General features: G+C 69.4%; 111 protein-coding genes (2 of these 111 only partly in view). 32 read left to right on the plus strand and 79 right to left on the minus strand.

The genetic code is table 11. The features are described from left to right. Positions 1–43 carry the final stretch of an acyltransferase family protein gene (locus ACQP2T_RS58205; RefSeq protein WP_433513262.1) on the plus strand. Its footprint begins 1,016 nt before the window's first position, so the window shows 43 of its 1,059 coding nt (coding positions 1,017–1,059); the start codon falls outside the window, past its left edge; the stop codon is at positions 41–43. Between the two features lie 35 nt (positions 44–78). Here ACQP2T_RS58205 and ACQP2T_RS58210 read toward each other — a convergent pair whose 3' ends face one another. Genes ACQP2T_RS58210 through ACQP2T_RS58230 form a run of 5 tightly spaced genes read right to left on the minus strand, consistent with a single transcriptional unit; the run spans position 79 to position 6,550 of the window. Then, positions 79–954, minus strand: a complete 876-nt coding sequence (locus ACQP2T_RS58210; protein WP_433513263.1) for a Gfo/Idh/MocA family protein — start codon at positions 952–954, stop codon at positions 79–81. Continuing rightward, positions 951–2,246, minus strand: coding sequence for a hypothetical protein (locus ACQP2T_RS58215; RefSeq protein ID WP_433513264.1), 1,296 nt, complete (start codon positions 2,244–2,246; stop codon positions 951–953). The genes ACQP2T_RS58210 and ACQP2T_RS58215 overlap by 4 nt, the downstream gene beginning before the upstream one ends. 11 nt (positions 2,247–2,257) lie before the next feature. Further along, on the minus strand, positions 2,258–3,550 hold the full coding sequence (locus ACQP2T_RS58220; RefSeq protein WP_433513265.1) for a hypothetical protein: 1,293 nt from the start codon (positions 3,548–3,550) through the stop codon (positions 2,258–2,260). A gap of 55 nt (positions 3,551–3,605) precedes the next feature. After that, on the minus strand, positions 3,606–5,708 hold the full coding sequence (locus ACQP2T_RS58225; protein ID WP_433513266.1) for a glycosyltransferase: 2,103 nt from the start codon (positions 5,706–5,708) through the stop codon (positions 3,606–3,608). Positions 5,709–5,728: 20 nt separating this feature from the next. Further along, on the minus strand, positions 5,729–6,550 hold the full coding sequence (locus ACQP2T_RS58230; protein WP_433513267.1) for a WecB/TagA/CpsF family glycosyltransferase: 822 nt from the start codon (positions 6,548–6,550) through the stop codon (positions 5,729–5,731). 105 nt (positions 6,551–6,655) lie between these two features. Between ACQP2T_RS58230 and ACQP2T_RS58235 the strand changes: the two genes are divergently transcribed. After that, positions 6,656–7,201 carry a dTDP-4-dehydrorhamnose 3,5-epimerase family protein gene (locus ACQP2T_RS58235; RefSeq protein WP_433513268.1) on the plus strand — a complete coding sequence of 182 codons (546 nt, stop codon included), beginning with the start codon at positions 6,656–6,658 and terminating at the stop codon, positions 7,199–7,201. On the opposite strand, the gene ACQP2T_RS58240 is transcribed toward ACQP2T_RS58235, so the two are convergent. Continuing rightward, the gene (locus ACQP2T_RS58240) at positions 7,140–8,519 is read right to left on the minus strand and encodes an O-antigen ligase family protein (RefSeq protein WP_433519977.1); all 1,380 of its coding nucleotides are present in this window, start codon (positions 8,517–8,519) and stop codon (positions 7,140–7,142) included. The two genes, ACQP2T_RS58235 and ACQP2T_RS58240, sit on opposite strands and share 62 nt — an antisense overlap. 2 nt (positions 8,520–8,521) lie before the next feature. Then, entirely contained in the window at positions 8,522–9,247 is a 726-nt protein-coding gene (locus ACQP2T_RS58245) for a hypothetical protein (protein WP_433513269.1), read from the minus strand. A gap of 107 nt (positions 9,248–9,354) precedes the next feature. On the opposite strand from ACQP2T_RS58245, the gene ACQP2T_RS58250 reads away from it, so the two are divergent. Further along, complete coding sequence (locus ACQP2T_RS58250) at positions 9,355–10,251, plus strand: DUF6492 family protein (protein WP_433513270.1); 897 nt, start codon at positions 9,355–9,357, stop codon at positions 10,249–10,251. A gap of 63 nt (positions 10,252–10,314) precedes the next feature. Here ACQP2T_RS58250 and ACQP2T_RS58255 read toward each other — a convergent pair whose 3' ends face one another. Then, positions 10,315–11,121, minus strand: a complete 807-nt coding sequence (locus tag ACQP2T_RS58255) for a hypothetical protein (RefSeq protein ID WP_433513271.1) — start codon at positions 11,119–11,121, stop codon at positions 10,315–10,317. Between the two features lie 353 nt (positions 11,122–11,474). On the opposite strand from ACQP2T_RS58255, the gene ACQP2T_RS58260 reads away from it, so the two are divergent. Continuing rightward, positions 11,475–12,368, plus strand: coding sequence for a glycosyltransferase family 2 protein (locus ACQP2T_RS58260; protein WP_433513272.1), 894 nt, complete (start codon positions 11,475–11,477; stop codon positions 12,366–12,368). Here the strand turns inward: ACQP2T_RS58260 and ACQP2T_RS58265 are convergent. From ACQP2T_RS58265 to ACQP2T_RS58300, 8 genes are all read right to left on the minus strand, one after another. After that, complete coding sequence (locus ACQP2T_RS58265; RefSeq protein WP_433513273.1) at positions 12,337–13,800, minus strand: oligosaccharide flippase family protein; 1,464 nt, start codon at positions 13,798–13,800, stop codon at positions 12,337–12,339. The genes ACQP2T_RS58260 and ACQP2T_RS58265 overlap by 32 nt on opposite strands. Next, a complete protein-coding gene (locus ACQP2T_RS58270) occupies positions 13,793–14,764 on the minus strand; it encodes a hypothetical protein (protein WP_433513274.1) in 972 nt (323 codons plus the stop codon). The genes ACQP2T_RS58265 and ACQP2T_RS58270 overlap by 8 nt, the downstream gene beginning before the upstream one ends. After that, entirely contained in the window at positions 14,761–16,044 is a 1,284-nt protein-coding gene (locus ACQP2T_RS58275) for a DUF4910 domain-containing protein (RefSeq protein WP_433513275.1), read from the minus strand. Before ACQP2T_RS58275 ends, ACQP2T_RS58270 begins: the two co-directional genes overlap by 4 nt. Next, entirely contained in the window at positions 16,041–17,063 is a 1,023-nt protein-coding gene (locus ACQP2T_RS58280; protein WP_433513276.1) for an NAD-dependent epimerase/dehydratase family protein, read from the minus strand. The genes ACQP2T_RS58275 and ACQP2T_RS58280 overlap by 4 nt, the downstream gene beginning before the upstream one ends. Positions 17,064–17,069: 6 nt before the next feature. After that, on the minus strand, positions 17,070–17,720 hold the full coding sequence (locus tag ACQP2T_RS58285; RefSeq protein ID WP_433513277.1) for a PIG-L deacetylase family protein: 651 nt from the start codon (positions 17,718–17,720) through the stop codon (positions 17,070–17,072). After that, entirely contained in the window at positions 17,717–18,490 is a 774-nt protein-coding gene (locus ACQP2T_RS58290) for a sugar phosphate nucleotidyltransferase (RefSeq protein WP_433513278.1), read from the minus strand. The genes ACQP2T_RS58285 and ACQP2T_RS58290 overlap by 4 nt, the downstream gene beginning before the upstream one ends. Continuing rightward, positions 18,487–19,704, minus strand: a complete 1,218-nt coding sequence (locus tag ACQP2T_RS58295) for a class I SAM-dependent methyltransferase (RefSeq protein ID WP_433513279.1) — start codon at positions 19,702–19,704, stop codon at positions 18,487–18,489. The genes ACQP2T_RS58290 and ACQP2T_RS58295 overlap by 4 nt, the downstream gene beginning before the upstream one ends. A 61-nt stretch (positions 19,705–19,765) precedes the next feature. Beyond that, the gene (locus ACQP2T_RS58300) at positions 19,766–20,683 is read right to left on the minus strand and encodes a hypothetical protein (protein WP_433513280.1); all 918 of its coding nucleotides are present in this window, start codon (positions 20,681–20,683) and stop codon (positions 19,766–19,768) included. A 234-nt stretch (positions 20,684–20,917) separates the two neighbouring features. Between ACQP2T_RS58300 and rfbC the strand changes: the two genes are divergently transcribed. Continuing rightward, positions 20,918–21,526, plus strand: coding sequence for a dTDP-4-dehydrorhamnose 3,5-epimerase (gene rfbC, locus ACQP2T_RS58305; RefSeq protein WP_433513281.1), 609 nt, complete (start codon positions 20,918–20,920; stop codon positions 21,524–21,526). Here the strand turns inward: rfbC and rfbD are convergent. From rfbD to ACQP2T_RS58365, 12 genes are all read right to left on the minus strand, one after another. Next, entirely contained in the window at positions 21,446–22,342 is an 897-nt protein-coding gene (rfbD, locus tag ACQP2T_RS58310) for a dTDP-4-dehydrorhamnose reductase (protein ID WP_433513282.1), read from the minus strand. The genes rfbC and rfbD overlap by 81 nt on opposite strands. Then, positions 22,339–23,283: an endonuclease/exonuclease/phosphatase family protein gene (locus tag ACQP2T_RS58315; protein ID WP_433513283.1), complete on the minus strand. Its 945-nt coding sequence runs from the start codon at positions 23,281–23,283 to the stop codon at positions 22,339–22,341. The genes rfbD and ACQP2T_RS58315 overlap by 4 nt, the downstream gene beginning before the upstream one ends. Next, a complete protein-coding gene (gene rfbB, locus ACQP2T_RS58320; protein WP_433513284.1) occupies positions 23,280–24,206 on the minus strand; it encodes a dTDP-glucose 4,6-dehydratase in 927 nt (308 codons plus the stop codon). Before rfbB ends, ACQP2T_RS58315 begins: the two co-directional genes overlap by 4 nt. Further along, complete coding sequence (locus tag ACQP2T_RS58325; RefSeq protein WP_433513285.1) at positions 24,203–25,270, minus strand: glucose-1-phosphate thymidylyltransferase; 1,068 nt, start codon at positions 25,268–25,270, stop codon at positions 24,203–24,205. The genes rfbB and ACQP2T_RS58325 overlap by 4 nt, the downstream gene beginning before the upstream one ends. 2 nt (positions 25,271–25,272) lie before the next feature. Beyond that, positions 25,273–26,727 carry a sugar transferase gene (locus ACQP2T_RS58330; protein ID WP_433513286.1) on the minus strand — a complete coding sequence of 485 codons (1,455 nt, stop codon included), beginning with the start codon at positions 26,725–26,727 and terminating at the stop codon, positions 25,273–25,275. A gap of 270 nt (positions 26,728–26,997) precedes the next feature. Beyond that, on the minus strand, positions 26,998–27,348 hold the full coding sequence (locus ACQP2T_RS58335; protein WP_225298795.1) for a hypothetical protein: 351 nt from the start codon (positions 27,346–27,348) through the stop codon (positions 26,998–27,000). 116 nt (positions 27,349–27,464) lie between these two features. Continuing rightward, positions 27,465–28,118, minus strand: a complete 654-nt coding sequence (locus ACQP2T_RS58340; RefSeq protein ID WP_433513287.1) for a GntR family transcriptional regulator — start codon at positions 28,116–28,118, stop codon at positions 27,465–27,467. Beyond that, positions 28,115–29,347: a DMT family transporter gene (locus ACQP2T_RS58345; RefSeq protein WP_433513288.1), complete on the minus strand. Its 1,233-nt coding sequence runs from the start codon at positions 29,345–29,347 to the stop codon at positions 28,115–28,117. Before ACQP2T_RS58345 ends, ACQP2T_RS58340 begins: the two co-directional genes overlap by 4 nt. Before the next feature lie 19 nt (positions 29,348–29,366). Continuing rightward, positions 29,367–29,744, minus strand: a complete 378-nt coding sequence (locus ACQP2T_RS58350) for a hypothetical protein (RefSeq protein ID WP_433513289.1) — start codon at positions 29,742–29,744, stop codon at positions 29,367–29,369. A 151-nt stretch (positions 29,745–29,895) separates the two neighbouring features. Beyond that, positions 29,896–30,378, minus strand: coding sequence for a GNAT family N-acetyltransferase (locus ACQP2T_RS58355; protein WP_433513290.1), 483 nt, complete (start codon positions 30,376–30,378; stop codon positions 29,896–29,898). Between the two features lie 50 nt (positions 30,379–30,428). Continuing rightward, positions 30,429–30,788: an MmcQ/YjbR family DNA-binding protein gene (locus tag ACQP2T_RS58360; RefSeq protein WP_433513291.1), complete on the minus strand. Its 360-nt coding sequence runs from the start codon at positions 30,786–30,788 to the stop codon at positions 30,429–30,431. 57 nt (positions 30,789–30,845) lie between these two features. After that, positions 30,846–31,265, minus strand: a complete 420-nt coding sequence (locus ACQP2T_RS58365; protein WP_433513292.1) for a VOC family protein — start codon at positions 31,263–31,265, stop codon at positions 30,846–30,848. A gap of 130 nt (positions 31,266–31,395) precedes the next feature. On the opposite strand from ACQP2T_RS58365, the gene ACQP2T_RS58370 reads away from it, so the two are divergent. Further along, complete coding sequence (locus ACQP2T_RS58370) at positions 31,396–32,211, plus strand: SRPBCC family protein (RefSeq protein ID WP_433513293.1); 816 nt, start codon at positions 31,396–31,398, stop codon at positions 32,209–32,211. Positions 32,212–32,253: 42 nt separating this feature from the next. After that, on the plus strand, positions 32,254–32,832 hold the full coding sequence (locus tag ACQP2T_RS58375) for a TetR/AcrR family transcriptional regulator (protein ID WP_433513294.1): 579 nt from the start codon (positions 32,254–32,256) through the stop codon (positions 32,830–32,832). A 5-nt stretch (positions 32,833–32,837) separates the two neighbouring features. On the opposite strand, the gene ACQP2T_RS58380 is transcribed toward ACQP2T_RS58375, so the two are convergent. Beyond that, complete coding sequence (locus ACQP2T_RS58380) at positions 32,838–33,227, minus strand: YybH family protein (protein WP_433513295.1); 390 nt, start codon at positions 33,225–33,227, stop codon at positions 32,838–32,840. Positions 33,228–33,390: 163 nt separating this feature from the next. Here ACQP2T_RS58380 and ACQP2T_RS58385 point away from each other — a divergent pair, with 163 nt between their 5' ends. Continuing rightward, positions 33,391–33,771 (plus strand): cupredoxin domain-containing protein, encoded by a 381-nt coding sequence (locus ACQP2T_RS58385; RefSeq protein ID WP_433513296.1) that lies wholly within the window; start codon positions 33,391–33,393, stop codon positions 33,769–33,771. A 50-nt stretch (positions 33,772–33,821) separates the two neighbouring features. Here ACQP2T_RS58385 and ACQP2T_RS58390 read toward each other — a convergent pair whose 3' ends face one another. Next, positions 33,822–34,403: a TetR/AcrR family transcriptional regulator gene (locus ACQP2T_RS58390; RefSeq protein ID WP_433513297.1), complete on the minus strand. Its 582-nt coding sequence runs from the start codon at positions 34,401–34,403 to the stop codon at positions 33,822–33,824. A gap of 140 nt (positions 34,404–34,543) precedes the next feature. Here ACQP2T_RS58390 and ACQP2T_RS58395 point away from each other — a divergent pair, with 140 nt between their 5' ends. From ACQP2T_RS58395 to ACQP2T_RS58405, 3 genes are all read left to right on the plus strand, one after another. Continuing rightward, positions 34,544–35,488, plus strand: coding sequence for an SDR family NAD(P)-dependent oxidoreductase (locus ACQP2T_RS58395; RefSeq protein WP_433513298.1), 945 nt, complete (start codon positions 34,544–34,546; stop codon positions 35,486–35,488). Between the two features lie 264 nt (positions 35,489–35,752). Next, positions 35,753–37,669 (plus strand): prolyl oligopeptidase family serine peptidase, encoded by a 1,917-nt coding sequence (locus ACQP2T_RS58400; protein ID WP_433513299.1) that lies wholly within the window; start codon positions 35,753–35,755, stop codon positions 37,667–37,669. 130 nt (positions 37,670–37,799) lie between these two features. Continuing rightward, a complete protein-coding gene (locus ACQP2T_RS58405; RefSeq protein WP_433513300.1) occupies positions 37,800–39,125 on the plus strand; it encodes a hypothetical protein in 1,326 nt (441 codons plus the stop codon). Here ACQP2T_RS58405 and ACQP2T_RS58410 read toward each other — a convergent pair. Further along, complete coding sequence (locus tag ACQP2T_RS58410) at positions 39,101–40,531, minus strand: alpha/beta hydrolase family protein (RefSeq protein WP_433513301.1); 1,431 nt, start codon at positions 40,529–40,531, stop codon at positions 39,101–39,103. The genes ACQP2T_RS58405 and ACQP2T_RS58410 overlap by 25 nt on opposite strands. An 81-nt stretch (positions 40,532–40,612) precedes the next feature. Here ACQP2T_RS58410 and ACQP2T_RS58415 point away from each other — a divergent pair, with 81 nt between their 5' ends. The 3 genes from ACQP2T_RS58415 to ACQP2T_RS58425 are packed head-to-tail and all read left to right on the plus strand — an operon-like array spanning position 40,613 to position 43,023. Then, a complete protein-coding gene (locus tag ACQP2T_RS58415; RefSeq protein ID WP_433513302.1) occupies positions 40,613–41,179 on the plus strand; it encodes an ArsR/SmtB family transcription factor in 567 nt (188 codons plus the stop codon). A 27-nt stretch (positions 41,180–41,206) separates the two neighbouring features. Further along, a complete protein-coding gene (locus ACQP2T_RS58420; protein ID WP_433513303.1) occupies positions 41,207–42,370 on the plus strand; it encodes a sensor histidine kinase in 1,164 nt (387 codons plus the stop codon). After that, a complete protein-coding gene (locus ACQP2T_RS58425) occupies positions 42,367–43,023 on the plus strand; it encodes a response regulator (protein ID WP_433513304.1) in 657 nt (218 codons plus the stop codon). Before ACQP2T_RS58420 ends, ACQP2T_RS58425 begins: the two co-directional genes overlap by 4 nt. 10 nt (positions 43,024–43,033) lie before the next feature. On the opposite strand, the gene ACQP2T_RS58430 is transcribed toward ACQP2T_RS58425, so the two are convergent. Continuing rightward, positions 43,034–43,780 carry a DUF2306 domain-containing protein gene (locus tag ACQP2T_RS58430; protein ID WP_433513305.1) on the minus strand — a complete coding sequence of 249 codons (747 nt, stop codon included), beginning with the start codon at positions 43,778–43,780 and terminating at the stop codon, positions 43,034–43,036. Between the two features lie 160 nt (positions 43,781–43,940). Beyond that, positions 43,941–44,285 (minus strand): hypothetical protein, encoded by a 345-nt coding sequence (locus ACQP2T_RS58435; RefSeq protein ID WP_397304454.1) that lies wholly within the window; start codon positions 44,283–44,285, stop codon positions 43,941–43,943. 427 nt (positions 44,286–44,712) lie between these two features. Between ACQP2T_RS58435 and ACQP2T_RS58440 the strand changes: the two genes are divergently transcribed. Continuing rightward, complete coding sequence (locus tag ACQP2T_RS58440) at positions 44,713–45,537, plus strand: NBR1-Ig-like domain-containing protein (protein ID WP_433513306.1); 825 nt, start codon at positions 44,713–44,715, stop codon at positions 45,535–45,537. A 136-nt stretch (positions 45,538–45,673) separates the two neighbouring features. Then, positions 45,674–46,708: a hypothetical protein gene (locus ACQP2T_RS58445; protein ID WP_433513307.1), complete on the plus strand. Its 1,035-nt coding sequence runs from the start codon at positions 45,674–45,676 to the stop codon at positions 46,706–46,708. A gap of 306 nt (positions 46,709–47,014) precedes the next feature. On the opposite strand, the gene ACQP2T_RS58450 is transcribed toward ACQP2T_RS58445, so the two are convergent. The 3 genes from ACQP2T_RS58450 to ACQP2T_RS58460 are packed head-to-tail and all read right to left on the minus strand — an operon-like array spanning position 47,015 to position 49,627. Further along, complete coding sequence (locus tag ACQP2T_RS58450) at positions 47,015–47,896, minus strand: CDP-alcohol phosphatidyltransferase family protein (protein WP_433513308.1); 882 nt, start codon at positions 47,894–47,896, stop codon at positions 47,015–47,017. Positions 47,897–47,916: 20 nt separating this feature from the next. Next, positions 47,917–49,062, minus strand: a complete 1,146-nt coding sequence (locus ACQP2T_RS58455) for a CU044_5270 family protein (protein ID WP_433513309.1) — start codon at positions 49,060–49,062, stop codon at positions 47,917–47,919. Then, positions 49,055–49,627 carry an RNA polymerase sigma factor gene (locus tag ACQP2T_RS58460; protein ID WP_357654898.1) on the minus strand — a complete coding sequence of 191 codons (573 nt, stop codon included), beginning with the start codon at positions 49,625–49,627 and terminating at the stop codon, positions 49,055–49,057. Before ACQP2T_RS58460 ends, ACQP2T_RS58455 begins: the two co-directional genes overlap by 8 nt. 229 nt (positions 49,628–49,856) lie before the next feature. Between ACQP2T_RS58460 and ACQP2T_RS58465 the strand changes: the two genes are divergently transcribed. Further along, positions 49,857–50,498: a TetR/AcrR family transcriptional regulator gene (locus tag ACQP2T_RS58465; protein WP_433513310.1), complete on the plus strand. Its 642-nt coding sequence runs from the start codon at positions 49,857–49,859 to the stop codon at positions 50,496–50,498. 18 nt (positions 50,499–50,516) lie between these two features. Here the strand turns inward: ACQP2T_RS58465 and ACQP2T_RS58470 are convergent, their stop codons facing one another. From ACQP2T_RS58470 to ACQP2T_RS58485, 4 genes are all read right to left on the minus strand, one after another. Beyond that, positions 50,517–53,384 (minus strand): FtsX-like permease family protein, encoded by a 2,868-nt coding sequence (locus ACQP2T_RS58470; protein ID WP_433513311.1) that lies wholly within the window; start codon positions 53,382–53,384, stop codon positions 50,517–50,519. A 91-nt stretch (positions 53,385–53,475) separates the two neighbouring features. Next, on the minus strand, positions 53,476–57,066 hold the full coding sequence (locus tag ACQP2T_RS58475) for an FtsX-like permease family protein (protein WP_433513312.1): 3,591 nt from the start codon (positions 57,064–57,066) through the stop codon (positions 53,476–53,478). A gap of 16 nt (positions 57,067–57,082) precedes the next feature. Next, complete coding sequence (locus ACQP2T_RS58480; RefSeq protein WP_433513313.1) at positions 57,083–57,787, minus strand: ABC transporter ATP-binding protein; 705 nt, start codon at positions 57,785–57,787, stop codon at positions 57,083–57,085. Then, positions 57,784–58,824 (minus strand): ABC transporter ATP-binding protein, encoded by a 1,041-nt coding sequence (locus tag ACQP2T_RS58485; RefSeq protein ID WP_433513314.1) that lies wholly within the window; start codon positions 58,822–58,824, stop codon positions 57,784–57,786. The genes ACQP2T_RS58480 and ACQP2T_RS58485 overlap by 4 nt, the downstream gene beginning before the upstream one ends. Positions 58,825–59,114: 290 nt before the next feature. Between ACQP2T_RS58485 and ACQP2T_RS58490 the strand changes: the two genes are divergently transcribed. Next, entirely contained in the window at positions 59,115–60,068 is a 954-nt protein-coding gene (locus ACQP2T_RS58490) for a hypothetical protein (protein WP_433513315.1), read from the plus strand. A gap of 64 nt (positions 60,069–60,132) precedes the next feature. Here ACQP2T_RS58490 and ACQP2T_RS58495 read toward each other — a convergent pair whose 3' ends face one another. The 6 genes from ACQP2T_RS58495 to ACQP2T_RS58520 form a co-directional block, all read right to left on the minus strand. Next, positions 60,133–60,672 (minus strand): AAA family ATPase, encoded by a 540-nt coding sequence (locus ACQP2T_RS58495; protein ID WP_433513316.1) that lies wholly within the window; start codon positions 60,670–60,672, stop codon positions 60,133–60,135. A 37-nt stretch (positions 60,673–60,709) separates the two neighbouring features. Beyond that, entirely contained in the window at positions 60,710–61,198 is a 489-nt protein-coding gene (locus tag ACQP2T_RS58500; RefSeq protein WP_433513317.1) for a DUF5946 family protein, read from the minus strand. A 54-nt stretch (positions 61,199–61,252) separates the two neighbouring features. Next, positions 61,253–62,338, minus strand: a complete 1,086-nt coding sequence (locus ACQP2T_RS58505) for a threonine aldolase family protein (protein ID WP_433513318.1) — start codon at positions 62,336–62,338, stop codon at positions 61,253–61,255. A gap of 62 nt (positions 62,339–62,400) precedes the next feature. Further along, positions 62,401–63,207, minus strand: a complete 807-nt coding sequence (locus ACQP2T_RS58510; RefSeq protein WP_433513319.1) for an SDR family oxidoreductase — start codon at positions 63,205–63,207, stop codon at positions 62,401–62,403. A 92-nt stretch (positions 63,208–63,299) separates the two neighbouring features. Continuing rightward, on the minus strand, positions 63,300–65,138 hold the full coding sequence (locus tag ACQP2T_RS58515) for an RICIN domain-containing protein (protein WP_433513320.1): 1,839 nt from the start codon (positions 65,136–65,138) through the stop codon (positions 63,300–63,302). A 156-nt stretch (positions 65,139–65,294) separates the two neighbouring features. Then, a complete protein-coding gene (locus ACQP2T_RS58520; protein WP_433513321.1) occupies positions 65,295–65,957 on the minus strand; it encodes a DUF4097 family beta strand repeat-containing protein in 663 nt (220 codons plus the stop codon). Between the two features lie 222 nt (positions 65,958–66,179). Here ACQP2T_RS58520 and ACQP2T_RS58525 point away from each other — a divergent pair, with 222 nt between their 5' ends. Beyond that, complete coding sequence (locus ACQP2T_RS58525; protein ID WP_433513322.1) at positions 66,180–67,232, plus strand: hypothetical protein; 1,053 nt, start codon at positions 66,180–66,182, stop codon at positions 67,230–67,232. Between the two features lie 47 nt (positions 67,233–67,279). Here the strand turns inward: ACQP2T_RS58525 and ACQP2T_RS58530 are convergent, their stop codons facing one another. From ACQP2T_RS58530 to ACQP2T_RS58540, 3 genes are all read right to left on the minus strand, one after another. Then, entirely contained in the window at positions 67,280–67,834 is a 555-nt protein-coding gene (locus tag ACQP2T_RS58530) for a PIN domain-containing protein (protein WP_433513323.1), read from the minus strand. 2 nt (positions 67,835–67,836) lie between these two features. Next, positions 67,837–68,292 carry a helix-turn-helix domain-containing protein gene (locus ACQP2T_RS58535; RefSeq protein ID WP_433513324.1) on the minus strand — a complete coding sequence of 152 codons (456 nt, stop codon included), beginning with the start codon at positions 68,290–68,292 and terminating at the stop codon, positions 67,837–67,839. Between the two features lie 86 nt (positions 68,293–68,378). After that, positions 68,379–68,912, minus strand: a complete 534-nt coding sequence (locus ACQP2T_RS58540) for a GbsR/MarR family transcriptional regulator (RefSeq protein WP_433513325.1) — start codon at positions 68,910–68,912, stop codon at positions 68,379–68,381. Positions 68,913–69,003: 91 nt separating this feature from the next. On the opposite strand from ACQP2T_RS58540, the gene ACQP2T_RS58545 reads away from it, so the two are divergent. Next, positions 69,004–69,933, plus strand: coding sequence for an ABC transporter ATP-binding protein (locus ACQP2T_RS58545; RefSeq protein WP_433513326.1), 930 nt, complete (start codon positions 69,004–69,006; stop codon positions 69,931–69,933). After that, the gene (locus tag ACQP2T_RS58550) at positions 69,930–71,522 is read left to right on the plus strand and encodes an ABC transporter permease (protein ID WP_433513327.1); all 1,593 of its coding nucleotides are present in this window, start codon (positions 69,930–69,932) and stop codon (positions 71,520–71,522) included. Before ACQP2T_RS58545 ends, ACQP2T_RS58550 begins: the two co-directional genes overlap by 4 nt. A gap of 10 nt (positions 71,523–71,532) precedes the next feature. Here ACQP2T_RS58550 and ACQP2T_RS58555 read toward each other — a convergent pair whose 3' ends face one another. From ACQP2T_RS58555 to ACQP2T_RS58565, 3 genes are all read right to left on the minus strand, one after another. Next, positions 71,533–72,444 (minus strand): RNA polymerase sigma-70 factor, encoded by a 912-nt coding sequence (locus ACQP2T_RS58555; protein ID WP_433513328.1) that lies wholly within the window; start codon positions 72,442–72,444, stop codon positions 71,533–71,535. Then, a complete protein-coding gene (locus tag ACQP2T_RS58560; protein ID WP_433513329.1) occupies positions 72,441–73,646 on the minus strand; it encodes an NAD(P)/FAD-dependent oxidoreductase in 1,206 nt (401 codons plus the stop codon). The genes ACQP2T_RS58555 and ACQP2T_RS58560 overlap by 4 nt, the downstream gene beginning before the upstream one ends. A gap of 108 nt (positions 73,647–73,754) precedes the next feature. Then, entirely contained in the window at positions 73,755–74,756 is a 1,002-nt protein-coding gene (locus ACQP2T_RS58565; protein WP_433513330.1) for a helix-turn-helix transcriptional regulator, read from the minus strand. A gap of 94 nt (positions 74,757–74,850) precedes the next feature. Between ACQP2T_RS58565 and ACQP2T_RS58570 the strand changes: the two genes are divergently transcribed. Then, positions 74,851–75,249 (plus strand): VOC family protein, encoded by a 399-nt coding sequence (locus ACQP2T_RS58570; RefSeq protein WP_433513331.1) that lies wholly within the window; start codon positions 74,851–74,853, stop codon positions 75,247–75,249. Between the two features lie 246 nt (positions 75,250–75,495). Continuing rightward, on the plus strand, positions 75,496–76,197 hold the full coding sequence (locus ACQP2T_RS58575; RefSeq protein ID WP_433513332.1) for a polysaccharide lyase: 702 nt from the start codon (positions 75,496–75,498) through the stop codon (positions 76,195–76,197). Positions 76,198–76,207: 10 nt separating this feature from the next. On the opposite strand, the gene ACQP2T_RS58580 is transcribed toward ACQP2T_RS58575, so the two are convergent. Continuing rightward, complete coding sequence (locus tag ACQP2T_RS58580; protein WP_433513333.1) at positions 76,208–76,801, minus strand: DUF4291 domain-containing protein; 594 nt, start codon at positions 76,799–76,801, stop codon at positions 76,208–76,210. A 229-nt stretch (positions 76,802–77,030) separates the two neighbouring features. Here ACQP2T_RS58580 and msrA point away from each other — a divergent pair, with 229 nt between their 5' ends. Then, complete coding sequence (gene msrA / locus ACQP2T_RS58585; protein WP_433513334.1) at positions 77,031–77,543, plus strand: peptide-methionine (S)-S-oxide reductase MsrA; 513 nt, start codon at positions 77,031–77,033, stop codon at positions 77,541–77,543. Here msrA and ACQP2T_RS58590 read toward each other — a convergent pair. Then, the gene (locus ACQP2T_RS58590; RefSeq protein ID WP_433513335.1) at positions 77,486–78,211 is read right to left on the minus strand and encodes a hypothetical protein; all 726 of its coding nucleotides are present in this window, start codon (positions 78,209–78,211) and stop codon (positions 77,486–77,488) included. The genes msrA and ACQP2T_RS58590 overlap by 58 nt on opposite strands. 60 nt (positions 78,212–78,271) lie before the next feature. On the opposite strand from ACQP2T_RS58590, the gene ACQP2T_RS58595 reads away from it, so the two are divergent. Further along, positions 78,272–78,985 (plus strand): MerR family transcriptional regulator, encoded by a 714-nt coding sequence (locus tag ACQP2T_RS58595; protein WP_433513336.1) that lies wholly within the window; start codon positions 78,272–78,274, stop codon positions 78,983–78,985. Here ACQP2T_RS58595 and ACQP2T_RS58600 read toward each other — a convergent pair. Continuing rightward, on the minus strand, positions 78,982–79,914 hold the full coding sequence (locus ACQP2T_RS58600; protein WP_433513337.1) for a GNAT family N-acetyltransferase: 933 nt from the start codon (positions 79,912–79,914) through the stop codon (positions 78,982–78,984). The genes ACQP2T_RS58595 and ACQP2T_RS58600 overlap by 4 nt on opposite strands. Positions 79,915–80,197: 283 nt before the next feature. Here ACQP2T_RS58600 and ACQP2T_RS58605 point away from each other — a divergent pair, with 283 nt between their 5' ends. Further along, the gene (locus ACQP2T_RS58605) at positions 80,198–81,589 is read left to right on the plus strand and encodes a cytochrome b (RefSeq protein WP_433513338.1); all 1,392 of its coding nucleotides are present in this window, start codon (positions 80,198–80,200) and stop codon (positions 81,587–81,589) included. Between the two features lie 189 nt (positions 81,590–81,778). Here ACQP2T_RS58605 and ACQP2T_RS58610 read toward each other — a convergent pair whose 3' ends face one another. Then, complete coding sequence (locus ACQP2T_RS58610) at positions 81,779–82,789, minus strand: aldo/keto reductase (protein WP_433513339.1); 1,011 nt, start codon at positions 82,787–82,789, stop codon at positions 81,779–81,781. A gap of 239 nt (positions 82,790–83,028) precedes the next feature. Between ACQP2T_RS58610 and ACQP2T_RS58615 the strand changes: the two genes are divergently transcribed. Both ACQP2T_RS58615 and ACQP2T_RS58620 read left to right on the plus strand, forming a co-directional pair. Next, positions 83,029–83,691 carry a TetR/AcrR family transcriptional regulator gene (locus tag ACQP2T_RS58615; protein WP_433513340.1) on the plus strand — a complete coding sequence of 221 codons (663 nt, stop codon included), beginning with the start codon at positions 83,029–83,031 and terminating at the stop codon, positions 83,689–83,691. A gap of 194 nt (positions 83,692–83,885) precedes the next feature. Continuing rightward, the gene (locus ACQP2T_RS58620) at positions 83,886–85,154 is read left to right on the plus strand and encodes a glycosyl hydrolase family 28-related protein (protein ID WP_433513341.1); all 1,269 of its coding nucleotides are present in this window, start codon (positions 83,886–83,888) and stop codon (positions 85,152–85,154) included. A gap of 110 nt (positions 85,155–85,264) precedes the next feature. Here ACQP2T_RS58620 and ACQP2T_RS58625 read toward each other — a convergent pair whose 3' ends face one another. After that, positions 85,265–85,387, minus strand: a complete 123-nt coding sequence (locus tag ACQP2T_RS58625) for a hypothetical protein (RefSeq protein ID WP_433513342.1) — start codon at positions 85,385–85,387, stop codon at positions 85,265–85,267. A gap of 279 nt (positions 85,388–85,666) precedes the next feature. On the opposite strand from ACQP2T_RS58625, the gene rarD reads away from it, so the two are divergent. After that, a complete protein-coding gene (rarD, locus tag ACQP2T_RS58630) occupies positions 85,667–86,593 on the plus strand; it encodes an EamA family transporter RarD (RefSeq protein WP_433513343.1) in 927 nt (308 codons plus the stop codon). Here rarD and ACQP2T_RS58635 read toward each other — a convergent pair. The 18 genes from ACQP2T_RS58635 to ACQP2T_RS58720 form a co-directional block, all read right to left on the minus strand. Then, positions 86,561–87,550, minus strand: a complete 990-nt coding sequence (locus tag ACQP2T_RS58635; RefSeq protein WP_357954698.1) for a polyprenyl synthetase family protein — start codon at positions 87,548–87,550, stop codon at positions 86,561–86,563. The genes rarD and ACQP2T_RS58635 overlap by 33 nt on opposite strands. Before the next feature lie 9 nt (positions 87,551–87,559). Beyond that, positions 87,560–89,095, minus strand: a complete 1,536-nt coding sequence (gene nuoN, locus ACQP2T_RS58640; protein WP_433519978.1) for an NADH-quinone oxidoreductase subunit NuoN — start codon at positions 89,093–89,095, stop codon at positions 87,560–87,562. Between the two features lie 47 nt (positions 89,096–89,142). Then, entirely contained in the window at positions 89,143–90,702 is a 1,560-nt protein-coding gene (locus ACQP2T_RS58645; RefSeq protein WP_433513344.1) for an NADH-quinone oxidoreductase subunit M, read from the minus strand. Next, the gene (gene nuoL / locus ACQP2T_RS58650) at positions 90,702–92,573 is read right to left on the minus strand and encodes an NADH-quinone oxidoreductase subunit L (RefSeq protein ID WP_433519979.1); all 1,872 of its coding nucleotides are present in this window, start codon (positions 92,571–92,573) and stop codon (positions 90,702–90,704) included. Before nuoL ends, ACQP2T_RS58645 begins: the two co-directional genes overlap by 1 nt. A gap of 51 nt (positions 92,574–92,624) precedes the next feature. Beyond that, on the minus strand, positions 92,625–92,870 hold the full coding sequence (nuoK, locus tag ACQP2T_RS58655) for an NADH-quinone oxidoreductase subunit NuoK (protein ID WP_433519980.1): 246 nt from the start codon (positions 92,868–92,870) through the stop codon (positions 92,625–92,627). A 47-nt stretch (positions 92,871–92,917) separates the two neighbouring features. Then, on the minus strand, positions 92,918–93,691 hold the full coding sequence (locus ACQP2T_RS58660; RefSeq protein WP_358546529.1) for an NADH-quinone oxidoreductase subunit J: 774 nt from the start codon (positions 93,689–93,691) through the stop codon (positions 92,918–92,920). Continuing rightward, positions 93,684–94,142, minus strand: coding sequence for an NADH-quinone oxidoreductase subunit NuoI (gene nuoI / locus ACQP2T_RS58665; protein WP_246651072.1), 459 nt, complete (start codon positions 94,140–94,142; stop codon positions 93,684–93,686). The genes ACQP2T_RS58660 and nuoI overlap by 8 nt, the downstream gene beginning before the upstream one ends. A 43-nt stretch (positions 94,143–94,185) precedes the next feature. Further along, a complete protein-coding gene (gene nuoH / locus ACQP2T_RS58670; RefSeq protein WP_357954689.1) occupies positions 94,186–95,541 on the minus strand; it encodes an NADH-quinone oxidoreductase subunit NuoH in 1,356 nt (451 codons plus the stop codon). Beyond that, a complete protein-coding gene (locus ACQP2T_RS58675) occupies positions 95,538–97,925 on the minus strand; it encodes an NADH-quinone oxidoreductase subunit G (protein WP_433513345.1) in 2,388 nt (795 codons plus the stop codon). The genes nuoH and ACQP2T_RS58675 overlap by 4 nt, the downstream gene beginning before the upstream one ends. Next, entirely contained in the window at positions 97,922–99,211 is a 1,290-nt protein-coding gene (gene nuoF / locus ACQP2T_RS58680; RefSeq protein WP_219529170.1) for an NADH-quinone oxidoreductase subunit NuoF, read from the minus strand. The genes ACQP2T_RS58675 and nuoF overlap by 4 nt, the downstream gene beginning before the upstream one ends. Then, positions 99,208–99,864, minus strand: a complete 657-nt coding sequence (gene nuoE / locus ACQP2T_RS58685; protein WP_357954685.1) for an NADH-quinone oxidoreductase subunit NuoE — start codon at positions 99,862–99,864, stop codon at positions 99,208–99,210. The genes nuoF and nuoE overlap by 4 nt, the downstream gene beginning before the upstream one ends. Further along, complete coding sequence (locus tag ACQP2T_RS58690) at positions 99,861–101,186, minus strand: NADH-quinone oxidoreductase subunit D (protein WP_357954683.1); 1,326 nt, start codon at positions 101,184–101,186, stop codon at positions 99,861–99,863. Before ACQP2T_RS58690 ends, nuoE begins: the two co-directional genes overlap by 4 nt. 43 nt (positions 101,187–101,229) lie before the next feature. Continuing rightward, on the minus strand, positions 101,230–101,925 hold the full coding sequence (locus ACQP2T_RS58695) for an NADH-quinone oxidoreductase subunit C (RefSeq protein ID WP_433513346.1): 696 nt from the start codon (positions 101,923–101,925) through the stop codon (positions 101,230–101,232). Continuing rightward, entirely contained in the window at positions 101,922–102,473 is a 552-nt protein-coding gene (locus ACQP2T_RS58700) for a NuoB/complex I 20 kDa subunit family protein (RefSeq protein WP_219529166.1), read from the minus strand. Before ACQP2T_RS58700 ends, ACQP2T_RS58695 begins: the two co-directional genes overlap by 4 nt. A gap of 2 nt (positions 102,474–102,475) precedes the next feature. After that, positions 102,476–102,871, minus strand: coding sequence for an NADH-quinone oxidoreductase subunit A (locus ACQP2T_RS58705; protein ID WP_214640645.1), 396 nt, complete (start codon positions 102,869–102,871; stop codon positions 102,476–102,478). Positions 102,872–102,938: 67 nt separating this feature from the next. Further along, positions 102,939–104,192 carry a geranylgeranyl reductase family protein gene (locus ACQP2T_RS58710; RefSeq protein ID WP_433513347.1) on the minus strand — a complete coding sequence of 418 codons (1,254 nt, stop codon included), beginning with the start codon at positions 104,190–104,192 and terminating at the stop codon, positions 102,939–102,941. Between the two features lie 192 nt (positions 104,193–104,384). Further along, on the minus strand, positions 104,385–104,456 hold the full coding sequence (locus tag ACQP2T_RS58715) for a DUF397 domain-containing protein (protein WP_225299102.1): 72 nt from the start codon (positions 104,454–104,456) through the stop codon (positions 104,385–104,387). Between the two features lie 335 nt (positions 104,457–104,791). Continuing rightward, positions 104,792–105,508 (minus strand): demethylmenaquinone methyltransferase, encoded by a 717-nt coding sequence (locus ACQP2T_RS58720; RefSeq protein ID WP_433513348.1) that lies wholly within the window; start codon positions 105,506–105,508, stop codon positions 104,792–104,794. Between the two features lie 77 nt (positions 105,509–105,585). Between ACQP2T_RS58720 and ACQP2T_RS58725 the strand changes: the two genes are divergently transcribed. Continuing rightward, positions 105,586–106,797 (plus strand): hypothetical protein, encoded by a 1,212-nt coding sequence (locus tag ACQP2T_RS58725; protein WP_433513349.1) that lies wholly within the window; start codon positions 105,586–105,588, stop codon positions 106,795–106,797. Here ACQP2T_RS58725 and ACQP2T_RS58730 read toward each other — a convergent pair. Then, complete coding sequence (locus ACQP2T_RS58730; RefSeq protein ID WP_433513350.1) at positions 106,794–107,012, minus strand: DUF4229 domain-containing protein; 219 nt, start codon at positions 107,010–107,012, stop codon at positions 106,794–106,796. The genes ACQP2T_RS58725 and ACQP2T_RS58730 overlap by 4 nt on opposite strands. A 256-nt stretch (positions 107,013–107,268) precedes the next feature. On the opposite strand from ACQP2T_RS58730, the gene ACQP2T_RS58735 reads away from it, so the two are divergent. Continuing rightward, entirely contained in the window at positions 107,269–107,487 is a 219-nt protein-coding gene (locus tag ACQP2T_RS58735) for a BldC family transcriptional regulator (RefSeq protein WP_225298932.1), read from the plus strand. A 95-nt stretch (positions 107,488–107,582) separates the two neighbouring features. Here the strand turns inward: ACQP2T_RS58735 and ACQP2T_RS58740 are convergent, their stop codons facing one another. Together ACQP2T_RS58740 and ACQP2T_RS58745 are read right to left on the minus strand one after the other, a co-directional pair. Continuing rightward, positions 107,583–107,825, minus strand: a complete 243-nt coding sequence (locus ACQP2T_RS58740) for a hypothetical protein (RefSeq protein WP_225298934.1) — start codon at positions 107,823–107,825, stop codon at positions 107,583–107,585. A 10-nt stretch (positions 107,826–107,835) separates the two neighbouring features. Then, positions 107,836–109,239 (minus strand): hypothetical protein, encoded by a 1,404-nt coding sequence (locus ACQP2T_RS58745; protein ID WP_433513351.1) that lies wholly within the window; start codon positions 109,237–109,239, stop codon positions 107,836–107,838. Between the two features lie 178 nt (positions 109,240–109,417). Between ACQP2T_RS58745 and ACQP2T_RS58750 the strand changes: the two genes are divergently transcribed. Then, positions 109,418–109,723, plus strand: a complete 306-nt coding sequence (locus ACQP2T_RS58750) for a PLDc N-terminal domain-containing protein (RefSeq protein ID WP_358546553.1) — start codon at positions 109,418–109,420, stop codon at positions 109,721–109,723. A gap of 526 nt (positions 109,724–110,249) precedes the next feature. Here ACQP2T_RS58750 and ccsA read toward each other — a convergent pair. Continuing rightward, positions 110,250–110,514: the 3' portion of a cytochrome c biogenesis protein CcsA gene (ccsA, locus tag ACQP2T_RS58755; RefSeq protein ID WP_433513352.1), read on the minus strand. Its footprint extends 707 nt past the window's final position; 265 of the gene's 972 nt are visible here — the last part of the coding sequence; the start codon falls outside the window, past its right edge; its stop codon occupies positions 110,250–110,252.

Consider the following 110,514-nt stretch of genomic DNA (forward strand, 5'->3'; position numbering starts at 1 on the left):
ACGACAGCGCAAGCCGGCTCCCGTCCCGATGACGACCCCTTAGCGCGGCTCCGTCTGAACCGCGGTCCCGGAGATCCCCTAGCGCGGCTCCGCCTGCGCCAGGAGCCGCTGCAGGTGCAGGCCCCGGTGTACGTCGATCTCGTGTGAGCGGCCGATCCGTACGGCGGTGGCGAACTCCGAGCGCAGGGTCGCCCTGGTCTCCGTCGAGTCCGCCGGCAGCTGTTCGGAGTCGAGCACCAGCGTGCCCTCCGGGCCGTACAGCTCATAGCGGGTCCGGCGGCGCTGCGGGACCCGGCCGCAGATCGTCAGCTGGCTGATCACGTCGTTCTCGTGCAGGCAGGTCAGCGCCAGGAAGCCGGACCGGTTGCCGACCGGCCTGACCTCCGTGATGCGGCCCAGCGCGGCGTCGAGCAGGTCCAGGCCGTGCGGTCCGGTGTTGTAGAGCACGCCCGCGCGGGAGCGCCACGGGCTGTCGGCGAAGGTGTCGTCGAGGAATTCGCCGGTGAGCTGCATGCCGCGGGCGCCGATGGCCGGGAAGTCGCGGGCCCGCTTGAGGAACTCGCGTACGGCGGGACGGTAGCGGTTGGTCAGCACGAGTTGCGTGGCCACGCCCGTGGCGTCCACCTCGTCGGCGAGCGCCTGCGCGTCGCGTACGGTCAGCGCGATCGGCTTCTCCAGCAGCAGCGCCCGGCCCCGCCGCGCCGCCTGGACGGCCATGGGCGCCTGGACGTCCGGCGGGACGGCGAAGACCACGGCCTCGCACCGCTCCAGCAGCCGCTCGTAGGAGGTGAAGGCGGGCACGCCGAACCGCTCGGCCAGCGCCTGGGCGGCCGGGGCGCGCCTGCTCCAGACGCCCGCCAGCCGGGTCTCGGGCCCGGCGGCGAAGACGGGGGCGTGGAAGTCGCGCGCCCAGGGCCCGGCGCCGACCAGGCCCACGTTCACCGGCGCGCTCATGCCGTGACCTTGTAGACGTGGTAGGTGTTCTCCCGCTCGAAGGTGTCGGTGAAGCCGCCGTCCTTCACGGGGAGTGTCCTGTTCTCGAACAGGACCTCCACGCTGGAGGCCGACTCCAGCGCCTTGGGCAGTTTCAGTGTCTGCCGCCCCGGCTTGACGCCCGCCTTGGGCATGGCGAAGACGTAGGAGGAGCCGTCGAGGTCCTTGAGCATGGTGTCGAGTCCCGGCGCGAAGGTGTGGACGTAGGACTGGGTGTTCAGGACGGGCGCGAGGGTGCGGATCCGCCGGTTCAGCTCCGTCACGGCCGCCCGCGTCGCCTGGGCGCACGGCTCGCGCAGCACGTGCTGGCTCGGGCAGGGCCCGGCGAAGCTGTGGTTGAAGTAGATGATGCCGCGTGCCTCGTGGATGAGGGAGTTCATCACCGCGCCGGCCAGCTCGTCGCCGGTGATCGCGCGCAGGCCGTTCGAACCCGGCCAGCCGAGCTCCACGAACGCGTAGATCGGCTGCCTCTTGCCGTCCAGGGCGTCGAGCTTCCTGCCCCGGTCGACGACCATGCCGTAGTTGGCGGCCCGTGGGCAGCGGTCGGCCGGCAGCTTGATGAAGTTCTCGGCCTCCGGGCAGATGCCGGTGTCGGTGTACCAGTACACGTCGGTGGACATGACGTCGGTGTAGGAGTTGACGAACTTCTTCGCCTCGTCGTCGGACTCCCACATGGCGATGCCCTTGCCGTAGTTGGCGTAGTGCAGGCGGCCGTCGTTCTTGGGCAGTTTGTCCTTCAGGGTGCGCATCGCCGTGTAGCCGCAGGGCGGTTTGTCGGGCAGGCACACCTGCCCTTCGCCGCCGTACTTGCCGCTCCAGACGCCGTCGCCCGGCCCGGCGAACATGTCGGGCTCGTCGGCGATCATCCAGCCGACCGTCTCGCTGCCCGACCCCGCCAGGGGCTTGCTGGTGATCGCCGACATCCCGTTGGCGCGGATCAGGCCCATGTCGCTGTTGGCCGTCAGCTCGACGTAGGTGTTGAGCCCGGCCTCCTTGTCCATCCGCACGTCGCGTTCCTCGACGACGGACTCGAACCAGACCCCGATGGGGAAGAACGATGGAGCGGTCCAGCCCGCTGCGGCCGGGGCGGAGAACTTGGCGTAATAGGCCGGGCCGCCCTCCCAGGGGACGCGCGGCAGGCCGAGGTCGTCTCGGGTCGACTTGGCCTGCGCGAACACCCAGCCCACGGCGATCACCAGCAGGGCGGTGACCGCGATGAGCAAGATCCGTCTGTTCGTCGTTCGAGAAGTCATTGCCCTCCCAGCTACGAGGCGATCCGGTAGACGTGATAGCTGTGCTCCGCGTCGAAGGTCTCGGTGAAGTGTCCCTCCCTGTCGACCGGGATGGTGCGGTCTTCGAAGATCTCCTGGATGTGGCCCGCCGCCGAAAGATCGCTGGGTACGGTCAGCACGCGCGGCCCCGGAGCCTGGCCCCGGCCGAGCATCGTGAACAGGTAGTAGTCGCCGTCGAGGCGCTTCAGCATGGTGTCCAGCTCGGGCGCGAAGTCGTAGGCGTACGACTGGGTGTTGAGCACCGGCGCGAGCCGGGCGATCCGGCGGTCGAGCTCGGCGACCCCGCCCCTGACCGCCTTTCCGCAGGCGTGCCGGAGCACGTTGTCCACCTTGCAGGCGGGGTCCGTGCCATGCGCGTCGTAGACGATCCCCCTGGCCCCGTGGATCAGGGCGCTCATCGCCGCGCCGCCCACCTGCTCGGGGGTGAGGCCGGCGAGCGAGATGATCGCGTACACCGGCTGCCGGCGGCCGTCGGCGGCGTCCAAAGTGCGCAGCCGCTCGACGGTCGCGCCGTAGTTGGCCGCCAGGCGGCACTGGGCCGCCGGGAGCTGCAGCCACCGGGTGGCCTCGGCGCAGACGTTGGGGTCGCCGTACCAGGAGACGTCGGCCGCGACCACGTCCGAGTAGCCGTTGACGAACTTGGCGGCCAGCGCCTCCTCCTCCCAGTAGGCCACGCCCTTGCCGAAGGAGGCGTAACGCAGCCGGTCGTCCTTGGGCAGGCGCCCGGCGAGCGTGCCCATGACGGTGTAACCGCAGGTGACGAGTACGGGGACGCAAACGGGTTTGGTGGTGAAGCCGCGGGCGCCCGTCCAGCGCCCGTTGCCCGGTCCCGCCCACACATCGGCCTTGTCGGCGATCAGCCAGCCCACGGTCTCGGCGCCCGCGCCGGGCAGCGGGCGGCTGGTCAGCGCGGTCATGCCGGACTTCCTGAGCAGGTCGGGGCGGCTGCCGCCGGTCGGCTCGATGTAGGTGTTGATGCCAGCGGCCCGGTCCAGCGCGACCTCCCGGGCGGTCCGCGCCGAGGCGAACCAGAGCCCCACGGGGAAGAAGCCGGGGCGGGTCCAGCCCGCCCTGACGGCCGCGGCCGAGCCCTTGTAGGCGGCCGGACCGCCTTCCCAGGGCAGTGCCCGCAAGGCCATCGTCAGCGCGGGCAGCGTGCTCGCGACGGGCTTCGGCGGGACGGACCGCAGCCACAGCCCGCCCCCGACGGCCACCGTCGCGGCGGTGAGCAGCGCCGCCCACCGCGTGACTGTCAATATCTTCACGCCATCCCTCTTCACGCCATCCCTCTTCAGGCCAACGCTCTTCACGCCAACGCTCTCAACGCCGTGCGTCGGGTGTCTGCTCGGCCAGCGCCATGAGGTCGGCCGCCCGCGCCGACCAGTCGGCGCCGGCCAGCGAGCCGCGCAGCCGCTCCGGCGACTGCGGGCCGCCCTCGGCCAGGCAGACGCGGATGGCCTCGATGAACTGCTCAGGGGTGGTCGCGGTCCTGACGCGGTCGGCGTAGTGGGCCAGCTCGTCGAACTCGGTGCTGACCACGGGCAGACCGAGCGCCAGGAACTCCTTCAGCTTGATCGGGTTCGCGTGCTTGATCCACTCGTTGTCCAGCCACGGCATGATCGCCACGTCGAAGCCCGAGCCGTAGGCGGGGATCACCGAATAGGGGCGCAGGCCCAGCCAGTGCACGTTGGGATGCTTGGTGAGCCGTTCGATCTGCCCGTTCGCGTCGCCGACGAGCACCAGCGACGCCTCCGGCAGGCCGAGCGCGACCCGTTCCAGCAGGTCGAAGTCCACCACGAAGTCGTCCAGGGCGCCGAAGAAGCCGATCCTGGGCCCCGGTACGGCCCGCAGGTCGGCGGGCTGCCGGTCGGCCGGGACACGGCTGAAGTGCTCCAGGTCGACCCCGTGGTCGAGGAAGCGGGCCCGCGTGCCCGCGAGCGGGCGTTCCTCGGCCATGAGCCCTCGGCTGGCGTACACCACGTGGTCGGCACGTTCCAGAAGGTCACGTTCGAGGGTCTCGATCGTCCTCGTGTCCGACTCGGGGAAGGCGGAGTGGCGGTCCGAGCGGTTGAAGATCAGCGCCCGGCGGCGCATCGGGCGGACCACATCCCAGGCGGTGGGGATGGTCACCACGATCACCGGCACCTTCAGGCCCAGCCACCCGCAGACCGCCCGTACCTGTGTCCTGACCAGCCAGGCGTTGAGCCCACGGCCCAGGCGCGAGCCGTACAGGGGGAGCGGGAGCGGCGACATCACCCACAGGTTCGGCTCCACCCGCCTGACGAACTTGGCCACGCTGCGCAGCTTCCTGGCGATGCGCCGCAGCACGAAGGTGGAGCGGCCGGGCAGCGGCATCCGCATGCCGATGCTGTTCACGATCAGCACCTTGCGCGACCCCGCGAGGTGGCGCATGAGCTGGAAGTCGGAGTGGGCCCGGTTGTGGTACCACCAGTCCTGGGCGGAGAAGCAGACGTAGGCGGGCGGCGATGACGCCGGGCGGCCGCCCGGCGGCGTCGGCCATTCGGCCATCGTCGCGAGTTCGCGCAACGCCGCCCGGTGCCGCTCCCCCGCCCGCCTGCCACGGGTGACGGCGCGCATCGCCTCGTTCAGTGCGACCGCAAGGCGCATGAGCTGCGCGCGGGGCCTGCCGTACCGCTGCCGGTGCAGCCGCACCCGGTTGGCGGCGGCGAGGGTCCACAGCGGGCTGGAGTTGGCCTGCTCGCCGCCGAGGTGGACGGCCACCGCCCTTGGCTCGTAGCGGATCGAGAAGCCGTGGTCGCGGATCTTGAGCATGTACTCGGTCTCCTCCGAGTACAGGAAGTAGCGCTCGTCGAGCGGTCCCACAGCCTCCAAGCAGGCGCGCGAGACCAGCCAGGCGGCGCCCGTCGCCCAGTCGGGCGTGCCCGGCCGCTCGTAGGCACGCGGGTCGACGACGAGCTCGCCCAGCGGCGCGTGGCGGCCCGCTCTGAGCCCGCCCAGCAGCGCCTCTCCCACGGCCCGCAGCACTGTGGGGCGCCGGCGCAGGGACAGCTGCAACACGCCGTCGGCGCCCACCAGCCGGGGCACCGCGATGCCCGTGCCGGGGACGGACAGCGCCTCGCGCAGCAGGCGCACCGAGTCGGGTCTGAGCCGGATGTCGGCGTTGAGGATGAGGACGTCGCAGCCGGGGGCGGCGGCGATGCCCGCGTTGACGCCCGCCGAGAACCCGCCGTTACGGCCGGTCCTGACCAGCTCGACGGGCACTCCGGTCGCGAGCACCCGCTCCACCGTGTTGTCGGGGGAGTCGTTGTCCACGACGATGATCCGGGCCGGCTCCCCCTCGCTCAGCACGGTGTCCAGCGAACGCAGGCACTCCTCGATGACCTGCCCGCTCTGGTAGGTGACGATCACGATGGCAAGCGGAGACCGCTCGGGAACAGTCATCAGGCACCCAATCTGTGAGGTCAGGAGCGCCGGCCCGCGGCCAGCCGGTGCCACGCGGCCCCGGCCAGCAGCCTGAGCGCGAAGGGCAGGTCGTCACGCAGGTAGCGGCGGACGAGTCGACGGGGTTCGAGGGCGAGCCTGAACAACCACTCACCGCCCACCCGCTGGATTCCGTCCGGGGCCCGCCGGAACTGCCCGGCGGCCATCGGGATGGCGGCGCCGCAGCCGATGTACCAGGCGTGCGGGAGTTCGGGGCGGAGCGCGGCTATGACGCGTTCCTGCTTGGGAAAGCCCAGGCCGACGAAGACGAGGTCGGGAGCGGCCGCGCGGACCTTCTCCACGGTCTCCGCCATCCCGCCGGCCAGCCGGTCGAAGCCGAAGGGCGGCGCGTAGACCCCGGCCACCCGCAAACCGGGATAACGCCCGGCCAGTACCTCACCGGCCGCCTCCGCCACCCCTGGCTCGCCGCCGAGCAGGAACACCGACCGTCCCTCGCGGGCGGCGACCTCGCTGAGGGTGAAGATCAGGGAGGACCCGGTGACGCGGTCGGATACGCGCAGTCCGCCGAGGCGGGCGGCCCACACCACCGGCATGCCGTCCGCGACCACCAGTTCGGCGCCCGCCACGAGCTCGGCGAGCTCGGGGTCGCGGGTGGCGGCGCGGACGATGTCCACGTTGGCGGTCACGATCATGCCGCCCAGGCCGTCGTGCCAGGCCCGCGCGAGGTGCTCGGCGACCTGCGACTCGGTGATGGCGTCGATCCCGACGGCGCCCACCCGCGCGCGCTGCGCGACAGGTAAGGCGCGGTTCTTTGGACCGTTCTCATCCGACGAATGGCCCATCGGAATACCGCACCCCCCGTCTGCCGACTCACCCTTTGGACATCGGTATCGGGGTATATCCGTTACACGGTGGCGACGGCTCGGACGCCGGGCCAAGATGTGCCCATGAGAGTCGAGGAAGGCGCGCTCGCGGGGACGCTGCTGTTCGTCCCGAGCCCGCACAGTGACGAGCGCGGCCTGTTCACCAGGACGTTCGACGCCGAGATCGCGGCCGAGCACGGCCTGGATCCGGCGGCGTTCGTCCAGGACAGCCAGTCCCGCACGGTCAAGGGCGCGATCAGGGCCATGCACGGCCGCTCCGGCCGGGGCGAGGCCAAGCTCGTCAGGTGCGCGCGCGGCGCGGTGTACGACGTGCTCGTGGACGCCCGGCCCGGCTCGCCCACCTTCGGCGAGCAAATGTCGGTGCTCCTCGACGACGAGACCTTCACGCACCTGTACGTGCCGCCCGGCCTGCTCCACGGCTACCAGGCGCTCAGCGACGCCGACGTCTGCTACCGGATCGACCGGCCGCACGACCCGGCCGAGGACATCTCCGTCCGCTACGACGACCCCGACCTGGCGATCGACTGGCCGCTGCCGGTCTCGGCGATCAGCGCGCGGGATCTGGCGGCCGGCTCGTGGAAAGAGGCACGGCGGCGGCTGGAGGGCTGACCTCACAGGGCGCCTGAAGCCCGGCCTCGCGGCGCGCGGCCCGCATCAACGCCCCGGCCAGGCCGATGAGCAGGAACGACAGTGCGGTGGCCGTGCTGAAGGAGTTCAGGTCGAACGTGGCCGAGCCCACCACCGGCACGATCAGGCAGGCGGCCAGCGTCAGCCCGAGGTCGCGGGTGCGGTCGTCCACGCTGATGCTCCTGACGCGAACGGCCGACCACATCCCGACCAGGAAGAGGCCGAGGAACGCCAGCACGCCGATCGCGCCCCCCTGCACGGCCGTCAGCAGATACTGGTTGTCGAAGACCGGGTGGTGCGGCGGGAACCAGGTGCCGTTGCCCCGGCCCAGCAGGGGATGCTGCGAGAACTCCGAGATCGCCGTGGTGTAGTCGTTGGTCCGCCAGCGCAGGCTCTCGTCGTTGTCCAGGTTGGTGAACAGCCCGGCGATGGCGCCGATCAGGCCGGGGACGACCAGCTTCATGACGACCAGGAACCCGGCGAGTGAGACGGCGGCCCTGATCCGCCGGGCGTTGGGCCAGCCGAGGAACAGCACCGCCCCGGAGGCGGCCAGGCCCAGGACCGTCGAGCGCGAGGCGGAGAAGGCCATCCCGCAGGCGATCAGCGCCACCAGGATCCACCAGCGCCGCTGCGGCTCGCCGTTCTCCCGCGCGCCGAAGGCGTAGTGGAGGGCGACCGGCAGCACCATGGCGGTCACGACGCCGAACTCGATGGGGTGCCCCGCGGTCGAGGCCACCCGGTTGAGCCCGTTGCGCTCCAGGATCGTCACCTCGACCGCCCGAATGCGGCTGCCGGGGATCTGCATGTACTGGGTCACGTCGAACGACAGCAGGAACTGGATCGCGCCGATCACCCCCATGATGGCGCCGACCACCACCAGCGTCTTCAGCACCAGGTCGATCCGCTCGCGGCTCGGCACGCCGTCCACGCCGATCAGCGCGATGCCCACCATCGCGACCGCGATGACCAGCACGTGGTCGGACAGGTCCTGCTCGTACGAGGGCAGCCACCCGGCGGAGGCGTAGGCGTAGGTCGCGAGGAAGGCGAGCGCGTAGAAGTAGATCGCGTAGCGCACCGCCGACGGCCCCTTGGCCGCGCCGAGCGTTCTGGTGAGGTGCGCGCAGAACCACCAGACGGCGGCGAACAGCCCGATGGCCTCCGCGTAGGTGAGGTCGAACGGCAGGCCACCGATCACCTGACGGGCGGGCACCAGCATGAGGACCACGGTGAAGATCGCGCACAGGGTCGCGGCGTCGGCCCTGTGGGGCACCGGCCGGACGATGGACCGCTCGATGGCCACGTTCAACGCTGCAACACCGCTTCCTCGGTCCGGACGTCCGCCTCGGGTGCCGGGTCCGGCCCGTCCCGCTCGTCCCTCCTGCGCCGCAGCCCGGTCATGACGCTCTCGGCGCAGAAGGAGGCGCCGAGCGCGGCGGCCACGCCCAGCGCGAACACCGCCGCGGCGCTGCGGATCTTCCCGCCGCGCTCCGGCAGCGGCTCGGTCGGGGAGACCATCTCGTTCAGGTTGATGTACGTCTCCGGCGGGGCCTTCAGCACTTCCTGGCGCCGTTTCAGCTCGACCTTGGCCCGCTCGGCGACCCTGACCACGATCGCCCGCGCGTCCTGGGGCGCCAGGCTCTTGCCCTCGATGACCACGAAGGGCGCGCTGATGAGCAGTTCGGGATTGGGATGGCCGTTGTTGACCTTGTAGGTGGTCTTGCCGTCCGGCCGGATGCCCATCTGGCCGGCCACCTCCGTGGTGTTGAGTATCTGCACCAGGATGGAGGCCGACATGTTCAGCCCGCCGTCGAAGTTGAGCAGCGGGTTGATGATCGGGTTGGGGTTCTTGGGGTTCGGCGGCCGGTACGACCCGCTCGGCGGCACCGTGAGCACCATGACCGTCGTCGAGGAGTACTGGACGGGGATCTGGGTGTAGACGCCGTAGGCGGCGGTCAGCGTCAGCAGGAACGCGGGAGCCGCGATGTACCAGCGACGCAGGAGGACGATGATCGCGCTCCAGAAGTCCAACACAGCCCCCCAGGCATGTTCCAGCCGTACTTCAGAGCATCGGCGAGGCTGCGACCAGCGTTACTTATCACATGTAACGTGCCAAAGCTTGGCTCCGATGAGGGTGAGTGACCAAGCCCATGACCTCGCTGGCCGTCGTCACCCCCAGCTATGGACCCGACGCGGAACAGTTCGCCGATCTGCACCGCTCCGTACTGGAGTACACCCCGGAAGACACCGTCCATCACGTCTTCGTGCCGCGCGCCGACCGGCGCCTGTTCGCCGCCCACGAAGGCCCGCGCTGCCGGGTCAGGACCGTGGGAGAGCTGCTGCCGAAGCGCTACGTCAAGGTGCCCCGGCTGGGCATGTGGGTCAACGCCCTGCGCCCCTGGCCGCCCGTACGCGGCTGGGTGATGCAGCAGATCGTCAAGCTGGCGGCCACGGCGGCGATGGACGCGGACGTGGTCCTGGTGGCCGACTCCGACGTGGTGCTCGTCCGGCCGACGACGGCCCAGCGCTCCCTGGTCGGCGGCCGGCCGCTGCTGCACCGGCTGGAGGACGGGGTGCACCCGCTCATGACCCGGCACGTGCTGTGGCACCGGGTCGCCCGCGAGCTGCTGAAACTGCCGCCGGCGCCCGAGCCGCCGCTGCCCGACTACATGAGCCCGCTCACCTTCTGGGACCCCGCCATCGTGCGCGGGCTCCAGCGGCGGCTCACCGAGAACACCGGCCGGCACTGGGCCGACGCCTTCGGCTCCCGGCTGCACGTGTCGGAGTTCATGCTGTACGGGCTGTTCGTGGACGAGGTGCTCAGCGCGCCGGACGAGCTCCCGCCGTCGGACACCGGCCTGTGCCACAAGACCCCCGACGAGTCGCCGATGGACCTGCCGACCGCCCTGGCCTTCGCCGATCGGCTCGGGGACGGGGCGATCGGCATGATGATCTCCGCCAAGTCGGGCACCCCGCGAGAGGTGCGACAGGCGGCCATCGAGCGCTGTGCCGAGGTCGCCAACCGGGTCGCCTAGCCCCGAGCGCGGCGTTCGGGGCGGGTTCCCCCGCCCCGAACGCCGCGCCAAGCGCCGGGTTCCCTAACCCGCGTGGCCGTCCTGGCCGGGCTTTCGCTGGTCGGGAGCGATACTCAGGAACTCGCCGTTGATCCGGGCGAACTCCTCCGTCGCGGGGCCGTCGTCGTCGCGGTCCGCGGACGGGCCGTCGTTGGATCCTCCGGAAGATATGACCGTTGAGCGGCCGTTTAGGGGCTTCGCCGCTTCCGGCTCGGCGGCGGGTTCGGGGACGTCCGCCTCGTCCTTGGCCGGCTCCGCCGGGGCGGTACGGGCGCGGACGCGGCGGATCCACATCAGGTAGGCGGCGCCGAAGCCGAAGAGCAGGGCGACGACCAGCACCTCAGCGGCCAGCTGGAGCTTGCCCCCGCCGTCGTACTCGACCGGGATCAGCGCCACGTTGTTGACCGCGATGAACGTGCTCTTCGGCGCGCCCAGCGAGGTCTGGTAGCTGGTCAGCTCCTCACGCAGGCGCCGCTCGGCCCGCTCAAGGATGCCCTTCGCCGTCTCCGCCGTCCGGCTCACGACCTTGATGTGGATGAACGGGCCCTGCGTCACGACACCCAGCAGGTCCGCGTTGGACCGGCCGTCGTCGATGACGATCTCGGTGCTGCCGTTCTCCTCGATCCCGAGCTTGCGCAGCTCGTCCTTGCTGTTGAGCGCGAGGATGAGGATGCCCGCGACCGTCCGCAGCCCGTCGTTGTACTGCAGCAGCGGATTGGTCAGGCCGACCGGCTTGGTGGGATCCATCGACAGGGTGCCACCGGACGGCGGCGCGGTCAGGATCAGCGACGACTCGGTCTCGTAACGCGGTGACCCCACGAAGAACGCCACCAACGCCAGGACGAGGGCGAGGGCGATGATGGGAGGTCCAACGCGCTTGTTTCGGATAAGGCCTAACAGATCGTTCCAAAAAGCCATATTTACCCGCCCAAGCCCCCGCCAGTATGGGCCAATGCCTGGCCATAAAAAATGGTACAGATTGCTTATCGTGACCGGCCGAGTCGATGTTACGAATCACCGGACCTGGTTGCCGTTCGCCTTACTTCGCGAGAACATCGGCGCGACCGTACCTCAGCCTCACCTCAGCTTCCGCTAGAAGGGCTGCCCGGATGACGTCCAGATCACCGAATGTACGCTCCTCCGCCTCACTTGTCGGCCGCGCCGAACCTCCTATCGGGGTCGGCATGCCCGTCTACAACGGCGAGCCGTACCTGGAGGGCGCCCTGCGCTCGGTCCTCTCCCAGAAGGGGGTCGACTTCGAGCTGGTGATCGCCGACAACTGCTCGACGGACGGCACCGAGGAGCTCTGCCGCGAGCTGGCCAGGACCGATCCCCGCGTCCGCTACCTGCGGCGCGAGCACAACGTCGGCATCACGGCCAACCACAACAAGGTCGTCCACGAGACCCGCGGCGAGTTCTTCTCCTACGCCACCTCCGACGACGAGTACCACGAGGACCGCCTGGCCCTGCTCTCGGCGGCGCTGCGCCGCCACCCCTCGGCGGCGGCGGCCGTCTCGGGCGTCGAGGAGATCGACGAGACCGGGCAGACCATCGGCACCTGGCGCGACACCGCCCCCACCGACCAGCCCGACCCGGTGACGCGCCTGCGCCACCGGCTGGACAACTACGACGAGACCATGCACTTCTACGGGCTCATGCGCAGGGAGACGCTGCTGCGGGCCCGGCCGCTGGAGGCCATCCTGCCCGCCGACCGGGTGATGATCTCGGGCCTGGCGCTGCTCGGGCCGCTGGTCGTGGTGGACGAGCTGCTGCTGCGCCACCGCAACCACCCGGGCAGCAACAGCCAGGTCAACCACGCGCGGGCCTTCCGCGCCCGCGAGATGCCCGGAGACCAGCGCTTCTTCCTGCCCAACGTGGAGGAGGGCCGCGCGCTGCTGCGGGTCATCAGGAACGCTCCATTGACCCGCCAGCAGCGGCTGCGCGCCTACGCGGCGCTGCGGCCCTGGCTGCGGCGCAACGCCGTGCCCATGGCCCGCAACGTCGCCCACTCGGCCATCGACGTGGCCCGCGGCCTGCGGGGGCCGCTCAGCTCGTCACCACCTCGCGAATCTTCCTGATCCGCTCCCGCGAGAGCCCGGTCACCACGTACACGATCAGCCCGGCTCCTCCGGCGGCGCAGAGCCGGACGAAGTCGAAGGCGCCCTCGGTCAGCCTGGCCACCAGCCAGGCGGCCAGGCCGGCCAGCAGGCCGCCGAGGAGCAGCCGGAGGATCCCGGGCAGGACCGGTCCGAGCACGACGCCCGAGCGGCGCAGTTGCAGCGCCGTCACGGGCAGGGCGATCAGCAGCGCGACGGCCGCGTGCGCGATGGCCACGCCCTGGATGCCGTCCAGCCGGGCGCCGGCGTACAGGGCGGGCAGCAGGGCCAGGGCCCAGCTCAGGTTCATCCACACAACGAGCCTGGTCGCGCCGAGCGAGGTCAGGATGTCGAAGGCCAGCGCGGTGAGCATCCGCACCACCATCAGCGCCATGAGGAAGGACAGCGCCTGGGCGGCGGGCAGCCAGCGCTCGCCGTACAGGAAGGGCACGACCAGGGGCGCCAGCACGCCGAAGAGGACCGCGACCGGCAGCACCAGCGTGATCAGCATCGGCACGATCTGCTGGACGCGCGCGGAGAACGCCTCCGGGCGCTCCTCGGCGACCCGCGAGAAGCCGGGCAGCGTGACGTGGCGCAGGGCCTCACCGACCAGTCCCGGCACCCAGCTCGACACGTTCAGCGCGATCATGTAGAAGCCGAGCGTGGTCGCGCCCAGGAGCCGGCCGATGATGATGGCGTCGGCGTTGAGCACCAGCGCCTCGATGGCCAGGCTGACCGCCAGGGGGATGCCGAAGCCCAGCAGCTTGCGGGCGATGGCCCGATCGAAGCCCAGCCGCAGCGGCATCTTGGCCCAGATGAAGACCAGGATGCCGCTCACCAGGGAGTTGGCGACCGCGCCGATGACGAAGCTGTAGACGCCCGCGCCCGCGGCCGCCAGCGTGATCGCCAGCGGCACCTGGACGGCGATGCCCGCCATGTTCGCCTTGGCTATCTTGTCCTGCTGGAAGCCACGGAGCATGACCGCGCTGCGTACGTTGACGAACCCGTCGATCACGATGATCACGGTGAGCAGCCGCACCACCGGCGTGGCGGAGACGTTGCCCGCCAGGCCGGTGAAGTAGGGCGCCGCCACCCAGAACGCGGCGTAGATGGCCACGCTGAGGGTGAGGACCACGGTGGTCGCAGTGACCACCATGTCCTCCAGCTTGCCCCGCCACTGCACAACGGCCGCCACGATGCCGGCGTCGTTGATGTAGAAGAGGAACTGGTTGGCGGCCAGCGCGACCGCGTACAACCCGAAGTCCTCCGGGGCGAGCAGGCGGGCCAGCACGAGGCTCAGGGTGAAGGTGGCCACCTTCGACCCGCCCCGCGCCAGCAGCCCCCACCGCAGTCCCCTGCCCGCCGATCCGGCCCGATGATCGCTGACGGGCTCGCTCACTACCTGCTCACTCACTGTCCGGAACCCTTTCGAGCCAGATCTCGCGCCAGAAGGGGAAGAACTCGCGAGGGCAATTCAGCGAGTGGACGCCCTCGCACACCACGTCCTGCAGCACGATGCAGGGCGTCTTCATCTCCAGCATCCGCCCCGTGGGCTCGTCGATGCAGCGGTCCACCCGGGCGCGGACCCGTGCGGTGCGGCCGCAGTGGCGGGCCAGCTCGGCGTCGAAGTTCATGCCGCGGTTGGACAGGTCCTCGTTGACGGTGGCCAGGATCTCCTGCTTGGACCGTACGCGGACCAGCTCGCCCGGCTGAAGGTCGAGCGTCTGGACCGGCGTGCGGCCCCTGATCTGGCCCTTCATCGTGCCCCACGGCCGGCCGCCCTTGATGCGCAGCGGGCGGGGCAGCTTCCTCCTGGCCAGGTGCTGGAAGCGGTTGTACAGCCCGATTCCGGTGGCCTTCAGGGTCCTGAGCACGCCGACGTTCCGCGTCCGTACGTCCGCCACGAACTGCCCCAGATCGGCCATCGGCAGTGGTACGGGCGCCGCTCGCAGCAGCTCGGTCGCCTGGCAGGAGTAGCGTTCGGTGCCGTCCTCGCCCGGCGGCTTGCGGCTGTTGATCTCCAGCAGCGGCAGCAGCCGGGAGTCCGGCACGGCGTTCGGGGGCAGCTCGTCCGCCGCGACGCGCTTGATCCACGCCTGTTTCCAGTACATGGAGCAGGCCGTCTGGCAGCCGCCGTGCGCCGAGCCGTCGCACCGGGCGCCGAGCAGGTGCACGGCGCTGTCCATGCGCCGCAGGCCCGTCTTGGTCAGCGTGTCGCACAGCTTGTGCGCCACCTTGTGCACGGTGAGGCGCTGACCGCAGAACTTCAGCATCTCCGGCATGAACGGCAGGCCGTCCAGCTCGCCGCGCTCGTCCAGCGTGGCCAGGATCTCGGCCTCGCTGCGGATCTCCACCAGGTCGCCGACCCGCAAGTTCATGGTTTCCATTCCCTCACCAGTTCCGCGTCTTCGAGGCTCCCCGCCGCTTCGGCCACCGCCTGGAACGGCAGGCCCGCCCGTTCCGCGATGTCCAGCAGCGAGTGCGTGCCGTCCGAGAGGTTCAGCACCCAGAGCATGGCCATCTGGGCCTGCTTGGTGTCGCTCCTGCCGCCGAGCGCCCCGTACAGGCCGCGCCGGCCCAGTTGCGGCTCGCCGTAGGGGCTGAGGTTCTCCAGGCGCCGGTCTCCCTCCAGCACCCGGGTCACCTCCCAGCAGGTCTCCAGGGTGTCCTCCATCGCCTCGGGCAGGACGAACGCCGGGTCGTCGCCCGAGGTGTGGTACTCCGGATAGCCCGCGTACGTCGATCTGGTCAGGCAGCCGACCGGCAGGTCGAAGCCGGGTGAGCAGTACTGCCGCTCGTCGTAGCCGTACGGGGAGAAGTCGAGCGTGCGGTGCGGGCGCTCGGAGGAGCGCAGCACGTGCCCCATCGCCCGGTCGATCTCCGTGTCGCCGCGCCTGCTCCGCTTGTACGTCAGCGCGCCGCCGTCCCCCGCGCAGGCGAGGACCAGCCCGTGCCTGACCCGCTCGACCGCGTCCCGGTTGCGGGCCAGCCAGGTGATCGACCCGATCGTGCCGGGCGCGAACAGGAAGCGGTAGGTGTAGCGCGGCGACGCCGCCGCCAGCCGCCGGGCCAGCTGGACGGCCACCGCGATGCCCGCCAGGTTGTCGTTGGCCAGCGACGGGTGGCAGGTGTGGCAGGAGATCAGCACCTCCTCGTCCGTCCGGCCGGGCACGACGTGCTCGGCGTACGTGAGGTGGCCGTCCGCCAGCGTGGAGTCGACCACGACCTCGTACTCGCCCTCCTGGAGGCCCTCCAGCGTCTCGTGGCGCAGGCAGAACCCCCAGTCCTCGGCGTAGTAACTCGTCCGGTAGGGGATGAGCCCCGGCTGGTCCGGCAGCGTGTGCAGGTGGCCGCGGAGCTCGGCCAGCGGCATCCGGGCCGAGACCGGCACGCTGTAGCCGACCACGTGCAGGTTGGACTCGGCGAAGTCGACGACCTTGGCGCCCGTGGGGTCCTTGATGTAGGCGTCGCGGATGTTCCACTCTTTGGGCACGTTCCAGTCGAGCACCTGCGTGCCGGTGGGCACCTCGTGCGTGTTCAGCGCGATGTGCTCGCCGACGATCTCCAGGGTGCGGCGGACGCCGTCTCCCGTGATGCTCCGGCACAGCGGGTAGAGACGCTCGACGAGCTCGTGCATCTCCTTTCCGAGGCCGGTCACGAGGGCATCAGCCGCTCGTCCACCGTGCCCGCGGCCTGCCGGTCCGACAGGCGGGCCAGGCGGGTGAAGCGGCGCTCGAAGTCCTCCCTGGTCAGCCCGTGCCGCCGGTAGGCGTCGATGAGTTCGAGCGCGCCCTCCTTCACCGAGCGGCGCGCCTCGTATCCGGGCAGCGCCGCGCGGATCCGCGAGAAGTCGACCCGGTAGGAGCGCGGGTCGGCGCCCGTCTCCCCCGTGATGGCCAGCGTGGCGCCGGGCACCGCCTCCACCACGGTCGCCGCTATCCCGGCCACGGTGACGTTGTTCTGCTCGGTGCCCACGTTGAACGCCTCGGCGTGTACGGCCTCGCGCGGCGCGACCAGGGCGGCGGCGAACGCGTCCGCGATGTCCAGCGCGTGCACCAGGGGCCGCCACGGCGTGCCGTCGGACAGCACGCGCACCTCGCCCGACAGATGGGCGTGCCCCACCAGGTTGTTGAGCACGATGTCCGCACGCAGCCGGGGCGAGAAGCCGAAGGCCGTGGCGTTGCGCAGGAAGACCGGCGTGAAGTCGGCGTCGGCCAGCTTCAGCACCTCGTCCTCCACGCGCACCTTGGACTCGGCGTAAGGGGTCACGGGGCGCAGGGGCGCCTCCTCCGTGACCAGGTCGTCCCCGCCGGCGGCTCCGTAGACCGAGCAGGTGGAGGCGTACAGGAAGCGCCGCACCCCCGCCTCGCGGGCCAGCCGGGCCAGCCGTACGGAGGCGTGGTAGTTGATGTCGTAGGTCAGCTCGGGCGCCAGCGAGCCGAGCGGGTCGTTGGACAGGGCGGCCAGGTGCACGACCGCGTCGAATCCGGTCAGCGCCTCGGCCGGGACCTCGCGCAGGTCCAGGGCGAGCCCTTCGGGGTCCTCGGGCCGTGGCCCGAGGACGCAGTCGGCGAACAGCCCTGAGTCGAGGCCGGTCACCTCGTGTCCCGCTTCGGCGAGTACGGGGGACATGACGGTGCCCAGGTAGCCCTGGTGCCCGGTCAGCAGTACACGCATATCCGGCTAGTCTCCTGCGAGGTCGAGGGTCAGTTTGCGGGTGTGGAAGGCTTCGGCGTACCTGTCGCCGCACTCGATGCCGCGGATGCGGGCGAGCCCGAGGAATGCCTCGTCGTCGAACCAGGTACGCCCGAGTTGCGAGGGGTAGTGCCGCCGCAGCAGGGCGACCTTCTCCGCCGCCACCTCCGGCCGCAGCGGCTGGTAGGCGGCGGGGCGGCCGAGGTCGCCGTCCCACTTGACGATCTCGTAGCCGAGTGTCAGGTGGTCGCGGAAGGCCGTGGGTACGAGCTCGGCCAGGCCCCGGTGGTCCTGGTGGGCGTCTCCCGGATGCGGGCCGAGGATCAGGTCGGGATCGGTCCTGGCCCGCAGCAGCTCCAGCGCCTCCTTGGCCTGCTCCCAGTGCGCGGGCAGCCGGCCGTCGGGCAGCTTGAGCACGGTCAGCCTCAGGTCGGCCCCGGGGCAGAAGGCGGTGAGCGCCGCGTGCTCCTCGTCCTCTCGCTCGGTGCCGCCACCGGACAGGACCAGCGCGTCGACCTGGAGCCCTGGCCGGGCCGCGCAGAGGGTGAGCAGCGTGCCGCCCGCCCCGATCGCGATGTCGTCGCAGTGCGCGCCCAGCGCGACGATCCGGCCCAGCCGGGTGGCCGTCAGGCGGATCATGCCTCCCACAGCGCCCAGGGCCTGTCGCCGCGCGAGTACGCGTCGTCCAGCTCGATCCGTTGATTGACGGTGTCGGTCGGCCGCCAGTAGCCGCGGTGCCGATAGGTCATGAGCCGGCCGCGCTTGGTCAGCTCCACACAGCCATCCCCCACCAGATCCCCATTTTCTGGAATGTGATCGAAAATTTCCTGACGGAGCACGAAATACCCGCCGTTGACCCAGATCGGCATCTGGGTGACCGGCGCGATGTCCCTCGCCAGCCCGTCGTCGTCGATGTCGATGCAGTGGAAGGTGCCGGGCGGCGGCACGACCATCATGGACGCCCCCACGTCGGCGGCCGTGAATCGATCAATGATCTCCGGCAGCGGCGCGTCGGTGAGCACGTCGGCGTAGTTGGCCAGGAACACCTCCTCGCCGTCCAGCTGGTCGCGGACGCGGCGCAGCCGCTCGCCGATCGGCGAAGTGACGCCGGTCTGCACGAAGGAGATCGACCAGTCCGAGATGTCCTGCGACAGCAGCTCCACCTCGCCGCCGCGCAGCCGGAAGTCGTTGGAGGCGGTCTCCTTGTAGTCCAGGAAGAACTCCGTGATGTGCTGGGCTCCGTAGCCGAGGCAGAGGATGAACTCGGTGTGCCCGAAGTGCGCGTAATAGCGCATCACATGCCAGATCAACGGCCGGGGACCGACGAGCTGCATGGGCTTGGGTACCTCGCCCGGAGCTCCGGTGCGCATCCGCGTGCCGTACCCACCGCAGAAGAGCACGACCTTCATGGCACGATCTCCAGACTCGGGATGGGAAAGACCAGCTGCCCGCCCCACTCGCGGACATAGGAGAGCTGTTCGGTGAGCTCCTCTCGCAGGTTCCAGGGCAGCACCAGGACGTAGTCCGGCCGGTCCTCGGCCAGGCGCTCGGGCGGCAGGATGGGGATCCGGGTGCCCGGTGTGAACCTGCCGTGCTTGTACGGATTGCGGTCCACCGTGTACGCCAGCAGGTCCTCGCGGATCCCACAGTGGTTGAGCAGCGTGTTGCCCTTCCCCGGCGCGCCGTAGCCGGCCACGGTCTTGCCCGCCTCGGCCGCGTCGATGAGGAAGCGGAGCAGGTCGCGGCGGACCTTGGCCACCCGGGCGGCGAACTCCGCGTACCCGGCCAGCTCGTCGAGCCCGGCCCCCTTCTCCCTGGCCAGCACGTCGGCCACCCGCTCGCTGGGCTCGCCGCCCGCCTCCTCGGGCCGGGCCCAGAGCCGGATCGAGCCACCGTGCGTCGGCAGCAGCTCCACGTCGACCAGCGTCAGGCCACCGGTGGCCAGCGCCCGCCGCGCGGAGGCGACCGTGTAGTACTGGAAGTGCTCGTGGTAGATCGTGTCGTACTGGTTCAGCTCCACGAGCGTGAGCAGGTGCTGCACCTCGATGGAGACCCACCCGTCGTCGGCGACGAGCGCCCGCAGCCCTCGGGTGAAGCCGACGACGTCGGGGATGTGCGCGTACACGTTGTTGGCCACGACCAGGTCGGCGGGCCCGTGCTCGGCACGGACCGCCGCCCCGGTCTCCGGGTCGAGGAAGGCCGTGAGCGTGGCGATGCCCTTGTCCCTGGCCGCCTCGCCCACGTTGGCCGAGGGCTCGATGCCCAGGCAGCGCACCCCTCGCTCCGCCACATGCTGCAGCAGGTAACCGTCGTTGCTGGCCACCTCGACCACGAAGCCAGGCGCGAACCGGTCCACGGCCGCCGCCACGAACTCCCTGGCGTGCTCCACCCAGGAGGTGGAGAAGGAGGAGAAGTACGCGTACTCCGTGAACGTCTCCTCCGGCTGGATCAGCGGCGGTATCTGGGCGAGCCAGCAGCTCGTGCAGACCCGCAGGTGCAGGGGGTAGGTGAGCTCGGGCTCGTCGAGCCGCTCCCTGGTGAGGAACAGCTCGCAGGGCGGCGTGGCACCGAGGTCGACCACGCTCGCCAGTTCGCCCGAGCCGCAGAGCCGGCAGACGGTCACCGGCCTCGGCCTCTTCCAAGCAGTAACCAACGAGCCATGGTCCCCTCCCGATGTGTGAAATTCAGTACGAACTACCGTTGGCTCGCTCCAGGTGAGCCACGGCCTCCTTCTCGTACTCCGCCGACAGCTCCTCCGGGATGCGTGCCAGGTCCCCGGCGCGCATGAAGTCGCGCAGAGTGGTGCCCAAGCACGCCGCGTCCACGTTGGGCGCGCCCTTGCGTGATCTGACGTCGTCGATGTGGACGGTGCGGAAGTCGATGCTGAAGCGCGTCACGCCCGAGGTGTTGCGCACGGTCGAGTGCAGCTGGGCGCCCGAGAACAGGAGCACCCCGCCCGGCTCCATGACGAACCTGAGCTCCCCGGACAGGTCGAGATCCTCCTCCGGCTTCGGCTGCTCGCGCGTGTCGCTGTAGATGTGCTGGGCGGCCGACGGGCGCTCCGTCCTGACCCACGAGGCGTAGTCGTAGCGGCCGCTGCCGTTGCGCACGGCCTGGGTGAAGTACTCCGGGTGCAGCGCGAAGACGTTCTCCGGCACCACGTCGTAGACGGGGATCCACCAGTTCACCTGGTTGAACGGCGCCGAGTACCAGCAGTCGCGGTGGGCGTGGTAGGCGTAGGAGATGCCCGAGTCGAGGTAGCCGTCGGAGGTAGAGGTCCGTAACCGCGGCACGTCGAAGTAGGTCTCGTCCGACGCGAACCCCAGCTCGTCCAGCAGGACCGCGATGAGCTCCTTGCACCTCGGGTGATGGATGAAACGCGGCTTGACGTCGGCCAGCAGCGCGGCGAACCGCTCGACCGGCATGCTGTGCTGGGCGGTCGTGGGATCGGCGCCGCCGAAGGTCTCGGCGACCAGTTCGCGGGCGAAGGACACGAGCTCGCGGGACGCGGGCGAGGCCGTGTAGACGAAGACGTCGCCCTGGAAGATCCGCTCGCGTCGTGCCTCGTCGTTCATCGTGCTGCCGGTGAATACCGTGGTCATCTGGACTTGCCCCTTACACGTGCGTGGTGCGAGTCGAACCGATCTCCCCTCGTAGGTCTTGCGAGGCCGTGCGTGGGGCGGGATGGGTTGCAGGCTCCCGGAAACGTACTGATGGGGACGGTGATCCTGACCCCGCTCGGGATCACCTGCCTCAATCAACTGGCATTTCGCGACTGCCATCTCACGCGTTACACGCTCTGGTGGGAACGTTCCTGCTATGTCAGGATCCCGCTCATGGATCCCCTCGGTTTCGACGGCGCCTGGTTGTTCAGCCCGCGTATCCACAAGGACGGACGCGGGCAGTTCCTGGAGTGGTTCAGGAGCGACGAGCTCGACCGCCCGCTGGACCTCGCCCAGGCCAACTGCTCGGTATCGGCCAGGGGCGTGCTGCGCGGCCTCCACTACGCGGACGTGCCGCCCGGTCAGGCCAAGTACGTCACGTGCGTCTCCGGCAGCGTCCTCGACGTCGCGGTGGACCTCAGAACCGGCTCGCCCACCTTCGGCCAGTGGGCGGCGGTGCAGCTGGACGACGACTCGCGGCAGGCGGTCTACCTGGCCGAAGGACTCGGGCACGCGTTCTTCACGCTCAGTGAGTCGGCCACCGTGATCTACCTGTGCTCCACCTCCTACGCTCCGCAGCGCGAGCACGGCATCCATCCGCTGGACCCGGCCCTCGGCATCGTCTGGCCGGAGGGCATCGAGCCGATCCTCTCGGACAAGGACGCCGCGGCACCCACGCTGGCGGAAGCGGCCGAGCAAGGTCTACTCCCCTCCTACGCCGACTGCCTGGCCCACTACGCGAGCGCCCCAGGCCCTCAGCAGGGCCGGCCAGGCCGCGTGTAGGGCGATGGACCACTCCCGCATCGGCGGCAGCCCGGCGGCCTGCCAGTTCCCGTGCGCCAGCACGCTGTTGGCGGGGCGTGGGGCGGGCCGGCGCAGGGCGGTGCTCGGGATGGGTCCGACCCGGCCGGGATCGGCCCCGAGCAGGGAGAAGAGCTCTCTCGCGTAGTCGTACCAGCTGGTCCGCCCCGCACTCGTCCCGTGGTAGACGCCGGGCGGGGCGTCCGCCCGGCCGAGCTGGACGATCCGCTCGGCCAGGTCGCCGGTCCAGGTGGGCTGGCCGAACTGGTCGTCGACCACGGAAACGGTGGGCCGGGAGGCTTCGAGGCCGACCATCGTGCGGGCGAAGCTGCGGCCGTGGGCGCCGTAGAGCCAGGCCGTACGCACCACGTGGTGGCCGTGCTCCAGAGCCGCGTGCTCGCCCGCGAGCTTGGTCCTGCCGTAGGCGTTGATGGGGCCCGTCGGGGCGTTCTCCCGGTACGGCCCGACCCCGGCGCCGTCGAAGACGTAGTCGGTGGAGAGCTGGATCAGCCGGGCGCCCAGGTCGGCGGCGACCCGGGCGAGCACGGACACGGCCGTCCCGTTGATCGCCAGGGCCTCCTCCTCGCGCGTCTCGGCGTCGTCGACGGCCGTCCACGCGGCGCAGTTGACCACCACGTCGGGCCTGGCCGCGCGCAGCACCCAGGCGACGGCACCGGCGTCGCACAGGTCCAGCTCGGACCGGATGAACGGGCGCACCCGCATCCCCGGCATGGTCCGCAGCAGCTCCGTCAGGTCGGTGCCGAGCATGCCGCCCGCACCCGTGATCACCCACCTCATGCGCGCCGCCTCAGGATCAGGTCGGTGACCGTGGCGCGATGGTCGGTCCGTGGGAGGGCGAGCGTCTCGAACGAGCGCACGGCCACCCCCTCGGAGGCCAGCACGTGGTCGATGGCGACCTTGGGGACGAGGGCGGAGCGCCCGTAGTACGGCCAGGTCATGACAAGTCCCTTCCCGGTGACGGACGCGGCGTCCTGATAGCCGGTGGCGATCAGCTCCCTCAGCACCGCGTGGTCGAGCGTGGAGTTGAAGTCGCCGGCCAGGACGCGCGGCCGCTTCGCCACCGCCGACGGCAGGACCCGGATGCTCTGCGCCCAGCATCCGGCCAGCCAGCCGCCGGCCGGCGCGCAGGCGTGCACGCCGACGACGTCCACCTCCGAACCGTCGGGCAGCGTGAGCAGGCCGCCGACGTGCTGCCACTGGCCCGCCGCGAAGCCGAGTCCAGGACGAAGCGGGAAGCGCGAGTAGACGGCCGTGCCCAGCTGTTCCAGGTGGTACGGCAGCAGGGCGCGCAGGCCGCCCCGGTCGAGTCGCGCCGCGAGGTCCGGCGTGAGCTCCTGGAGGGTGAGCACGTCGGGACGGGTCCGCTCGACCGCACCGATCAGGGCCTCGGCGGGCACCGAGCCCACGCGCAGGTTCGCGGTCATCACGCGCAGCGGCTGCCCCGCCGCCTCGGGGACGCCCTTCGGCACCGCGCGCGGCAGCACCGCCGAGGCCAGCAGCCCGCCCACCACCAGCGCGGCGTACGTGGCGGGCCGGTTGCGCAGCGCCAGAGCGAGCGCCAGCGGCACCAGCGAGCCCGCGGCGGCGTAGGGGGTGAACGAGACGAGCTGGGACCACCTGAGCTTGGGCTCCCATCCGGCCACGCGGAGCACCGCCCAGCCGGCGAACGGCGACAGCAGTGCCCAGAGCGCGGAGGTGAGCCAGGTGTTCCGCTTCAAGCTCTCCACCACGCCGCGTTGCTCGCGTACCAGCTGACGGTGTCCTTGAGCCCCTGCTCGAACGGGATCTCCGGCCGGTAGCCGAGCGCGCGCAGCTTGGTGTCATCGAGAGAGTAGCGGCGGTCGTGGCCCTTGCGGTCCTCGACGGGCTCGACCATGCTCCAGTCCCGGCCGCACGCCTCCAGCAGCCGCTCGGTCAGCTCCCTGTTGGTCAGCTCGGCCGTGCCTGCGATGTGGTAGACCTCGCCGGGCGCGCCCTTCTCGGCCACCAGGCGGATGCCCGCGCAGTGGTCGGCGACGTGGATCCAGTCGCGGACGTTCCCGCCGTCGCCGTAGAGCGGGACCCGCTCGCCGCGCAGCAGGTTCGTGACGAACAGCGGGATGACCTTCTCCGGGTACTGCCTCGGGCCGTAGTTGTTGCCGCACCGGGTGATCGACACGTCGAGGCCGTACGTGATCGCGTACGCGCGGGCGACCAGGTCGCCGCCCGCCTTCGACGCGGCGTACGGGGAGCGCGGCTGGATCGGCGCGGACTCCTCCCATGAGCCGTGGTCGATGGAGCCGTAGACCTCGTCGGTCGACACGTGCACCACCTTCGGCACCCCGGCCTCCAGGCACGCCTGGAGGAGCGTCTGGGTGCCGAGCACGTTGGTGCGTATGAACTCGGCCGGGCCGTCGATCGACCGGTCGACGTGCGACTCGGCGGCGAAGTTGACCACCAGGTCGTGGCCCGGCACCACCTCGCCGAGCAGCTCGACGTCGCAGATGTCACCGTGGACGAAGGTGTGCGGCCTCCCTTCGAGGTTGGCCCGGTTGCCGGCATAGGTGAGCTTGTCGAGCACGGTCACGTCCGCCTCGGGCAGCCCGTGGACGAAGTGCGAGCCGATGAAGCCGGCCCCACCCGTCACCAGAATCCTTGTCATGAACTGATCTGCACCTTGCTGTGATCGCCCAGCACGAGGCGGTGGGCTTTGGGAGTGTCCGGGGCGGGGGTCACCTCGACGTCGTGGCCGATGAGCGACGACTCGATCCGGCCGACACCCTGGATGGAGGCTCGGGGCAGCACGATCGAGTATTCGATCTCGCTGCGGCCGATCGCGCAGTCGGCGCCGATCGAGGTGAACGGGCCGACATAACTGTCCTGTACCCGCGCTCCGGGGCCGATGATCACCGGGCCCACGACGCGCGAGCGTTCGACCACGGCGCCCGGCTCCACCACGACCCGCCCGATCAGCTCGCTGGCCTGGTCGACCTGGCCGCTCACCCGGCGGTCGAGCGACTCCAGCACGAGCCTGTTCACCTCCAGCATGTCGGTGACGTTGCCGGTGTCCTTCCAGTAGCCGGAGATCACCGAGGACTCGACGCGCAGCCCCGACTCGATCAGCCACTGGATCGCGTCGGTGATCTCCAGCTCGCCGCGCCCCGACGGCTTGAGCTCGGCCACGGCGGCGTGGATCGCCGGGCTGAAGAGATAGACGCCGACCAGCGCGAGATCGCTCTTGGGCCGGTCGGGCTTCTCCTCCAGGCCGACCACCCGGCCGGCGAGGTCGAGCTCGGCGACCCCGAACTGGCGCGGATCGCCGACCCTGGTCAGCATGATCTGGGCGGTGGGCCGCTCCCTGACGAACCGGTCCACCAGGCCGTTGATGCCGCCCACGATGAAGTTGTCGCCCAGGTACATGACGAAGTCGTCATCACCGAGGAAGTCGCGGGCGATCAGCACGCCGTGGGCCAGGCCCAGCGGCGCCTCCTGGCGCAGGTAGGTCACCTGCAGGCCGAACGCGGAGCCGTCGCCGACGGCCGCCTCGATCTCGGCCTGCGTGTCGCCGACGACCAGCCCGAGCTCCCTGATCCCCGCCTCGGCGATCGCCTCCAGGCCGTAGAACAGCACCGGCTTGTTGGCGACGGGCACGAGTTGCTTGGCCGAGGTGTGGGTGATGGGCCGTAGCCGTGTGCCCGACCCTCCGGCCAGCACGAGTGCTTTCACCGCTAGTAAGCCCCTTCTCCACGGGTGACGACGGACCAGGTCTTCCAGAGGATCTGGAGGTCGAGGATGAGGGACCAGTTCTCCACGTACCTCAGGTCGAGGCGTACGGACTCCTCCCAGCTCAGGTTCGAGCGGCCGCTGACCTGCCAGAGTCCCGTCATGCCCGGCTTGACGACCAGGCGGCGGCGGACGTCGCTGCCGTACTGGGCGACCTCCTCCGGGAGCGGTGGCCGGGGGCCGACGAGCGACATGTCGCCACGCATGACATTGACCAGTTGGGGGAGCTCGTCCAGCGAATATTTGCGGAGGAAAGCGCCTACCGGAGTGATCCTTGGATCGTTCCTAATCTTGAAGAGCACCCCGTCCAATTCGTTGGCATCGAGAAGCGCGCCTCTGAGCTTCTCGGCGTCCTGCACCATGGTCCGAAATTTCAAGACACGGAACTCTTTGCCGCGTTTGCCGACCCGGGTCTGGGTGAACAGCGCGGGGCCCGGACTGGTGAAGCGGATCAGCAGCACGATCGCCAGCAGCGGCACGGCCATCAGCAGCAACGCGGCTCCCGCTACGAGCCGGTCGAAGATGGTCTTGACGATCTGCCTGGCGCCGTCGAACTCGGGATGCTCCACGTGCAGTAACGGCATCCCCGCCACCGGCCTGATGCTGATCCGCGGGCCGGCGACCTCCACGAGCGCGGGCGCGACGAACAGATCGGTGCGGGCGGTCTCCAGGCTCCACGCCAGCCGCCGCAGCGCCGACCCGTCGAACTCCGGGCAGGCCGTGACGGCGACCGCGTCGGCCCCCATCCGGTACACCACCTCGGCGACGTCGCCGAACGAGCCCAGCACCGGGATGCCGTCGAGGTCGACGTCCATCCGGTCCGGCGGCAGGCAGGCGCCTACGACCCGCATGCCGTGGTACGGCTGACGGCGGAACTGCATGACCAGGTCGAGGATGGATTCGCGATGGCCGACGGCGATGACCTCGCGCATGTAGTCGCCGACCACTCTCCGGCTGTGCAGGTACTTCCGCATCCTGTAGCGGAAGTACAACGTGGACAGAAGCGCCAGCGGCAGCATCGCCATGACGAAGCTGCGCGCGACGACGGTCTGCGTGGCGTAGGCGCCGATCGCGACCGCGGCCATCAACCCGGCCCCGCCGTTGAAGACGGCCCTGAACTCCTCAGTGCCCTCGCCGTGCGCGCGCTGCCGGTACGCGCCACCCATCGCCAACGCGAAGGGCCAGGCGATGATCAGGCCGACTCCGAGAACGAACTCGGCCAACGGAACGTACGCGCCGGACAAGAGGCGGATGCCCAGCACGCAGACGCACGCGACCAGCGCGCACGCCGTGTCGCCACCCCACAGAAGCCGTAGGTACGCACGCGTCCAGATACTTGACGCGTGACGTGGTACGGCCTCGAGGAGTACGACATCGGACTCCTCAGTCCCCACCCTCATAGCACCACCCTGAAAACTCTGTGCACCGCAAGAACATGACGTTCCTTGAACCTCATGGGTTGACAAGTCCCCCATGCACAATCAAGGGCGGCGGCCCCCACTAAAGAGTAAAGATCCACTCCTGCCTGGGAAATACCGTTAAATGTCCACAACCGGACGGAACTCAGGGCGGGGAAGGGGTTGACGGAACGATCCAAAAGTGCTGATCTACATGTCGGCAAATGTGGGGTTTATGGCAGCATTTCAGCAGGTTGCCGGAATATTACGCCGCTAGTCATATTCCAGATCCGGCAGTGCGGACGGCGGATCGGGACTCCGCCAGACGACCACGACTCCGTCATGTGCCGACTCGGCGGCAATGTGCAACCGGTCGAGGTCGAAATCGGGCAGATAGCGCAGACGCGCCAGAAACGTGGCGTCGGTGGCAGACCTGGGTACCACGCAGCCTTCGCCGTCGCGGTCGAGCAGGATATAGAGGACGTCCTCTCCTGACTCGGTCACCACACGGACCTCGACCACGTCCTCCCAGGCAAGGGCTTCGACGCTCCCGTCCGCATAGTGACGGGTCACGCCCTCTTCCGTGACGTACACGTAGGAGTCCGGCATCGGGTTGCCGTGCATGGCCGCGATTCTTGCGACTTCTGGGGTCCCGCCGCAAGAGTTCGCGATATTGGGTGCGGATCTCCGTCGCGAGATCGGCCCGGCAGAGGGTCAGGAGAGCTCGGGAAAGGGCCTCTTTACGGGACGTCGCTCTCGGCTCTGGGGGATGTGTCGCCGCCCCAAGTGTGGCTGAGGTGGGCGACCACCGCGGCCCGCGCCGCGTCGGCCGGGCCGTCGGCGATGGCGTCGAGCAGCTCCCGGTGCTCATGTACGAGCACATCCCTGTCCTCGTACACCTCACGCAGCCGGACCAGGCCGAGCCGGGTCTCCGCGGCCAGCGCGCCGTAGAGCCGTTCGAGCCGCGGGCTGCCCACGGCCTCGATCAGCGCCTGGTGCAGCGCCATGTGCTCGGCCACCGACTCCGACCACGGCGCGTCGGCGGGCAGGGCGCCCATCCGTACCAGCGCCGCCTCCGCCTCCGGCACCCGCCGCCCCGCCACCGCCGTGGCCATCAGACCCTCCAGCGGCCGGCGTACGTACATGAGATCGTCGAGGTCCGCGATCGTCACCTCGGGGACATAGGCACTGCGATTGCGCTCACGCCTGAGCAGCCCTTCGTGCACCAGCACGGCCAGGGCCTCCCGGACCGTGGGCCTGGCCACCCCGTAGGTGGCGGCGAGCTCCTGCTCGGGCAGCGCCGTGCCCGGCCCGATCTCGCCGGAGAGCACCCTGCGGCGCAGCGCGTCGGCGAGCGCGCCGACCGCGGAGACGGGTCTGAGCGGCAACGTCACGGCTGCGACTCTAACGCCTCATTGGGACACACCGTTTCCCCCCGCGACCGTAGCCCACGCGACCCCCCGTCTCGCACCCCTTGAGACGCCGACCCCCCGGCCCGCGCCCCTTCAGGCGCCGACCTCTCCGCCACCGAACTATCGGTGGGCGGCTTTTCGGGCAGCGGCTTTTCCGGTACGGCCACGACCACGAGGCTGATCGCCAGCAGGACGAGGCCGGCGATGGACACCGGGGTCAGTCGTTCGCCCAGCACCAGCAGCCCGAGCAGCGCGGCGACCGCCGGCTCGGCCAAGGCGAGGGTGGCGGCCGTGGCCACCGGTGTGGTGCGCAGTCCTCGGCCGTACAGGAAGTAGGACAGAGCGGTGGCGCCGACTCCGAGGTAGAGGGCGGCCAGCAGCCCGCGCGGCTCGGCCAGCCACTCGGTGCCTCGCCAGAGCAGGACCGGCACCATGATGACGGCGGCGCCGCCGAACAGCACGCCCATGACCGCGTTCGACGACGCGCCCGTGCTGATCGCCCGAGCGGCCGTGACGGCGTAGAACGCGTAGAGCAGCCCGCCGAGCAGCGCGAACAGCACCCCGGACACCATCTGCCCGCCCGCCTGCGCACCACCGCCCACGATCAGGGCGGCGCACCCGCAGACCGCGGCGGCGGTGGCCATGGCCCACCGCCGGCTCGGCCGCTCACCGTGCAGCAACCAGGAGAGCGCCCCGGTGAAGACGGGCCCGCTGCCGATCGCGACGACTGTGCCGATGGCCACGCCGGTGCGGGCGACCGCGGCGAAGAAGCACAACTGGTACACGGCGACGGCAACGGCGGCGGCCAGCAACCCGGGCGTGACCGGCAACCTGAGGGTGACCGGCAATCTGGTGCCCGGGAACCGGGTGACCAGCGGCCTGGGCGTGCCTGGCGACCGGGTGCCCGGCAGTCTGGGCATGACCGGCTGCCTGGGCGTGACCAACGGGGCCCGCCCAACTTCCGCTCCCGTTCCCGTTCCAACTCCCGCTCCGGCGCCGGCTCCGGCCCTCGTTCCGACTCCGACTCCGGCTCCGGCCCTCGTCCCGACTCCGGCTCCGGCGAACAGGCCGACCAGGGCGAGCGCCGTACCGCCGATGACCAGTCGGGCGGCGGCCAAGGCGATCGAGTCGGCCGAGACGAGCAGCCCCGCCGTACCGGCCGTCCCCCAGAGCACGGAGGCACCGATGACGGCGAAAGGTCCGTTCTTCATGCCCATCATTGTCAGACAGTTAGACAATGTTGTCCAACTGCTGGTCGATGAGCTGCCCGGCCGGGGCGGCCAGCTCGCCCGCGTAGTCGTCGAGCACGGCGAGCCCGTCGTGAATGCTGGATGTGGTCTTGCGCGGCAGCCCCAGCAGTACGTCACCCTCGACGGAGATCACCCCGTCGACATGGAACTCGCCGTTGGCGGCGGAGATGGAGACGGCGAAGCTGAGCTCACGGCCGTCGGGGAGGGTGAACGCGGTCCCGGTCCGTACGCCGGCGGGCGGAAAGAAATAGGAGAAGGGCTGGCTCCGGACGAACGGGTGATGTAAATCGGCGAGAATCTCCGCCGCCCGGCTCAGTGCCGCCAGCAGGTCGGCCGCGGCCGAGCTCTCGCTGTCCACCCCCCGAGCCTAGATCAGCTCGCCTACCCATGACCAGGCGCGAGCTGTTCGGCACTCTCCGTCCCACGGTCCCAGCCGTCCTCGGTGGTGGGCGATGGCGGGTCTGTGGGTGATGGCGGACAGTCAGTTGGCAGGTCGGTCCCGCAACAGGTCAGTCGGTGGCGAGGCGGGCGTGGCGTTCGACGTCGTAGCGGCGGCCGTCATAGCGGAGCTTCTGGCGTTCGATGCCCTCGGGGCGGAAGCCCGCCTTTGTGGCCACTCGGCACGAGGCCGGGTTGTTGATGCGGTGGCCCAGCTCCAGCCGGTATAGGCCGCGCTCGCGGAAGGCCCAGCGGGTCAGCTCGACCACGGCCGCCGCCGCGACACCACGACCCCTGGCCTCGGGCACCGTCCAGTAGGAGACCCAGCCGTTGTCGTGGCCGTCGATGCTCGTCACCGCGACGTTGCCCACGACCTGGCCGGAGAGCGTGACAGCGAACGCGTGGCCCGCACCGGGCCAGGACGCGATCCAGCCCACCGCGTCCTGGAGCGAGACGATCGGCCACGACGCCTGACCGGCCATGTCCGGCGCCTGGAACGCGCGCAGCACGGTAGGAGCGTCGTCCGCGCACCACGCGCGGAGCTCGATGTCCATATCTGTCACGGTGCCTGATCCTAACCGCGACTTCCAACTCCTTTTACGCCCTATTGCCCGATTTTATGGGCAGCCTCGAAGGGGGTGACCAGTTCCTTGGGCGCCGTCAAGCACCACGCCTCGGCGACCAGCTCGAACAGCTCGTCAGCGTCGATCCGCTTCAGGTGCACCACCACCCACCCGAACCGCCCGGCGGTGAACTGGATCTCGAACACGTCAGGCCGTTCGGCGACGAGCGCCATCTGCTCCTCGATCGTCGCCTTGAGCCCCACGGTCTCGGTCTCTTCCCACAGATAACCGAAGCCCTTGTCACGCACCTTGAGGCTGACCCAGGTGCCACCGTGATCGCCCAGGCGCGCCTCGGGCAACTGGTCCAGCAGCTTGAGGAACTCGTCGACGCTCACACCCATGCCGTCTTGTGTAGCAAACCGCGCCGACAGTTTGCGCCCGGCCGAGTCCTTGAGCCCTCAGTCGTAGTAGCGGGCTTCGATCACGTTCCCGTCGAGGTCGGAGAAGTAGATCACGCCCGGCGCGATGCCCCTGGCGCCGAACGAGTTGGAGCCGGTGCCGGTGACCTCCACGCCGTTGCGGGTCAGCCTGGCTTCGAGCGCGTCGAAGTCGTCGCGGGCGAGCGCCAGGCAGAAGTGGTTGATCGGATGACCGGCGCTGCCGCTGACGCCGGTGCCCTCGTCGACGCGCTTCGCCGCGTTCTGGGGCATCAGGTCGATGATCGTGTCACCGGAGACCCGTACGCTGGGGAACGGCGCCTTGCCGTCCCTGAACGCCTCGGCCCGCACCCCGGGCAGGCCGATGACCTGCTCGTAGAAGTCGAGCGCGCGAAGCTGGTCCGAGACCCAGCAGACGAGATGGTCCAGACGCACGTCCATACAGACCTCCGGTGTGGGGGGATGTTGACCTCGTCCAATATGAGTTGCCCGCTATATCGCTGTCCACTTGTCGGTTTGTGAGGGAGCGGTTCGTCGGTGGGGTGAAACGACGAGCAGAAGGAGTCATCTGGTGAAATATCTGCTGCTGATCTGCGCGGATCCGTCCATCGAGGTGAGCGCGGACGAGGGCACGGCCGTGCCGTGGGCCGAGGAGATGGACCGGCGCCGGGTCCGGCTGGAAGGACACGCGCTGCGGCCGGCTTCGGAAGGGCGGTCCGTACGCGTACGCGACGGGCGGGTCCTCGTCGGCGACGGGCCGTTCGTGGAGACGAAGGAGCAGGTCGGCGGCTTCGACATCCTCGAGTGCGCCAGTCTGGAGGAGGCGGTGGAAGTGGCGGCCGAGCACCCGGCGGCCAGGTTCGGGACCGTGGAAGTGCGGGCGTTCCAGGCCGATCACGCCGTGACGGGAGCCACCACGGAGGTTCTGGTCCGGGTCGGCAACTCGCCCGAGGAGGTGTGGGAGCTGATCACCGACGTCTCGCGCATCGGCGAGTGGAGTCCGGAATGTACGGGCACGACCTGGCTTGACGATGGGGACGGCCTCGCGGTCGGGAGGAGGTTCGAGGGGCGGAACCGGTTCCCCAACGGCCAGACGGGGGTCGTGACGTGCGAGGTCACGGAAGTGGAGCCGGGCAGGCGGTTCGCCTGGGCGGTGCTCGACGGCCAGGGGTGGCGGGCCTCGTTGTGGAGCTACGACCTGACCCCCGACTCCGGACAAACCATCATCAAGCACACGTTCGTCCACGCGTACGGGAACAGCGGACTGCGTCAGGCCGTACTCAACAATCCGGGCGACGCGAGCGCCATCATCGAGGGGCGGCTGGCCCAGCTGCGAACGCACATGACCGAGACCATCAGGGCGATGACCAAGACAGAAGCTGATTAACCGTCCAGAAACCCTTCAGTCTGTCCCTATACGCTCGACGGCATGGGACGACCGCCTCGCCATGACGTTGACCGATTGCTCGACGCGGCCGCCGAACTGGTGGCCGCGAGCGGCCCGAGCACCGTGACCGTGGCGGCGGTCGCCCGTGCCGCCCGCGCACCGAGCGGCTCGATCTACCACCGCTTCCCCAGCCGCTCCTCCATGCTCGCCACGCTGTGGCTGCGCACGGTCGACCGCTTCCAGGACGGCTTCCTGTCCGCGCTCAACACCGAGCCCGCCGTGCGGGCCGCCCCCGCCGCCGCGCGCCACGTGGTCGCCTGGAGCCGGGCGCATCCGCACGAAGCTCACATCCTGCTGTACGGCCCGGCGGACTTCGACGAACCCAACTGGCCGTCGGAGGCCCGCGAACGCCTGGAACGCAGCGACCGCCGGGTCCGCAACGCCGTCCGCGCCCTGGCCGAACGGCTGGACCGGCGCGAGCCGCAGGAGGTCGAGCAGTTGTTCCTGGCCACGGTCGACCTGCCCTACGCCACGGTCCGCCGCCACCAGAGCTCGGGCCGCCCGATTCCCGCCTACGCGGAGGACCTGGTCACCAGCTGCGCCGCCACACTTGTGGGGTAGCCGGATCAGCCCTTGATCGCGGTGCCCTGGGCGGAGGTGAGGCGCCAGGAACCGTGGGAGTCGGCGGCGTACACGTGGGTGTAGCGGCTCCCGGCGCTGAACGTGGCGCCTTCGGGGCTGGTGAAGTTCATGCCGGTACGTCCCACGACGATGCCCACCTTCCCATGGAAACGGACGATCGCCTCGCCGGGAAACGAGTCGATCCGGGGAAACCGGAGGGACCCGGACGCCACGAGATCAAGGATGACCTGCTTGGTGGCGACCGCCCCGTCTTCGACCCCCACCAGGAGGAAGTCGTCCGCCAGCAGCTCCGTCAGCCGGTCGAGGTCGTTGGCCACCAAGGCGTCGAAGAAGCTCTGGTCGTACTCGAGAAGAGTGTCGCGGTCCGTGCTCATGCCGGGGCGTCCGTTCGTCGGTGGTGGGGGATCGACGATAAACGTTGACGCCGGTGACAAGGTCAAATGATGGCGGCACGCCCGCGGGACTGGCGTTACGCGGGTCCGGGCATACGGAGACTGCCATGGCTGACATCGATGCCGCGATGAAGGGTTGGCGATCATGTCCGCTGCGATTCGTTCCAGAAGTGCGCCCCGTCTGGTGATCGGGCTCGTGGCCGCCGCGCTGACGCTGACAACGGTCGGCGCGGGTACGACCGCGGCTCGCGATACGTCTGTCACCGTGACCGAGCGGGAGTTCTCTCTCACGCTCTCGACGAACGCCTTCAAGCCAGGGGCCTACACCTTCACGATCCACAACGCGGGGACCGCTCCGCACGGCCTGTCGATCAAGGGGCCCGGGGTCGACTCGACCTCCAGCATCATCCCGGGCGGAAAGACGACGAAGCTCTCCGTCACCCTGAAGAAGGGGACGTACGACCTGTGGTGCCCGGTGGACAATCACCGTGGGATGGGGATGATGACGAAGATCAGCGTGAAATAGCGAGCCTCTAGCGGCGGCTCAGGTCCTCCCGGGAGCGCGAGCAGGGCGCGTCAGGGCTGGGCGTCGCGGCGGTAGCGCAGGCCGTCCATCAGCAGGTCGAGCAGGCGGCCCGTCCGGTCGCGCTGCTCGTCCTCGCCGACGACCAGCGCCACGCCGCCCAGGCCGGCGAGCACGTCGTCCGGCTCGACGTCCGAGCGCACGGTCCCCGCGGCGGCCCCGGCGGCCAGCAGCGACCCGATCGCGCCGACCATCCGGTCGCGGCTCTCCGCGAACGGGTTGCCGCCGGACGCGATGACCGCGCGCAGCGCGTCGGCCATGCCGCGCTTGGTCGTCATGTAGTCGACGAAGCGATCCATCCAGGCGCGGGTCGCCTGGTCGGGCGGCATCGTGCGCAGCAGGCTCGTCGCGGCCTCGCACAGCCTGGTGAGCTCGTTGCGGTACGCGGCCTCGACGAGCGCCTCGCGAGTGGGGAAATGCCGGTAAAGCGTACCGATGCCGACGCCCGCGTCCTTGGCGATCGCGTCGAGCGTCACCTCGGGGCCCTCGTGGGAGAAGGCGCGTACGGCGGCGTCGAGCAGCCGATCGCGGTTGCGGCGCGCGTCGGCGCGCAGCGGTCGGGATCCGGCCTGCACGGTGACTCCTGTGGATTTCGGGGGCGAGATTTGCCAAACGGAGGAGACTCCGAATACAGTCGGAGCTAATTGGAGGCTCCTCCGGTTCATATCTTACCGTTTGGAGCTCTCCCACCGCATCCCTGACAGGACTGGGAATCATGACTGCGAACACCCGCATCACCACCCCGTTCACCGCCCGATCGACCGCGGCCGAGGTGCTGGAAGGCGTCGATCTCAGCGGCCGGCGGGCCATCGTCACCGGCGGGGCGTCCGGCATCGGCGTCGAGACCGCCCGCGCGCTCGCGGCGGTCGGCGCGGAGGTGACTCTCGCCGTGCGCGACCTCGACGCGGGCGCCGCGACCGCCGCCGACATCACCGCGACCACCGGCAACAAGCAGATCTTCGTCGCCCCGCTGGACCTCGCCGACCGCGGCACGGTCACGTCGTTCGTGACCGCCTGGGAAGGCCCGCTGCACATGCTGGTCAACAACGCCGGCGTGATGGCCTGCCCCGAGGCGCACACCCCGGACGGCTGGGAGCTCCAGTTCGCCACGAACCATCTCGGCCACTTCGCCCTGGCCACCGGCCTGCACGCCGCGCTCGCGGCGGCCGACGGCGCCCGGGTGGTCTCGGTCAGCTCCACCGCGCACCTGCGCTCCCCGGTCGTCTTCGAGGACATCAACTTCCGTGCGCGCGCCTATGACCCGTGGTCGGCGTACGGGCAGTCCAAGACGGCGAACGTGCTGTTCGCGGTGGAGGCGGCCCGGCGCTGGGCGGACGACGGGATCACCGTCAACGCGCTGATGCCGGGCGGCATCCGTACGAACCTCCAGCGGTACGTCTCCGATGAGGAGCTCGACCGGCTGCGCGCCGCCGCCTCTTCCTCCGGCGCGGACGTCACATGGAAGACGACGGAGCAGGGAGCGGCCACGTCGGTGCTCGCCGCCGCGTCGCCGCTGCTCGACGGCGTCACCGGCCGCTACTTCGAGGACTGCAACGAGGCGCTGCCGAACGACGCGCACTCGGCCCGCCACGGAGTCGCCTCCTACGCCCTCGACCCGGAGTCCGCCGCGCGTCTGTGGGAGCTCTCCGTCAACATCTGACCTGCTAAAGTATCTACTGGATCGATCGATCCCCGGCGCCGGTGAGTCTCCCCGCGCACTTCACTCCCCCACCGTTCCCCTGGTAGTCCGGTGCATAGTCCCTTTATGGATACCAAGGGATTTCCACGTCAATTCGCCCGTACCCAGCGGTTCTCGCTCGGGGTGCCCCGGGCCTTCACTCTGTCGCCCGATGGCCATCGGGTCGTATACCTCCGGACTCGCGGAGGTGAGGATCGGGGCAGCTGTCTGTGGGTCGCCGACGAGATGGGTGAGCGGCTGGTCGTCGCGCCGGAGACGCTCGGGGCGGACGGGGCCGTTCCCGAGGCGGAGCGGATTCGGCGGGAGCGGGCTCGGGAGCGGGCGACCGGGGTCGTCGCCTATGCGGCCGATGCAGCCGTACGTACCATCGCCTTCGCCGTCGACGGGCGGCTGTGGGCGGTGCACATCGACGGCGGCGAGGCGCGGCCCGTGCCCACCGCCGGGCCGGTGGTCGATCCCCGGCCCGATCCGACCGGGAGCCGGGTCGCCTACGTGACCGGTGGCGCGTTGCACGTCGTCGAACTTGCCGACGGGCGTGACCGGCGGCTGGCCGTGCCCGAGGACCCAGAGGTGGTCTGGGGGCTGGCCGAGCATGTGGCGGCCGAATCCATGGACAGGACGCGCGGCTACTGGTGGTCGCCCGACGGCACCCGGCTGCTGGCCGCCAGGGTCGACAACCGTCCCGTACAGCGTTGGTGGATCGCCGATCCCGCCAACCCGTCCCGGCCGCCTCGCGAGATCGCCTACCCGGCGGCCGGGACGGCCAACGCCGAGGTCACCCTGCACGTGCTCGACCTCGACGGCGGCTCCGTGGAGGTGCGCTGGGACCGGGCCGCGTACGAGTACGTGGCCACCGCCGGCTGGGACGCCCATGGCCCGCTGATCAGCGTGCAGAGCCGGGACCAGCGCACGCTGCGGGTGCTGGCCGCCGATCCGGACACGGGACTGACGAAGCCGCTCCACGAGCAGCGCGATGCCGCCTGGGTCCAGCTCATCGCGGGCACGCCCGCACGGACGGCATCCGGTGCGCTGGTGCACACCGCCGACCTGGACGGGACCCGGCGGCTGCTCGTGGACGGCCGTCCGGTCACTCCCGAAGGGCTGCAGATCCGCTCGATCGTTAACGTCTCCGGCGAATCCGTGCTCTTCACTGCGAATGACGAACCCACCGAGCAACACCTGTGGACATATGACGCGGAGCGCGGTCCCGTACGGCTGAGCGACGGGCCAGGGCTGCACACCGGCCGGCGGGAGGGCGGCGCACTGCTGCTCACTTCCCATACCGAGGCCGGCCACTCCTTCCGTGTGGTGCGTGACGGGCGGCCCGACGTGGAGATCGCCTCGCTCCAGGCCGAGCCGCTGATCGTCCCGCGTGTCACGTGGTTGCGGGCGGGTGAGCGGGAGATCCGTACCGCGTTGCTGCTGCCCTCCTGGCATCGGCCGGGCTCCGGTCCGCTGCCGGTGCTGATGGCGCCGTACGCGGGACCGGCGATGCAGTTGGTGACCCGGGCCCGGCACTGGTGGCTGGCCGAGTCGCAGTGGTTCGCCGAGCACGGGTTCGCGGTGGTGACGGCGGACGGCCGTGGCACTCCGGGACGCGGCCCCGCCTGGGACAAGACCGTCCATGGCGACACGCTCACCGCGCCGCTCGAAGACCAGGTCGTGGCGCTGCGGGCGGCCGCCGAGCACTGCCCCGACCTCGACCTGGACCGGGTGGGCATCCGCGGCTGGAGCTACGGCGGCACGCTCGCGGCGGCGGCGGTGCTGCGCATGCCGGAGGTGTTCCACGCCGCCGTCTCGGGGGCGGCGCCGAGCGACCAGCGGCTGTACGACACCCACTGGCGGGAGCGGTTCCTGGGCCATCCGGACGAGGAACCGGAGAACTACGAGCGCTCCTCGCCCATCGGCGACGCGGCCCGGTTGCGCCGCCCGTTGCTGCTGGTGCACGGCCTGGCGGACGACAACGTGGTGGCCGCGCACACCCTGCGGATGTCGGCGGCGCTGCTGGCGGCGGGCCGTCCGCACCAGGTGCTCCCGTTGTCGGGGGCCACGCACATGCCGACCGCCGAGGCGGCTGTGGAGGGGTTGCTGCGGCACCAGCTGGAGTTCCTGCGTACGGCGTTGAACGTCTCTTCCGGCTGACCTCATGACCTGCGGCCGGGTCCGAAGCCCGGCCGCGGGCCCGCCACCAGTGACGTGACAGCGGGACAACAGCGACCTACCAGCGGGCGGCGCCATCGTCGGAGGACGACTTCCTCCGAAGGGACAGCTCATGACATCGACCGACAGCATCCGGATGGGCGTGGTCCGCAGCATCCAGTACGGCCTGGTCGCCAAGCCCGACATCTTCGCCCCGCAGGCCCGCGACCTCGGCGCCGGACTGCTGCGCGTGTTCTTCTACTGGTCGCAGCTCGAACCCGAACCGGGCCAGTACGACTGGAGCGCGGTGGACGCGGTCCTGGACCAGGTCGACGACGACACCGAGCTGTGGTTCATGATCTGCGCGGCCTCGCCCTGGGGCTCGACCAGGTCGACCGACCTGCTCCCCGGCTCACCGCCCACCGACCCCGCCGCGTACGAGGCGATGCTGCGCGCCCTGGTGACGCACTGCGCGGGCCGCGTGCGCTACTGGCAGTGCGAGAACGAGCCGTGCATCCCGCTGTTCTGGGGCGGCACCGCCACCGAGTACCTCGACCTGCTGGCCCTCTTCCACCGGGCGGTCAAGAGCGCCGACTCCCAGGCCGACGTCGTGCTCGGTGGCTGCCCGCCCGGCGTCTTCCCCGCCCCCGAGCCCCCCGACGAGGAGCGGGACTTCTTCCTGCGGCTCGTCGCCGAGGGCGCTTACGACGTCTTCGACATCCACCTGTACGGCGACCCGTACCTGATTCCCGACACCATCGACGACATCCGCACCGTGATGCGCTCGTACGGCCCCGAGAAGCCCATCCTGGCCGGCGAGTACAACGGCCCCCTCCTCTTCCAGTATCCGGAGGTGATGGAGCACCTGGCCGACGTCATGAACTCCGGCGCCATGACCCCTTGGCACACGTTCACGACCGAGGACTTCAGGTCAGGCCGGGTGTCGGCCGCGCCCGCCCGGGAGGCGATGGAGCGGCTGTACGCGCGGATGAGCGAGCTGCCGCCCGCCCTGCAGATGTTCATGACGGGCTGCCCGCCGGAGCTGGAGGCCGAGCGGCACCGGATCAACGCGCGCGACCTCGTGGTGCGCAACCTCCTGGCGATGTCCTGCGGTGTGCGGCGCACGGTCTGCTGGCAGCTCGGCCCCGACCCGCACGAGCCCGCGGACCATCTCGAGCTGCTGCAGTTGATGTTCTCGAAGTTCGTACTGCTGGAGTCGGACGGCGAGACGCTCGGTGCCCGTCATCCGAGCGCGGACGCCTTCGCCGAGCTGGCCGCACGCCTCGACGGCGCCGAGAGCGTCCGGCGGGTCGACATGCCGGACGCCTATCGGTTCGAGGTGACCCGGCCCGGACGCCCATCGCTTTACGTGACCTGGGTACGCGGCGCGGAACAGGACGTTAAGGAAAAGGACATCGAATGGCGAACCGCCCCTCACGGAAGCAGCAGCCCCCAGTAGAGGGCCCACGGGAGGAACACCGCCCCACCGGCGAGCAGGAGTCCGAGCCGTACCCTCTCTCCTCTCGCCACCGTGGCGCGGACCCGGCGCCAGGCCAGCGCCGTACGGAAGGTGGCGACCACGCAGGCCACCGCGAGGAGCTGCAGCGCCAGCCAGATCACCGGATGACCCGCGACCATGGGCCCGGGAGCGGCCAGCTTGCCACCGGTCATGACCACGTAGAACAGGTAGGAGAACGCCCCCAGCACCACCCCGGACCCGCCCGCGCTCACCAGCCGGGCGGCCCTGGACACCGGCGCCTGGGAAGCACGGCGAAGACGCCGCACCAGCGCGACCACCGGGTAGGCCCCGAACCCGACCAGGAACACCAGCAAGGCCACGACCTGCATAAAGGCCGACTCCCACCAGGCCGGAGGGTCCATCGGGATGGTCAGCGACGCCTGCGTGGGGACCGGTCCATGCGTCTGAGCCGTGGGCAGCTTTCCGCCGGTCACGTCCTTCACCCAGGAGCCGACCAGATCGGCGTAACCGGGGGCGAGCTCCTTCAGCCGGGTGACGCCGCCGTCAGGGGTCTGGTGGGCGGCATGATCGGCATCGGGGAAGAACTGGAAGGTGTAGTGCCGATTCCCGCCCGCTTCGAGCGCCCTGGCGAACACCGGCGGGGTCTCCTTGGGCGGGGTCAGCAGGTCGTTGGTGCCCCAGATGCCGAGAACGGGCTGGCGTACCTTGGCGATGGTCGGCGCGGGATCGTAGTAGGGCTCGGGGAACATGCCGCCGTCGGCGATCGCCGTGTACAGCTTGGGCTCGGCCCGCTCGACGAGCGACCCCGACACCCCCGCCTTCCGCAGCCCGGCCGCCACCGCCCAGGTCTGCTGCCGCAACGGCGCCAGCCCGTTGGCGCCCACGAGCACGATGAAGGCGACCTCCTTCGAGCGAGAGGCCGCGATCGGCACCACCCAGCCGCCCTCGCTGAGCCCCCACAGCCCGACCTTCGCCGGATCCACGCCCGGCTGCGTACGTAGCGCGGCCACGGCGCCGAGCGCGTCGTCGGCCAGCTGCGAATAGGACCGGGTGAAGAGCGAGTAGCCCACTGATCGCTTGTCGTAGATCAGCACCGACAGCCCTCTGCGGGCGAACTCGACCGCCTCACCCAGGAGCTGCTTACGGGGCGTTCCGGTGCCGGCGCCGTGCACCAGCACGATCCCCGGCCGGTCGGCCTTCGCCCCAGCCGGGGTCAGCACCGTGCCGTGCAGGGCGAGCCCGCCGCCACCCCGGAAGCCCACCTCGGTCGCGCTCAGATCAGGGGGTACGGCGAGCGGGGAGGGTTCGGCCACCGCGACAGCCGGCGGGACGAGCAGGCACAGGGCCATGGCCACTGCCGCCGCTCCAGCAAGAATCCGTCTCATATGCCGAAGCTACTCTGCAGAGACATCTCGGCAAAGACTTCTCTGCAGATATCATTCTGTAGAAGGACTAGGCTGCTCCTCATGAAGGATGACGAGGCGTTCACGCTCGACGACCCGGCGAGGCTCAAGGCTCTCGCCCATCCGATGCGCCGGCTCATGCTGCGCCACCTCAACGTGCACGGCCCCGCGACCTCGACCACCCTCGGCGAGCTCCTCGACGCCAAGACCGGCACGACCAGCTACCACCTGCGCCAGCTGGAGAAGTACGGCTTCATCGAGGAGATCCCCGAACGCTCGACCGGCCGGGAGCGCTGGTGGCGCCGCGCCCCCGACGCCCCGAGGGACATGCGCCTGCCCACACCGGACCAACTCGCCCCCGAGGACCGCCCGGTGCTGGCCGAATTCCACCGGATCGGCATGGACGAGGACCGCGTACTCTTCGAACGCTTCCCCGCCGCCTACCACCGCGACCCGGACTGGGCGAAGGCATCACGCGGCTTGGGCCGAATGACGAAGCAGGAGTTCGCCTCGTTCTACGAGGAGTACATAGCCCTGCTCCTGAGGTACAGCCACCGCGCCGAGGACGCGCCCCCGGACGCCCGCCCTTTGTACATCCGCCTCTTCGCCCTCCCCGCGGACGAGGATTGACCAAGCCCTCGCACGTACCATGACTCTGTGCGCGGTCTCATTCGTTCGGTGTGGGACGAGCCCCGCCCTCCCAACCCCGCGCCGCGGGGGTGGCGGGACTGGGCGCTGGTAGGGGTGTTGGTGGCGGTCGCGGTGCTCGAAGGAGTGCTGCGGCCGGATCTTCCGTGGCGGGCCCTCTCGGTGATCGTCACTGTCGGGCTGGCGACGACGTTGTTGTGGCGCCGCAGCCGGCCGCTGCTGATGATCGTGATCGCCTTCGGCGCCATGACCCCGGTCCCCTTACTGACGGGCGGCTACTCGCCAGAGACGTACACCATGGCGTTTCTGCTGTTGCTGGCCTACTCGTTGTTCCGGTGGGGATCCGGACGCGAGGCGGTGATCGGGTCGACGATCATCCTGGTCAAGATCTTCTTCTCGACGGTCTCCGACTACCCCGGTCCCAGCGATGCGGTCGGCGGGGTCACCGTGGTGTTCCTGGTGGGCGCCCTGGGCGTGGCCTTCCGCTACCGGGCCAAGGCCAGGATGCGCGAGCTCGACCAGGTCAAGCTGCTCGAACGCGAACAGCTGGCCCGCGACCTGCACGACACCATCGCTCATCACGTCTCGGCGATGGCCATCCGCGCGCAGGCCGGTCTGGCCACCTCGGCGTCGCGGCCGAGCGCCGCGACCGAGGCGCTGCAGGTGATCGAGGCTGAGGCGGCGCGCGCCTTGGCCGAGATGAGCGCCATGGTGCGCGTCTTACGCCGCGACCAGCCGGCCGGTCTGGCGCCCGGGCGGCGCGTCGCCGATCTCCGGCAGCTCGCCGGGCCAGGCGGCTCCGGTCCCTCCGTTGACGTGGAGATCTCGGGCGACGTCGACGATCTGCCCCCCTCGGTCGGTGCCGCGATCTACCGCCTGGCCCAGGAATCGGTCACCAACGCCCGGCGCCACGCGCGTCACGCCACCCGCATCCAGGTCCGCCTGACCGCCGACGACACCTCGGTGCACCTGCGCGTCAGCGACGACGGCGACGGCAGCCTCATCCGCCCGGCCGCGTCGCCGGGCTACGGGCTCATCGGCATGATCGAACGCGCCGACCTGCTCGGCGGCACCTGCGTCGCCGGCCCGAACCCCGATCGGGGCTGGAGCGTGACCGCCGTACTCCCTCGAAAACTCCCTCGAAAACTCCCTCGAACCGGATCGGCCCCATGAGCATTCGCGTGATCGTCGCCGACGACCAGGAGATCGTCCGCACCGGCCTCATGATGATCCTCGACGCCCAGCCGGACATCGAGGTCATCGGCCAGGCCGCCGACGGGCGGCGAGCCGTCGAGCTCGCCCGGCGCCTACGCCCCGACGTGTGCCTGTTCGACATCCGCATGCCCGTCCTTGACGGCATCGAAGCCACCCGCTCCCTGGCCGGACCGACCGTCGAGGACCCTCTGGCTGTCGTCGTCATCACCACGTTCGACCTGGACGAGTACGTCTACGCCGCCCTGAGGGCCGGCGCCCGGGGTTTTCTGCTCAAGAACGCCGGCGCCGACCTGCTCTCCCAGGCCGTCCACGCCGCCGCCAACGGCGACGCGCTCATCGCCCCGAGCATCACCGCACGACTACTCGGGGCCTTCACCCGCACCGGGCCCGCCGCACCACCGGTCCACCCCATCGAGGCGCTCACCGACCGAGAAGAACAGATCCTGACCACCGTGGCACGTGGCCGGACCAACAGCGAGATCGCCGACCAGCTGCATATTTCCCTCAGCACCGTCAAATCCCACATCGCTAGCCTGATGGCCAAACTCGGTGCCCGCAATCGCGTCGAGATCGCCATGTGGGCGTATGAGACCAACCGCATCAAGAACTAACCCGGCTCTCCTACGGAGACACACGGCGATCGCCGGTCGGCCGCGCGGCGCGGCGCGGATTGGCCGGTCGCCTACGGATGATCCATTCGGCCACGGCGACGTTGATCACCCACCCGGCGCCCATGAGCAGCCCCCTGGGCAGCTCGCCAGGTGTGCCGAAGAACAGGAACCACGGCAGGTGGGTCAGCGCCTGCGTCCCCGCACCCAGTGCGATCGCGTACCCGCGTATCATCCAGGCGCGGTGCCGGGCGAAGTCCCGCCGCCGGATCGCGCCGAGGCCGAGGCCGAGGGACAGGAACATGGCCGTGCCGAACACGAGCCGGAAAGCGGTGACGAGATCGCCATCCCCCACAGGGCGGGGATAGAACAGGGTCATCCACAGACCCGTCAGCGCTACGACGAATCCACATGGCACCAGCACCCGCCCGGCGACGCGATGCCATCCCGGCCTCCGGCGGCGGAACCCGGAGGCGAACTGGAACGCCCCCAGAAGGCTGTACACACTGACGCTGATGATGTGCAGCACCACGGGCAGGGGCATCGCGAAGAACCGAGCGTTCTCCGGCGTGATCGCCGCACCGCCGGCCAGCTGGGTCAGGCGGAAGGCACCGGCGGCCATGGGAATGGCGCTGAGCAGGATCAGCCCGGCGGGCACGAGCCACCCTGCGCGCGGAGCTCTGCGCCGATCATCCGTCGGCCTGCTGCCTTGAGAGGATTGCCGGAACGGGGGGCGTACCGTCGTGATCTCGTCGCTCATAACCCCGATTGTGCGGATCGAGGCGGTGGCGGCTCATCGATAGAACGGCCCGTTCTGATCTGGCCGATCGTCCGGAAATCAGGCGTACTTTCGGCTGATCGGCGGGCTTGGGGGTGCGGCGCGTGTCCGCGCCGCACCCCCAAGCGCCTGCCCCCGCAGGCTAAGCGCGGCCCCCGTCCTTGATGGACACGATCGAAGCGGTCTGGAACCTCTTGTGGCCCTTCCCGTCGGACTTGACCACCGCTGTGTAGTTCTTGTACGTCCAGCCGAGGCTGTACTTGATCTTCAACTTGCGCTTGTTGCCGCACCTGTTGTGCCAGTACACCGTCACGGAGCTGTTGCCGTCTCCCCAGGACCAGGCGAAGCAGCCGCTGACACCGCGATGGACGTCCGCCGCCGCAGGAGCGGCGCCAAGGCCGACGCCGAGTCCGGCGACGACGACGGATGAGGCGGCGACGACGGCGACTCGGGTACGCAGGCTCGCCATACGGGAACGGGTGGACATGAGAGATCTCCTTCTCTTCTGGAGTGATGCGGTCACTTCGCTGAGGCGAGGCAGCTGAGGACAACGCGCTTAGGAGAGATGCGCTTGGGGGGCGCCGGTGCCGCGCGGGTGTGTTCGCCGAGGAACCTCCGCCACGATGCCATCAGGAGGACGGGGCCGGCCAGCGATCTTTGTCCAAGGCCGCTCCATGGGGCCGACGCTGGACATTGGACAAATCACGCCTGGGCGTCGACCTGCGGTGATCTGAACTGATCGTTGACTTGTCGCGTCAGATATTTTGGGAAGGCACTGCCAGATGCGGAGGCGTCGGCAGCATCGCGAGTGAACGGAGGAAGAGTGAACGGGGGGAAGTGGGGCCGGGGTGCAGGCTCAGGATCGTAAGCGTCGGGGACGGCAGCCGATACGTCCTGATCCGGATTCGGGTGCGGTGGGAGCCTTCGCCGACCGGCTACTGAAACTGAAAGAGGAAGCGGGCGATCCCTCGTACGCCGAGATGTCCGCTCGGCTCGGCGCGGCGGCCTCGAAATCGTCGCTGGCCAGCGCCGCCCAGGGGCGGAAGTTGCCGAGTTGGGAGACCGCGTGGGAGTTCGTCCGGGTCCTCGCGGTTGATCGGCTGGAGCGTGATCCCGAGGAGACCGAGCGGGAGTGGCGGGAGCTCTGGGAGCGCGCGAAAGCGGTCGACACAGCGCACGACGACGGCGGGGCTGTCGACACGGCGCTCGACGACGAGCCCGCACCAGCGCCGCCGACCGCCACCGCCGAAGGCGTCCAGGCTCCCGCGCCGTCCGCGCGGCGGAACCGCGTCCTCGTCAGCTCGATCATCGCGGTGGCGATCATCATGGTCGGCCTGACCGGCTTCTACTTCTCGACGACCGCGGGCCAGGATGATCCCCCGGTGCGCACGCCCGCGAAGGATGACTCCGAATTCGTGGGTGACATCACGTACCCGGACGGCTCGGAAGTGCGACCGGGCTCGTCGTTCAAGAAGGTATGGCGGATCCGCAACATCGGGACCACGTCCTGGGCGGGCAGGCGTCTGGCTCGGATCAACACCGGGCCCTGCCGATCCCCCGAAACGGTGCCCATCCCGCCGACCGCGCCTGGCCGGACCGCGGACATCGCGGTACAGGTCCGCGCTCCGGACAAGCCCGGCAACTGCCGCATCTACTGGAAGATGACCGATGCGCGGGGCCAGGAGCTGTTCCCGGACAAGCGGCCGGTGTTCCTGGACGTTCGGGTGACCGCGCCCTGACCGACCTGCCGGTAAGGCGCTCTCAGCCGTCGAGCCGCGGCCACTCGACCGGACGGTCCGTACTCATCACACTCGGGGCGTGGAACACGGTTTCGAGGCCGCTGCCCCATGGCGGCGGACCGGTGAGGAGGGACGCATGCCAAGCCGCCACATCCATCTCGTCGGCAGCTATCCGGCAGCCGACACCCGCCAGGCCATGACGATCGTGGCGGACGTGGCGGGCCCGTATCTACGGGCGTTGGCGGACGGGGAGGTCGGTGCCCGCCGCAACTGGATCACGCACATCATCGACGGTCTCCGGGAGCATCCGGACGTCGAACTGCGGACCGACGGCGACTGGTCCGGCTACGACAACCGCCCTGTCTTCAGGGTGAAGCGCGGACACCGGCTCAGCTCCGGCTCCTTGCGCCTCGGCCACGCGGCCGCCGCCGGGGAAGGCTACGAGGTGTTCAAGGAGATCCGCGTGTCACACCGTCTTGACGGTGCGTCGTTCCAGGTCGGGATCCCCGGCGACCTGGACCTCGCGCTCTTCGCTTTCGGCCCGGCGAGGGCGTTCACCCACCGCCTGCTCTTCCGGGAGGCGCTCGCCCGTGAGATCCGGGAGATCGCCGGGTGGGGCGGCCAAGACGTACTGTTCCAGCTTGAGGTGCCCGTCGAGCTGGTCATGGTGGCGGGCGTTCCGAAGCCGCTGCGGACGGCGACGGCGCGCACGCTGGTCCACGGCATGGTGAAGCAGGTCGCCACCGCGCCGCCGGACGCTCGCTTCGGCGTTCACCTGTGCGTCGGCGACCTCAACAACAAGGCCCTGAAGCGATTACCCACCGTGACGCCTGTGGTGTCCATGCTCAACGCGCTCCTACGGTCCTGGCCGCAAGGCCGCCCGCTGGAGTACGTCCACGTCCCGCTCGCGGCGGGCGACCAGCCGCCGCCACTGGAACCTGGCTTCTACCAGGGTCTGGAATCCCTCGCCGCGATGCCTCCGGACATCAGGTTCGCCGCCGGCCTCGTCCACGAGGCTCAGGAAGTGGATGACCAGCGGAAGATCCTCCGCATGGTGGAGAGCATCCTGTCTCGTACGGTGGACGTCTCCCCCGCCTGCGGCCTGGGCAGACGTTCGCCGCAGAATGCCCGGCGCGTCCTGGAAAGGGCCGTCGCACTGGCCGAATCATGAGGGATGCCCCGCCTTCCGCATCGCCGCCCCCAAAACCGGCACTTTCCCACTTTTCCGGTGGCTGGATGAACCTACGAGCCCCGCGCCGCCGCACCCCTTTCTGAGCGGGCCGGTTCATCCCACGGCCCGCACCTCCCCCCGCACCCGACAACTGCCCGATCGAGTGTCCCGACCGAGGTGTCTACTCCGTCCACGGATGGCCCCAACCGGCGGCATCCCACGCGGCCCACATCCCATGCCGCACAGACGAGTCGACGCCGACCGAGGGACACCGGTATCGGGCGATCGGGGGCGGGGGTTCACGCGCTAGCCCTGCGGCTGAGCCACCGGTGCCGTGGGCCGAGAGCGGATCTTCGCCAGTGCCCGGGTGAGGTCCCGCGAGGACAGGTAGAGCTTGAACATGATCGCGGCCTCGAAGACCAGCAGGAGGGCCGCCGTGCCGACGGTCACCGGCACGATCCACCCGGTGAGCGGGCCGACGATGAACACCGCCATCTGGAACTCGATACCGCTGATCAGATGAGCTCGGACGCGGTGGTCGCGCAGCCAGTCGCGGATGTGGATGTACCAGGCGAAGTGGGCACGGAAGTTCTGCTGCAGGTCAACCGAGTCGGCGGAGCGGATCTCTCCTGAGTCGAGACCCGTCTCTTCCAGGTCCGGCTTCTCCAACCGAACGGCCGGGACGCCGGTGACCTGCTCGATCGCCTCGTCCAGTTTGCGGCGCATCTGGCGGCGTACCTTCGCGATCTGGAGCGCGTCGACGTACCGGAGCATGTCGAGGAAGACGACGAGCATGCCGAGGACGAGGTAGAACTCCTCACCGGTGCTCTCGAAGCGCCCCCACATGAGCGCCAGGGCGCAGGTGAGGACCCGGATGCGGTCGAAGACGTAGTCGAGCCAGCCGCCCAGCACGGTGCCGGTGCCCTTGAGCCGGGCGATCTTGCCGTCCACACAGTCCAGCACGAAGCTCAGGTGATACAGAACGGCGCCGACGGCCAGCCATGCCCAACCGTCGGCCATCAGGAAGCAGCCCGCCGAGCCGAGCCCCAGCAAGAAGGCGCCCCAGGTGATCTGGTTCGGCGTGATGGCGGTACGGTTCGCCAGGCCGACCACCAGACGACCGGCGAGCGGATCGACCAGGAACACCGTCCACCAGGCGTCCCGCGCCTTGTAGGTCAGCGTACGCACGTCGTCCAAAGTGAAGGTTGTCACTGCGCGGGCCCTTCGTCCGTCCATCCGATTTGCTGATATGCGATGAAAGAGCCAGTTTCGACGTCCCGGCCGTCGGCCACCCGGCTGACGCTCCTCGTCTCCGTGGCCAGCGGCAGCCCGCTCTCCGCCTCGATGACGAGCCGCTCGTCGCTGATCCGGCCGTCCCTCATCACCTGGTAGCTCAGGGCCTGACCGGCCCGGCCGAGCGGGTCGGTGACCGCGCCCTCCGGCTTCATGCCGGGCATCGAGGCCAGGATCTGGTACGCCGAGGCACGCACCTCGGGCGAGACCGGCAGCCCGGTGATGATCTCCAGGCAGCTCTCGCGCAGCTCGGCTTCCATCTCGCGCCCGACATACGCGCCGTTCTCCCGGGCGATGTGGGTCACGAGGAAGGCGCGGAGCGCCGTGGGGTCGCTCGGGATCGTACTCAGGGCCGTCCAACTGACCAGCTGCTTGGTCAGGATGCCGTCCGCGTTCCGCCATCCGACGCGGTGCGGCCCGCCCTGCGGCGGACCGGGTGCCGCCTCCACCAGCGCCTGCGGGGAAACGCGGCCCAGGCCGGTCACGTCCGCCGGGTACTGCCAGCGGCTCGGCGACCCGGCGCTTCGCCACGCGGCCTCGTCCTGGGGTGTCGCCGGTCGCGCGCCGAGGTACCGGCCGGTCCAGCGATCCCGCGCACTGTTCTTCCTGGCGAGCCAGGTCTGGCGGGTGGACTGGCGCTTGACGACGTACCGGCGATCGGGAGAGAGGATCAGCTGCCCGGTCACGACGCTGGTGCGCCAGTAGGCGCCGTCGGACGGCGCCGTGGCCATCGCGATCGCGGCGGCGAGCAGGATCTGCCTGGCGGTCGGCGGAGCGGAGGCGGACACGGCCGGAACGGGCGAGAGGTCGATCAGCGAGTTCGAGGGCACGGCCACGGCGAGTGCCAGCGCGACCGCCGACGCCGCCCCGATCAACCCGTTACGGACCGGCGCCCACCACCGCGACCGTACTCTTCGCGCCGGTACTCGTTGAGGTGGCGCCGTCAGAGCCGCCTGCAGCCTGGCCCGGCCGGAGTCGACGACCTCGGACGAAGGACCGGGCATCGAGAGGAGATCGCGTACGGCGGCCAGCTCGTCCGGGCGGTCGTTCAGCTCATCCATCGAACCCTCCGATCATCGGATTGACGCCGCCCAAGGCTCTGCGGAGCTTCTTACGCACCCGGTTGAGCCGGGAGCCGACGGTTCCGAACGGAATGTCGAGCGTCTGCGCGACCTCCTCATAGGTGAGGTCGGCGAGCGCGACGAGGAGGAGCACGTCGCGATCACCGGCGGAGAGACGTCCAAGCGCTGTCGCGAGCCGCCCCTGTGCGTTCGCGGCGGCCACTCTCGCCGTCACCCTGTCCTCGTGCCCGTCGTCCGCCACTTCGCCGGCAGGTGCCCGCTGAAAAGCCTCCAGCCTGCGCGTTTCGCTCCTTCGATGCTGAGCGAGCAGGTTGGTGGCGATCCCGTACAGCCAAGGCCGTACGGCACCGCGAGCGGAGTCGAACGTCTGCCGTTTCCTGAACGCCACCAGGAACGTCTCGGCGGCCAGATCATCGGCGATCTGGGTGCCGAGACGTCCGGAGACGTACCGGTGTATCTCTTCGAAGTAGCGGTCGTAGAGCACGGCGAACGCTTCCGGGTGGTGCCATGACCGCTCGATGAGCGCGGCGTCATCGTCTGTCACAGGCACGTCCGGGGGAGCGGCCATTCGCATGGTGTCCCTTCTGTGGGGTACACCTCTATTCCGCCGAAGCCCCGCCTCCTCTTCACACTTCTTTCAATTTTCCCGAAATATCCCCTGACGTCCCTTAAATGCCTGTACAGCGGGCACCCCGCTCCGCAGCTCGGACTTTTACCCGCGCTTGCCGATCGAGCGGTAGGCCGGGCGGCAGCGCGGTCCTATGGTCGCGTCCATGGCCTCTCCAGAAGAGAACGAGCGGGAACTGATCCTGCGGGTGGCGACCAGGCTGTTCGCCGCGCTCGGCCACGACGGCGTCTCCGTCGGTCAAATCGGTGAGGCCGCCGGGCTGACCACGGCCGCCATCACCCCGTATTTCCCCACCAAACGCCACCTCTACTTGGCGGTCATGGAGCGCGCTCAGCAGGACCTCTCGGCCGTCATCGACAAGAGAGCCGGCGAACTGACGGCCGCCACACCCCAGGAGCGGCCGGCCGCCCTACACCGCTTCATCGACGGTTACATCGACCTGTGCGTCGAGCATCCCGAGGTTCCCGCGCTGTGGATGCACCGGTGGCTCTCCGACGCCAGCGACATCGAAGAGCTGGAGTCGCTCTCCGCTCAGCCGCTGGCCCAGTACGCCGTCGACAGCATCACCGCCCTGGCGGCGCCCGTACACGCCGACGCGCAGCTCACCACGTACACGCTGGTCTGGTGCATCCAGGGGTTCTCAGTGAGCGGGATCCTCGACACGACAGGACAACGCCGCCGCCCCGACGACCCCGACGCACTGCGGCGCTTCCGCGCTCACATGCACCAACTGCTCGACCGCCTTCTCGGCCTCGCCCCCACCGCCGAACCACCGTCCGACAGCTGATCGCCCACCGGGCGCCGGCTATCCGTCGCCCGCGCGCAGCACCTCGCTCAGCCGCCGACGGCGCCGCAGTGCCGACTCGATCGGCACCACGACGGCGACCGCCACCAGCAACGCCATGGCCACCAGGCCGAGCCGCCACCACGGCAGCACCAGGGCCGGGTCGGCGGCCTGCCCCGTGAGCAGCCGCAGCGCGAGCGAGCCGAGCATCAGGCGGGCGAGCAGCACCCCGAGCAGTGGACCGGCCACGGCGGCGACCATCACCGGCGGCAGCAACTCCCCCGCGGCGATCCACCGGGCGTCTCGTGGCCGCAGACCGAGGGTGCGCAGCCGGGTCAGGGTCTGCCATCGCTCCGGCGCGCTCGCGGAAGCGCCGAGAGCCAGACCCAGCAGCCCCAGCGCCAGCAGAGTCGCGGCCGAGACCCACGCCAGCGTCAGCAGCCCTGAGGTCAGCGGCGCCGCGCGGCGGGCACGCAGCACGTCCTCGCGCAGCACGGTGTCCGCGTCGACGCCGCTCGCGGCGACCGCCCGCGCCGCTCCGGGGCCGTTCACCCACACCGTGTCGGGTACGGAGGGCATGCCCGCGGCCTGGAGAGTGGCGGCGTCCACGAGGACGACGTCACCGGCGCCGCCGATGGCGGGTGCCGTACCGACGGCGGTGAGCCGGATGGCCGGAGCACCGTCCCGGAGCAGTTCCAGCCGCGTGCCTGGCCGCAGGCCGCCGTCGCCGGAGCGCACCAGGGCAGGCACGTCCCCGTGACCGGTCGCCCCGAGCCGGGCGAGCGCCGGCTCGTCAGGCAGCGGGGTGGCGGCGAGCAGCCGCCGGAACGCGGAGGCGTCCACGACGACCAGGCGCGGAGCGATGACCAGTGAGTCGGCGACGACCCGCGCCCGGTCGGTGACCTGCGCGGCGACGACCTGCCGGACTCCCGGAGCGGCGGCGATGCGCCGGGACAGCGCGGGTGTGGAGGCCGCCGCGGCTGGGACGACGTCGAGGCGGGCGTCGGCGCCGACGGTACGCCACGCGCCCTCGGCCAGGCCGTCGCCGGCGGTGGCGTCCAGGGTGAACGCGAACGACGCCAAAGCGGCGGAGGTCACCAGGACCAGAAGCGGCAGGGCACGCGCGGACGTCGCGACCGCCCGCGCGGTGCCGAACACCGCCAGCGGACGACGTGAGCGCAGAGCCCGCTTGAGCACCAGGCCCAGCCCCGCGGGGAGCAGCCGCAGCAGGACGAGCGTGCCGGCGAGAACGCCAAGAACGGGCGCGCTCGCGGGCAGCGGACCGCCATCCCCCAGCCCGAGCCCCGGACCGGCCACGTCACCGCCGGGAGCGGAGGCGGCCGGGAGGATCCCGCGCTGGTGCAGCGCCACGAAGGCGGCCACCGCGGCGATCAGTACCGCTGCCTCAAGGGCGGCGCGGCGCAGTTGGACGGTGTGACGGGCCCAGCGGCGCGCGGTCCGGTTGGCCGGGACCCGCCGGTCGCGGGTGGCGCGGGCGGCGGCGAGCGTACCGAAGACCGGGCCCGCGACGACGGCCGCGAGCACCACGGGGACCACCCACTCCCAGGAGGCGCCCGGGACGACGGCGCGCGACAGCGCGAGCCCGGCCGCGGCGGCCGTCAGCGCCACCACGGCGGACTCGACCAGCAGCTCGGCACCGAGCGTCGGCAGGGCCGCCCCCCGTTGCCGTGCGGCCTCCAGCGCCGGGGCGCGGCGGCGCACCAGCAGGTCGGCGGCGAGCAGCAGGACCAGAACCGCGACGGCCAGCACGCCGGTGAGCAGGACCGACGCCTGCGCGGACGCGGCGCCGACCTGGGTTGTGATGTTCCGCAGTACGCCGTCGAGCCCCGTCTCCCACTTCAGAGAGCCGTCGAGGGCGCCGGAGGAGCCGGAGGTCGCCTTGAGCGCGACCACCTTCGCGGAGACCGCCTGGGCGGAGTCCCAGGTGATCCGGTTCGGGTTGGGGGTGAACCGGACGACGCGCCTTAGCGCGTCCTGGTCGAAGGCGAGGCGGGCATCGGGCAGGGACTCGGGTGACAGCAGGCCGGCGAATCGGGTGGAGCCAACACCATCCGCGCCGGAGACTGGACGCAGCAGCGCGGGAGCCGTCCGCCAGGCGGGATCGGTGCTGTCCGTCGCCCGGAAGATGCCGCTGACCAGGACCTTCTTGACGCCTCCCGCGTCGTCCTTGAGTGGGATGCGCGCGCCGGGACGCAGCTTGAGTGCGTCGGCGCCCGCTTCCGACAGACCGACCTGCACCGGCCAGGGCGCCCCCGTGACGGGAACCTCGGCGTGGTCGTCCCTCTTGGGGACGGCGGACCGGGGCGGGCCGCCCGCGATCCAGGTCACCTGCGGCCCGCTGCCGATGCCGTTCACGTGCGAGCCGCCGTCGGCGCCGTTCCCGTGCGCGCCGCCGTCGGAACCCTCGCCCTTCGCGTTCGCCAGGTAGGCGAGCTGGAAGGTGCGCAGCACGCTGCCATCAGTGATCTTGAGTGTGGGGCTGATGACGGTGGCGACGGGCGGACGCAGCGCGGCCCGCAGGCCGGGTCCGAGTTCGTCCGTCGCCCTGTCGCGAAAGTCGTCGACGTCCTCGGCGAGCCGGGGAGCGCGGACGCGTCCGCCGTTGGGCCCGTCATCGCGTTCCATACGGGCCTCGACAAGGACGTCGCCGTCGCCGCCGGCGCGGCGGACCCCGTCCCGAACGGCCTCGTCGGCGGTCGCGCGCAGCAGCGGCGGTACGACGCCGGCGAGCAGAGTGACGACCGCCACGACCGCGGCGGCCAGGAGCAGCGACCCGGCGTCGGCACGGGCGCGCCCACGGATGCTGGGCCAGTGGAGGGCGGGCGGCCACCAGCGACCGACCGGCCACAGGCCGGCGCGCCACCTCACGACTCCACTCGCGGATGCCTCACGAGGCCGTGCCCGCATGCGCCTCATGACACCACCCGCAGATGCTTCACGACCTGTGCTCGCATGCGCCTCACGACGCCACCCGCAGGTACGCGACGTCGACGCGGCGGGCCTGTACGACGACCACGGCGGTCACCGCGACCGTGCACCCGGCCAGCAGCAGGGCAAGCAGCCCGGCCTCGGTGGCCCATGGCCAGACGGGCAGGGCGGCAGGCACGGGGACGGAGCCTGTGTCGGAGCGGACGAGCAGGGGCGCGACGACGTGGGTGGCGAGTGCGCCAACGGCCGCGCCTGCCGCGAGCAGGGGCAGCAGGACGCCGACGTGCTGGCCGAGCAGTACGGCACGTACTTCCCGCCGGGTCATCCCCAGGCCCCGCAGCCGCGCCACCTCGAGCGCGCGGGTCCGGAGGTCGAAGGTCACATGCAGGACGACACCGGCGAGCAGCAGCAGGGCCGTAGCCGGGACGAGCAGCCGGAGCGCGGCCGGCAGGCCGGCGCGCAGGGGGCCACCGGTGAGGCGGGCGGTCTCGGACGCGCGCGTGGTGACGGTGCCGAGGCGGAGGGCGGCGACGCGTACGGCGGCGTCGGCTCGGGTGGGGTTGCCGACCCACCAGGCGTCCACGGGGAAGTCGAGGTTGCCGCTGATGACGAGGGCGCGGGAGAGGACGTCCGAGTCGGCCAGGATCGCCGCGGCGCCCGGGGCGGATGGAACGGTGGGCAGCACCTCCGTCACCCTGACCGGGACGGGGGTGAGCCCGACGGTGAGATCGAGCCGCGAGCCGCGACGAGCACCGACCTCGTCGGCGAAGCGGGTGGAGACGGCGACGGGCACCGGCCCCGGGGCCGGGAAGGCGGTGGCGACCAGGGTTCGGGCGGCGTCCGGGGGGCCCTTGAGCCCGACGGTCGTCGTCATCTTCAGCTGAACACCGGCCGGGGTACGGGCGAGGGCGACGGCCGGATCGCCGAGCTGGCCGGGGGCGGGCTCGACGGAGGTGGCGCTCCACGGCGACCCGGACGCCACGCCGGTGGAGGCTGGGGCCTCGGGGACGGTGAGGGTGACGGCGACGCGGCTGTCACCGGCCCCGGCCGGCAGCTCGGCCAGGGCATCGGAGTAGCCGAAGCCGACGTTCCCCAGATCGGGCGCGAACGGGAGGGACACCGCGACCAGCCGCAGCCCTTCGACGGTCGCGCAGGCCGACAGCGGATGCGCCTTGCCGTCGAGCGGGATGGGCGCGCCGTCACAGGAGGTCCGCAAGCCCGTGGCGTCCTGCAGCAGCAGCCGAGGGGTGACGGTGAGCGGGGTCGCGCCAGTCGTCTTCCCAGCGCCGGTCGTGCTCCCACCGCCGGTCGTCTTCCCAGCACCGGTCGCCTCCCCAGCACCGGTCGCCTTTCCACCGCCGGTCGTCTTCCCAGCACCGGTCGCCTCCCCAGCACCGGTCGCCTTTCCACCGCCGGTCGTCTTCCCAGCACCGGTCGCCTCCCCAGCACCGGTCGCCTTTCCACCGCCGGTCGTCTTCCCACCGCCGGTCGCCTTCCCGGTGAGGGTGAACACGGCGCCTTTCGGGACGGGGACGCCGGTGACGCGGGTCGGCGGCGCGAGCGCGGCGCCCACGTCCGTCCACCTGCGGCCATCGTTCAGCCGGCCGCGCAGCAAGTACGCGGCGCGGGTGGTGTCGACGGCGACCAGCCGTGGTACGTCCCCGGCGTTGCCGAGCCACTGCCCGACCGCGACGCCACGGTTGGTGGCCGGGCTCACCGCTCCTCCGGTGGCCGCGCGGACAGCCGCGCCCTGCCCGGCCCCCGGCGGCGCGGAGAGGGTGAGAGCGAGATCGGTACCGACGGCCAAGTCGGCCTGGTCATGCTGGGAGCGCTGCCACGTGGCGTCGAAGCCGACCCCGAACGTGGCGGCCGCGCAGGCCAGGCCGATCAGCAGCCCCGCGGCGACCGCCTGCGGCCGACGGGCGGCTTCGAACGCGGCCAGCGGAAGCGGCAGCCCACGGGCGCGGCGCGCCAGTCGCTCGACGCCGCGCAGCGCGGGCACCACCAGGCGCAGCGCCAGCGCGGAGCCGGCGGTGAGCAGCAGCGCGGGAGTGAGCACGCGGATGGCGTCGACGGAGGACCCGGAGCCGGTGGGCTGATCACGCAGCTGCCACCAGCCGGCGACGGCGAACGCCACGAGCAGCACATCGGCCCCGGAGCGGGCCAGCAGTTCGCGCCGGTGGCGACGGTCGCCGCCCACGGGCGTGGGCCGCACCGAGAGCGCGACGAGCACCGCCGCGAGCGCCAGCGCGCCACCCGCGACGGCGAGCACATGGACGCCGGTCACGACCGGATGGACGGCCAGCCCGGCCTCCGCCAGCGGCGGCAGGTGAGTCAGGCCGGCGTGCAGGACAGAAGAGGCGGGAATCGCGAGCGCGGCGGCCAGGACGGCGAGTGCGCCGGCCTCGACGACGGCGGCGGCGGCGAACTGCCCGCGGCTGATGCCCAGCGCCGACAGCAGAGCGGTCTCGTCAGCGCGCACGCCGGCGGTGAGCCGACCGGCGAGGGCGAGGGCGGTCGCGGTCAGGACGATGCCGAGGACGGCGACGGTGAGTACGGCGGCGGCCGTGACCTGCTGCTGATCGCGGGCGGACAGCAGGGTCGACGGCAATCGGGAGGCGACGCGTTCGATCCGCACCCGGTCGCCGAGGGTACGCGCCAATAGGCGGTCGGCGCCGAGCACGGACTCGGCGGCGGTGTCGAGGCCGCGGCGAGTGGGGGCGGACAGGTCGGGATGGGCGGTGATCTCCAGCCGGTCGATGGTGGAGCCGCCGGCCAGCAGGGCGGCGAGATCGACGATGAACGGCCCGTACGCATGGACCGGCCGCACGGAGCGGCCGTCGCGGTAGGCGAGGTCGTAGCCGGTGGCGGCGAGGGGGTCGCGGTCCCAGCCGGTGCCTGGCAACGGGCGTACGACGCCGACGATGGTCACGTCGACCGTCCGGGCGGGGTCGTCGCCCAGCTCCGCACCGAGGCGGACGCGTCTGCCCAAGGTGAGGCCGAGCAGCCGCGCGGTGGGCTCAAGCACGACGGCCTCCAGCGGCACGGCCGGGCGGACCGCATCGGCCTTCAGCGGCCCACCGGAGTGGACCGCATCAGCCTTCGGCTGCACCGCCGGGCGGACCACGTCCGCCTTCGGCTGCACGGCCGGGCGGACCGCTTCGGTCTTCGGCGGCGCGGCGGGGTGTGCCGCGTCGGCCGCGCCTCGCGGCCACCGGCCCGTGACCAACGCGGCGCGGGCCGACAGGTCCTCCACGCCCGACAGGTAGGTCTCATCGGGTACGCCGTCGCCGCCCGCCCGCGTCGTCGGCAGCGACCGCATCACCGACGACGCGCGCGCGGCCGTCGTCGCGGCGAACGGAGCCAGCTCCGAGGTCAGCACGCGGCGTGTGTCGTCGGCGACGGATCGAGCGTCCGGTCCGCGGATGGTGACGGTGTAGGCGGTGACGTCGACCTGGTCGGGAGTGGCGCGGGACGCGGCGGCCTCCAGCGCCTGCTCGGCGGTGCGGGTGATGAGGAGGGCGCAGGCGCCCAGCAGGGTGGGGCCCACCATGGCGACCGCCAGGAGGGCGGCCAGCAGCGGCCACTGCGCGCGGGCTCGGTGGGCGAGCAGCCTCAGCACGGGCGGCTCTGGACGATCATGAGGCTTCACACCCGTCCAGCTGCCCGTCGTTGATCTGGATCACCCGGTCCGCCAGCGCGAGCATGGTCGGGTCGTGCGTGGACACCAGCGCCGTCACCCCCTCGGACTCCACGACTCCGCGCAGCAGCGCCATCACCGACAGACCCGTCTCGGCGTCCAGTTGCCCGGTCGGCTCGTCGGCGATCAGCAGCCTGGGAGAGGCGGCCAGGGCCCGGGCGATCGCCACTCGCTGCTGCTGGCCGCCGGACAGCTCACCCGGACGTTGCTCGGCGTGGTCGGCCAGGCCCACCAACTCCAGCAACAGCTCGACCCGACGCTCGCGTTCCGCCGCCGGGAGGCGCGCCAGCCGTAAGGGGGCGCCGACGTTCTCCGCGGCCGACAGCACCGGGATCAGGCCGAACGTCTGGAACACGTAGGAGACCTTCTCCCGCCGCAACCGGGACAGGCCGTCCTCGTCGAGGGCTGTGACGTCGGTACCGTCGACGAGTACGGTCCCGGAGTCCGGACGATCCAGACCGCCGATGACGTTCAGCAATGTGGTCTTCCCGGACCCGGACCGGCCGATGAGGGCCACCATGGTGCCCGCGGCGAGGTCGAACGACACGTCCCGCAGAGCGTGGACGGCGGTCGGCCCGCTGCCGAAGCGCCGATGGACGCCGCGCACGGCGAGCAGCGGCCTGTCGGCCGGACCGGCGCTCATGCGGGCCCATCGAGGTCAGGGCCGCCCGCGACGTGATCGACCGCGTCGAGATCAGGGCGGGCCACATCACGATCGGACCCGTCGAGATCAGGACGGATCACATCACGATCGGACCCGTCGAAGTCGGGGCGGATCGCGACATGATCGGCCTCCAGCGCCAGCCGGACCCGCCTGGTCAGTGCCAGCGCCTCCCGATAGTCGCGCGGCACCTGGACCCGTCCGGCACGGTCCATCACGGCGTACTCCTCGGCGATCATGTGCGTGTCGCCGTCGGCGCCGGTGGCGGTGCGGCGGAGTACCTCGCTGCTGGTGCGTCCGTCGCGGATCGCCACGGTCCGCTCGACCTGGCCGCTGACCGCGGAGTCATGGGTCACGATGACGACGGTGACGCCGAGTCGGCGGTTGACCTCTCGTAATGTCCCGAAGACCTCGGCGGAGGTGGCGGTGTCCAGCTCGCCGGTCGGCTCGTCGGCCAGCAGGACGCGGGGCTCGTTGGCGAGGGCCACCGCGATGGCGACCCGCATCTGCTGCCCGCCGGACAGCTGCGCGGGACGCCGGTCGGCGCAGTCGGCGACGCCGAGGGCGCTCAGCAGTTCGGCGGCGCGGGCCCGGCGCCTGCGGGCCGGTGTGCGGGCCGCCGTCATCGGCAGGTCGATCATCTGCCGAGCGGTCAGGTAGGGCACGAGGTTGCTGGCCGTCTGCTGCCGGACGAATCCGACGGTACGCCGCCGGTAGTGCACACGATCGGCCCGGGACATCGCCAGCAGGTTCCACCGGTCGACGCGCGCCCGCCCGGCGGTGGGGGCGTCGACCCCGGCGAGGATGGACAGCAACGTCGACTTGCCCGACCCCGACGCCCCGACGACGGCGACCATCTCGCCACTGTCCACGAGCAGGTCCAGCCCTTGTAACGCCTGCACCTCGACCGACCCGGACTGGTAGATCCGTACCAGGCTCTCGCAGACGATCAGCGCGTCCCGCCCGAACTCCGGCGCCTTCTGAGGCGGCTGCGGCAGGGACAGCGGCTTGATGGACATCCCCCTCCTCCAGACCGGAGCCGTGCTCATCTCTGGCCAGACTCTATAGAGTCCCCTCACGCCCGGCCAACAGGGTCTTGTGAGCGCTCACGCCACGCGAAGGAGCCGTAACCGGCTGCCCGGAACCGCGGTCCCCGATCGTGCACCCGACATCCCTACTGCTACTTTTGTGCCCTTTAGTCCCATAGTGGTTAGAGGTACGGAAAGTGCGACGGTACGGCTGGACGATCAGCGCAGTCACAGCAGGGTGTCTGCTCGCAGGATGCTCCGCCCTGCCCGCCCTGCCAGGCATGGGCGGCGCGAAGGCGGACCCTGCCGCGACGAGCAAACCCAGCGCGAGCAGTGCCCCGAAGCCGGCTCGCGCCATCTCGGACCAGGAGGCCACCTCGGTCCTCGCGGACTACGTCAAGCGCAACAACGCCGCCAACAAAGCCCGGAGCGACGAACTCCTGGCCGGCTACGAAGGCGGCTCCAGCTTCGCCATCGACAAGGCCAGCTACGCCTCCAGCCGCATCCTGCGCAAGACCATCAAGTACCAGCCGTTCGGCTACACGGGCGCCGCGTTCCGCGCGCCGGCCGCCGGGCAGCAGCCCTGGTTCCTGGCCACGGCACACTGGCAGCGCAAGCCGACGACCTCGAAGGAGCCGACGTACCTGCTCTTCGCCCGGCAGGGGGACGGCTGGCGGCAGATGTACTCCCCCGACGCCTTCGACGGCACCACCACCGACGAACTGCCCGCGATCGCCGCTGACGCCTCGGGCGTCGCCACGGCGGTCGGCCCCACGGACGGAACCGGCCTGCTGATGTCGCCCGCCGACTTCGCGAAGAAGTACGCCGCCCACATGGTCGGCAAGGGCACCGCCGCCGACAAGAGCCTCTTCGCCGCCGACAGCATCACCACCGGGGCGGCGAAGACCCGCCAGAGGATGAACCAGTACGCGCGCAGCTCGTCCACCGCCCGCCCGGTCACCCGCTACCCGTCGTACACGCTGCGCACCACCGACGGCGGGGCCCTGACCTTCACCACGATCGAGCGCACGATCCGCTACGACGTGCGGCAGGGCCCGGAGCGCAACTACGTCTTCCAGAAGGACAGCGGACTCCTGCGCGGCAAGTACTACACGTACATGACGATCACCGACCTGTTCCAGATCGCCGCCCACATCCCCCCGAAGAGCGGCAAACCAGACCAGGTCAAGGTGCTCGCCAACTATTCCGGCCTCGTAGCGGGCAGCGGCCGCTGACCCCCGGTCCGGCGTTGGCCCGGTCCGGGCCAACGCCGATCAAGCACGCCCTTGATCCTTGGCGCTAGGAACCGAACTGCTTCCTGACCGCCGCCACCCGGTCCATCAGCACGCCCGGAGCGATCAACACACACTCGTACCCGAGCGAGGCGTAGGCGTCCTGGTGGATCTGCTCGAACCGCAGCGACTCCTCGAACGTGATCAGCCGCGCGTCGGTCGGCGTGACGAATCCGAGGTTCTGTACGAAGAGCACCTTCTTCTCGAAGATCCGCTGGGCCTCGATGCGTTCCAGTTCGCGGGACAGCGCAGGAGAGACGGAGTGGCCGAGATAAACAGCCAGCGCGTATGTGCAGACCGGCGATCGATCGTAGATCTGTACCTCGCCGGGAAGGGCCGCGGCCTGTTCCTGCCGTCGGCGCTGCAGGGTGATGATCTCCTCCACGAAGGACGGCTTCGCCCACGGCTCGGCTTCACCCTGTGCCTGCCGCAGGGCGATGACGTCCGTCGCCGCCTCCTCGACGACGGTGTAGCCGTCGCACTCCAGCCGGCGCAGGATGGCGGTCTTCCCGGCTCCAGGCGTGCCGGTCAGGATGTAGCGCTTCATGAATCACTTCCCGTACGTCCCGGAGCTGGGCCGTGCGTCACGTCTGGACGGATCTCCAGGACTCCACAGTCGCTTCGGCGATGGCTTCGATGCCGCGTCCGTACGCCAGATGCCCGTCGGACACGAAGCTGCCACCCTTGACCGGCAGGCCGCAGAACGAAGCGCGGAAATGCCCGGGAGATCCGCCCTGCGGGAGCGTCGCGTACTCCTCGAGTGGCGCCATGTCGTAGCCCGACCGTACCCCGTGCTTGTTCCGTGCCACCTGATGGGCTTGTAGGCGAAGCAGCGCGTCAAGGCCCTTGTCCACGTAGAACTGCAGCCAGCGGAACTGGCCGTCGATGTGCTTCTCATGGGCGCGGGAAGGATGCTGCAGGAGGTACGCGCACACCACGGGCGCGTGCCATTTGTACATCTGCGGATCGGCCTGCTCTTCAGCCAGGATCGCATGATAGTAGTCGACGCACACGCCCAGCGGGCCGGCGCTCGCGCCGCAGTCGCACTGGCGCATGCTGGGGTTATCTGTCACGGTCGGCACCATAGGCGGTCGGCAACGGCCTTGTCGACGACATTTCGGCCCGGCTCACCCCGCGCTCGCGGCCCGAGCCAGCAGGTCGTGGATGAGGGCGACGACCTCGTCGGGGGTGAACTCCATGGCGTTCTCGCCGACGCTGACCTCGAAGCTGCACCGGCCGGGATCGGGGGCGGAGCGCACCCGGCCCCAGAGCTGGATGCCGTGTTCCGCGAGGATTTCCGCGCCCGCCCGCTCCACCGCCCGTTTGGGGGCGGGCAGGTGGATGTGGAACATCGGCGTCTGCGGCGGGCTCGGATGGGCGCGAGCGGCGCCGTCGGCGTTGACGGCCGTCGCGATGGCGATCGCGTGCTCGTGGTAGGCGGGCATGCGCGCGGCCAGGTCGTCGAGGTGGACCAGGGCGGCCAGGGCAAGGGGCCAGGCGTCGCGAATGCCGCCGCCGAGGCGCTGCCGCCAGACCTCGGCGGCGCGTACGGTCTCGGCGTCTGCGGCGAGCACCGCGCCGCGCACACCCTGCAGGCTCTTGTAGAGCGAGACGTACACCGTGTCGAACAGGGCGGCGATCTCGTCGAACGGCCGCCGGTAGTAGGTCTGGGCCTCCCAGAGCCGGGCACCGTCCAGGTGGGCGGCGGCGCCGGCCGTCCGTACGAGTGCCACCTGCTCGTACAGATCCTCCCATTCCGGCAGCAGACCACCGAGGTCACGCTGCGGCAGCTCCCAGACGACCGCCGCGAGCGGCTCGCTGATCGCCGCAGTCAGGTCCGAGGCCGTCATCAGCTCGTACGGGTCGCCGGTACGCCGGAGCCGCAGACCGTGAACGGCGTTGTAGCCCTGCTCCTCCCACACATCCAGGTGCGATTGCGGATGGGCGGCGAAGGCGCGGCGGCCACGCCGGTCGGCGTGCACGCGCAACGCGACCTGCTGCGCCATCGTCCCGCTCGGGAAGAACAGCGCCACCTCCTTGCCGAGCAGGTCGGCCAGCCGCCGCTCCAGCACCGCGACAGGGCCGTCCGGGCCCGCCTCCGGAGTGTCGTCGTCCACCAGCTCCAGCATCTGCTCCAACATCAGGCGCGGCTTGCGCCGGATCGACGCATGCAGAAACAACGACCGCCGTACAGGCGAGGTGGCGTTCGACATCTGCAACCCCTTTGCTGTTGCCACTAAATTGCACTAGCTTGCCGAAACCTACATCAGTCCCCTCACTTCACCCAACGTCGAAAGCCGCCCTCAGAATTGATCACCTGGCCAGTGATCCAGGCGGCATCGTCCGAGACGAGCCAACGAACCAGCTTGGCGACCTCATCTGGCCTCCCCCATCGGCCCGAAGGCAGGGCATGGCCGATCTGCTGGGCTAGCCCGGGACTGGCCCAGCCGGTGTCCACCGGCCCAGGGTTGACGGTGTTGACCGTGATGCCCCGATCAGCGAGCGCGTCGGAGAGGCTGGCCGTCATCTGATGGATCGCGCCCTTGCTGATCGCATACGGCAATTCCGTCGGCATTGGGGCCAGATGCTGACCGGACGTGAACAAGATCACCCGACCCCCGGGGCGCCGATCATCGTGCTGAGCGGCGAATGCCTGGGCCAGCAACACGCTGGCCCGAGCGTTCACCGCCCACGCCAGGTCGAGCTCGGCCGCCGTCACCTCCTCCAGCGCCTGCTTGGAGCTACGCGCATGGTTGGCGACCAGCACATCCACGTGCCCGAACCGGTCGACGGCCCGCTCGATCACCTCCGCTGGCGCCGCCGGGTCGGTGAAGTCGGCCTCCACATGCTCCAGATGGTCACCCACGCCGCCCAGCGCCGCCAGCACGCCGGCCATCCCGGCCGGATCGCTGCCCCACGGCTGATCGGCATCGTGTGGGGTCCACGACTGCGCCACCACCTTCGCCCCGGCGCTCAGCAGTTCGCGCGTCAGGGCGAAGCCGATCCCCGCCCGGCGACTCACTCCGGTCACCACCGCTACCCTGCCCGCCAGCGGCCCCTGTGCGCTCATGTCGATTTCCATCTGGAAATCTTCGCAAATCAGGTCCTTTGATGTCCTCGCTCAAGAGAAGGGAGCCCAGGTCACACCGCTGACCTGGGCTTTTACCGGCCAGGCTAGATCGGCTTGAGCGCCCAGAAGTGGTTGGCGTTGTTGCCGGCCAGAACCTGCTGGTCCAGGACGGACGACGTACCGGTCGTCATGTTGAGCACGCGTTGGCTGTGGACGTTGACGAGGACGTACGTGCCGTCAGCCGCCCGCCGTACGGTCCACATCTGCGTGTTGCTCGCCGTGCAGGTCGACTGGACGATCTGGGTTCCGGCCGCGTCGCTCGGTGTCTTCAGGTCCAGGCACAGGCCGCTGTTGACGTTGACGAAGCGGGCGGGGAAGGTGTCCGAGGCGGCCTTGCGCAACGTCCACTGCTGGCGCGTGGCGCCGGAGTGCGCCTTGTGCGTGACCACCGCTCCGGAGGTCAGCGCGCCGTTGAGCACCTCGGCGTTCTCCCGGTTGCCGATGCCTGTCAGGTAGTACTTCGCGCCGTCCTGTGGGCCGAGATCCGTGATCCGGTTGAACTTCCACCGCTGGTTGGTCGCTCCGGTGTAGGGCTGCTGCTCCAGCGGGGCGGGGTACGCGCCCGTGACCGTCAGGGCCAGGCCGGACAGCCAGTTGATGATCGCGTAGCTGCCGTCCGCCTGCGGCAGGTACGCCCACCGCATGCCGTCCTGACCGTTGCAGGCGTACTGCAGGACCTGGGTTCCCGAGGTGGTGCCGCTGTAGGCGCTGTCCACGCACATCCGGCTGTTCGCGTTGATGAACTGCAGGCCGGTCTTGTAGCCCATGATCCACTTCTGGCTCGCCCCGTTGGTCCGGGCGCGCTGACTGAGCCTGACCAGTCCGGTCGTGGAACCATCGATCGGCTCGATGGCCCCTCCCGTGGACACGCTGGTGATCGCGTACGTGAGGCCGACCGTGGGATGGCCTACGACGTCGGCGGTCGTGCCCTTGATGAGGAAGTCGCTGTCCGCGCTGTTCCAGTGGGTGGCGAGGTAGCTGTCCGCCTCCGGGCTGACGTTGAAGTAGTCGTCGCGGTTGCAGTCGGGAACCCGGTAGTCGTTCCACTCCACGCAGTCCCAGGACGGCGTACCGCCGTAGCACATGAGGTCGAACTGGTCCGTACAGTGTCCGCTGTTGGAGTGCGGCGCGCTCGGCTGCACCGCGCCGAACGTGTGGCCCAGCTCGTGGGCGATGGCGTTGGCTCCGAAGCAGTTGGGTATCGCGTCGACCCGCGCGTAGGTGGTGCGATTGTTGTAGTTGGCGGCGTCGGGACGATCGTCATTGTACCGTCCGCCCCGCCCGCATTCGACGGTTGCCTCGGTGAGCATCAGGTACTTGCGGTCCGCCTTGTCGTATCCCAGCGCCTTCACCGCGGTGATGCCACTGTCGAAGGTGGCCAGCGAGTCGGCGGGCACCGTGACCTGGCGTACCGCGACTTGGCAACCCCCGGAGACCGTCTCCGTCACGTAGCGGATGTGCCGGCTCTGGCCGCCCTCGGCGGCGGCGTCGTTGTACGAGTCGTCGGCGTTGGCGAGCCACGCCTGGAACATCGGCATGAGCTGCGTGTAACGGTCGGGCATGCTGGACTCGCGGACGTACAGGACCTCGACGCGCTTGCCGCTCTCCCCGTCGCCGTCGCAGAGGACCTTGGCCGTCGCCGCCTCCGCCGCCGCGTCGGCCTGGTCCGCCGTGAGCCGGGCCCCGTTCGCCTGGGGGCCCGTCCGTAACCCGAGCCGCGCGCCGGGGAAGAGGTCCGACGGAGCGCTGCAGCTCAGCGGCTCGGACGACACCGCCGTACCGGAACATGGATCGAGCGATTCCGCCGCCACGGGACGGGCGTCGAGCCCGTTGGCGACAAGAACCCCCGCCGCGACATAGAGGACAAGGCGTTTGAAAAGCATTCGGCGACCCCCGGATCGTGAACATCGCTCACCTTGGCGATGAGGAAGATCAACGTACTGGGCCTGACCGGAATAGCCAATCCAGGCGTAATACCTGCTTCGCCCAGGCCACGCGAGGGGCGACCTCGGGGCCGGGGAAGCGTCCGGAACTCTCAGTCAGAGACTGCGGGCGGTGATGTCGCCGCTGGAGGTGGTGGCGTGGATGTCGAGCTCGGCGGTGCCGTCGCTCTTGAGGTTGTTGGCGATGCGGCCGTGGGCGGTGCCGGCGTCCAGGGAGGCCGAGACGCCGGCGGCGGCGCTGATCGTGATGTCGCCGGACTCGGTGCGGAGCACGACCTTGCCGCCGGTGGCCTCGGCGATCCGGATGTCGCCCCGTGCGGTGCTGATCTCCGCGGCGCCGCCCAGCCGGCCGACCTCGACGTCGCCGTCGGTCGCGGTGAGGCGCAGGCTCGCGGTCTCCTCCAGCTTGATCTGGTGGTAGGCGCCTTCGAAGGTGACGTCGCCGAGGCGGCCGACGGTCCGCAGTTCGGCGCTGCCCGACTTCGCCTCGACGCGGGAACCGGTGGGCAGCTGGATCGTCACCTCGATGGCTCCGGTCGGGCCGAGGTACTGGTTCTTCTGCGCGGTCTCGACCCGCAGGACGCCGTCGGCGTATTCCACCATGGTCTGCTCGGCGGCCTTGACGTCGCGGCCTTTGGAGGCGTTGGCGGGCTGGACCTCGACGGTGGTGTCGGCCCGGTCGGCCGCGATGAACTTGACACGTCCGGCGGGGATGTCCAGGACGGCGGTGATCGGGGCGAGGGTGTCGAACTTCTGCATCGTGTGCTCCTGTTGAATCTCAGTTCAGCGTGGCCCAGTTCGTAAGCGCTGGGCCGTTCATGGGATTGAGCATCGCCGACCGTGCTGATACCGGGCCGTCGCCGTCCTGACGCGACCACTGACACACCACCCGCGCGCTCGTCCATTCGGGGTTCGGTGGGGGTGGGGCGAACCCTACTCTGATCTTGATAGGGCTTACTTCCGACAGCCAGGAGAGATCACATGCTCGGCCGTTTCGTGTCTGGCCTGGTGAGCGCACTGGTGCTCACCACAACCGCAGCCGCAGCCACCACCGCAGCGCCCCCGCCTCAGCCGACCCGGGGCCCGTTACCTGGCGTAACGGAACGGACGGGAGATGGCCAGTTCGGCAAGGGTCAGGCCGCGGTCGTCGCCGACCTGAACGGCCGCCCTGTCCAGCTCACGTCGTACACCACTGTCGACATGCAGAACCACGGGGGCCCGTTCACGCTGTGGGCATGGCAGCCGGACCGGCGGCGGTTCATCAAGAGCGACTATGGGGATTTCGCGGTCTCCCCCGACGGACGCTGGACGGTCGCGCGGCTGGAGTCGAGGGGAGAGCCGGGCAAGAGTGGCCTGCGGATCCTCGACCGGACCACCGGCAAGAGCCGGGACGTCGCGATCCAGCTCACCGACTACAGCCCCGCCGATACCGAGAACGGCGGCACCCAGTATCCCCAGATGCGCTGGCCCAGGTGGTCACCGGACGGGAAGAAGCTGCTGTTCACCGTCAGCCTGGCCCGCCAGGGCGACCGCTCGGCAGGAGTCCTGATCCTCGACGTGCCCGACCTCACGCCTCGCTTCATCAAGATCCACAAGGCACTGGTCACCGTCGGCGGTTTCGAGTGGAACCAGGACGGCACCCGCTTCCTGGTCAGGCACGGCAGGCTCGGCAGCACGACCGTCCGCCTGTACGACCTCCAGGGCAAGGCCACCAAGGAATACCAGGTACGAGGCCGGCCAGGCGGCGACGGACGCGGCGTCTTCTCCCCCTCCGGCAAGCGATTCGTCACCGCCTGCCTGCCACTGGAGAAGGCCGCCTGCGTGTGGGACGCGTCGACCGGCAAAGCCGTGACGAGACTTCCCATCGTCTGGAGTGGACGGCCCACCACCCTCGGCTGGTACGACGAGAAGCACCTGCTCATCTCCACCGCGGCCGGCGTCGGGATCGTCGACCTGAAGGGCCGGGTGACCGAGACGCTGCTCAAGCTCGGCAAGAAGTCCGAGATCTTCCCGCACTTCAGCGCGCTGAAATGATCAGTCGGCATGCGGAGGTTGTCCACAAGATCGGGCCGGCAATGCCTCTAACCGGCTCGTAGGGCAGCGACCGACTCGACGAGGCCTGCCGTCTCCAATGCATCGAGCACGTCGTCCACAGTTTCCGGCGGGTTGGTACGCGAGTCCGCGATCTGCTGCACGCAAGCCCACACGACTCTCCCATCGTGGTCAATCTGGTCCAGCACGAAGTCATCGGGGGATTTGGCCTCAATGCCCCATGGGGCCAGGTCTCCTGCCGGAAAGTCCTTGAGGTTCGACGTCACGATGATCTGCGCCCCTGCCTTGATCGCCGCCGCCAGCACATGCCGGTCGTCCGGGTCGGGAAGCTTCAGCCCCTCAATCAGCGGCTCATAGCCCTCAATCAGGGAATCCCTGACAGCCGAGTTCATCAGGAGGCGGAGTTTGCCAAACTTCTCTTCCGAAATATCGGGACGGTTGGCAAGCAGGTTGCGTTGCATCTCGTCGAGAATCCCGTTGGTCCATTTGGCCTGCGCCCGCCCCACCATGGCAAGGCGGATGAGCAGGTCACGCAGAGTGTTGCCGTACAGCACGTTCGCGTCGTAGACCACCACGAAGGCCATGTTCAGATGCCCAGCTCTTGCCCCAGTGCAGCAAGTTGATCAGCAGCCGTTCGGCGCTTGACGTCGTCACGGCGCTTGTACTCCTGGAGATCCTCATAGGTGATACGCCGATGCTTACCGATCAACCGGAAGGGAATCTCACCCGCCTCCAGAAGCTTGATCAGATAAGGTCGCGAGACGTTCAGCATGTCCGCTGCTTGCTGCGTGGTCAGCTCGGCATGGGACGGTATGACGGTAACTCCGCGCCCTTCAGCCGCCTGAGCGAGGACGAAGGCGAGCAGGCTCACAGCCTCGCGAGGCAGGATCAACGGATCCTCGTCACCATGCTCGCCGTCGACGCGAATGGTCGACTGTTCGGGATACCGCATGAGGTAATCCTTGATCCGCCGCACCGCGCGACTGGCGAGCTCGGCGTCGATGGTCCCGGGCTGAACACGTTTGGCCTGGGCGTCTGCCATGACAACACCTCCCTATCGCATTATCCGCAATAAACGAAACAACCGCAAGCGGACGATCAGCCTCTTGGCCAACGGTCAAGTGCGCATCAGGATCTGGACCGAGCCGAGCCGCCTGATCGCTGCGCGGGCTGAGCGTTCAACTCGTTCCACTTGTGCAGCAACTGGGGGACCTCGCTGCGGAGGAACGCGAAGAAGCGCCGAGTCTCGTCCATCCGGGCGCCCGCGGGCGTGTCCGTACCGAGCACCTCGGCTCCGTCGCGGGCCCCCTCCTCGAAGCGGCGGAACACCTCGTCACTCGACGCCGCCGCCCTGTACCAGGCCGCCTGGTCGACGCGGTAGTGATCACGGCGCTCACCGGGGTCCCGCTCGCGGGTCACCATCCCAACCCGCATCAGATATTTCACCGCGCCCGAGACCGCCGACGGGCCGACGTGCAGCACGTCGGCGAGTTCGCCGGCGGTGCGCCGGCCGTCGTCGGCGATGAGCAGTGCCGCGAGCACGCGTGCCGCCATACGCGGGTAACCCGAGTCGGACATGATCACGGCGAACCGTTCGAGGAACCGCAGCGCGTCCCCGGTTCTTTCGGCCATGCCGGTCTCGTCGTCGGCTCTCTCGGTCATGCACACCCTCTGCGCGTCGGCTCTGATGGCCACAGGCTACAGACTAACTGATGTTTCACGAATTTCATGAAATTCATGTAGTGTCCGAAGTATGGCAAACATGATCTCCGCGTCCGGTCTGGTCAAGACCTTCGGCCGGACTCGGGCGCTCGACGGTCTGGACCTGACGGTCCGGGCCGGTGAGGTGCACGGATTCCTCGGGCCGAACGGAGCCGGTAAGTCCACGACCATCCGGATCCTGCTCGGCCTGCTGCGTCAGGACTCCGGCACCGCTCGGCTGCTGGACGGCGATCCGTGGCGCGACGCGACCGCCTTGCACCGGCGGCTGGCGTACGTACCCGGTGACGTGACCCTGTGGCCGACCCTGTCCGGTGGCGAGGCGATCGACCTGCTCGGCCGGATGCGCGGCCGGATCGACCCCCGGCGGCGGGCCGAACTGCTCGACCGCTTCGAACTGGATCCACGCAAGAAAGGGCGGGCCTACTCCAAGGGCAACCGGCAGAAGGTGGCCCTGGTCGCGGCGCTGTCCTCGGATGCCGACCTGCTCATCCTGGACGAGCCCACCTCCGGCCTCGACCCGCTGATGGAGGCGGTCTTCCAGGAGAGCATCCAGGAAGAGCGGCGCAAGGGACGTACGGTGCTGCTGTCCAGCCACATCCTCGCCGAGGTCGAGGCCTTGTGCGACAGGGTGAGCATCATCCGGCACGGCCGCACGGTGGAGACGGGCACGCTCACCGAGCTGCGCCACCTCACCCGCACCTCGATCACGGCCGAGCTCGCCGGTCCTGTTCCCCAGCTCGCCGGATCGGCGGGCGTACACAGCCTGTGGACGCAGGGCAACCGGCTGCGCTGCCAGGTCGACGGCGACGCGCTGGACGCGCTGCTGCGCGAGCTGGTGAAGGTAGGCGTGCGGAGCCTGGTCAGCCAGCCACCGACGCTGGAGGAGATGTTCCTGCGCCACTACGAAGACGACCTGTCCGGCGCGGACTCGAACGGAGAGCACGCGGTGGCACAGCGATGAGCACTCTCACCGGCACCGGCGGACTGATCCGGCTCATCCTGCGGCGCGACCGGGTGCGGTTACCGGTCTGGTACGGGCTCGTGGCGCTGCTCGTGATCGGCGTGGCCGGCTCGGTGGCCGCCGCGTTTCCCACGGAGGAGGCGCGCCAGGCGTTCCTCCACACGACCAATGGCGACCCGACGCAGCTCATGATGATCGGCCCGATCTATGACTCGTCCGCCGCCGGGCTCGCCGCGTGGCGCGTACGTGGGCAGGCCGCCCTGCTGATCGCACTGGCGAGCCTGTTCCTGGTGATCCGCAGCACCCGCGGGGAGGAGGAAGCGGGCCGTAGCGAGCTCCTGGGCTCGACCGTGGTCGGCAGGCACGCGGCACTGACGGCCGCGCTGACCGTGGCGTTCGCCGCCGGCCTGGTCACCGCCCTTGTCGTGGCACTGGGACTCATGGGCCAGGGACTGCCTGCACAGGGTGCCCTGGTGATGGGGTTGTCGGTCGCCGCAGCCGGCTGGGTCTTCGCCGCGCTCGCGGGCCTGGCGGTCCAGCTGACCGAAAGCTCCCGTACCGCAGCCGGCCTCGCCGCCACCGCGATGGCCATCCTGTACGCGGTGCGCGCAGTCGCGGACCTTGAGCAGAGTTCCTGGGTGTCCTGGTTGTCGCCGTTCGGCTGGACCCAGCGCATGCGTCCCTTCGCCGGTGACCACTACTGGCCGCTGCTGCTGGTCATCGGCCTGACCCTGCTGCTGGTGGTCGGCGCGTACCGGATGTCCGCCCGCCGGGACCTGGGGGCCGGCATCCTGCCGGCCCGGCTCGGTCCCGCCGAGGCGGCGCCGGGCCTGCGTACCTCGCTCGCCCTGGCCTGGCGGCTGCAGCGGGGCACGCTGCTGTCCTGGGCCGTCGCGTCCACCGCGTTCGGCGCCGGCTTGGGAGGCGCCGCGAAGAGCGCCGCCGAGCAACTGAACGCGAGCGAGGCTCTCAGGGGCCTGATCGAGCGGATGGGTGGCGGCGTCCGTCCCGCCGACGGCTTCTTCGCCTTCGTCATCTACCTGATGAGCCAGGTCATCACGGTCTACGCGATTCAGGCGACCCTGCGCCTGCGGGCGGAGGAGACCTCCGGCCATGCCGACGTCATCCTGACCGGCCCGATCGGCAGGCTGCGCTGGGCAGGCGGCCACCTGGCCGTCGTCGCGGCCGGGTCGGCGATCGTACTGGCCGGGCTCGGTCTCGGGATGGGTCTGGTCTACGGGCTCTCCACGGGAAACGCGGGCGGCGAGATCGCCCGGCTGCTGGGGGCGAGCCTGACCCGGCTTCCGTCGGTCCTGGTGCTGGCCGCCGTTCCGGTGCTGGTGTACGGCCTGCTGCCGCGGCTCGCCGCGGTCGTCGCCTATGTCGCGCTCGGTCTGTGCTTCGTGCTGGAGTTCGCGGTGGAACTGCTGCACGCCGACCCGTCGATCTTGACGGTGTCGCCGTTCGCGCAGACCCCCGGGCTTCCGGTCGCCGAATTCACCATGACGCCGCTGATCCTGCTGACCGTCGTCGCCACCTCGCTCACCGCTGCCGGGCTGGCCGCTTTCCAACGGCGTGACCTCGGATAGCGCGCGGACCTCAGAGCGTGCGAATGACCCCCTCAGCGATGGCCCGAAGTTTGTCCGGGTTAGCGATGTTATGGAGGGCGGTGATGCGCCCGTCAGCGTCGAAATCAAAGGTGACAGTGGCGATGACGCGTCCCAGACCGCTGAACACCATGCCCGGCCCACCGTTGATCTCGACCAGTTCGGCGTTCATGTCGCCGGGCTCGACACCCTGGTACGTGACCTTCCCGATGGCGCCGAACCAGGCGGCGACCGTCTGGGCGCCCACGACCGGAAGCAGGGCCTGCCGGACCTTGCCTCCCCCGTCGGTCCACAGCGTGACGTCCGGAGACAGCAGCTCCATGAGGGTGTTGATGTCGCCTCCGGTCGCGGCGGCGAGAAACCGCTCCGTGACGTCGCGCTGCCGCGACCGGTCGGCGGTGAAGCGCGGCCGTCGAGCCCGCACGTGCTCGCGAGCGCGGTGCGCGGCCTGGCGTACCGCCGTCTCGGAACGCTCCACCGCCTGCGCGATCTCGGCATGACTGAAGTCGAAGACCTCCTTCAGTACGAACACCGCGCGCTCAAGCGGACTCAGGGTTTCCAGCACCACCAGCATCGCCGTCGACACCGACTCGGCGCTCGTGACGTCGTCGGCGGTGTCGCCGCTGGTGAGGATGGGCTCCGGCAGCCACGGTCCCACGTAGGTCTCGCGCTGGTACCGGGTCGAGCGCAGCCGTTGCAGGGCCAGATTCGACACGATCCGCGCCAGATAGGCCTTGGGGTCGGCCACCTGCGAACGGTCGTCGGCCGACCACTTGATCCAGGCGTCCTGCACCGCGTCCTCGGCGTCGGCCACGGTGCCGAGAACGCGATAGGCCACCGAGAACAGCAGATTGCGATGCTGGTCGAACACCTGCTGGTCGTGCTCCCGGTACTGGCGGCTCATCGCACACCTCGGACACGGGTGAAGCGGCCGCCACGGGGCCAGAACGCGCCTGAGGCCGGCATCTTCTTCATACGGCCGTACGTCGGCCAGGGCGAAGCGGTCACCGCCTCCTTATACCGTGCCGCCATGCGGCCGGTCAGATGCACCCGTCGGGGGCTGTCGTCGGGGTGGGTGAACTGGACGACCGCATCGTGCCGCCCCAGGCTCACCGGCGTGTGGTAGTAGCCGAAGCGGAACGGATTGATCCGCTTGCCGTCCAACGCACGAACGATCGACACCGCGGCGTACACACCGGTCGGCATGCCACCCTGACAGGTGCCATGCATGACTCCGTAGCCCTGGCGGATCGCGGCCGCGTCGCCCACGGCGTACACGTCCGGGTGCGAGACCGACCGCAGCGTCGCGTCGGTGACGATGCGTCCGCGCTCGTCGACGGTCAGATCGGCGGCGGCCGCCAGCGGCGACACCCGCGTACCGCTCGTCCACAGGACGACGTCGGCGGCGACGCTCTCCCCGCCCGCCAGTTCGACGGAGTCGGGCAACACCTTCTTCACCTCGACCCCGCTGCGCATCTGGACACCCAGGCGCGTGAGCGCGGACTGAAGATAGGCCTTCGGCCTGGGGCTCATGGTCGCGCCGGGCTCCTGCCGGCCCAGCAGCACGACGTTCAGCTCGGGGTGCCGCTCGGCGATCTCCGCGGCGGACTCGACACCGGTCAACCCACTGCCGCCGACCACGACCGTACCGCGACCGAGCCGAGCCAGCCGCTCGGCCAGCACCTCGGCGTCGTGGGCGCTGTTGAGGGCGTACGCGTACTCCTCCACACCTGGCACCGTCACCGTGTCGGCCACGCTGCCCAGCCCGTACACCAGGGTGTCGTAGCGCAGCACGCGGTCATCGTCGATCCGCACGAGCTTGGCGTCCGCCTCGATCGCCGTCACCCAGCCGCACACGAACCGCGCGCCCGTGCCCTCCAGCAACTCCGGGATGTTCATCTCGGCGACCTGCTGCCCGGTCGCCGAGATGTGCAGCCGCAACCGCTCGGTGAACCGCTCCTGCGGGTTCACCAGGGTCACCTGTACGTCTTCGCGCCCCTTGGTCCGAGCGGCCAGCTGGATCGCCGCGGCCATGCCCGCGTACCCCGCCCCCAGAATCAGAACGCGGTGGGGGGTCGCTGTGCCAGCCTTGCGGTGTGTGGTCATCTTTGTACCTTTCGCTTGGGTACGGACAACCACGGGATGCAAGCAGGCCGCTGATCCGTGACATGCGATCGGTGTGACACGCGCCACAGCCTCCTGGTTGGACTGCGGTCATGCGTGGGGCGGGACCCTGCGAGCGGAGGCCGCGAGCCGGTCCGCGAGCGCGACGACGAGGCCGCGGAGTTCATCCGGTCGCTCGATGACGAACGGCCGGTCGAGCGACGCGAGCACCGGAGGCAACCAGTCGAGCCGCTCCACCCGCAACTCGACGCGGAGCCAGCCCTCGGTTCCGGGATATGTGCCTCCCGCGGACGGAGGCTCCTCCACAGTCGCGACGCTGGCGGGAAGCCGGGCGCGGATCTGCTCGATCGTCCCCTGGATCCGCAGGACCACTTCATGTCGGTACTGAGCCTTGGCGAGCCCCGACAGGACGCGCTGCGCCGGATCGAGTCCAGCGGGCGGCTCGAACGAGCCGGGCAGGGTCCTCGCGTCTGCGATGCGATCCAGCCGGAATGTCCGGTCCTCCCCGATCTCGGAATCCACACCCGTGACGTACCACCGACCCGAATGGGCGACGAGCCCGTACGGATGCAGCGTGCGTTCGCTGCGCCGACCGTCTGCGGCGGTGTACCTGATCGAGATCGGCCGACGATGGCGCACCGCATCGGCGATGGAGAGCAGGACCGCGGTCTCCGGGGCCGCGAATTCGCCGGGCGAAGCCGTGAAGGCGAGGGATTCGAGCACGGTGTCGAGCCTGCGGGCGAGCCGCTCGGGAAGTACCCGCCGGATCTTGGCCGCCGCCGTCTCACTCGCCGTGCCCGCCGCCGTCATCAATCCTGACCGGCGACCGGCGACCAGGCCGAGCAGAACAGCGAGCGCTTCGTCATCGCTCAGCATGAGCGGAGGCATGCGGTATCCGGGAGCGAGCCGGTAGCCGCCGTAGCGGCCGCGCACTGACTCGACGGGCACGTCGAGGTCGATCAGGTGATCCACGTACCGTCGCACGGTGCGCCCGTCGACGCCCAGTCGGTCGGCCAGTTCGGCCATCGTCCGGGTGCCTCCCGACTGCAGGAGCTCCAGCAGGGTGAGCACGCGGTGAGTAGGGCGAGCCATGTCACAAATCTAAGCGAAAATACCGGACCGTTTCTGTCCAGTATTTGTCCTAACGTGGGACGAGAACAATCCGGCAGACAACAAGGAGAGAACCATGAACCTCGTCTCGATCCGCATCATCACGGGCGACGTCGCGCGCCTGGTCGACTTCTACGAGCGAGCCATGGGTGTGCGGGCGAGCTGGTCCAACGAGGACTTCGCCGAGCTCAGCACTACCTCCGGCACCCTCGCGATCGGCAGCACCCGCACCGTCGCGCTCTTCGCGCCTGGCGCCGCCCGGCCGGCCGACAACCGCAGCGTGATCATCGAATTCCTCGTCGACGACGTGGACGGCGTGCATCAGAACCTGCTCGGCTTCGTCGAGGAGTTCGTCAACGAGCCCACCACGATGCCCTGGGGCAACCGCTCGCTCCTGCTGCGTGACCCCGACGGCAACCTCGTCAACTTTTTCACCCCTGTCAGCCCGGCGGCCATCGAGAAGTTCGCTCGTTGACGACAACGCAGACCGCCCGTCGCCGTAACTACTCCATGTCGTGGATCAAGTTCTCCCGCTCCCCACCGACGTCGACCAGGGACTCGCGAGGTGCCGATCCGGAAGCCATGAACGCTCGGACCTGCAAATATTTTAAGTACCCTTACTAATAATTACCGGCGTGTCATGCTCGCGTCTCAAGCGCCCCACAGAAGAGGAGTGACATGACATGCGCCGACGAATGATCACCGCCCTCGTCGTTGCCTTATGCGCGGTCCCGCCCTGGCTCCGGCAGGCTCGGCGACGGCCGCCGAAGTGTTCTTCCAGGACACCGGAACCCTGACCGGTTGGAGCAACTACCCACAACAGCCACAGAAGCAAGGCGTGATCCGTACGGTCAGCAGCCCTGTGTACAAGGGCACCACCGCCATCGAGGCGCGGCAGACCTACATCAACGAGGGCGGCGGGTATCACTCCGAGACCGTCCAGAACCGGACCCAGGCCGTGGGCCAGGACCGCTACTACGGCCAGGCCATCTACCTGGCGCCGAACTGGCAGTTCCACAACCAGAACGTCACCTTCCAGCAGTGGTCGCCCGAGGATCCGGAAGGGCCCTGGGAGCTGATGTTCGTCCAGAACGACGAGTTGCGGATCGGCGGCTCAGGCGGGTTCGCGGCCACACTCGCCAAGATCACGAACCTTCGTGGCACGTGGATCAGGATCGTCACCCGCCTGAAGTTCCACGGCACCGCGGGCGCCTTCGAGGTCTGGGTCAACGGGCAGAAGGTGTGGAGCAAGACCGGAGTCGCGGTCCTGCCCAAGACATCGCAGACGATCCGCTGGTCGTCGGGCATCTACTGCACCGCTTGGCGGAACGGCACGCCCGCCGGGCCGAGCGTACTGTCGATCTACCACGACCACGCCAGGATCGCCTCCTCCTACGCCCTGGCCGAGCCGGCCAACTGGTGACGCATCGACGTCATTCCCGCAGGTGGGCAAGAAGCTCGTCTCCAGCGGGATATGCGTGTTCCTGAGGCAGCAGCCGGGCGGCGGAGTCCAGGTCACGGCCCCTGACGAGGGCGTGTATCTCGTGGGCGAGCGGGGTCATGTCGCGGATGGCGACCGTCCATTCGTCGGCGTAGCGTCGTACGGCCTCACCGGAGAGGCCGAGCTGCAGGGATCGGTAGGGCAGCGGCTGCGAACGCAGGCCCCGCTCGGGGTCCCACTGCACACGGGCGGGGGCGCGCTTCAACTGAAGCTGCCAGGTTTCGCGGTCGGAGTGTACGCCGCGCACGTAAGTCGACAGGCACGCGTGCCGCAGCGCCCATTCGAAGCCGTCACGATTGATCTCGACGGCGAGAACGGTCTCCTGCCCCGGCTTGGCGCCCCAGCCGCACCGGTACATCATCCACAGGAACGACGGCTTGATCCACGTCATCCTGTTCCGTTTCCACGCGGCGGGAAAACGGCCGTCGCGGACGGCGGGCAGGCCGATTTCCGGGTCGTACGCCTGGTAGACGGTGATCGTCGAGTCCGAATAGGCGGCACGGATCCCGCGTTGCGGTTGTTCCATGGTGTACAGCGTGAGGGCGGGGCGGCTCAGACGGCCAGCGAATTTCCGGATGGCCGCTGACCGGGCGGCTCGCCGGCGCCGCGACCCACCGCGCCGGCTCCTTGTCCGTGGCTTGCGGCCGCGCGGGCACGGAATCGCTCGGAACCCTCGCGCGTTGAGAAGAGCGGGCAGGCATGGGATGCCGGTGGTGCCCGAGCGACCGAGCTGAGAGATCTTGGAGGGGGTCGTCATGGCTACGCAGACGCAGAGGGCCGTGCTGGCGGGCGGATGCTTCTGGGGAATGGAAGAGCTGATCCGCCGCCTTCCGGGAGTGACGGCGACCCGGGTCGGCTACACCGGGGGTGACGTGCCGAACGCGACGTACCGTAACCACGGGACGCACGCGGAGGCCATCGAGATCCTTTTCGACCCCGAGGCGACCGATTACCGCGCGATCCTGGAGTTCTTCTTCCAGATCCACGACCCGAGCACCAAGAATCGCCAGGGCAACGACATCGGCCTCAGCTACCGTTCGGCGATCTACTACGTGGACGACGAGCAGAAGCGGGTCGCCGAGGACACGATCGCCGACGTGGACGCCTCCGGACTCTGGCCGGGCAAGGTCGTCACCGAGGTGGAGCCGGTCGGCCCCTTCTGGGAGGCCGAGCCCGAGCACCAGAACTACCTGCAGCATTACCCGAACGGCTACACCTGCCACTTCCCGCGTCCGGGATGGCGGCTGCCCGCCCGCACGGAGGGCTGACCGCGAGGCGGCCTGCGCAGATACCGCCAGGCCAGAATCCCGTACCAGATCATGACGGGCATGTGGAGCGCGTACCCGAGCTGTTCCAGTGTCCCCGTAGGGCCGCCGGTCCCGGTCGTCCACGGAAGCACGACCGCGGCCAGGCCGATGAGTGCGGCGATCATGCCCGTGACACGGAGCCAGGCGGGCATCGGGATGCCCGCCGCGCCGGCGGCGGTGGCGGCGACCCACAGCAGCCCGGCCAGATTGACCGCCCATTTGGCGGTGAGCAGGACGGCCAGCACCCCCGTAGCGCTCGGCTGGGCGGCAAGCTGGGTCAGTGCCAGGTTTCCGGCGTCATGAAGCAGCCCGGCCAGCCCGGCGCCGGCCAGCAGGCCACCGGCCAGCGTCACCAGATACGGTCTTGACGTCTCGTCCGGGCTCTCGGCCGGGCGAGCGGCCATCACCAGCCCGGCCGCGGTCAGTGCCAGCCAGCCCAGCACGTCGAAGGCCAACTCGGTCAAGTGCAGCCCGACCTGCTCGCGCACCGCGTCCATCGCGGCGCCGGGGTCGGACGGACTCAGGGTCAACCCCGATGGCACCACGATGGCCGTAGCGGCGATCATGGCTACCAGCGAGGTCAACAGCAGCACACCGGTGAGCCGGCGCCGAGGGTTCGGATCAGTCATGGACCGTGACGGTAGGACCCTGACGCAGGGACAAAGTCAACCTGCCAGGAGAGGGGCGCCATGTGGCGGATCGGGCAACTGGCGCGCATGGTCGGCGTATCCGAACGGACCCTGCGCCACTACGACAAGATCGGGCTGCTGGTTCCCGCCGCCGTCGACCGTACCAACGGCTACCGCTGGTACGGCGTGGCCGAGCTGTCCCGCCTCGAACGCATCCGCGGGCTGCGACACCTCGGCCTGCCGCTGCGCCGGATCGCCGATCTGGTGGACGCCCCCGAGCCGCAGCTGCGGCAGGCCCTGACCGAGATCGTGGCGAACATCAGGCGTGACATCGCCACGCTGACCGCGACCGCGGCTCACGCCGAGGACCACCTCGCCGTGCCGATGTCGATCCTGCCTCAGCGGACCGCGGTGGACTCGCGTCAACTCCGCGTTCGCCGCATACGCCTCGACCATCCCGGCGAACTGGCCGCCGTCTGCCCGGCGCCACCGGCGACCCTGCTGACCTGGCTTCGCGGGCAGCCGACGGGCGGCTTCGCCGCCGCGGTGACCACCGACGGCGCCGGCGAGCAGCTCTCCCTGCCTGCCCGCACCGTCGTACGAGCCGTCGTTCCGCCCTCAGCAGGGGTGGTCCGCGCCGGGCAGGACCTGTTCGGCTGGCTGCACCGCCACCGGCTGGCTGTCACCGGTCCCACCGTGGAAGAGCACCTCATCGACGCCGACGGCGCTCACGCCACCGTCCTTGAGGTGACCGTGAACCCACGGCGGCCTTAAGACCGGAGGTCGTTGGAGAGGTTGATCCGGATCTCCGTGTTGCGGTATCCGGCGCGCCGGAACGCGGCCGCCATCGGCGCGTTGCCCACGTCGGTGGTGGCGGTGACGCGCGGCTCTCCGTTGGCCGCGTGCATGCGGGTGATCTCGGCGAGTACCTCGTCCACGTATCCGCGCCCCCGGAATTCCGGGACGACCCCGAGATACCCCACGTTCACGCTGTACGGCGTCGCCGAGGGGATCGCCATACCTGCCACCTCGCCCTCGTGCGTATAGGCGATCCGCCACCACTCCCGCTTGCCCGGCGCTCCAAGATAGAAGTCCATCTCTGCGCGCGCGGTCGCGTCCACGCCCTTGGCCTCCACGCTCGTTCGGGTCTGGAAGTCCAGGCTGCCCTCGGCGATTCTGGTGAACACCGCCAGGAACTCCTCATCAGACGCCTCGTCGAACCGCAGCGCCCCGGCCACCGGGGGCACCCCGTCGCCCGGCGCCCACTCGAACTGCAGCCGCTCCACCTTCTGGGTAAGACCGGCCGCGTGCGCTGCCGCCCGCCGCCATTCCACCGCCGCCGAGGTGGCCGGATCGTCACGCCAGCCGCCGGCCGCCTTGATCGCGTACTGCACCGGCCGCGGGAACACCGACAGCGCGGCCCTGATCAATTCGGCGGCGACGGCGGTGCGCTCACCCACCGCGGGATCCACGTCGAGGCAGTCGAGCGCGACCGGGTACGCGCTGTCCCTCGGCCCCCACCACAGCGCCCGTCCCACGACCTGGTCGCCGATCTCGGCGATCCACGTCCACTCCGGCCGGTACATGTTCTCGGCCAGATCCGCGAGGTAACGGTCGGCGGGGATCCAGCCGACGGGCTCGGTCACGACCCACGCGGTCACACGGTCGAGCTCCGCAGGGACGATCGCACGGTAAGAAATCACCTGAAGAGGCTAGCGAATGATTTATCCCACCCCATGAGCAAAAGGTCTGATGCCAACGAAGCCGACGCCACGCCCACCGGACACGAGACCCCAGTGCCGCCGATGCCGCAACTCTCGCGTCGCCGGCTGTGACCCGGGCGGCCGCGTAGGCAGGCGTGGGCACGTCAGCCCCTCGGGAAAGGACCCGATGGTAGTGACGCGAATCACCGTCACCGCCGCCTCATCGGCGTCACACTCCCGGGCCTTATTCCGTCGTATGAGTAGGCAAGGTTAGGGGGCGCAAATGCGTTCGTTGTTGGCCAAACACCGCTCGTTTCAGTTCTCTCACTGGTCGTTCATGTTCGCGGAAATCGCCGTCTGGTCGTTCGTCGTTCTGGCGGTGACCGGGGCGGTGCTGATGGTGTTCTACGACCCCAGCATGTCCCAGGTGACCTATGACGGCTCGTACGGCCCGCTGCGCGGACTCTTCGTCAGCAAGGCCTTCGACTCGACCATGCATCTGAGCCTGGAGGTGCGCGGCGGCCTGCTCATCCGCCAGGCCCACCACTGGGCGGCGCTCGTCTTCGTAGCGGCCGTCGTGTCGCAGCTGCTGCGCATGTTCCTCACCGGCGCGTTCCGTCGCCCGCGCACTGGGCAGTGGCTGATCTGGGTGACGCTGCTGGCGCTGGGCATGGCCGCGGGCGAGACCGGCAACGCCCTGCCCGACGACATGCTGTCGGGTGGGAGCCTGTGGCTGATCACGTCGGTCGTGCAGTCCATCCCCGTGATGGGAACCTGGGCGCTGTCGCTGCTGTTCGGCCCGGGCTTTCCCGGTGACAGGATCATTCCGGTCATGTACGGGGGGCACCTGCTGATCGCGGTCGTCATCGCCGCGCTGCTGATCGCCCGCAACCTGCTGGTGCGGCGGCACGGCCACTCCCGGTTCATCGACTCGCTGCCGACGCGACGGGGCGCACGCCCGTTGATGGCGCTCACGACGATCGGCATGCTGATCATTCTCGGGTTCGGGTTCCAGATCGCCCCTATATGGCTGTACGGCCCTGCCAAGCCGACGCAGATCTCGGCGGGCTCGGTTCCCGACTGGTACATGGGGTTCCTCGACGGCGCCCTCCGGATCATGCCCGGGTGGGAACTCACCGTCGGGGACTACACACTCAGCCTCGCGGTCCTCGTCCCCACGCTGGTGATACCCGGGGTCTTCTTCACCGCCCTGGCCGCCTACCCGATGGCCGAGCGCTTCCTCCTCTCGCGACGCGGCCGCCGTGACGCGCAGGGCCGGCCCAAGACCACGAGCCGCATGGCCCGCGAGACCCTCGCGCATGACCTGCTCGATCGCCCACGTGAGACGCCGCTGAAGACAGCCATCGCGGTCGCCGGCGTCACGTTCTACGGCCTGCTGTGGGCAGCCGCGGCCAACGACCAGATCGCCCATCAGTTCCAGATGAACGTCAATGCTGTGACGATCTTCTTCAGGTTCGCCGTGGTCATCGGCCCTGTCATCGCCTTCGTCATCACCCGGTGGATCTGCCTCGCACTTCAGCAGACGGATCACCACGTGGCCGAGCACGGAGTGGAGACCGGGATCATCACACGGTCCCCCGACGGCGGATTCCACGAACAGCTGGCGCCGGCCCAGCAAGAGCACCGAGAGCCGGCAATCGCCTCAGGGAGATGACCATTTGGGAGATGACCCTTAGGGAGATGACCCTTAGGGAGATGACAGTGACACCGAACAGGCCTCAGGTTGTGATCGTCGCGGCCAGACTGCCGATCATGTACGCCGCCAGCAGCGCATTGTTGACCTGTCGTGCGCTGTCGACGGCGCGTCCGTAGTAAGGCATGACGTATCTGGAACACCGGTCGTTCAGGACGGGTCGACAAGTGCCGCGCCGAAGACCCACGGGGACGTCTGGGCGATGAAGTCGCCCGGGAATCCGAGCGTGGAGCCGGTGGCCTGTTCCAGGCGGGCGAGGCTTTCGGGCGGCAGGGTGAGGTCGGCGGCCGCGAGGTTGTCCCGGAGTTGTTCGACGCGGCGCGCCCCGAGGATGGGGTGGATCGCGTGGGAACGGCTCGCCGTCCAGGCGATCGCCACCTGCGAGGGCGTGGCGCCGAGGTCATCGGCGACGTCCTGCACCACCTGGGCGACAGCGTGGTCACGGGCCGAGAGCGACTTGGCAGTCAGTCGGCCATCGGTCGCTGGACCGCCGGGGCGGGTGTACTTGCCGGACAGCACCCCTCCGGCTAACGGGCTCCACGCGGTGACGCCCAGCCCGAGCGATTCGGCCATCGGCAGCAGCTCGCGTTCGATGTCGCGTTGGAGGAGGCTGTAGGGCACCTGGAGGCCGATGAACGGGCTCCAGCCGTGCCACTGCGCCAGCGTGTTGGCGCGGGACACGACCCAGGCGGGGGCGTCGGAGATCCCCACGTACAGCACCTTGCCGGCCCGGACCGCGTCGTCCAGCGCGCGCATCGTCTCCTCGATCGGCGTGTCGCGATCCCACATGTGCACCCAGTAGACGTCCACATAGTCGGTGCGCAGCCGGCGCAGGCTGGTCTCCAGCGACGCCCGGAGGTTCTTGCGGTGGTTTCCGGCTGCGTTGGGGTCGGCGCGGTCGCGTGAGACGGTGTACTTCGTGCCGAGCACGAATGACTCGCGTCGGCCCTCCAGCAGCTCGCCGAGTATCTGCTCGCTGGCCCCGTCACGGTAGTTGATCGCGGTGTCGATCATGTTGCCGCCGGCCTCGGCGTACAGGTCGACCATCCGGCGGCACTCCGGCAGCGGCGCGCCGACGTCACCCTGTTCGCCGAAGGTCATGGCGCCCAGGATCAGTTCGGAGACCCGCAGGCCGCTCGCGCCCAATGTGCGGTATCTCATGCCGTCACCGATCCGCCGAATGGCTCTGCGGCCCGCGAGACGATCTCGTCGTGCGGTACGTCCTGGATGTGCTGGTCCAGCGCCCAGCGATGCCCGAACGGGTCGAGCAACTGGCCGGTTGGTCCGGGTCGGTGACGACCAGGTGGATCGCTATCCGTGTCATGGTCATGAACCATACACAGTGTATGGACATGTCGTCTAGACGCTATGACCGTACAGGCTGTCATATGCTGGGGCGCATGGCTTCCAAGCGCACCGCCCCTTCCGCCCGCCGATCCGGCGCGGCGCCGGCCTCCGCGGAGCTGCGGGAGCGCATCCTGTCGGCGACGCGCGAGCTGCTGCGCGAACACCGCTTCGACACCCTGAGCGTGGCCGACATCCTGACCGCCGCCCATGCCTCCCGGGCCAGCTTCTACTTCTACTTCCCCAGCAAGCAGGCCGTGCTCGGCGAGCTGGTGCGCGAGGCCGTGGCGCAGGGGCAACAGGCGGCGGAGCCCTGGATCGACGGGCGGCAGGACCCGGCCGCCGCGCTCCGGTCCGGTGTGAGCGACGGGGCCCGGCTGTGGCGCGCCAACGCGGGCGTCCTGATGGCGATCGTGGAGAGCTGGGGCTCCGACGAGGGCCTGCGGGCCCTGTGGCTGGAACAGATGGACCTGTTCACCGAGGCCGCCGCGGCCCGTATCCGATCCGACCCGGACGCGCTGCGGCGGCTCGGCGACGCGGACGTGCGCGCCGTGGCCGCCTCGCTGACCTGGCTGGGGGAGCGGCTCTACTATCTCGCCGCGACCGGGGTGCCGCCCTTCGACGACGAGGAGGTCCTCATCGACGTCCTCACCAATGCCTGGACCTCAATCCTGTACGGCCACGCCCCCACCGGCCACCGGCCGCCTCCGGAGCACTGAGCGCCCAGGAAGCTTCTGCCACCAAGTCCCCCACATGTGCCCGATCTGTCCTGATTTTTGTTCGCGGATCGATCTAGAACTGATTTAATCCTCGAGTTGATCTCTAGGGGGGCTGTGGCATGACGGAGCCGAAGAGTCCGAGCATGGGGCGTAGAGCGTTGTGGGGCACCGCCGCAGGGTTGGTGGGTGCCGCCATGATCGCGAAGACCCCGGCTGCGGCGGCGGAGACGGCCCCGCTGGACTGGTTCAATGTCAAGAACTACGGAGCGCTCGGCAACGGGGCCGATGACGACACCCCGAAGATCCAGGCCGCGATCGATGCGGCGGTGGCCGCTGGAGGCGGAACCGTGTACTTCCCCGCGGGAGCGTACGCGGTCACCCCGACGGCCGGCGGCCCGGCCTTGTCCATCGGCGGCAACGGAATCCGGCTGGTCGGCGCGAGCAGCAAGGCCTCCACGCTGGTCAAGAAGGCGAACGGCATCCTGTTACGCATGTCGGGAGCCCCAACCGACACGAGCGGGTCGAAACATCGGCGCTACTGTTCGATTGAAAACCTCGGGTTCAACGGCACTGGCAAGACCGGGTTGCTGCTCGAGCTTTACTACAATGACAATTCCTACTTTCGCGATGTTTTCATGTCGAGCAACAACGACCTGTGCATCGACGCCGTCGAGTTCTGGGACTCCAGGTTCTACAACCTGGTGATCGAGGAGAGCACCGGCACAGCGAACAGCACTACTCAGCCCAACGTGTGGCTTCGGAACTCCTCGGCCACGACCGGCTGGGGATACAGTGCCGACAACGTCAACCAGATCCATTTCATCGGATGCCGCATGGAGGCATTCGGCACCGGCGCCTTGTGGATCACCCAGGGCACCGCGAAGACCAATAATCCCAACGGGATCTATCTGACGGACTGCAAATTCGAAACCTCCAGGATGCAGGGCGGCCCTCATCTGAAGGTCGACGCGTCCTGTAGGCATGTCTATGCGTCCAATATCTATGCTTACGCAGGTGGTTTTGCCTCCGGGTATTCCACTGCGCAGAACATCATCGCCTGGGCGGGAAGCGTCAGTGCCCTGGAGAACGTGCTGATCGCCAACAGTTCGGCGGCGACGGTCAACTCCGGGATCGATCTCTACTCCGGCTCCGGCTCGACCGCCGTCCTGCGTAACGTCGTGGGGCGCTACTCCACAAAGCCGACCGGCACTCACATTTACTACGAAGCCTCAAGCACCGGCGATTTCCGGGTGGAGAACTGCTACGCGAACATCGGAGGGCAGTCCGGCGGCACCATCCCAACCAAGAACCAGCCGAACCCGCCGCTGCGGATGGTCGCGGGCGCGGTCAGCGACGCCTCGTTCACGCACACCCCGACCGACGGAACACTCGCGGTCGACTCGACCAACAGACGCCTCTACGTACGAGTAAACGGCAAGTGGCTGTCGACGGCGCTGAGTTAGCGGCGGCCGGTCGGGATCCTGCGGCCGGAGACGTGCGGTGCCGGCCGTGATCGGCCGAAGAACCGCAGCGCGGCCAGCGACCGCCCGACGCTCGGCGAGGCGCCGCAGGTCTACGCCTCGCCGGACGTCAGCCCCACCGGACAGGCCACGCCCGTTCCGCCGATCCCGCAGTAGCCGTTTTTGTTGCAGTGGAGGTGCTCCCCCGCGAAGAAGAGCGGCCCCGCGGCTGCCACCTCCGTGATGATCTCGCCGTAGCCCGCCCCCTTCAGGAGCCCCTCGTACGTCGGGTAGCCGACCGCCGGTCGCGACGACCCCTGGGGCCTGCCAGAACGTGCGCTCGGCGCCCCAGAAGCAGCCCATGCCGAAGCCGGCGATCTCCGCGCCCTAGGGGTACGGCGAGACCAGGACCGTGCCACCTCCGGACAGCCACCCCACCTTTTAGCAGCCCTACATATTTCCATACAGCAATACGCATTTGTGTTTAAAGGTGGTAATGCCCGAAACTGGACTACATGCCTGACCTGAGGCGCGGTGTGCTGTTCGGGGCTGCCGCCTACACGATGTGGGGTCTGTTCCCCCTGTACTGGCCGCTGCTCAAGCCGTCAGGAGCCGTCGAGATTCTCGCGCACCGCATGGCCTGGTCACTGGTCGCGGTCCTGGTGGTGCTGGCCGTGCGGCGCCACTGGTCCTGGATGAGAGAGCTGCTCAAGGAGCCCAGGAAGCTCGCGCTGCTGACGCTGGCCGCCGTGATCGTCACCGTCAACTGGGGCGTCTACATCTATGCCGTCAACGCCGGTCAGGTGGTCGAGAGTGCCCTGGGGTACTTCATCAATCCGCTGATCAGCGTGTTGTTCGGGGTTGTGCTGCTCAAGGAGCGCCTCAGGCCGCTGCAGTGGGTGGCGGTCGGGTTCGGGACGCTCGCCGTGTTGGTGCTGACCATCGACTACGGCCGGCCGCCGTGGATCGCGCTCGCGCTGGCCGTCAGCTTCGGTCTGTACGGGCTGGTCAAGAAGCAGGCGAACGTGGGCGCGGCCGAGAGCCTCACCGTCGAGACCCTGGTGCTGCTCACCCCCGCGCTGGGCTACATCCTCTATCTCAGCCTGACCGGGCAGTCCACGTTCGGGAACGAGGGGCTCGGCCATGCCGCACTCCTGATCGGGGCGGGCGTGATCACGGCGGTGCCGCTGCTGTGCTTCACCGCCGCCGCCATCCGGGTGCCGCTCAGCACGATCGGCCTGCTCCAGTACATCGCGCCGGTCCTGCAGTTCCTGTGCGGGGTGCTGGTCGCGAAGGAGACGATGCCGGCCAGCCGCTGGATCGGGTTCTCGATCGTGTGGCTGGCCCTGGCCGTCTTCACCTACGACAGCATCCGTACGGCCCGCGCTACCCGGGCCGCGATCAGGAGATCACCCAGAACGCTCGACAACGTAGTCACATAGCGCCAAAAATGCGTTCTTGGCGGGGATGTCTGGGAGGCTGGAAAGGTCGGTACGAGCCCGGTTCACCCAGGCATCCAGCTCGGCCCGCGCCTGTCCCATGGCCGGGTGCGCCCGCAGCAGCGTCAGCGCCTCGTCCAGGTCCGACTCGGCCACCGGCCCCGACAGCAACTCCGCCAGCCGCGAGGACGGGTCGGAGGCCAGAGCGTAGAGGACCGGCAGCGTCCGGATGCCCTCCCGAAGATCCGTCCCCGGCGTCTTGCCCGACTCCGTCGAGGTGGACGCCACGTCGAGCAGGTCGTCCCCCAGTTGCCAGGCCACCCCGACGGCCTCGCACGCCCGGCTGAGCCGCTCCTCGACGTCGGACGGCGCCCCGGACAGCAGCGCCCCGAACCGGCCGGAGGCCGCGATCAGGGACCCGGTCTTGTCCGCCAGCACGCTGATGTAGTGCGCCACCGGGTCCTCTTCGCCGCGCGGCCCGATGGTCTCGCGGATCTGACCCTGCACGAGGCGGGAGAAGGTCTGGGCCTGTACGCGGATGAGCTCCGGCCCGAGGTCGGCCAGGAGGTCGGACGCCTGGGCGAACAGATAGTCGCCGGTGAGGATGGCCACGGTGTTGTCCCACCGGGCGTTGGCCGACGGCGAGCCCCGGCGTACCGGAGCCTCGTCCATGACGTCGTCGTGGTAGAGCGACCCGAGATGGGTCAGCTCGATGACCACGGCGCCGGGCACGACACCCGGCGCCGACGGATCCCCGAACTGGGCCGCCAGCAGCACCATCAGCGTACGGAAGCGCTTGCCCCCGGCCTCGATGAGGTGCTTGGACGCCTCCGTGACGAAGGCGTCCTCGCTCTCCACCGACGAACGCAGCAGCTTCTCGACGGCGGCCAGTCCGTTGGCCACGTCCTGCGCCAACCGTTCGTCCTCAATGGGAAGGTCAACCACGGGAGGCGCGGACATACAGATCCCCTATCTGATGAACAGGCCGGAAGCAGCCTGGTTGGCGAGGTCGAGCATGGGCTGCGGGAAGAGCCCGACTCCTACCGTAATCAGCAGCGAGATGGCGATGACGGCCACGGTCCCCATACTGGGCACCGCGATGGACGGACCGTCGGCCGCCGGGTCGCTGAAGAACATCAGGACGATGACGCGCACGTAGAAGAACGCGGCGATCGCGGAGGCGATGACGCCCAGCACGACCAGCCCGGTCATCCAGCCCCCGAGCGAGTCACCGGCCTCGGACCCGCTGGCCAGCGCGGCGGCGAACACGGCGTACTTGCCGAAGAAGCCGCTGGTCAGCGGGATGCCGGCGAAGGCCAGCAGGAAGAAGGCGAAGACACCCGCCAGGATCGGCGAGCGCTTGCCCAGACCGGCCCAGCGCGACAGGTGGCCCGCCTCGCCGCCGGGGTCGCGGACCATCGTGACCACCGCGAAGGCGCCGACCGTGGTGATGCTGTAGACGAGCAGGTAGAACATGATCGCCGACAGCGACTTGGCGTTCTGCGCGCTCTTGTCGAACGTGGCCATGACACCGATCAGCAGGAAGCCCGCGTGCGCGATCGAGGAGTAGGCCAGCATGCGCTTGATGTCGGTCTGCGTGATCGCCAGGATCGCGCCGATCACCATCGTCAGGGCCGCGACGGCCCACATGACCGGCCGCCAGTCCCAGTCCAGGTTGCCCAGCGCCACCCAGAACACCCGCAGCACGGCGCCCACGGCCGCGACCAGCGTGCCGGAGGCCATGAGCGCGGTGATGGGCGTCGGAGCGCCCTGGTAGACGTCGGGCTTCCACGCCTGGAACGGCGCCGCACCGATCTTGAACAGCAGGCCGACGCCGAGCAGCGAGAGGCCGAGCAGCAGGATCGGGTCGAGCAGCGAGCCGGTGGACAGCGCCTTGTTGATGCCGGTGAAGGACACCGTCCCGGCGAAGCCGTAGACCATGGCCGTGCCGTACAGGAAGAAGGCCGAGGAGAACGCGCCGAGCAGGAAGTACTTCATCGACGCCTCCTGCGAGAGCAGGCGACGACGACGGGCCAGGCCGCACAGCAGGTACAGCGGCAGCGACATGACCTCAAGGCCGACGAACATCGTCAGCAGGTCGTGCGAGGCGGGGAAGAGCAGCATGCCGCCCACCGCGAACAGGACCAGCGGGTAGACCTCGGTGTGCGAACCACCGGCGGCCTCGGCCTCCTCCTCGTCGGCGCTGCCGGGCACGGCCGCCGCCGAGGCGACGAAGTGACCCTCGTCGTTGATCATCAGCACGCAGACGAACGACAGGACGAGGATGACGCCCCAGATGAACAGCGAGGGTCCGTCGACCGCGACCGCGCCCATGGCGACCGGCGCCGTGGGCACGGCGCCCTTGACCACCTGCACGATGACCAGCGCGAACGCCCCGGCCAGCGACAGCAGGGTGAGGGGTACGTGGATCGACTTGCGCATGTAGCGCGGCGCGAACGCCTCTACGAGCACACCGACGACGGCCGCGCCGAAGACCAGCAGCATCGGCGCCAGCGTGCCGTATTCGATGGTCGGCGCCACGACAGCGTCGTTCACTGGCCGGCCCCCTTCTCAGCGATAGCCGGGTTGTCCACTTTCACGTTGACCAGCGTCTGGGTGACCGTGGGGTTGATCACGTCCAGCAGCGGCTTGGGGAAGAAGCCGAAGCCGATGATCAGCGCGATGAGCGGCGCGAGAACGACGATCTCGCGCACGTTCAGGTCCTTGAAGGCCTTCACCGGCTCGGCGGTCGGCCCGTTGAGCGCCCGCTGCACCATCCACAGGATGTAGACGGCCGCCAGGATCACGGCCAGCGCGGAGACGATCGCCGCGACCGCCAGCGCGCCGGACCCGAAGGCGGAGCTGCCGTAGGTGCCGATCATCACCATGAACTCGCTGACGAACGACGACAGCCCCGGCAGCGAGAGCCCGGCCAGACCGGCGATCAGGAAGAAGCCCGCGAGCAGCGGGGCGACCTTCTGGACGCCTCCGTAGTCGGCGATGTGCGGCGAGCCGCGCCGGGCGATGAGGAACCCGGCGGCCAGGAACAGCGCGCCGGTGGCGAAGCCGTGGTTGACCATGTAGAGCGCGGCGCCGGACTGCGACACCTGCGACATGGCGAACACGCCCATCACGATGAAGCCGAAGTGCGAGATCGACGTGTAGGCGATGAGCCGCTTCATGTCGGTCTGCCCGATGGCCACGATCGCGCCGTAGATGATGCTGATGACCGCGAGGACCACGATCGGCATCGTGAACGCCTTGGCCGCGTCGGGGAACAGCTCCAGGCAGAAGCGGAGCATGCCGAACGTACCGACCTTGTCGAGCACGCCCACGAGCAGCACGGCGGCGCCGGCCGGAGCCTGCGCGGCCGCGTCGGGCAGCCAGGTGTGCACCGGCCAGAGCGGCGCCTTGATCGCGAAGGCGATGAAGAAGCCGGCGAACAGCCACTTCTGCGTCGCGGGGTCCTGGATGGCGCCGACGAGCTCGGGGAACATGAACGTGTTCTTGCCCGCGACCACGTACAGCGCGATGACCGCGACCAGCATGAGCAGGCCGCCGAACAGCGAGTACAGCAGGAACTTGACGGCCGCGTACGACCGCTGCGCGCCACCGTACGACCCGATCATGAAGTACATCGGGATCAGCATGGCTTCGAAGAAGACGTAGAACAGGAAGATGTCGGTCGCCGCGAAGACGCCGATCATCATCGCTTCCAGCACCAGCAGCAGCGAGAAGTACGTCTTGACCGACCGCTTCGGGGTGATCAGCGTGCCGTCGGCGCTCTGCGTGCCGTCGGCGTCGTGCCAGGAGGCGAGCACCACGATCGGCACCAGCACCGCCGACAGCGCGATCAGCACGAGCGCGATGCCGTCGACGCCGACCCCGAACTTCACGCCGAAGCTCGGGATCCAGTCGTAGACCGCCTGGAACTGGAACCTGGGGCCGCCCGTCTTGAACTGGACCGCCATCACGAGCGTCAGCGCCAGCACGACCAGGGACACCAGCAGCGTGGCCTGCTTGGCCAGCTTGTCACTGCCCTTGGGAAGCAGGGCCACCACGATGGCGCCCAGGACGGGCACCGCCATGAGTATCGGGAGCCAGGGTGACATCAGATGTTCCCAACGAGGAGCAGGGCGCCTGCCAGGAGGGCAGCACCGAACAGGATGGACAGCGCGTAGGATCTGGCGAAGCCCGTCTGGATCCGCCTGAGGCGCCCCGAGGTCCCGCCGATGCCCGCCGCCAGGCCGTTGACCAGCCCGTCGATGCCGCGGTTGTCGAAGTACACCGCGAAGCGGGTCAGCCACTGGCCGGGGCGCATGAACAGGGACTCGTTGAGCGCGTCGCCGTAGAGGTCACGACGGGCGAACGTGGTGAGGAAGGAGCCGCGCGGCGCCACGGCGGGCACCTCGGCCCTGCCGTACTTGACCCAGGCGAAGCCCGCCCCGACGGCCACCAGCGCCAGCGTGACCAGGCCGGGAACGCTGGTGAAGACGAACTCCGGCCGCACTTCCGCGGTGCCCACGGCGGGCGAGAGGAAGTCGTACAGCCTGTTGCTGATGATCAGGTAGCCGCCCAGGAAGGCCGCGCCGATCGACAGGATGATCAACGGCCACGTCATGACGGCGGGCGACTCGTGCGGGTGCGCGTCCTTATCCCAGCGCTTCTCGCCGAAGAAGGTCATGAAGACCATCCGCGACATGTAGAAGCCGGTGATGCCCGCACCGAGCACGGCCAGCCAGCCGAGGATCGGCTGGTGGTGAACGGCGGTCTCGATGATGCCGTCCTTCGTGAAATATCCGGACAGCAGGGGGAAGCCGATGATCGCCAGGTAGCCGACCATGAACGTCCAGAAGGTGACCGGCATGTACTTGCGCAACCCGCCGTACTTCCGCATGTTCACTTCGTCGTTCATGCCATGCATGACCGAACCGGCACCAAGGAACATGTCGGCCTTGAAGAAGCCGTGCGTGATCAGGTGACCGATCGCGAAGGCGTAGCCCGCCGGGCCAAGGCCCGCGCCGAGCATCATGTAGCCGATCTGCGACATCGTCGAGCCGGCCAGGCCCTTCTTGATGTCGTCCTTCGCGCAACCGATGATGGCACCGGCCAGCAGCGTGGCCGCACCGACGATCGAGACGGCGAGCGCCTGCGCCGAGTCCGGCGGGAAGAAGAACGCGCCGGAGCGGACCACCAGGTAGACACCGGCGGTGACCATGGTCGCCGCGTGGATCAGGGCCGAGACCGGAGTCGGGCCCTCCATCGCGTCGAGCAACCAGGACTGCAGCGGCAGCTGTGCCGACTTGCCGCACGCGCCGAGGAGCAGCAGCAGGCCGATCGCGGTGACCGCGCCGCCGGACGGCGGGCTCTTGGCGATCTGCGCGCCCAGCTCGCTGAAGGTCAGCGTGTGGAAGGTGGCCAGAATGATGAACATGCCGACCAGCAGCCCGAAGTCACCGACGCGGTTGACGACGAACGCCTTCTTGGCCGCGACCGCCGCCGAGGGCTTGAACTGCCAGAACCCGATCAGCAGGTACGAGGCCAGGCCCACGCCCTCCCAGCCGATGAACAGCCCGACGTAGTTGTCGGCCAGCACCAGCAGGAGCATCGCGGCGACGAAGAGGTTCAGGTAGGAGAAGAACCGGCGCCGCTCGGCGTCGTGCGACATGTAGCCGATCGAGTAGATGTGGATCAGCGATCCGACGCCCGTGATCAGCAGCGCGAAGCTGATCGACAGCGGGTCGATCAGCAACCCCATGTCGACCATGCCGGGAATGAACTCATACAGATGTACGGCCTGACGGCGCTGTTCAGCCGGTAGGCCGATGATCTCAAGGAAGGTCAGCACCGCCACGACGAACGAGGCGAGGGACATGGCCACGCCCAGCAGATGGCCCCACCGGTTCGTCATGCGCCCGAGGATCAGCAGGATCGCCGCACCCAGCAACGGGAAGGCGATCATCAGCCAAGAGGCCCCGATCATGCCGCCGGCGGTGTGCTGGACGATCTCAACAGGAGATTCCACCAGTCACCTCTAGTACTTCAGCAGGTTGGCGTCGTCTACCGACGCGGACCTGCGGGTTCGGAAGATCGTCACGATGATGGCCAGGCCGACCACGACCTCGGCCGCGGCCACCACCATCACGAAGAACGCGATGATCTGGCCTTCGAGGTTGCCGTTCTGCCGGGCGAAGGCGACGAACGCGAGGTTGGCGGCGTTGAGCATGAGCTCGACGCACATGAACACCACGATCGCGTTGCGCCGGATCAGCACGCCCATCGCGCCGATGGCGAACAGCAGGCCCGACAGGACGAGGTAATGGGTGGTCACTTGGACTCCTCCTCAGCCGACTCGACGGCGGCCCTGTGCTTGATGGCCTCGGCGAGCTTCGGATCCTCGGGCAGATGACCCTGCTCGACGTCGAACCGCGCGATGTAGCGGTTGACCGAGCTCTCCGCGACCGAGCCGTCGGGCAGCAGCGCCGGCATGTCGATGGCGTTGCTCCTGGCGTAGGTGCCGGGTCCGGGCAGCGGGGACGGGCGGTCGCCGAGGAACCGGGCGCGGGCCAGGTCCTTCTGCGAAGGCCGTACGGTCAACCGCTCGCGGTGCGCCAGCACCATCGCGCCGAGCGCGGCGGTGATCAGCAGCGCCGAGGTGATCTCGAAGGCGAAGACGTACTTCGTGAAGAGCAGCAGCGCCAGCGAGCGGATGTAACCGGCCTGCCCGATGGCCGAGGCCAGCCCGGCCTCCTTGGCGAAGACGGCGTTGCCGATGGCCAGGATGACCAGCGCGGCGAAGCCGACGGCGGCGATCGCGGCCCAGAAGCGCTGGCCCCGCAGCGTCTCCACCAGCGAGTCGGAGGAGTCGACGCCGACCAGCATGAGCACGAACAAGAAGAGCATCATGACGGCGCCGGTGTAGACGATGATCTGCACCGCGGCCAGGAAGGGCGCGTCCTGCACGGCGTAGAGGACCGCGAGGCAGAGCATCACGGTGCCGAGCATCAGCGCCGAGTAGACGGCCTTCCGGTTGAACACCATGCCGAGTGCCGCGCCGACGGAGACGACGGCGAGCACCCAGAAGGTAATGGTCTCACCCATTGGTCCGTCCCAGCCGGTAGTAGTCCTCTTCGGTCTCCCCGAGCCGCATGGGGTGCGGAGGCTGCTCCATCCCCTGGGTCAGGGGCGCGAGGAGCATCTCCTTGGTGAAGATGAGGCTCTCGCGGTTGGTGTCGGCCAGCTCGTACTCGTTGGTCATCGTGAGGGCCCGGGTCGGGCACGCCTCGATGCACAGACCGCAGAGAATGCACCGCAGATAGTTGATCTGGTAGGTGCGGCCGTAACGCTCACCCGGTGAGAAGCGCTCGGCGTCGGTGTTGTCGGCGCCTTCCACGTAGATGGCGTCGGCCGGGCACGCCCAGGCGCACAGCTCGCAGCCGACGCACTTCTCCAGCCCGTCAGGCCAGCGGTTGAGCTGGTGCCGCCCGTGGAAGCGAGGCGCCGTGGGCCTCTTCTCCTCCGGGTAGTTCACCGTGACGGGCTTCTTGAACATCGTGTGGAAGGTGACCCCGAAGCCCTTGACGGGGTTCAGCCAATCAGTTAGTCCCACTGGGAATCTCCTTGTGCTGCACCCCGTGGTAGTGCGGCAGGTCGAGCGGCGGCACAGGGAAGCCACCGGCCGTTGGCTCGTTGGACAGCTCCTCGAACTCCGCCTCGACCTCCGCCTTCTTCGCTTCCTTGCGGCGCTGGTTCACTGTGTCGAACCGGGCCCAGATGGCGAGCGCGCCGACGATGACGACCACCGCGACCACCATGACGGGTGCCAGGCTGCCCTGGAAGCCGGCTTCGCCGTTCTTGACGTACATGACGGTCCGGATCGTGGCGACCAGCATGATCCACGCCAGGTTGACCGGGATGAGAACCTTCCACCCCAGCGACATGAGCTGGTCGTAGCGGACGCGCGGCAGCGAGGCCCGCACCCAGACCACGAAGCAGAAGACCAGCACGAACTTGACGAAGAACCACAGCAGCGGCCACCAGCCCTCGTTCGCGCCGGCCCAGAACCACGTGATCGGGAACGGAGCCCGCCAGCCGCCGAGGAACAGCGTGATGGCCATCGCCGAGGCGACGAAGGTGTGCAGGTATTCGCCCATCATGATCAGCGCGAACTTCAGCGACGAGGAGTACTCGGTCTGGAAGCCGCCGACCAGCTCGCCCTCGCCCTCGGGCAGGTCGAACGGGATACGCGCGGCCTCACCGAAGGCGCAGAACACGTAGATCAGGAACGACGGCAGCAGCAGGACGACGTACCAGGAGGGCATCGACATGCCCCACAGCTCGCCGCCGGTCGCCTGCGACTTGACGATCTCCGACGTCGACAGCGTCCCCGCGAACAGGAACACGCCGACGAACGACAGACCCATCGCGATCTCGTACGAGACCACCTGCGCCGCCGACCGGAGCCCGCCCAGCAGCGCGTACGGCGAGCGCGACGACCAGCCGGCCAGCACCACGCCGTAGACCGAGATGGCACCCATGGCCAGCATGAACAGCACGGCCACCGGCAGGTCGACCAGCTGCAGCGGCGTCCGCACGCCGAACAGGTTGACCATCGGCCCGAACGGGGTGATCGAGAAGGCCAGGAAGGCCGGGATCACCATGATGACCGGGGCCATCAGGTAGAGCAGCTTGTCGACGGTCCGCGGGAAGAGGTCTTCCTTCAGGCCCATCTTGATGCCGTCGGCCACCGACTGGAGCAGGCCGAACTTGCCCGCCCGGTTGGGGCCGAAGCGGTTCTGCATCCTGGAGATCAGCTTCCGTTCGAACCAGACGCCGAACAGGATGCAGAGCATCAGGAAGGCGAACAGCATCACTGCCTTGATGATGGTGATCCAGAGCGGATCCTTGCCGAAGTCGGCAAGAGTCGGATCAGTCAGGAGAACAGGGATCATGAGGCGCTCCCGATCGTGACGATGTCGCCGGTCGCCGCACCGAGATCGCGCGTGACCGAGCAGCCGCCGGAGTTCGCCGGCACCCAGACCACCCGGTCCGGCAGGTCGGCGACGCGCACCGGCAACGTGACCGCGTTGGGTCCTTGACCGCCGACGACCAGCTTGTCGCCGTCGACGACGCCGATCTCCGCCGCGGTGGCCTCCGAGACCAGCGCTTCGGCCGGCCGGGCGGTGCCCGCGAGGTACGGCTCGCCGTCCTGCAGGCGGCCGTCGTCGAGCAGCAGGTGCCAGCTGGCCAGCAGCGCCTCGCCGGTCCGCGGCGCGAGCTGCGCGCGGGTGGCGGTGCTGGGGGCGGCGACGCGGGTGCCGCGCCAGGAGCCCATCGCGGTCAGCTCGCGGCGGGCGGCCGCGGCGTCGGGCAGGCCCAGGTGGACGTCCATCCGGTCGGCCAGGTTGCTGATCACGGCCAGGTCGCTCTGCAGGCCGGGCACCTTGAGCGGGGCCCCGAAGGAGCGGCCCCTGCCTTCCCAGTTGACGAACGTGCCGCCCTTCTCCTGCACGGCGGCGACCGGCAGGACCACGTCGGCCCGGTCGGTGACCGCGCTGGCGCGGATCTCCAGGCTGACGATGAACGGGGTGTTCTCCAGCGCGGCCAGGGCCGCGGCCGGGTCGGCCAGGTCGTAGGGGTCGACACCGGCCACGACCAGCGCGTCGAGCTTGCCCTCCAGTGCCGCGAGGAGCATGCCCGTGGTGTCGCGTCCCGGCGCGTCGGGCAGCGAGCCGACGTTCCACGCCCTGGCGACCTCGGCCCTGGCGATCTCGTCGCCGACCGGACGGCCGATGGGCAGCAGGTTGGGCAGCGCGCCCGCCTCGATGGCGCCCCGCTCGCCGGCCCTGCGTGGGACCCAGGCGAGCTTGGCACCGGAGGCGGTGCTGAGGCGTACGAGGGCGGACAGAGCGCCCGGAACAGTGGCGAGCCGCTCACCGGCCAGCACGATCGTGCCCTCGGCGAGCGAGCCGACCAGCTCGCCGATCGCGTCGGCCTCCGCGCCCGGCGCGGTGCGGATGAGCGTGCCGCCCATCTTGGCCAGGCCGTTGGTGGCGAACGGGGCGATCGCCGTGACCTTGAGCTTCTTCTTCATCCACGCCTTGCGCAGGCGCAGGAAGACGATCGGCGACTCGTCCTCGGGCTCGAACCCGACGAGCAGCACGGCAGGGGCGCTCTCGAGGTCACTGTAGGAAACCTCGATGCCCCTGCCGGCCACGGCGTGGGCCAGGAACTGCGCCTCCTCGGCGGAGTGCGGCCTGGCGCGGAAATCGATGTCGTTGCTGCCGAGGGCCAGCCGGGTGAACTTGGCGTAGGCGTAGGCGTCCTCGACCGTGGCCCGGCCGCCGACCAGCACCCCGGCCCTGCCGCGCGCGGCGGCCAGGCCGCGGGCCGCGACGCTGAGCGCCTCGGGCCACGAGGCGGGTTCGAGCACGCCGTCCTCGTTGCGTACCAGCGGCGTCTTGAGCCGGTCGGGCTGCGTGGCGTAGGAGAACGCCCAGCGGCCCTTGTCGCAGTTCCACTCCTCGTTGACCTGCGGGTCGTTGCCGGCCAGGCGGCGGGTGACCCGGCCGCGCCGGTGGTCGGTGCGCAGGCTGCAGCCGGAGGCGCAGTGCTCGCACGCGCTCGGCGTGGAGACCAGGTCGAAGGGCCTGGCCCGGAACCGGTAGGCGGCGCCGGTCAGCGCGCCGACCGGGCAGATCTGCACCGTGTTGCCGGAGAAGTAGGAGTCGAACGGCTTGCCGTCGGCGACACCCACCTGCTCCTTGGCCCCGCGCTCGAAGAAGTCGATGAACGGGTCGCCGGCGATCTGGTCGGAGAAGCGGATGCAGCGGGCGCACTGGACGCAGCGCTCACGGTCGAGCAGCACCTGCGAGGACAGCGGCAGCGGCTTGGGGAAGGTCCGCTTCTGCTCCTGGAACCGGGACTCGCCCTGGCCGTTGGACATCGCCTGGTTCTGCAGGGGGCACTCGCCGCCCTTGTCGCAGACCGGGCAGTCCAGCGGGTGGTTCATGAGCAGCAGCTCCATGGCCCCGCGCTGCGCCTTCTCGGCGACCGGCGAGGTGAGCTGGGTCTGCACCACCATGCCCTCGGCGACCTCGATCGCGCAGGACGGCTGCGGCTTGGGGAAGCCGCGGCCGTTACCGGCGTCGGGGATGTCGACCAGGCACTGGCGGCAGTTGGCCGCCGGGTCGAGCAGCGGGTGGTCGCAGAAGCGCGGGATCTGGATGCCCAGCAGCTCTGCCGCCCTGATGATCAGGGTGCCCTTCGGGACGCTGACCTGGAACCCGTCGATGCTGAGGGTCACCAGGTTGGTCTCTACGGCGGTTGTTGTCACTGGTCACCCCAGAGAGTCGACTTCTTCGCGTCGAACGGGCAGCCGCCGACCTCGAAGTGCTTGAGGTACTCGTCGCGGAAGTACTTCACCGAGGAGTGGATCGGGCTCGTCGCGCCGTCACCGAGCGCGCAGAACGAGCGGCCCAGGATGTTGTCCGCGATGTCGGTGATCGTGGACAGGTCCTCCTCGGTGCCCTGGCCCTTCTCCAGGCGCTTGAGCACCTGCTTGAGCCAGTAGGTGCCCTCGCGGCACGGCGTGCACTTGCCGCACGACTCGTGGGCGTAGAACTCCGTCCAGCGCAGCACCGTACGGACCACGCAGGTCGTCTCGTCGAAGATCTGCAGCGCGCGGGTGCCGAGCATGGAGCCCTTGGCGCCGACCGACTCGAAGTCGAGCGGCACGTCCAGGTGCTCGTCGGTGAAGATCGGCGTGGACGAGCCGCCCGGGGTCCAGAATTTGATCTCGTGACCCTCACGGATCCCGCCGGCCATGTCGAGCAGCTCGCGCAGCGTGATGCCGAGCGGCGCCTCGTACTGGCCGGGCCGGGTGACGTGGCCGCTCAGCGAGAAGATGCCGAAGCCTTTGGACTTCTCGGTGCCCATCCCGGCGAACCAGTCGGCACCGTTGGTCACAATTGAGGGAACACTGGCCACAGACTCCACGTTGTTCACAACAGTAGGCGAGGCATACAGGCCCGCCACGGCCGGGAACGGGGGCTTGAGCCGCGGTTGACCTCTGAAGCCTTCGAGCGAGTCGAGCAGCGCCGTCTCCTCGCCACAGATGTACGCCCCGGCGCCGCTGTGCACGACGAGTTCGAGGTCGTAGCCGGAGCCGAGGATGTCGGTGCCGAGATAGCCCTTCTCGTACGCCTCGCGCACGGCCGCGTGCAGCCGCCGGATGACGTGCAGCACCTCGCCACGCACGTAGATGAAGGCGTGGTTGGCCCGGATCGCGTAGGCGGTGATGATGACGCCCTCGACCAGCGAGTGCGGGTTGGCCATCATCAGCGGGATGTCCTTGCAGGTGCCCGGCTCCGACTCGTCGGCGTTGACGACGAGATAGTGCGGCTTGCCGTCACCCTGGGGGATGAAGCCCCACTTCATGCCGGTCGGGAAGCCCGCGCCGCCGCGGCCGCGCAGGCCCGAGTCCTTGACGGCCTGGATGACCGCGTCGGGGTCCATCCCCAGCGCCTTCTTGGCCGCCTCATACTCGCCGTAGCCGGCGAGGGTGAAGGAGTTGGCCTGGTCCCAGTTCGCGGTCAGGACCGGGGTGAGAGTCGTGCTCATGCCTCTGGGGCCTTCCATCCGTTGGCCTTGGCGACCTTGAGGCCCTCCAGCGAGGGGCCCGCCGCCGACGGGCCGTCGCCCGCCAGGTCGTCGGGCAGGCCCGCGAGCACCCGCGAGGCCTCCTTAAAGGTGCAGAGCTTCTTCGGCCCTCGGGTCGGCCGGACGTCCTTGCCGTCGCGCAGGTCGTCGACGAGCTGCTTGGCCGACTCGGGCGTCTGGTTGTCGAAGAACTCCCAGTTGACCATCATGACCGGGGCGAAGTCGCAGGCCGCGTTGCACTCGAGGCGCTCCAGCGAGACCTTGCCGTCGGCGGTGGTCTCCTCGTGGCCGACGCCAGTGTGCTCCGACAGCTCTTCCCAGATCTGGTCGCCGCCCATGACGGCGCAGAGCGCGTTGATGCAGACGCCAACGTGGTAGTCACCGGCGGGCTTGCGCTTGTACATGGTGTAGAACGTCGCGACACCGACGACCTCGGCCTTGCTGAGGCCCAGCATCTCCGCGCAGAACTCCTGCCCATCGTCGGAGACGTGACCGTCTTCGGACTGCACGAGGTGGAGCAGCGGCAGCAGTGCCGACCGCGTCTTCGGATAGCGTCCGATGATCTCCTTGGCGTCTCGTTCGAGACGCTCCCGGACTTCCGGTGAGTAAGTCACCGGTCCACACCTCCCATGACGGGGTCGATAGATGCCACCGCGGCGATCACGTCCGCGACCTGGCCGCCCTCCGCCATGGCGGGGAAGCCCTGCAGGTTGCAGAAGGACGGCTCGCGGAAGTGGACGCGGTAGGGGCGGGTGCCGCCGTCGCTCACCACGTGCGCGCCGAGCTCGCCCTTGGGCGACTCGATCGAGGCGTACGCCTGCCCGGCCGGCACCCGGAATCCCTCGGTCACCAGCTTGAAGTGGTGGATGAGGGCTTCCATGGAGCTGCCCATGATGTGCGCGATGTGGTCGGGCGAGTTGCCGAAGCCGTCGGGGCCCAGCGCGAGCTGCGCGGGCCAGCCGATCTTCTTGTCCTCGATCATCACGGGGTCGCCCTTGAGCGGCCCGGCGATGCGGTCGAGAGCCTGCTCGACGATCTTGAGCGACTCCTCCATCTCCCGCATCCGGACCAGGTAGCGGGAGAACACGTCGCAGCCGCGCTCGGTCGCCACCTCGAAGTCGTAGGTCTCGTAGCCGCAGTAGGGCTGCGACTTGCGCAGGTCCCACGGCAGCCCGGCCGAGCGGAGGATCGGCCCGGTGATGCCCAGGGCCATGCAGCCGGTCAGGTCGAGATAACCCACGTCCTTGGTGCGGCGCAGATAGACCGGGTTCTCGTCGAGCAGCTTGCGGATGTCCTTGATCCGCTGTGGCATGATCTTGAGGAACTCGCCGATCTTGTCGACCGCACCGGCGGGCAGGTCCACGCTGACGCCGCCGGGGCGGACGTAGGCGTGGTTCATGCGCAGCCCGGTGATGTACTCGAACAGGTCCATGATCAGCTCGCGGTCGCGGTAGCCGAACAGGAAGGGCGTGGTCGCGCCGAGCTCCATGCCGAACGTGCCCATCGCCACCAGGTGCGAGGAGATCCGGTTGAGCTCCATCATCATCACGCGGATGGCCTGCGCCCGGTCCGGGACGCGGTCCTCGATGCCGAGCAGCTTCTCGACGCCCAGGCAGTAGGCGGTCTCGTTGAAGATCGGCGAGAGGTAGTCCATGCGGGTGACGAACGTGGTGCCCTGCGTCCACGTCCGGTATTCGAGGTTCTTCTCGATGCCGGTGTGCAGGTAGCCGATGACGCCGCGCGCCTCGGTGACCGTCTCACCGTCGAGGGTCAGGACCAGCCTCAGCACGCCGTGCGTGGACGGGTGCTGCGGGCCCATGTTGATGACCAGCCGCTCGTCGTCGGACTCGCGGACGCCGCTGACGACCTCGTCCCAGTCCGCGCCGGTGACCGAGTAGACCTTGCCCTCGGTCGCCTCGTCATATCCGGTGCTCACGAGTGAACCTCGATTCGTTCATCTACGCTCAGCTTGATGCCGCTCACGCGTACGACCTCCTCTGGTCGGGCGCGGGGATCGTGGCGCCGCGGTATTCGACCGGGATGCCGCCGAGCGGGTAGTCCTTGCGCTGCGGGTGACCTTCCCAGTCGTCCGGCATCATGATGCGGGTCAGGCCGGGGTGGCCGTCGAAGACGATCCCGAAGAAGTCGTACGCCTCGCGCTCGTGCCAGTCGTGGCCCGGGAAGACGCCGACGGTCGAGGGGATGTGCGGGTCCTCGTCGGGGGCGCTCACCTCGACGCGCACGCGCCGGTTGTGGGTGATCGAGCAGAGGTGGATGACCGCGTGCAGCTCCTCACCCTTCAGGTGCGGGTAGTGCACCCCGGAGACGCCGAGCGAGAGCTCGAAGCGCAGGGCCGGGTCGTCGCGGAGCTTCTGGCACACCTCGACGAGCCGCTCCCGTTTCACGTGCAGGGTGAGCTCGCCGCGGTCCACGACCACGCGCTCGATGGCGTCGTCGAGGGCCAGCGTGTCGACCAGCTCGTCGAAGTAGCCGCCGTAGGGGCGGGACGTGGACAGCTGGGGGGCCCGCCGTACGACGAGGCCGCCGTAGCCGGAGGTGTCACCCGAGTCGGTCGTGCCGAACATGCCGCGCCGGGCGACGGGCGGCTCTGCGACCGCCGGAACCTCGGGGACCTCGGCGGAGGGGACCTCGGGGAGGTTGTCGGGCGAGGTCACTTCGCGGCCCCCTGGTCGATCAGCGGCAGCGTACGCAACGCCTGCAGTTCGAGCTCGTCGATCTGCTTGGCGCGGTGGGCGCCGAACTTCATGTTCTGGATCTTGTCGTGCAGCTTCACGATCGCGTCGATCAGCATCTCCGGCCGCGGCGGGCAGCCGGGCAGGTAGATGTCGACCGGGACGATGTGGTCCACGCCCTGCACGATGGCGTAGTTGTTGAACATGCCGCCGCTCGAGGCGCACACGCCCATCGAGATGACCCACTTGGGCTCGGCCATCTGGTCGTAGATCTGCCGCAGGACGGGAGCCATCTTCTGCGACACGCGGCCGGCGACGATCATCAGGTCGGCCTGCCGGGGAGACGCCGAAGCGCGCTCCATGCCGAAGCGCGCCAGGTCGTAGTGGGGGCCACCGGTGGCCATCAGCTCGATGGCGCAACAGGCGAGGCCGAATGTGGCCGGCCATACGGAGTTCTTGCGCGCCCAGCCGGCGGCCTGTTCGACCGTGCTGAGGATGAACCCGCTGGGGAGTTTCTCTTCAAGTCCCATTTCTAGTCCCAGTCCAGACCCTTGCGGCGCCACACGTACGCGTAGGCGACGAGCACGGTGACGATGAACAGCAGCATCTCGACAAGCGCGAACACCCCGAGGCCCGAGGAGAGCACGCTGCCCGCGTCGTTCTTCAGCGGCGCGAAGGAGACTGCCCAGGGGTAAAGGAAAATGATCTCGATGTCGAACACGATGAAGAGCATCGCGGTGATCATGTATTTCAGCGGGAACCGTCCGCCACCGACCGGCTGGGGCGTCGGCTCGATGCCGCATTCGTAGGCGTCAAGCTTGGCGCGGTTCCAGCGCTTGGGACCGGTGAAGGGAGCGATGGCGACCGAGAAGATCGCGAAGCCCCCCGCGAGAACGGCGAGCACCAGGATGGGCACGTAAAGGTCCATCGCTACGCCTCCTCTGGAGTCGCCACGCGCGCGGGCGCGCAGCCTGATCTATGGGTGAGTCTGAGGTTCATGCTGGTGGCGCGACCTTCGAGAGTGCATTGATGATCTTGTCCGACGCATCCCCTCGCCGGTCGGTGAGATTACCAAGGAGTTTGAGCGCGAAGCGCATCAGCCTCGGGTGTGGCAACCCATGCCGCGTTCCGAAGCTCATGACCCCCGGCTTCCCAATCGCCTGGACGAACCACCTGCCAAGCGTGAAATATCCGCCGTAGGCGTCCTTCAACACCTGAGGATAGGTGCGCAGGATGCGTTCCTGTTGCGCGGGGGTGGTCTGGCGCAGCGCCTTGACGATGGTCTCGGCGGCGATCTCGCCGGTCTCCATGGCGTAGGCGATGCCCTCGCCGTTGAACGGGTTGATCGCGCCGCCGGAGTCACCGACGAGGACGAGGCCGCGGGTGTAGTGCGGCTGGCGGTTGAAGGCCATCGGGAGCGCGGCGCCGCGGATCGGGCCCCGCATGTTCTCCTCGGTGAAGCCCCATTCGGCGGGCATCGCCTTGCACCACCGCTTGAGCAGGTCGCGGTAGTCGATGTTCTTGAACTGGTCGCTGGTGTTGAGCAGGCCCAGTCCGACGTTCGCGGTGCCGTCGCCCACGCCGAACACCCAGCCGTAGCCGGGCAGCAGCGTGTTCTCGTCCCACAGCTCCAGCCACGTCTCCAGGTAGTCGTCGTCGTGGCGCGGGCTCTCGAAGTAGGTGCGTACGGCCACGCCCATCGGGCGGTCCTCACGCTTGTGGAGTCCCATCCCCAGGGCCAGCCGGGTGCTGTTGCCGTCGGCGGCCACCACCAGACGGCTGCGGTAGGTCGGCCCGTCCTTGGTCGTCACTCCGACCACGTGCCCGCTGCGGTCGTCGAGGACGGGACCGGTGACGTTCACACCCTCCATCAGCCGCGCCCCGGCCTTGACGGCATTGGCGGCGACGATCTGGTCGAAGTCCTTGCGGGTGCGCACGAGGCCGAAGTCGGGGAAGCGCTCCAGCTGCGGCCAATCGAGCTCGAAGCGGTGCCCGCCGCCCACGACCCGCAGGCCCTTGTTCCTGATCCAGCCGGGCGCGTCGATGTCGACGCCCATGTTGAGCAGCTGCTTGACCGCTCGGGGGGTCAGCCCGTCGCCGCAGACCTTCTCCCGGGGGAACCTGGTCTTCTCCAGGAGCAGCACGTCGAGGCCGGCCTGAGCGAGGTAAAAAGCGGTTGCGGAACCGGCGGGACCGGCGCCGACGACGATGACATCGGCGTCAGCCTGTGTGGCTGGTGGCTCGGTCACTGGACTGTCCTGTCCTACACGCTCGAAGGCCTCGGGGTGTGGCGCCTTCGTTCCTTTGTGAACCCCTTCACAAACTTGTCGGCCCGCAGTCTAACTCTTTTCTTGGACAAAGTGGCAGTCGGGGGCCGGTCTTCGCACAAACGAAAGCCCTCCGTCCGAGACGAAGGGCCCTGCGTCGTCGCCACGAGGAGATCAGACCTCGAACTCGCGGCGGCGCACACCCTCGATGAAGGCGCGCCACTCATCGGGCGTGAAGCAGAGCATCGGGCCCACCGGGCAGACTCCTTCGTAGCGTCACGGTTATATCCGAGCCTATCGTGAGAAATGTGACGCGGGTTACACCAGTGCGGTCACGCTCCGTAAGCGAAACGCTACACCAGTACGGCCAGGAATTAGTTCAGAACCATCCTCGTCCAGCGCCGCGTTGCCGAACCCGCCCTCGGCCGGCCCGCCCGACGGATAATTCCTGCGATAAACGATATCTCCGGACACGGAACCCCGACCAGACCGCGGACTTGACGGCGTTAATGGCATCTCGCCATATCGCGCGGCACCGAACGGGCTTACAACGGGCTTACAACGGGAGCTCACCACGGGACTTACGCGGGCTTGAATCCCCGGTGGATCGCGACGATGCCCATGGTGAGATTGCGCCAGGCGACCCGCTGCCAGCCGGCCTCCTGGATGGTGCGCGCGAGTGTCGGCTGGTCGGGCCAGTCCCGGATCGACTCGGCCAGATAGGCGTAGGAGTCGTCATTGGACCCGAAGACCGTGGCCACCCGCGGCAGCAGTTTCATCAGATATTCGCGGTAGACCAGGTCGAAGGCGTTGACCTTCACGTGCGAGAACTCCAGGATCACCAGCCGCCCGCCCGGCCGCGTCACGCGCAGCATCTCCCGCAGCGCCTGCGAGGTGTCGTGCACGTTGCGTAGCGCCACCGAGATCGTCACGGCGTCGAAGGCGTCATCGGCGAACGGCAACCGCAGCGCGTCACCCGCGATGAAGGGGATCCCGCTACCGCTCAGCGCGTTGCCGCCGTGCCTGCGCACCCCCGTGCGCAGCATGCCGAGGGAGAAGTCGGAGGCGATGGCGCGGGCGCCCAGCGTGGTGAACGCGTCGGTGGACGTGCCGGTGCCCGCCCCCAGGTCGAGCACGATCTCGCCGGGCCCGGCGTCGACGGCGGCGGCCACCGCCTTGCGCCAGAAGCGCACCTGCCCCAGGGAGATCACATCGTTGACCAAGTCGTAGCGCCGGGCCGTGCGATCGAACATCGCGGCGACCTGATCCGGCTGCTTGTCCAGCTGAGCACGCGTCATGGCCCAAGCCTATGACCATCGCGACAATCAACAGAAAGTAGCCACACGATTACCCAATGTCTGCTAGAAGTTTGCGAATGCTGGTACGTGTCGCCCTTGCGGCGATCCTCGCGACGACCCCGGTCGCTCATTCGCGCGTCGTCTCGGCCGACCCGGTCGACACCACTCCGCACGTGCTCGACGGGATCGTCAACTCCATCACCCTGGTCGGCGGCACGGTCGTCGTCGGCGGCTCGTTCAGCGAGGTCGCCGACGCCTCACGGACCCACACCTACACCCGGGACAACGTCTTCGCCTACAGCCTCGCGACGGGGCACATCCTGCGTTACTTCGCGCCGCAGGTGGGCGGGCCGGTCTACAGCCTGGCCCCCGGCGACGGCGGCACGGTCTACGTCGGCGGCGACTTCCCCGCGGTCAACGGGGCGCCGACCAGGGCGCTGGCCAGGCTCAACCTCTTCGACGGCTCGGCCGTACGGGACTTCAGGCCCGGCGTCTCCGGCGGGATGGTGACCACGCTGGCCAGGCGCGGCGCGCAGCTCTACGCGGGCGGCGACTTCACCAGGCCGCGCGCGGCGCTGGCCAGGCTCGACGCGACGACCGGCGCGACCGACCCGGCGTTCGCGATCACGCCGGGGGCGCCGCTGACGCCGACGCTGCGGGTCTACGCGCTCGCCCTGACCGCCGATCGGCTCGCGGTCGACGGCAACTTCACCACGCTGGACGGGCTGTCGAGGCCGCAGCTGGGGCTGATCGACGTACGCGGCGGCGGCGCCAAGGTGGCCGACTGGCGTACCGAGGCGTACGTCCCCACCTGCATGGACGCCTTCCCCTCCTACGTACGCGGCCTGGACTTCGCGCCCGACGGCAGCTACTTCGCCGTCGTCACCACCGGCGGGCCGGTGCGCGGGAAGCGGCTGTGCGACAGCACGGCCAGGTTCGAGACGTACAGCAGGGGCGAGCGGATCACGCCCACCTGGGTCAACAAGACCGGCGGAGACTCACTCTACGCAGTCGCGGTGACCGGCGCGGCGATCTACGTCGGCGGCCACCAGCGATGGCTGAACAATCCGCTGGGCCGCGACTCGGCCGGGCCTGGAGCGGTCCCCCGCGAGGGCATCGGCGCCATTCATCCACTCACCGGAATGGCCCTGACTTGGAATCCTGGCAGGGAGCGCGGGATCGGGGTCAAGGCATTTCTGGCGTACAGCGGCGGACTACTCGTTGGTAGCGACACAACGAGACTCGGACGGGAGTACCATGCCCGGATTGGCATGTTCCCCCTGCCCTAGTCGCTCTGCGGCTTGGGCCGGTCGATCTTGTCGCTGATGCGAGTGCTAAGGGCGTCGCGCTGCTTCGAGAGCAACACGTAGCTGGCGATGCCGCTGATCAAGAAAGACACGATGATCAGTAGCACCGCGTTTTGCAGGCCAAGCAGCCGCAGGACGCCGAGTGTCACGACAAACAGGCCGATCCGCGACGCGGTGTATACGAGAACGGGATGCACAGATCGAGGTTACTCGCCCTGTGTGACACGGTCGCTCTTCGCATCGGGCGCCAGCACTGCTAGTGTCCCAGTTAGGGTGTTTCGTAAAGAAACACCCACGAGAGCCCCAAAGAGGCTCTATCATATAACAATCGGGCAGTCAGCTGATAACAACCCGTGATCTTTGTCGAAAACCACGGATAAATCAGGCTTCGCTCGACACACTGGTTACCTGTCCGCCCGCTGGCAGGAAGCGGGATGCGAGGGGGAGAGATTGGTGGAGAGTAGCAGCGAGCGTCTGCTGACCCCAGGAGAGGTTGCCGCCCTCTTCCGGGTAGACCCAAAGACGGTTACACGCTGGGCCGCGGCAGGTCGCATCAGCAGTATCCGCACCCCCGGGGGGCATCGTCGGTTCCGCGAGTCGGAAGTGCATGCCCTTCTTCGAGGCGAGGACGTTCTAACGGCCGACAGGTCGGGCGAGTCCCCGCGTGTTTGACGTTCCATCCAGACGGTGATCCTGCCCGCAGGGTCGCCGTCTCCCCCTGCCTGTAAACGTCATCAGCAGCCCCTCGACCTCCGCCCCGGACCGGCCTAGGCGTCTTCCTGCTCCGCCTTGAAGGCCAGAAACTCCTGCTCCAGGTCGTCGTTCTCGATCAGCCAGCGCTCCCGGCGGTCCGCCGCCTCCTCCTCCGTCAGGGACTCCGGTAGCCACGTGTCGTAGTCGGGATCGCCAGGTTCGAGTTCCACGTACGCGTTGCCGATGAGACGCCCGTCTTCACTGGTCAGGCTCTGCGGCACGCGCAGGGTCCCGTCAGCGAGCCGGATGACGTACATGGCTCATCACCTAGATTCCGTAGCGCCGGTTGAAGAACAGCATGACGTTGAGCGCCGCGCGGGTGTCGCCGCCCAGCATGTCGACGAGGGCCGGTCGCTGGCGCGAAGCGATCGCGGCGAACGCGTCGGCGAAGAACTCCTTGCGCCCCAGCCCGTCCCCCTGACGGTGGAAGGCGGAGACCAGGAGCGGCGTGATGTCCTCGTACAGCTTCGCGAATTCCCGCGAATCAGAGACCCAATCGCCGTATGCCGAATCGACGTCGTCGATGGCATGTCCGACCTCGTGCATCATCACGTCAGGCGTGGGTGAGGGGCGGTCACCCACCACGATCTTCCCGTCGCCGTAGGCTCCGGCGCAGATGTCCCATGAGGCCCGGCCGGACGGCAGGGGGGCGCCACGCAGGTAGCCCATGTCGTCCAGGTCAGGTACGCCGCCCGGGCCCACGTAGATGCCTTCGAGGCCGGCGGCGAGCTTCTCCTTCAGCAGGTCGGGCAGCATGGCCAGGCTCTCCACCGCCCGAACCACCTCCGGCGACGGCGGCCCCTCCCGGGCGTCCCACTGGCGGTGCAGGATGGTCTCCAGCTTGCCGCAGTGCCGCAGGCCGTCGCCGAGCGACGGGGCGTCGGGGCGGTTGGGCCGCGCCCGGAGCACCACGTCGTCGAGCTCGAAGTCGTGCCACGTGTACTGAGGGCGGTCCACCACGGCGGCCGACAGCCGCTCCCCCACCTCCCACCGCCGCGGCTCTCCGGCCTCGGCGGCCTCCCAGCGCCGCGGTTCTCCGGCTTCAGCGGCCTCCCAACGCCGCGACTGCCCGGCTTCGGCGGCATCCCACTCCCGGAACTCCTCCGGCTGCCGGTACCCCTCCTGTCGGCGGAACTCCTCCTGTTCACGGCGCCCCGCCCAGGACCACCCCTCGGAACCGTCTCCGCCGGCCTGGCGCCGCTCGCGACCCCGCCAACCGAACAGCGCGAAGCTCCCCTCACTCCCGATCGAGTCCCGTCCGGCGGGCTCCCGGCCCGGCCATATGCGTCCTGGCCAATCCCGATCGGCTCGCTTGCGCTCCACGTACTCGCGCTCCGACCGCTCGTGCTCCGACCGCTCGGACGCCAGCCGGTCGCGGCGCTTGGCCCCGCCCTCGAAACCGGACCACCCGCGCCTGTCCCCGCCGCTCCTGTCCCCGTCGCGCTTTTCGCCGCCGGGCCGCCACGGCCAGGCCAGCCGTCCCGCGCGGTCTTCGCGGGCCCGGTCCGGCCGTCCGGACGGGCTGGGTCTGCCGGGGGGCGCACTCCGGTCGTTCGTCCAGAAGGAACGATCCGCGTCGGGGGGCGCCTCACTGCGGCGGGAGAAGAGATACGACCCGCGCCGCCACCAACGACCCCGCCGATGGCGGCCCTTGTCGTTAGAAAAGGCCATCGCACCCCTCAACGCCGTGGGACGCCCGCGCGCATGGCACCCGGCCGCCCCGAACGGCGGTCCCAGCGGGCGGACGCCGCTGAATCGAGTCCACCGTACGACGTAGGTCTCGCTGGAGTCACCTGAAATGGGACAACGGGAAAACACGATCACGACGCGAATGGCTTACAGTTCGGACATGGTAGGTGTCGTTATCGGCTTGGCGCTGCTGGCCTTCTGGCTCTACTCGTTGTTCGACGTCATCACCACGCCGGAGGAAGAGGTAAGGAACGTACCAAAACCGCTCTGGGTGCTCGTCGTCGCGCTGGTGCCCCTGGTGGGCGGGGCCGTCTGGATGATCCGCGGCCGCCCCCAACAGCCCCGAGAGACCTGGCCGGTCCCCCCACGTCCGGGCTCCCGCCGCCACTCGGCCCCCAAGGGCCCGGACGACGACCCCGAATTCCTCCGCGACCTTGACCGCCGCATGCGCGGCGACGACAGCTAGAGCGGCGTCACCGACCGTCCGCTCTCCGTCGCCCATGACGGGGGCGTCCCTCCATGGGCCTCTGCCACAAGGCGGTACCCCTCCAAAAACCCAGCCACCACGGCCCAGCTACTTCCGCTCCCCGGACGGGAGCAACCTCCGGGCCACCACGGACAGCCTTCTCCCCCTCCTCCGGAGGAGGCATCCCCCAAGAGGCCCTAACCACGACGGACCGTCTTCTTCAGCGCCCGGAAGGCCATCCCCCGCAGGGCCATCAGCCACTACGGCCGCCCGCTTCTCAGCCCCCGAAGGGGGTCCCTTCCTAGGGACCGCAACCACGACAGACCGTCTTCGTGCTCTCCCCTTGGAAGGAGGCATCCCTCCCGCAGAGCCCTAACCACGACGGACCGTCTTCGTCCTCACCCCCGACGGGACCTCCCCAGGGGACATCAGCGCCAACGGACCGCCCGTCCGAAGGAGGTACCCCCTCAGGGGCCCCAGCCACCACGGACCGTCGCAGAGGTCGAGACGGCCGTGGGACAGACGATCACCCCGACACGTCCGCGTAGCTGTGCAGCCCGGAGATGAACATGTTGACCCCCACCAGGTTGAACAGCAGGCACCCGAACGCAAGGAGCTGCACGATCGTCGCCGCGCGCCCGCGCCATCCCGCCGTGACCCGGGCATGGAGGTAGGCGGCGTACGCCACCCACGTGATGAAGGCCCAGACCTCCTTGGGGTCCCAGCCCCAGTAACGGCCCCATGCCTTGTCGGCCCAGAGAGCACCGGCGATGACGGCGAAGGTCCACACC

The sequence above is a fragment of the Nonomuraea sp. CA-143628 genome (genome assembly GCF_050942315.1).
In the GTDB taxonomy this organism is placed as follows: Bacteria; Actinomycetota; Actinomycetes; order Streptosporangiales; family Streptosporangiaceae; genus Nonomuraea.

What these genes read in the sequence shown, in the direction of transcription:
- ACQP2T_RS58465 (WP_433513310.1), top strand. Translation starts at nt 49,857, where the DNA reads ATGGCCTCTCCAGAAGAGAACGAGCGGGAACTGATCCTGCGGGTGGCG.
- ACQP2T_RS58505 (WP_433513318.1), bottom strand. Translation starts at nt 62,338, where the DNA reads ATGTCGAACGCCACCTCGCCTGTACGGCGGTCGTTGTTTCTGCATGCG.
- ACQP2T_RS58495 (WP_433513316.1), bottom strand. Translation starts at nt 60,672, where the DNA reads ATGAAGCGCTACATCCTGACCGGCACGCCTGGAGCCGGGAAGACCGCC.
- ACQP2T_RS58565 (WP_433513330.1), bottom strand. Translation starts at nt 74,756, where the DNA reads ATGGCTCGCCCTACTCACCGCGTGCTCACCCTGCTGGAGCTCCTGCAG.
- ACQP2T_RS58545 (WP_433513326.1), top strand. Translation starts at nt 69,004, where the DNA reads ATGGCAAACATGATCTCCGCGTCCGGTCTGGTCAAGACCTTCGGCCGG.
- rfbB (WP_433513284.1), bottom strand. Translation starts at nt 24,206, where the DNA reads ATGACAAGGATTCTGGTGACGGGTGGGGCCGGCTTCATCGGCTCGCAC.
- ACQP2T_RS58510 (WP_433513319.1), bottom strand. Translation starts at nt 63,207, where the DNA reads ATGGAAATCGACATGAGCGCACAGGGGCCGCTGGCGGGCAGGGTAGCG.
- ACQP2T_RS58215 (WP_433513264.1), bottom strand. Translation starts at nt 2,246, where the DNA reads ATGACTTCTCGAACGACGAACAGACGGATCTTGCTCATCGCGGTCACC.
- ACQP2T_RS58210 (WP_433513263.1), bottom strand. Translation starts at nt 954, where the DNA reads ATGAGCGCGCCGGTGAACGTGGGCCTGGTCGGCGCCGGGCCCTGGGCG.
- ACQP2T_RS58270 (WP_433513274.1), bottom strand. Translation starts at nt 14,764, where the DNA reads ATGAACTTGCGGGTCGGCGACCTGGTGGAGATCCGCAGCGAGGCCGAG.
- ACQP2T_RS58400 (WP_433513299.1), top strand. Translation starts at nt 35,753, where the DNA reads ATGGGTGAGCGGCTGGTCGTCGCGCCGGAGACGCTCGGGGCGGACGGG.
- ACQP2T_RS58385 (WP_433513296.1), top strand. Translation starts at nt 33,391, where the DNA reads ATGTCCGCTGCGATTCGTTCCAGAAGTGCGCCCCGTCTGGTGATCGGG.
- ACQP2T_RS58225 (WP_433513266.1), bottom strand. Translation starts at nt 5,708, where the DNA reads ATGACTGTTCCCGAGCGGTCTCCGCTTGCCATCGTGATCGTCACCTAC.
- ACQP2T_RS58455 (WP_433513309.1), bottom strand. Translation starts at nt 49,062, where the DNA reads ATGGATGAGCTGAACGACCGCCCGGACGAGCTGGCCGCCGTACGCGAT.
- ACQP2T_RS58525 (WP_433513322.1), top strand. Translation starts at nt 66,180, where the DNA reads ATGCTCGGCCGTTTCGTGTCTGGCCTGGTGAGCGCACTGGTGCTCACC.
- nuoN (WP_433519978.1), bottom strand. Translation starts at nt 89,095, where the DNA reads ATGCTGCTGGTCTTCGGCGCGGCCGTCGTCGGTGTGCTCGTAGAGGCG.
- ACQP2T_RS58380 (WP_433513295.1), bottom strand. Translation starts at nt 33,227, where the DNA reads ATGAGCACGGACCGCGACACTCTTCTCGAGTACGACCAGAGCTTCTTC.
- ACQP2T_RS58415 (WP_433513302.1), top strand. Translation starts at nt 40,613, where the DNA reads ATGAAGGATGACGAGGCGTTCACGCTCGACGACCCGGCGAGGCTCAAG.
- nuoL (WP_433519979.1), bottom strand. Translation starts at nt 92,573, where the DNA reads ATGATCGGGGCCTCTTGGCTGATGATCGCCTTCCCGTTGCTGGGTGCG.
- ACQP2T_RS58490 (WP_433513315.1), top strand. Translation starts at nt 59,115, where the DNA reads ATGGGCGGCGCGAAGGCGGACCCTGCCGCGACGAGCAAACCCAGCGCG.
- ACQP2T_RS58660 (WP_358546529.1), bottom strand. Translation starts at nt 93,691, where the DNA reads ATGGGTGAGACCATTACCTTCTGGGTGCTCGCCGTCGTCTCCGTCGGC.
- ACQP2T_RS58300 (WP_433513280.1), bottom strand. Translation starts at nt 20,683, where the DNA reads ATGACCACGGTATTCACCGGCAGCACGATGAACGACGAGGCACGACGC.
- ACQP2T_RS58620 (WP_433513341.1), top strand. Translation starts at nt 83,886, where the DNA reads ATGATCGCGAAGACCCCGGCTGCGGCGGCGGAGACGGCCCCGCTGGAC.
- ACQP2T_RS58345 (WP_433513288.1), bottom strand. Translation starts at nt 29,347, where the DNA reads ATGAAGAACGGACCTTTCGCCGTCATCGGTGCCTCCGTGCTCTGGGGG.
- ACQP2T_RS58480 (WP_433513313.1), bottom strand. Translation starts at nt 57,787, where the DNA reads ATGAGCGCCGGTCCGGCCGACAGGCCGCTGCTCGCCGTGCGCGGCGTC.
- ACQP2T_RS58435 (WP_397304454.1), bottom strand. Translation starts at nt 44,285, where the DNA reads ATGTCCACCCGTTCCCGTATGGCGAGCCTGCGTACCCGAGTCGCCGTC.
- ACQP2T_RS58700 (WP_219529166.1), bottom strand. Translation starts at nt 102,473, where the DNA reads ATGGGACTTGAAGAGAAACTCCCCAGCGGGTTCATCCTCAGCACGGTC.
- ACQP2T_RS58580 (WP_433513333.1), bottom strand. Translation starts at nt 76,801, where the DNA reads ATGGAACAACCGCAACGCGGGATCCGTGCCGCCTATTCGGACTCGACG.
- ACQP2T_RS58530 (WP_433513323.1), bottom strand. Translation starts at nt 67,834, where the DNA reads ATGGCCTTCGTGGTGGTCTACGACGCGAACGTGCTGTACGGCAACACT.
- nuoK (WP_433519980.1), bottom strand. Translation starts at nt 92,870, where the DNA reads ATGGGCGTGCTGATCCGGCGCAACGCGATCGTGGTGTTCATGTGCGTC.
- ACQP2T_RS58395 (WP_433513298.1), top strand. Translation starts at nt 34,544, where the DNA reads ATGACTGCGAACACCCGCATCACCACCCCGTTCACCGCCCGATCGACC.
- rfbD (WP_433513282.1), bottom strand. Translation starts at nt 22,342, where the DNA reads ATGAGGTGGGTGATCACGGGTGCGGGCGGCATGCTCGGCACCGACCTG.
- ACQP2T_RS58230 (WP_433513267.1), bottom strand. Translation starts at nt 6,550, where the DNA reads ATGGGCCATTCGTCGGATGAGAACGGTCCAAAGAACCGCGCCTTACCT.
- ACQP2T_RS58235 (WP_433513268.1), top strand. Translation starts at nt 6,656, where the DNA reads ATGAGAGTCGAGGAAGGCGCGCTCGCGGGGACGCTGCTGTTCGTCCCG.
- ACQP2T_RS58290 (WP_433513278.1), bottom strand. Translation starts at nt 18,490, where the DNA reads ATGAAGGTCGTGCTCTTCTGCGGTGGGTACGGCACGCGGATGCGCACC.
- ACQP2T_RS58430 (WP_433513305.1), bottom strand. Translation starts at nt 43,780, where the DNA reads ATGAGCGACGAGATCACGACGGTACGCCCCCCGTTCCGGCAATCCTCT.
- ACQP2T_RS58360 (WP_433513291.1), bottom strand. Translation starts at nt 30,788, where the DNA reads ATGGGTGTGAGCGTCGACGAGTTCCTCAAGCTGCTGGACCAGTTGCCC.
- ACQP2T_RS58615 (WP_433513340.1), top strand. Translation starts at nt 83,029, where the DNA reads ATGGCTTCCAAGCGCACCGCCCCTTCCGCCCGCCGATCCGGCGCGGCG.
- ACQP2T_RS58425 (WP_433513304.1), top strand. Translation starts at nt 42,367, where the DNA reads ATGAGCATTCGCGTGATCGTCGCCGACGACCAGGAGATCGTCCGCACC.
- ACQP2T_RS58540 (WP_433513325.1), bottom strand. Translation starts at nt 68,912, where the DNA reads ATGACCGAGAGAGCCGACGACGAGACCGGCATGGCCGAAAGAACCGGG.
- ACQP2T_RS58535 (WP_433513324.1), bottom strand. Translation starts at nt 68,292, where the DNA reads ATGGCAGACGCCCAGGCCAAACGTGTTCAGCCCGGGACCATCGACGCC.
- ACQP2T_RS58280 (WP_433513276.1), bottom strand. Translation starts at nt 17,063, where the DNA reads ATGCGTGTACTGCTGACCGGGCACCAGGGCTACCTGGGCACCGTCATG.
- ACQP2T_RS58405 (WP_433513300.1), top strand. Translation starts at nt 37,800, where the DNA reads ATGACATCGACCGACAGCATCCGGATGGGCGTGGTCCGCAGCATCCAG.
- ACQP2T_RS58570 (WP_433513331.1), top strand. Translation starts at nt 74,851, where the DNA reads ATGAACCTCGTCTCGATCCGCATCATCACGGGCGACGTCGCGCGCCTG.
- ACQP2T_RS58635 (WP_357954698.1), bottom strand. Translation starts at nt 87,550, where the DNA reads ATGTCCGCGCCTCCCGTGGTTGACCTTCCCATTGAGGACGAACGGTTG.
- rarD (WP_433513343.1), top strand. Translation starts at nt 85,667, where the DNA reads ATGCCTGACCTGAGGCGCGGTGTGCTGTTCGGGGCTGCCGCCTACACG.
- ACQP2T_RS58260 (WP_433513272.1), top strand. Translation starts at nt 11,475, where the DNA reads ATGCCCGTCTACAACGGCGAGCCGTACCTGGAGGGCGCCCTGCGCTCG.
- ACQP2T_RS58330 (WP_433513286.1), bottom strand. Translation starts at nt 26,727, where the DNA reads ATGAGGGTGGGGACTGAGGAGTCCGATGTCGTACTCCTCGAGGCCGTA.
- nuoI (WP_246651072.1), bottom strand. Translation starts at nt 94,142, where the DNA reads ATGTTCAAGAAGCCCGTCACGGTGAACTACCCGGAGGAGAAGAGGCCC.
- ACQP2T_RS58595 (WP_433513336.1), top strand. Translation starts at nt 78,272, where the DNA reads ATGTGGCGGATCGGGCAACTGGCGCGCATGGTCGGCGTATCCGAACGG.
- ACQP2T_RS58520 (WP_433513321.1), bottom strand. Translation starts at nt 65,957, where the DNA reads ATGCAGAAGTTCGACACCCTCGCCCCGATCACCGCCGTCCTGGACATC.
- ACQP2T_RS58410 (WP_433513301.1), bottom strand. Translation starts at nt 40,531, where the DNA reads ATGAGACGGATTCTTGCTGGAGCGGCGGCAGTGGCCATGGCCCTGTGC.
- ACQP2T_RS58590 (WP_433513335.1), bottom strand. Translation starts at nt 78,211, where the DNA reads ATGACTGATCCGAACCCTCGGCGCCGGCTCACCGGTGTGCTGCTGTTG.
- ACQP2T_RS58750 (WP_358546553.1), top strand. Translation starts at nt 109,418, where the DNA reads ATGGTAGGTGTCGTTATCGGCTTGGCGCTGCTGGCCTTCTGGCTCTAC.
- ACQP2T_RS58485 (WP_433513314.1), bottom strand. Translation starts at nt 58,824, where the DNA reads ATGTCCATCAAGCCGCTGTCCCTGCCGCAGCCGCCTCAGAAGGCGCCG.
- nuoH (WP_357954689.1), bottom strand. Translation starts at nt 95,541, where the DNA reads ATGATCCCTGTTCTCCTGACTGATCCGACTCTTGCCGACTTCGGCAAG.
- ACQP2T_RS58705 (WP_214640645.1), bottom strand. Translation starts at nt 102,871, where the DNA reads ATGGACCTTTACGTGCCCATCCTGGTGCTCGCCGTTCTCGCGGGGGGC.
- ACQP2T_RS58515 (WP_433513320.1), bottom strand. Translation starts at nt 65,138, where the DNA reads ATGCTTTTCAAACGCCTTGTCCTCTATGTCGCGGCGGGGGTTCTTGTC.
- ACQP2T_RS58575 (WP_433513332.1), top strand. Translation starts at nt 75,496, where the DNA reads ATGCGCGGTCCCGCCCTGGCTCCGGCAGGCTCGGCGACGGCCGCCGAA.
- ACQP2T_RS58560 (WP_433513329.1), bottom strand. Translation starts at nt 73,646, where the DNA reads ATGACCACACACCGCAAGGCTGGCACAGCGACCCCCCACCGCGTTCTG.
- ACQP2T_RS58740 (WP_225298934.1), bottom strand. Translation starts at nt 107,825, where the DNA reads ATGTACGTCATCCGGCTCGCTGACGGGACCCTGCGCGTGCCGCAGAGC.
- ACQP2T_RS58445 (WP_433513307.1), top strand. Translation starts at nt 45,674, where the DNA reads ATGCCAAGCCGCCACATCCATCTCGTCGGCAGCTATCCGGCAGCCGAC.
- ACQP2T_RS58610 (WP_433513339.1), bottom strand. Translation starts at nt 82,789, where the DNA reads ATGAGATACCGCACATTGGGCGCGAGCGGCCTGCGGGTCTCCGAACTG.
- ACQP2T_RS58550 (WP_433513327.1), top strand. Translation starts at nt 69,930, where the DNA reads ATGAGCACTCTCACCGGCACCGGCGGACTGATCCGGCTCATCCTGCGG.
- ACQP2T_RS58365 (WP_433513292.1), bottom strand. Translation starts at nt 31,265, where the DNA reads ATGGACGTGCGTCTGGACCATCTCGTCTGCTGGGTCTCGGACCAGCTT.
- nuoF (WP_219529170.1), bottom strand. Translation starts at nt 99,211, where the DNA reads ATGAGCACGACTCTCACCCCGGTCCTGACCGCGAACTGGGACCAGGCC.
- ACQP2T_RS58645 (WP_433513344.1), bottom strand. Translation starts at nt 90,702, where the DNA reads ATGTCACCCTGGCTCCCGATACTCATGGCGGTGCCCGTCCTGGGCGCC.
- ACQP2T_RS58285 (WP_433513277.1), bottom strand. Translation starts at nt 17,720, where the DNA reads ATGATCCGCCTGACGGCCACCCGGCTGGGCCGGATCGTCGCGCTGGGC.
- ACQP2T_RS58720 (WP_433513348.1), bottom strand. Translation starts at nt 105,508, where the DNA reads ATGACGCGTGCTCAGCTGGACAAGCAGCCGGATCAGGTCGCCGCGATG.
- ACQP2T_RS58355 (WP_433513290.1), bottom strand. Translation starts at nt 30,378, where the DNA reads ATGGACATCGAGCTCCGCGCGTGGTGCGCGGACGACGCTCCTACCGTG.
- rfbC (WP_433513281.1), top strand. Translation starts at nt 20,918, where the DNA reads ATGGATCCCCTCGGTTTCGACGGCGCCTGGTTGTTCAGCCCGCGTATC.
- ACQP2T_RS58725 (WP_433513349.1), top strand. Translation starts at nt 105,586, where the DNA reads ATGCTGGTACGTGTCGCCCTTGCGGCGATCCTCGCGACGACCCCGGTC.
- ACQP2T_RS58555 (WP_433513328.1), bottom strand. Translation starts at nt 72,444, where the DNA reads ATGAGCCGCCAGTACCGGGAGCACGACCAGCAGGTGTTCGACCAGCAT.
- ACQP2T_RS58335 (WP_225298795.1), bottom strand. Translation starts at nt 27,348, where the DNA reads ATGCACGGCAACCCGATGCCGGACTCCTACGTGTACGTCACGGAAGAG.
- msrA (WP_433513334.1), top strand. Translation starts at nt 77,031, where the DNA reads ATGGCTACGCAGACGCAGAGGGCCGTGCTGGCGGGCGGATGCTTCTGG.
- ACQP2T_RS58375 (WP_433513294.1), top strand. Translation starts at nt 32,254, where the DNA reads ATGGGACGACCGCCTCGCCATGACGTTGACCGATTGCTCGACGCGGCC.
- ACQP2T_RS58745 (WP_433513351.1), bottom strand. Translation starts at nt 109,239, where the DNA reads ATGGCCTTTTCTAACGACAAGGGCCGCCATCGGCGGGGTCGTTGGTGG.
- ACQP2T_RS58605 (WP_433513338.1), top strand. Translation starts at nt 80,198, where the DNA reads ATGCGTTCGTTGTTGGCCAAACACCGCTCGTTTCAGTTCTCTCACTGG.